The sequence below is a fragment of the Delftia lacustris genome (genome assembly GCF_040267515.1).
Classification (GTDB): Bacteria; Pseudomonadota; Gammaproteobacteria; order Burkholderiales; family Burkholderiaceae_C; genus Comamonas; species Comamonas tsuruhatensis.
Genome location: NZ_CP141274.1, coordinates 2,481,838 through 2,594,580 on the forward strand (window position 1 = coordinate 2,481,838; position 112,743 = coordinate 2,594,580).

105 protein-coding genes, 2 tRNA genes and 3 pseudogenes are annotated in these 112,743 nt (G+C 65.5%); 65 read left to right on the top strand and 45 right to left on the bottom strand.

What is annotated here, in order from left to right:
- Positions 1-84: 84 nt before the first annotated feature.
- The 7 genes from U6958_RS12680 to U6958_RS12710 all read right to left on the bottom strand — a co-directional run bounded on the left by U6958_RS12680 (position 85) and on the right by U6958_RS12710 (position 5,121).
- Positions 85-498 carry a biopolymer transporter ExbD gene (locus U6958_RS12680; RefSeq protein WP_016448324.1) on the bottom strand — a complete coding sequence of 138 codons (414 nt, stop codon included), beginning with the start codon at positions 496-498 and terminating at the stop codon, positions 85-87.
- Positions 499-501: 3 nt separating this feature from the next.
- Entirely contained in the window at positions 502-1,224 is a 723-nt protein-coding gene (locus tag U6958_RS12685) for a MotA/TolQ/ExbB proton channel family protein (RefSeq protein WP_016448323.1), read from the bottom strand.
- 15 nt (positions 1,225-1,239) lie between these two features.
- Complete coding sequence (locus U6958_RS12690) at positions 1,240-1,944, bottom strand: energy transducer TonB (RefSeq protein ID WP_016448322.1); 705 nt, start codon at positions 1,942-1,944, stop codon at positions 1,240-1,242.
- 101 nt (positions 1,945-2,045) lie between these two features.
- Positions 2,046-2,318, bottom strand: coding sequence for a bacterioferritin-associated ferredoxin (locus tag U6958_RS12695; RefSeq protein ID WP_016448321.1), 273 nt, complete (start codon positions 2,316-2,318; stop codon positions 2,046-2,048).
- Positions 2,319-2,424: 106 nt separating this feature from the next.
- On the bottom strand, positions 2,425-3,552 hold the full coding sequence (locus U6958_RS12700; protein ID WP_074924214.1) for an alpha-hydroxy acid oxidase: 1,128 nt from the start codon (positions 3,550-3,552) through the stop codon (positions 2,425-2,427).
- A 102-nt stretch (positions 3,553-3,654) separates the two neighbouring features.
- Positions 3,655-3,954 (bottom strand): SWIB/MDM2 domain-containing protein, encoded by a 300-nt coding sequence (locus U6958_RS12705; protein WP_074924171.1) that lies wholly within the window; start codon positions 3,952-3,954, stop codon positions 3,655-3,657.
- A gap of 216 nt (positions 3,955-4,170) precedes the next feature.
- Positions 4,171-5,121, bottom strand: a complete 951-nt coding sequence (locus U6958_RS12710) for a DMT family transporter (RefSeq protein ID WP_074924168.1) — start codon at positions 5,119-5,121, stop codon at positions 4,171-4,173.
- A gap of 362 nt (positions 5,122-5,483) precedes the next feature.
- Between U6958_RS12710 and aceA the strand changes: the two genes are divergently transcribed.
- Both aceA and U6958_RS12720 read left to right on the top strand, forming a co-directional pair.
- Positions 5,484-6,815: an isocitrate lyase gene (gene aceA / locus U6958_RS12715; protein ID WP_074924165.1), complete on the top strand. Its 1,332-nt coding sequence runs from the start codon at positions 5,484-5,486 to the stop codon at positions 6,813-6,815.
- Between the two features lie 387 nt (positions 6,816-7,202).
- Positions 7,203-7,775, top strand: a pseudogene (locus U6958_RS12720) (dsDNA nuclease domain-containing protein); the annotation flags it as partial.
- A gap of 114 nt (positions 7,776-7,889) precedes the next feature.
- Here the strand turns inward: U6958_RS12720 and U6958_RS12725 are convergent.
- Positions 7,890-8,698, bottom strand: a protein-coding gene (locus tag U6958_RS12725) for an IS5 family transposase (RefSeq protein WP_085930546.1) whose coding sequence is annotated in 2 segments (ribosomal slippage) — positions 7,890-8,368 and positions 8,368-8,698 — 810 coding nt in all. Because the reading frame shifts where the segments join, the coding sequence is not laid out codon by codon here.
- 235 nt (positions 8,699-8,933) lie between these two features.
- Between U6958_RS12725 and U6958_RS12730 the strand changes: the two genes are divergently transcribed.
- From U6958_RS12730 to U6958_RS12745, 4 genes are all read left to right on the top strand, one after another.
- Positions 8,934-10,081, top strand: a protein-coding gene (locus U6958_RS12730; RefSeq protein ID WP_089577556.1) for an IS3 family transposase whose coding sequence is annotated in 2 segments (ribosomal slippage) — positions 8,934-9,195 and positions 9,195-10,081 — 1,149 coding nt in all. Because the reading frame shifts where the segments join, the coding sequence is not laid out codon by codon here.
- A 4-nt stretch (positions 10,082-10,085) separates the two neighbouring features.
- Positions 10,086-10,487 carry a hypothetical protein gene (locus U6958_RS12735; protein ID WP_074924415.1) on the top strand — a complete coding sequence of 134 codons (402 nt, stop codon included), beginning with the start codon at positions 10,086-10,088 and terminating at the stop codon, positions 10,485-10,487.
- Between the two features lie 350 nt (positions 10,488-10,837).
- Positions 10,838-11,914 (top strand): AAA family ATPase, encoded by a 1,077-nt coding sequence (locus U6958_RS12740; RefSeq protein ID WP_074924413.1) that lies wholly within the window; start codon positions 10,838-10,840, stop codon positions 11,912-11,914.
- Positions 11,907-12,698 (top strand): HNH endonuclease, encoded by a 792-nt coding sequence (locus U6958_RS12745; protein ID WP_143044728.1) that lies wholly within the window; start codon positions 11,907-11,909, stop codon positions 12,696-12,698. The genes U6958_RS12740 and U6958_RS12745 overlap by 8 nt, the downstream gene beginning before the upstream one ends.
- Before the next feature lie 348 nt (positions 12,699-13,046).
- Here the strand turns inward: U6958_RS12745 and U6958_RS12750 are convergent, their stop codons facing one another.
- Entirely contained in the window at positions 13,047-13,388 is a 342-nt protein-coding gene (locus tag U6958_RS12750) for a helix-turn-helix transcriptional regulator (RefSeq protein ID WP_074924411.1), read from the bottom strand.
- Positions 13,389-13,599: 211 nt separating this feature from the next.
- Here U6958_RS12750 and U6958_RS12755 point away from each other — a divergent pair, with 211 nt between their 5' ends.
- Together U6958_RS12755 and U6958_RS12760 are read left to right on the top strand one after the other, a co-directional pair.
- The gene (locus U6958_RS12755; protein ID WP_074924409.1) at positions 13,600-13,968 is read left to right on the top strand and encodes a DUF4177 domain-containing protein; all 369 of its coding nucleotides are present in this window, start codon (positions 13,600-13,602) and stop codon (positions 13,966-13,968) included.
- Positions 13,969-13,975: 7 nt separating this feature from the next.
- Positions 13,976-14,458, top strand: coding sequence for a hypothetical protein (locus tag U6958_RS12760; protein WP_143044727.1), 483 nt, complete (start codon positions 13,976-13,978; stop codon positions 14,456-14,458).
- A 254-nt stretch (positions 14,459-14,712) separates the two neighbouring features.
- On the opposite strand, the gene U6958_RS12765 is transcribed toward U6958_RS12760, so the two are convergent.
- Together U6958_RS12765 and U6958_RS12770 are read right to left on the bottom strand one after the other, a co-directional pair.
- A protein-coding gene (locus U6958_RS12765; protein WP_085930546.1) for an IS5 family transposase occupies positions 14,713-15,521 on the bottom strand; the annotation gives its coding sequence in 2 pieces (ribosomal slippage) (positions 14,713-15,191 and positions 15,191-15,521; 810 coding nt in all).
- 195 nt (positions 15,522-15,716) lie between these two features.
- On the bottom strand, positions 15,717-16,061 hold the full coding sequence (locus U6958_RS12770) for a hypothetical protein (protein WP_143044667.1): 345 nt from the start codon (positions 16,059-16,061) through the stop codon (positions 15,717-15,719).
- Between the two features lie 10 nt (positions 16,062-16,071).
- Between U6958_RS12770 and U6958_RS12775 the strand changes: the two genes are divergently transcribed.
- From U6958_RS12775 to U6958_RS12800, 6 genes and pseudogenes are all read left to right on the top strand, one after another.
- On the top strand, positions 16,072-16,482 hold the full coding sequence (locus U6958_RS12775) for a hypothetical protein (protein ID WP_143044668.1): 411 nt from the start codon (positions 16,072-16,074) through the stop codon (positions 16,480-16,482).
- Positions 16,483-16,518: 36 nt separating this feature from the next.
- The gene (locus tag U6958_RS12780) at positions 16,519-16,944 is read left to right on the top strand and encodes a hypothetical protein (protein WP_143044669.1); all 426 of its coding nucleotides are present in this window, start codon (positions 16,519-16,521) and stop codon (positions 16,942-16,944) included.
- A 122-nt stretch (positions 16,945-17,066) separates the two neighbouring features.
- A complete protein-coding gene (locus U6958_RS12785; RefSeq protein WP_074923473.1) occupies positions 17,067-17,543 on the top strand; it encodes a hypothetical protein in 477 nt (158 codons plus the stop codon).
- Positions 17,544-18,571: 1,028 nt separating this feature from the next.
- Positions 18,572-19,780 carry a DUF3631 domain-containing protein gene (locus U6958_RS12790; protein WP_083393671.1) on the top strand — a complete coding sequence of 403 codons (1,209 nt, stop codon included), beginning with the start codon at positions 18,572-18,574 and terminating at the stop codon, positions 19,778-19,780.
- A gap of 285 nt (positions 19,781-20,065) precedes the next feature.
- On the top strand, positions 20,066-21,238 hold the full coding sequence (locus U6958_RS12795) for a site-specific integrase (RefSeq protein ID WP_074923475.1): 1,173 nt from the start codon (positions 20,066-20,068) through the stop codon (positions 21,236-21,238).
- Between the two features lie 237 nt (positions 21,239-21,475).
- Positions 21,476-21,619 (top strand): annotated as a pseudogene (locus tag U6958_RS12800) (DUF3418 domain-containing protein); the annotation flags it as partial.
- Here U6958_RS12800 and U6958_RS12805 read toward each other — a convergent pair.
- The 3 genes from U6958_RS12805 to U6958_RS12815 are packed head-to-tail and all read right to left on the bottom strand — an operon-like array spanning position 21,616 to position 24,178.
- Complete coding sequence (locus U6958_RS12805) at positions 21,616-22,935, bottom strand: hypothetical protein (RefSeq protein ID WP_074923476.1); 1,320 nt, start codon at positions 22,933-22,935, stop codon at positions 21,616-21,618. The pseudogene U6958_RS12800 and the gene U6958_RS12805 sit on opposite strands and share 4 nt — an antisense overlap.
- Positions 22,936-22,964: 29 nt before the next feature.
- Positions 22,965-23,291 carry a hypothetical protein gene (locus U6958_RS12810; protein ID WP_143044670.1) on the bottom strand — a complete coding sequence of 109 codons (327 nt, stop codon included), beginning with the start codon at positions 23,289-23,291 and terminating at the stop codon, positions 22,965-22,967.
- A gap of 38 nt (positions 23,292-23,329) precedes the next feature.
- On the bottom strand, positions 23,330-24,178 hold the full coding sequence (locus U6958_RS12815; protein WP_143044671.1) for a hypothetical protein: 849 nt from the start codon (positions 24,176-24,178) through the stop codon (positions 23,330-23,332).
- Positions 24,179-24,685: 507 nt separating this feature from the next.
- Here U6958_RS12815 and U6958_RS12820 point away from each other — a divergent pair.
- The 10 genes and pseudogenes from U6958_RS12820 to U6958_RS12865 all read left to right on the top strand — a co-directional run.
- Positions 24,686-24,916, top strand: a pseudogene (locus U6958_RS12820) (isocitrate lyase); the annotation flags it as partial.
- A gap of 301 nt (positions 24,917-25,217) precedes the next feature.
- Entirely contained in the window at positions 25,218-27,149 is a 1,932-nt protein-coding gene (gene thrS, locus U6958_RS12825; protein ID WP_016448317.1) for a threonine--tRNA ligase, read from the top strand.
- Between the two features lie 81 nt (positions 27,150-27,230).
- A complete protein-coding gene (gene infC, locus U6958_RS12830; RefSeq protein WP_074923479.1) occupies positions 27,231-27,851 on the top strand; it encodes a translation initiation factor IF-3 in 621 nt (206 codons plus the stop codon).
- A gap of 203 nt (positions 27,852-28,054) precedes the next feature.
- On the top strand, positions 28,055-28,258 hold the full coding sequence (rpmI, locus tag U6958_RS12835; RefSeq protein ID WP_046240115.1) for a 50S ribosomal protein L35: 204 nt from the start codon (positions 28,055-28,057) through the stop codon (positions 28,256-28,258).
- Between the two features lie 26 nt (positions 28,259-28,284).
- Positions 28,285-28,644 (top strand): 50S ribosomal protein L20, encoded by a 360-nt coding sequence (gene rplT / locus U6958_RS12840; RefSeq protein ID WP_012206412.1) that lies wholly within the window; start codon positions 28,285-28,287, stop codon positions 28,642-28,644.
- Positions 28,645-28,754: 110 nt separating this feature from the next.
- Positions 28,755-29,807 (top strand): phenylalanine--tRNA ligase subunit alpha, encoded by a 1,053-nt coding sequence (pheS, locus tag U6958_RS12845; protein WP_012206411.1) that lies wholly within the window; start codon positions 28,755-28,757, stop codon positions 29,805-29,807.
- 212 nt (positions 29,808-30,019) lie between these two features.
- Complete coding sequence (gene pheT / locus U6958_RS12850) at positions 30,020-32,467, top strand: phenylalanine--tRNA ligase subunit beta (RefSeq protein ID WP_074923480.1); 2,448 nt, start codon at positions 30,020-30,022, stop codon at positions 32,465-32,467.
- Between the two features lie 33 nt (positions 32,468-32,500).
- The gene (locus U6958_RS12855) at positions 32,501-32,833 is read left to right on the top strand and encodes an integration host factor subunit alpha (RefSeq protein ID WP_016448314.1); all 333 of its coding nucleotides are present in this window, start codon (positions 32,501-32,503) and stop codon (positions 32,831-32,833) included.
- Between the two features lie 181 nt (positions 32,834-33,014).
- A complete protein-coding gene (locus tag U6958_RS12860; RefSeq protein WP_013801679.1) occupies positions 33,015-33,425 on the top strand; it encodes a MerR family transcriptional regulator in 411 nt (136 codons plus the stop codon).
- A gap of 30 nt (positions 33,426-33,455) precedes the next feature.
- Positions 33,456-33,532 (top strand) — tRNA-Pro (locus U6958_RS12865).
- A gap of 90 nt (positions 33,533-33,622) precedes the next feature.
- Here the strand turns inward: U6958_RS12865 and U6958_RS12870 are convergent.
- Complete coding sequence (locus U6958_RS12870) at positions 33,623-34,621, bottom strand: LysR substrate-binding domain-containing protein (RefSeq protein WP_074923481.1); 999 nt, start codon at positions 34,619-34,621, stop codon at positions 33,623-33,625.
- Between the two features lie 53 nt (positions 34,622-34,674).
- Between U6958_RS12870 and U6958_RS12875 the strand changes: the two genes are divergently transcribed.
- From U6958_RS12875 to U6958_RS12890, 4 genes are all read left to right on the top strand, one after another.
- Entirely contained in the window at positions 34,675-37,734 is a 3,060-nt protein-coding gene (locus tag U6958_RS12875; protein ID WP_074923482.1) for an FAD-binding and (Fe-S)-binding domain-containing protein, read from the top strand.
- A 107-nt stretch (positions 37,735-37,841) separates the two neighbouring features.
- Positions 37,842-37,918, top strand: a tRNA-Pro gene (locus tag U6958_RS12880).
- A 201-nt stretch (positions 37,919-38,119) separates the two neighbouring features.
- Positions 38,120-38,470 carry a single-stranded DNA-binding protein gene (locus U6958_RS12885; protein WP_012206405.1) on the top strand — a complete coding sequence of 117 codons (351 nt, stop codon included), beginning with the start codon at positions 38,120-38,122 and terminating at the stop codon, positions 38,468-38,470.
- A 134-nt stretch (positions 38,471-38,604) separates the two neighbouring features.
- On the top strand, positions 38,605-39,423 hold the full coding sequence (locus U6958_RS12890; protein WP_012206404.1) for a MetQ/NlpA family ABC transporter substrate-binding protein: 819 nt from the start codon (positions 38,605-38,607) through the stop codon (positions 39,421-39,423).
- Positions 39,424-39,606: 183 nt separating this feature from the next.
- Here the strand turns inward: U6958_RS12890 and U6958_RS12895 are convergent, their stop codons facing one another.
- The 6 genes from U6958_RS12895 to U6958_RS12920 all read right to left on the bottom strand — a co-directional run bounded on the left by U6958_RS12895 (position 39,607) and on the right by U6958_RS12920 (position 45,060).
- Positions 39,607-40,332 (bottom strand): nitroreductase, encoded by a 726-nt coding sequence (locus U6958_RS12895; RefSeq protein WP_074923483.1) that lies wholly within the window; start codon positions 40,330-40,332, stop codon positions 39,607-39,609.
- A 4-nt stretch (positions 40,333-40,336) separates the two neighbouring features.
- Positions 40,337-41,536 carry a thiolase family protein gene (locus U6958_RS12900; RefSeq protein ID WP_074923484.1) on the bottom strand — a complete coding sequence of 400 codons (1,200 nt, stop codon included), beginning with the start codon at positions 41,534-41,536 and terminating at the stop codon, positions 40,337-40,339.
- Positions 41,533-43,035 carry an AMP-binding protein gene (locus U6958_RS12905; RefSeq protein WP_074923485.1) on the bottom strand — a complete coding sequence of 501 codons (1,503 nt, stop codon included), beginning with the start codon at positions 43,033-43,035 and terminating at the stop codon, positions 41,533-41,535. Before U6958_RS12905 ends, U6958_RS12900 begins: the two co-directional genes overlap by 4 nt.
- A complete protein-coding gene (locus U6958_RS12910) occupies positions 43,028-43,621 on the bottom strand; it encodes a biotin transporter BioY (RefSeq protein ID WP_016448270.1) in 594 nt (197 codons plus the stop codon). Before U6958_RS12910 ends, U6958_RS12905 begins: the two co-directional genes overlap by 8 nt.
- An 87-nt stretch (positions 43,622-43,708) precedes the next feature.
- Positions 43,709-44,302, bottom strand: coding sequence for an energy-coupling factor transporter transmembrane protein EcfT (locus tag U6958_RS12915; RefSeq protein ID WP_074923486.1), 594 nt, complete (start codon positions 44,300-44,302; stop codon positions 43,709-43,711).
- Positions 44,303-44,319: 17 nt separating this feature from the next.
- Positions 44,320-45,060, bottom strand: a complete 741-nt coding sequence (locus tag U6958_RS12920; protein WP_074923487.1) for an energy-coupling factor ABC transporter ATP-binding protein — start codon at positions 45,058-45,060, stop codon at positions 44,320-44,322.
- Positions 45,061-45,446: 386 nt separating this feature from the next.
- On the opposite strand from U6958_RS12920, the gene U6958_RS12925 reads away from it, so the two are divergent.
- From U6958_RS12925 to U6958_RS12940, 4 genes are all read left to right on the top strand, one after another.
- Positions 45,447-46,328, top strand: coding sequence for a methionine ABC transporter ATP-binding protein (locus U6958_RS12925; RefSeq protein ID WP_016448267.1), 882 nt, complete (start codon positions 45,447-45,449; stop codon positions 46,326-46,328).
- 50 nt (positions 46,329-46,378) lie between these two features.
- The gene (locus tag U6958_RS12930) at positions 46,379-47,044 is read left to right on the top strand and encodes a methionine ABC transporter permease (RefSeq protein WP_012206396.1); all 666 of its coding nucleotides are present in this window, start codon (positions 46,379-46,381) and stop codon (positions 47,042-47,044) included.
- Positions 47,045-47,106: 62 nt separating this feature from the next.
- Positions 47,107-47,937 carry a MetQ/NlpA family ABC transporter substrate-binding protein gene (locus U6958_RS12935; protein WP_016453286.1) on the top strand — a complete coding sequence of 277 codons (831 nt, stop codon included), beginning with the start codon at positions 47,107-47,109 and terminating at the stop codon, positions 47,935-47,937.
- Positions 47,938-48,021: 84 nt separating this feature from the next.
- Positions 48,022-48,570: an NADPH-dependent FMN reductase gene (locus tag U6958_RS12940; RefSeq protein ID WP_016448265.1), complete on the top strand. Its 549-nt coding sequence runs from the start codon at positions 48,022-48,024 to the stop codon at positions 48,568-48,570.
- A 91-nt stretch (positions 48,571-48,661) separates the two neighbouring features.
- Here U6958_RS12940 and U6958_RS12945 read toward each other — a convergent pair whose 3' ends face one another.
- Positions 48,662-49,066: a hypothetical protein gene (locus tag U6958_RS12945; RefSeq protein ID WP_227472554.1), complete on the bottom strand. Its 405-nt coding sequence runs from the start codon at positions 49,064-49,066 to the stop codon at positions 48,662-48,664.
- Positions 49,067-49,477: 411 nt separating this feature from the next.
- Positions 49,478-50,116 (bottom strand): FMN-dependent NADH-azoreductase, encoded by a 639-nt coding sequence (locus tag U6958_RS12950; RefSeq protein ID WP_012206392.1) that lies wholly within the window; start codon positions 50,114-50,116, stop codon positions 49,478-49,480.
- Between the two features lie 175 nt (positions 50,117-50,291).
- Between U6958_RS12950 and U6958_RS12955 the strand changes: the two genes are divergently transcribed.
- The 7 genes from U6958_RS12955 to U6958_RS12985 all read left to right on the top strand — a co-directional run bounded on the left by U6958_RS12955 (position 50,292) and on the right by U6958_RS12985 (position 56,875).
- Entirely contained in the window at positions 50,292-51,221 is a 930-nt protein-coding gene (locus tag U6958_RS12955) for a LysR family transcriptional regulator (protein ID WP_016448262.1), read from the top strand.
- A gap of 110 nt (positions 51,222-51,331) precedes the next feature.
- On the top strand, positions 51,332-51,967 hold the full coding sequence (locus tag U6958_RS12960) for an alpha/beta hydrolase (protein WP_016448261.1): 636 nt from the start codon (positions 51,332-51,334) through the stop codon (positions 51,965-51,967).
- Positions 51,968-52,124: 157 nt separating this feature from the next.
- The gene (locus U6958_RS12965; RefSeq protein WP_026062880.1) at positions 52,125-53,126 is read left to right on the top strand and encodes a sulfate ABC transporter substrate-binding protein; all 1,002 of its coding nucleotides are present in this window, start codon (positions 52,125-52,127) and stop codon (positions 53,124-53,126) included.
- Positions 53,127-53,200: 74 nt separating this feature from the next.
- A complete protein-coding gene (cysT, locus tag U6958_RS12970) occupies positions 53,201-54,106 on the top strand; it encodes a sulfate ABC transporter permease subunit CysT (protein ID WP_013801696.1) in 906 nt (301 codons plus the stop codon).
- A gap of 1 nt (position 54,107) precedes the next feature.
- Positions 54,108-55,106, top strand: coding sequence for a sulfate ABC transporter permease subunit CysW (gene cysW, locus U6958_RS12975; protein ID WP_016453281.1), 999 nt, complete (start codon positions 54,108-54,110; stop codon positions 55,104-55,106).
- Positions 55,107-55,142: 36 nt separating this feature from the next.
- Positions 55,143-56,270: a sulfate/molybdate ABC transporter ATP-binding protein gene (locus U6958_RS12980; RefSeq protein WP_016448258.1), complete on the top strand. Its 1,128-nt coding sequence runs from the start codon at positions 55,143-55,145 to the stop codon at positions 56,268-56,270.
- Between the two features lie 98 nt (positions 56,271-56,368).
- Positions 56,369-56,875 (top strand): disulfide bond formation protein B, encoded by a 507-nt coding sequence (locus U6958_RS12985; protein ID WP_016453280.1) that lies wholly within the window; start codon positions 56,369-56,371, stop codon positions 56,873-56,875.
- 3 nt (positions 56,876-56,878) lie between these two features.
- Here U6958_RS12985 and dhaL read toward each other — a convergent pair whose 3' ends face one another.
- Positions 56,879-58,687 (bottom strand): dihydroxyacetone kinase subunit DhaL, encoded by a 1,809-nt coding sequence (gene dhaL, locus U6958_RS12990; protein ID WP_074923488.1) that lies wholly within the window; start codon positions 58,685-58,687, stop codon positions 56,879-56,881.
- Positions 58,688-58,981: 294 nt separating this feature from the next.
- Here dhaL and rpiB point away from each other — a divergent pair, with 294 nt between their 5' ends.
- From rpiB to U6958_RS13025, 7 genes are all read left to right on the top strand, one after another.
- Positions 58,982-59,455, top strand: a complete 474-nt coding sequence (gene rpiB / locus U6958_RS12995; RefSeq protein ID WP_012206383.1) for a ribose 5-phosphate isomerase B — start codon at positions 58,982-58,984, stop codon at positions 59,453-59,455.
- A gap of 2 nt (positions 59,456-59,457) precedes the next feature.
- Positions 59,458-60,960: a sugar ABC transporter ATP-binding protein gene (locus U6958_RS13000; protein ID WP_016453277.1), complete on the top strand. Its 1,503-nt coding sequence runs from the start codon at positions 59,458-59,460 to the stop codon at positions 60,958-60,960.
- A 63-nt stretch (positions 60,961-61,023) separates the two neighbouring features.
- Entirely contained in the window at positions 61,024-62,079 is a 1,056-nt protein-coding gene (locus U6958_RS13005; protein ID WP_074923504.1) for a substrate-binding domain-containing protein, read from the top strand.
- Positions 62,076-62,840 (top strand): GolD/DthD family dehydrogenase, encoded by a 765-nt coding sequence (locus tag U6958_RS13010; RefSeq protein ID WP_074923489.1) that lies wholly within the window; start codon positions 62,076-62,078, stop codon positions 62,838-62,840. Before U6958_RS13005 ends, U6958_RS13010 begins: the two co-directional genes overlap by 4 nt.
- A 48-nt stretch (positions 62,841-62,888) precedes the next feature.
- Positions 62,889-63,869: an ABC transporter permease gene (locus tag U6958_RS13015; RefSeq protein WP_012206379.1), complete on the top strand. Its 981-nt coding sequence runs from the start codon at positions 62,889-62,891 to the stop codon at positions 63,867-63,869.
- A 48-nt stretch (positions 63,870-63,917) separates the two neighbouring features.
- On the top strand, positions 63,918-65,039 hold the full coding sequence (locus tag U6958_RS13020; RefSeq protein WP_074923490.1) for an alcohol dehydrogenase catalytic domain-containing protein: 1,122 nt from the start codon (positions 63,918-63,920) through the stop codon (positions 65,037-65,039).
- A gap of 45 nt (positions 65,040-65,084) precedes the next feature.
- Complete coding sequence (locus U6958_RS13025) at positions 65,085-66,041, top strand: sugar-binding transcriptional regulator (protein ID WP_012206377.1); 957 nt, start codon at positions 65,085-65,087, stop codon at positions 66,039-66,041.
- A gap of 35 nt (positions 66,042-66,076) precedes the next feature.
- Here U6958_RS13025 and U6958_RS13030 read toward each other — a convergent pair whose 3' ends face one another.
- The 3 genes from U6958_RS13030 to U6958_RS13040 form a co-directional block, all read right to left on the bottom strand.
- Positions 66,077-66,724, bottom strand: a complete 648-nt coding sequence (locus U6958_RS13030; protein WP_016453272.1) for a LysE family translocator — start codon at positions 66,722-66,724, stop codon at positions 66,077-66,079.
- Between the two features lie 120 nt (positions 66,725-66,844).
- Positions 66,845-67,516, bottom strand: coding sequence for a glutathione S-transferase (locus tag U6958_RS13035; protein WP_074923491.1), 672 nt, complete (start codon positions 67,514-67,516; stop codon positions 66,845-66,847).
- Between the two features lie 92 nt (positions 67,517-67,608).
- Positions 67,609-68,466 carry a LysR family transcriptional regulator gene (locus U6958_RS13040; RefSeq protein ID WP_012206374.1) on the bottom strand — a complete coding sequence of 286 codons (858 nt, stop codon included), beginning with the start codon at positions 68,464-68,466 and terminating at the stop codon, positions 67,609-67,611.
- A gap of 110 nt (positions 68,467-68,576) precedes the next feature.
- Here U6958_RS13040 and bla point away from each other — a divergent pair, with 110 nt between their 5' ends.
- Entirely contained in the window at positions 68,577-69,488 is a 912-nt protein-coding gene (bla, locus tag U6958_RS13045) for a class A beta-lactamase (protein WP_012206373.1), read from the top strand.
- Between the two features lie 172 nt (positions 69,489-69,660).
- Here the strand turns inward: bla and argA are convergent, their stop codons facing one another.
- On the bottom strand, positions 69,661-71,007 hold the full coding sequence (gene argA / locus U6958_RS13050) for an amino-acid N-acetyltransferase (RefSeq protein WP_012206372.1): 1,347 nt from the start codon (positions 71,005-71,007) through the stop codon (positions 69,661-69,663).
- A 283-nt stretch (positions 71,008-71,290) separates the two neighbouring features.
- Between argA and U6958_RS13055 the strand changes: the two genes are divergently transcribed.
- From U6958_RS13055 to U6958_RS13070, 4 genes are read left to right on the top strand one after another with little or no spacing between them, the layout of a single operon-like run.
- A complete protein-coding gene (locus U6958_RS13055; protein WP_016448247.1) occupies positions 71,291-72,742 on the top strand; it encodes a TolC family protein in 1,452 nt (483 codons plus the stop codon).
- Positions 72,739-73,788, top strand: coding sequence for an HlyD family secretion protein (locus U6958_RS13060; RefSeq protein WP_074923492.1), 1,050 nt, complete (start codon positions 72,739-72,741; stop codon positions 73,786-73,788). Before U6958_RS13055 ends, U6958_RS13060 begins: the two co-directional genes overlap by 4 nt.
- 13 nt (positions 73,789-73,801) lie before the next feature.
- The gene (locus U6958_RS13065; RefSeq protein WP_074923493.1) at positions 73,802-75,016 is read left to right on the top strand and encodes an ABC transporter permease; all 1,215 of its coding nucleotides are present in this window, start codon (positions 73,802-73,804) and stop codon (positions 75,014-75,016) included.
- A 1-nt stretch (position 75,017) separates the two neighbouring features.
- Entirely contained in the window at positions 75,018-76,151 is a 1,134-nt protein-coding gene (locus U6958_RS13070; RefSeq protein ID WP_074923494.1) for an ABC transporter permease, read from the top strand.
- Positions 76,152-76,163: 12 nt separating this feature from the next.
- On the opposite strand, the gene U6958_RS13075 is transcribed toward U6958_RS13070, so the two are convergent.
- The 4 genes from U6958_RS13075 to U6958_RS13090 form a co-directional block, all read right to left on the bottom strand.
- Positions 76,164-77,369, bottom strand: coding sequence for an MFS transporter (locus tag U6958_RS13075; protein WP_074923495.1), 1,206 nt, complete (start codon positions 77,367-77,369; stop codon positions 76,164-76,166).
- Positions 77,370-77,432: 63 nt separating this feature from the next.
- The gene (locus tag U6958_RS13080; RefSeq protein WP_034367439.1) at positions 77,433-77,879 is read right to left on the bottom strand and encodes a type II toxin-antitoxin system VapC family toxin; all 447 of its coding nucleotides are present in this window, start codon (positions 77,877-77,879) and stop codon (positions 77,433-77,435) included.
- Positions 77,876-78,142 carry an antitoxin gene (locus U6958_RS13085; protein ID WP_016453264.1) on the bottom strand — a complete coding sequence of 89 codons (267 nt, stop codon included), beginning with the start codon at positions 78,140-78,142 and terminating at the stop codon, positions 77,876-77,878. The genes U6958_RS13080 and U6958_RS13085 overlap by 4 nt, the downstream gene beginning before the upstream one ends.
- Positions 78,143-78,166: 24 nt before the next feature.
- A complete protein-coding gene (locus U6958_RS13090) occupies positions 78,167-79,138 on the bottom strand; it encodes a LysR family transcriptional regulator (protein ID WP_074923496.1) in 972 nt (323 codons plus the stop codon).
- 76 nt (positions 79,139-79,214) lie between these two features.
- Between U6958_RS13090 and U6958_RS13095 the strand changes: the two genes are divergently transcribed.
- Both U6958_RS13095 and U6958_RS13100 read left to right on the top strand, forming a co-directional pair.
- Positions 79,215-80,099 carry an amidohydrolase family protein gene (locus tag U6958_RS13095; RefSeq protein WP_074923497.1) on the top strand — a complete coding sequence of 295 codons (885 nt, stop codon included), beginning with the start codon at positions 79,215-79,217 and terminating at the stop codon, positions 80,097-80,099.
- Between the two features lie 26 nt (positions 80,100-80,125).
- Entirely contained in the window at positions 80,126-81,121 is a 996-nt protein-coding gene (locus tag U6958_RS13100) for a tripartite tricarboxylate transporter substrate binding protein (RefSeq protein ID WP_016448238.1), read from the top strand.
- Between the two features lie 25 nt (positions 81,122-81,146).
- On the opposite strand, the gene U6958_RS13105 is transcribed toward U6958_RS13100, so the two are convergent.
- Complete coding sequence (locus tag U6958_RS13105) at positions 81,147-82,778, bottom strand: gamma-glutamyltransferase family protein (protein ID WP_074923498.1); 1,632 nt, start codon at positions 82,776-82,778, stop codon at positions 81,147-81,149.
- 13 nt (positions 82,779-82,791) lie between these two features.
- Positions 82,792-83,781 carry a tripartite tricarboxylate transporter substrate binding protein gene (locus tag U6958_RS13110; RefSeq protein ID WP_013801719.1) on the bottom strand — a complete coding sequence of 330 codons (990 nt, stop codon included), beginning with the start codon at positions 83,779-83,781 and terminating at the stop codon, positions 82,792-82,794.
- Between the two features lie 132 nt (positions 83,782-83,913).
- Here U6958_RS13110 and U6958_RS13115 point away from each other — a divergent pair, with 132 nt between their 5' ends.
- Positions 83,914-84,798: a LysR family transcriptional regulator gene (locus U6958_RS13115; protein WP_043822811.1), complete on the top strand. Its 885-nt coding sequence runs from the start codon at positions 83,914-83,916 to the stop codon at positions 84,796-84,798.
- Positions 84,799-84,835: 37 nt separating this feature from the next.
- Here U6958_RS13115 and U6958_RS13120 read toward each other — a convergent pair whose 3' ends face one another.
- Entirely contained in the window at positions 84,836-85,219 is a 384-nt protein-coding gene (locus U6958_RS13120) for a tautomerase family protein (RefSeq protein ID WP_034395446.1), read from the bottom strand.
- A 110-nt stretch (positions 85,220-85,329) separates the two neighbouring features.
- On the opposite strand from U6958_RS13120, the gene U6958_RS13125 reads away from it, so the two are divergent.
- The 3 genes from U6958_RS13125 to U6958_RS13135 all read left to right on the top strand — a co-directional run bounded on the left by U6958_RS13125 (position 85,330) and on the right by U6958_RS13135 (position 88,634).
- Positions 85,330-86,187, top strand: a complete 858-nt coding sequence (locus U6958_RS13125; protein ID WP_013801722.1) for a LysR family transcriptional regulator — start codon at positions 85,330-85,332, stop codon at positions 86,185-86,187.
- A gap of 411 nt (positions 86,188-86,598) precedes the next feature.
- Positions 86,599-87,453, top strand: a complete 855-nt coding sequence (locus U6958_RS13130; protein ID WP_074923499.1) for an RNA ligase family protein — start codon at positions 86,599-86,601, stop codon at positions 87,451-87,453.
- Positions 87,454-87,488: 35 nt separating this feature from the next.
- Positions 87,489-88,634, top strand: a complete 1,146-nt coding sequence (locus U6958_RS13135; protein WP_074923500.1) for an AAA family ATPase — start codon at positions 87,489-87,491, stop codon at positions 88,632-88,634.
- Positions 88,635-88,669: 35 nt separating this feature from the next.
- Here U6958_RS13135 and U6958_RS13140 read toward each other — a convergent pair whose 3' ends face one another.
- Positions 88,670-89,416 carry a Fic family protein gene (locus tag U6958_RS13140; protein ID WP_046241030.1) on the bottom strand — a complete coding sequence of 249 codons (747 nt, stop codon included), beginning with the start codon at positions 89,414-89,416 and terminating at the stop codon, positions 88,670-88,672.
- Positions 89,364-90,071, bottom strand: a complete 708-nt coding sequence (locus U6958_RS13145; protein ID WP_074923501.1) for a hypothetical protein — start codon at positions 90,069-90,071, stop codon at positions 89,364-89,366. Before U6958_RS13145 ends, U6958_RS13140 begins: the two co-directional genes overlap by 53 nt.
- 279 nt (positions 90,072-90,350) lie before the next feature.
- Between U6958_RS13145 and U6958_RS13150 the strand changes: the two genes are divergently transcribed.
- The gene (locus tag U6958_RS13150; protein WP_016453259.1) at positions 90,351-91,082 is read left to right on the top strand and encodes an ABC transporter substrate-binding protein; all 732 of its coding nucleotides are present in this window, start codon (positions 90,351-90,353) and stop codon (positions 91,080-91,082) included.
- A gap of 3 nt (positions 91,083-91,085) precedes the next feature.
- On the opposite strand, the gene U6958_RS13155 is transcribed toward U6958_RS13150, so the two are convergent.
- The gene (locus tag U6958_RS13155; RefSeq protein WP_074923505.1) at positions 91,086-92,252 is read right to left on the bottom strand and encodes a metallophosphoesterase; all 1,167 of its coding nucleotides are present in this window, start codon (positions 92,250-92,252) and stop codon (positions 91,086-91,088) included.
- 214 nt (positions 92,253-92,466) lie between these two features.
- Between U6958_RS13155 and hrpA the strand changes: the two genes are divergently transcribed.
- Both hrpA and U6958_RS13165 read left to right on the top strand, forming a co-directional pair.
- Positions 92,467-96,555, top strand: coding sequence for an ATP-dependent RNA helicase HrpA (gene hrpA / locus U6958_RS13160; protein WP_074923502.1), 4,089 nt, complete (start codon positions 92,467-92,469; stop codon positions 96,553-96,555).
- A gap of 266 nt (positions 96,556-96,821) precedes the next feature.
- Complete coding sequence (locus U6958_RS13165) at positions 96,822-97,472, top strand: cysteine hydrolase family protein (protein ID WP_047469311.1); 651 nt, start codon at positions 96,822-96,824, stop codon at positions 97,470-97,472.
- A 29-nt stretch (positions 97,473-97,501) separates the two neighbouring features.
- Here the strand turns inward: U6958_RS13165 and U6958_RS13170 are convergent, their stop codons facing one another.
- Positions 97,502-98,023 carry a right-handed parallel beta-helix repeat-containing protein gene (locus tag U6958_RS13170; protein ID WP_244160548.1) on the bottom strand — a complete coding sequence of 174 codons (522 nt, stop codon included), beginning with the start codon at positions 98,021-98,023 and terminating at the stop codon, positions 97,502-97,504.
- Between the two features lie 506 nt (positions 98,024-98,529).
- Positions 98,530-103,545: a DUF6765 family protein gene (locus tag U6958_RS13175; protein ID WP_350337310.1), complete on the bottom strand. Its 5,016-nt coding sequence runs from the start codon at positions 103,543-103,545 to the stop codon at positions 98,530-98,532.
- Positions 103,546-103,802: 257 nt separating this feature from the next.
- Here U6958_RS13175 and U6958_RS13180 point away from each other — a divergent pair, with 257 nt between their 5' ends.
- Positions 103,803-104,705 carry a LysR family transcriptional regulator gene (locus tag U6958_RS13180; protein ID WP_016453252.1) on the top strand — a complete coding sequence of 301 codons (903 nt, stop codon included), beginning with the start codon at positions 103,803-103,805 and terminating at the stop codon, positions 104,703-104,705.
- Positions 104,706-104,707: 2 nt separating this feature from the next.
- Positions 104,708-105,211, top strand: a complete 504-nt coding sequence (locus U6958_RS13185; protein ID WP_016450580.1) for a hypothetical protein — start codon at positions 104,708-104,710, stop codon at positions 105,209-105,211.
- 1 nt (position 105,212) lies between these two features.
- Here the strand turns inward: U6958_RS13185 and U6958_RS13190 are convergent, their stop codons facing one another.
- The gene (locus U6958_RS13190) at positions 105,213-105,752 is read right to left on the bottom strand and encodes a pyridoxamine 5'-phosphate oxidase family protein (RefSeq protein WP_074924061.1); all 540 of its coding nucleotides are present in this window, start codon (positions 105,750-105,752) and stop codon (positions 105,213-105,215) included.
- Positions 105,753-105,979: 227 nt separating this feature from the next.
- Here U6958_RS13190 and U6958_RS13195 point away from each other — a divergent pair, with 227 nt between their 5' ends.
- The 3 genes from U6958_RS13195 to U6958_RS13205 all read left to right on the top strand — a co-directional run bounded on the left by U6958_RS13195 (position 105,980) and on the right by U6958_RS13205 (position 108,907).
- Complete coding sequence (locus U6958_RS13195) at positions 105,980-107,671, top strand: long-chain fatty acid--CoA ligase (protein WP_016450578.1); 1,692 nt, start codon at positions 105,980-105,982, stop codon at positions 107,669-107,671.
- Between the two features lie 143 nt (positions 107,672-107,814).
- Positions 107,815-108,627 carry a class D beta-lactamase gene (blaOXA, locus tag U6958_RS13200; protein WP_016450577.1) on the top strand — a complete coding sequence of 271 codons (813 nt, stop codon included), beginning with the start codon at positions 107,815-107,817 and terminating at the stop codon, positions 108,625-108,627.
- Positions 108,628-108,688: 61 nt separating this feature from the next.
- Positions 108,689-108,907 carry a hypothetical protein gene (locus U6958_RS13205; protein WP_016450576.1) on the top strand — a complete coding sequence of 73 codons (219 nt, stop codon included), beginning with the start codon at positions 108,689-108,691 and terminating at the stop codon, positions 108,905-108,907.
- An 87-nt stretch (positions 108,908-108,994) separates the two neighbouring features.
- Here U6958_RS13205 and U6958_RS13210 read toward each other — a convergent pair whose 3' ends face one another.
- From U6958_RS13210 to U6958_RS13225, 4 genes are all read right to left on the bottom strand, one after another.
- Positions 108,995-109,894, bottom strand: a complete 900-nt coding sequence (locus tag U6958_RS13210) for an NAD(P)/FAD-dependent oxidoreductase (RefSeq protein WP_074924058.1) — start codon at positions 109,892-109,894, stop codon at positions 108,995-108,997.
- Entirely contained in the window at positions 109,881-110,366 is a 486-nt protein-coding gene (locus U6958_RS13215; RefSeq protein WP_016453247.1) for an Rrf2 family transcriptional regulator, read from the bottom strand. Before U6958_RS13215 ends, U6958_RS13210 begins: the two co-directional genes overlap by 14 nt.
- 66 nt (positions 110,367-110,432) lie before the next feature.
- Positions 110,433-111,425: a tripartite tricarboxylate transporter substrate-binding protein gene (locus U6958_RS13220; RefSeq protein WP_074924056.1), complete on the bottom strand. Its 993-nt coding sequence runs from the start codon at positions 111,423-111,425 to the stop codon at positions 110,433-110,435.
- Positions 111,426-111,472: 47 nt separating this feature from the next.
- Positions 111,473-112,621 (bottom strand): porin, encoded by a 1,149-nt coding sequence (locus U6958_RS13225; RefSeq protein WP_016450572.1) that lies wholly within the window; start codon positions 112,619-112,621, stop codon positions 111,473-111,475.
- Between the last annotated feature and the right edge of the window lie 122 nt (positions 112,622-112,743).

Consider the following 112,743-nt stretch of genomic DNA (forward strand, 5'->3'; position numbering starts at 1 on the left):
TGTTCCAAGAGCGGGCCGCAATGGAAAACGGCCCCGAAGGGCCGTTGTCGCTGAGCGCCAGGCAACGAATGCCGCTCTCGCGGCCTACTTGACGGGGTCCGTCACAAAGCCGATCTTGCGCACGCCGGCACGCTGGGCGGCGGCCATGGCCTGGGCAACACGCTCGTAGCGCACTTCCTTGTCGCCCTGGATGTGCAGGTCGGGTTGCGGCTCCTTGGCTGCCTCGGCCTTGAGGTTTTCCTCGAACTGCGTATCGCTCACGGCCACGCCATTCCAGTGGTACTGGCCATCAGCGGACACGGCCAAGCGCACGGTGGCGGGCTTGACGTCTTCGGGCTGGTTGGTGGCGCGGGGCAGGTCCACGTTCACCGAATGCTTCATCACCGGCACGGTGATGATGAAGATGATCAGAAGCACCAGCATGACGTCGACCAGCGGCGTCATGTTGATCTCGTTCATCACCTCTTCGCCGTCATCATCCATTGTTCCGAATGCCATGGCTTACGCGCCTTTCTTCAGCGGCAGCACATTGCCGGCTTCCTTGCCGTCGATGGACACACGGGCGCCGGTCACGAAGTAGGCGTGCATGTCGTGGGCAAAGCTGTTGAGTGCGTTGAGGATGGACTTGTTGCCACGCACCACGGCGTTGTAGCCGAGCACGGCCGGAATGGCCACGGCCAGACCCAGGGCCGTCATGATCAGCGCCTCGCCGATGGGGCCTGCCACCTTGTCGATGGAGGATTGGCCCGACAGGCCGATGGCGACCAGTGCGTGGTAGATGCCCCAGACGGTGCCGAACAGGCCGATGAAGGGGGCTGTCGAGCCCACGGAGGCCAGAATGGCCAGGCCCGATTGCAGGCGGGCCGTGAACTCGCTGATGCCGTTGCGCATGCAGCGGGTCACCCAGTCGCTGATGTCAAGCGTGTCGTGCAGGTGGGCGCTGGTCTTGCGGTGGTGGGCAGTGGCTTCGCGGCCTTCGAGCACCAGATAGCGGAAGGGGTTGGATCGGTCATTGCCGAGCTTTTCCAGGCCGCTGGCCAGGTCGGGGCTGTGCCAGAAGTCCTGGGCGTTGCGGGCGTACTTCTTGAACTTCACGATGTCCAGGGCCTTGATGATCATCACCAGCCAAGAGGCCACCGACATGGCCAGCAGGATGACGGCGACGGCACGGGTGACGAAGTCTCCCTGCGTCCAGACGTGGGCAATGCCGAATTGGGAATCCATGGATACTCCTGAGAATCAATTGAGGGTGAATTTGACCGGGACCGTAACCCACATGGGGGTTGGCGTGCCGTTGCTCTTGCCGGGGACGAACTTCCAGTTCTTGACGCCGTCCACGGCCTGCTGGTCCAGACGGTCGTAGCCGCTGGATTTGCTGACCTCGATCTTCTGAGGCAGGCCTTGCGCATCCACGAAGATGCGCAGCATCACGGTTCCCTGCTCGCCCATGCGCCGGCTGATGGCAGGGTAGTTGGGCGCCGGGTTGTTCAGGTAGGCGGCATTGTTGGATGGCAGCTCGATCTTGGGCGGTGCCGGAGGGGCAGGAGGCGCGGGCGGGGCAGGTGGGGCGGGCGGTGCCGGGGGGGCCGGCGGTGCCTCCACCACGGGCTTGGGCTCGTCTTCCAGCGTGCCTCGCGGCGCCGCAGGTGCCGGCTTGGGATCGGCAATGGCCTTGGGCAGAGGCGGCGCCTTCTTCACGACCGGCTGTGGCTTGGGGGGGGGCGGTGGCGGCGGAGGTGGCTTGGGGGCCTCGGGCTCGGGCGCGGGTGGCGAAATGAATTCCGCGATCACCTGGGCTGGCACGATGACCTCTTCGGGGGCGCGCTGGAGCAGGCCATGCTGCATCGCCCAGAGGGTTGCTGCATGCAAGACCACGACCGAACCCGCGATGGCCACGTTACGGCCAAGGCCCCCGGGGGGGCCAAAACGATCAGACTGGGACATAGAGACAGAAGGAGCTGACAGCGGATAGGTGCCGGGTGCTGTCGCTCGGAAGACGGAGTATCAGCTGCGCAGGATCCACCAGGTGCATGTAACGACGAGGATCAGGCTGCCGACAAGTGCTGAGAGGAGGACCATGCTTTGCTCTCCAGGATATTGTTGGCAAGCTGGACGGTCTGGGCCGCGATCTCGTTGTGTATGGCCGCCACGGGCTGGGTTGCGCAGCATTGCGCCACCACATCCCGGGCACAACTCTCGCACCGGCCGCACTGCATGGCGATACCCAATTCGAATTGGATTTCGTCAAAGCTCATGCCAGCGTGAGCGTGGCGTGCGATCTCACGGTCGGAAACCCGGCGACATACACAGACGATCATGGCTACAGGCAGTAATGGCTGGCTATTGATGAGATGAAAAATTATAAATGAGAATTCATCGCATTTGCAATTCTTAGTTGTCTGTAGGGCTGTATGGCCTTGCGCTTTACTCGGTATCCAGCAGTTCCACAGTGGCCTGCGCGAGGGTTGCACAGCCTGTCAGGGCCATGGCGACCTCCAGTTCGTCGCGCAGCAGCCTCAGTACGTGGGCCACGCCAGCGGCACCTGCATTGGCCAGACCCCAGACTATCGGGCGGCCTATCAGCACAGCCGTTGCACCGAGAGCGATGGCCTTGAGCACATCGGTGCCTCGCCGTATGCCGCCGTCGGCGAGCACAGGGAGCGCATGCCCCGAGTTGCGCAAGGCCTTGGTGACGCGCGCCAGTGCGGTGGCCGTTGCGGGAACGGTATCCAGCGTGCGTCCCCCGTGGTTGGAAACAATGATGCCTGCCACGCCCGATCTCGCCGCCTGCAGCGCGTCAGCCGGATGCAGCACCCCCTTGAGCAGCACTGGCAGGCGTGTCTGCTGCTGCAGCCAGGCAACGTCATCCCAGGTGGGCGCATGCTGCAGCAGGCCGTCGAACAGTGCGCTCTGGTCCGGTGTGAGCCGGACGGCCGGAGATGGAGCCAGGCCCTGCAGATTGACGGCAGAAATGCCGGCGGGAAGGCTAAAGCGCGCGCGGCGTTCACGGTCCCGTACGCCGCTGGCGGGGGCGTCCACCGTCAGCACCAGCGCTTCGTAGCCTGCCGCCTCGGCCCGTTCGATCAATTGCCTGGTAAAGCCCCGGTCGTGCTGCAGGTACAGCTGGAACCATAGCGGCCCGCGGGTCGGCGTGAGCTGTGCGGCCTTCGCCACAGTCTCCAGCGGCAGGCTGGCCTGGGTGCTGAGCACCATGCCTGCGCCCAGCGCCGCAGCCGCATAGGCTGTTGCAAGCTCTGCGTCGGCATGCGCCATTTGCTGGAAGGCCATGGGGGCGACCAGCAGGGGGCAGGCCAGCTCTCGCCCCAGCAGTTGCAGCCGTGTGTTTCCCCCTGCAAGAGGCCTGAGTACGCGTGGCCACAACGTGAGCGCATCCCAGGCGCTGCGGTTGGCGGCAAGGCTGTGCTCATCGGCCGCGCCGCCCGAGAAGTAGGCCCAGGCGTTGTCGTCCAACCGCTGCCGCGCCTGGATCTCGTGGTCGGCCAGATTGATGATGCCGTCGGGAACGGCTTGCAGTGCGGGCACTTGGCTCATGGCATTGGAGGGGGGGCGATGGCGCATCGCCGGTGGCAGACATCCGGAAAAAAGAAAAGCCGGCCCATGGGCCGGCTTTCATCCGTGGGGCAGGCCCGGGGATTACTTGACGTGCTTGCCGATCAGGCCAGCCATCTCGAACATCGAGACTTGGGGCTTGCCGAACACATCCTTGAGCTTGGCATCAGCGTTGATCATGCGCTTGTTGGCAGCGTCTTGCAGCTTGTTGGCCTTGATGTAGACCCACAGCTTGCTGATGATCTCGGTGCGGGGCAGGGGGGTGGAACCCACCACGGCAGCCAGAGCGGGGCTGGGGGTGAGGGGTTTCATGAAGGCGGCGTTGGGAGTGCGCTTCTTTGCGGGAGCTGCCGGAGCAGCCGTTGCCTTCTTTGCAGTTGCCATGTTGCTTGTTCCTAGTATGGAGTGGATTCTTTACCAGCGAAAAACCGTCGCTATCCACTGGCAGGCTGATGCTAATGGGAAAAAAACGGTCTTCCAAGCTCACCCGTCAAATTTTTGCCTCGATTTGTTGCTGTGGCGCTGTTTTTTGAAGAGTTTTTGCATTCCTGCTCCCTTTCGGGGGCCGCCATGGCTGGAGGGCCGTCGGAGCCAGCGCTTTCAGAGGGGGCGGACTTCGCTTGTGGACGAAGGTTCCGAAGTGAGTTTTCGGGCGGGCCAGGTAGCCACAAAAATGCCCAGCAGGGCGATCGCGAAGGCCAGCGCCTGCATGGATGTGACCCGTTCGCCCAGCACGCACATGCCGACCAAGGCGGCGCTGATCGGCAGCAAAACCGTGAAAGTGCCCGCCTGCGAGGCTGGCACGCTGCGCAGGCCCGTCATCCACAGCCATACGGTCCACACGCAGGCAGCCAGGGCGTAGAACAGCAGCAGTCCCCAGATGCTCCATTGCACGCTGCCGAAGTCGAAGTGCCAGGCCAGATACAGCCCGAAGGGAGTTGACAGCGCAAATCCCCAGAGGTTGACGATGGATGTGATGCGTTTGGGCCCCAGGGATGTGGTCAGGCGCTTGCCGATCACGGCGTAAAACGCCTCGCAAAGCACGGCGCCGACGAGCAGCATCTGCCCCAGCCATGCCTGCGACGAGGTCGAAGAGACTGCCGCGGTGCCCGCGTCGGGGCGCGACAGTGCATACAAGCCTATGCCGGTCACAGCCAGTGCAATGGCCAGCCAGGTACGCGCGGCCACGCGCTCGCGCAGGAAAAGCCAGCTCATCAAGGCCACGGCGGCCGGAATGGCGGCCATGGTCACGCCTGCCGTGACGGCGCTGGTCAGGCTGACGCCGGTAACCATGCAGATGGTGAAGAGGAAGTTGCCGAACAGCGACTCCAGGAACAGCAGTCCTTGTGTGCGGCGCGGCAAGGGAGCCTCGTCAGCCGGCTTGCGCAGCCATCGCAGCATGGCGATGGCTCCTATGCCAAAGCGCAGCCAGGCCAGCAACAGCACCGGAAAAATGGCGGCCAAGGGCTTGGATAGGGCGACATAGCTGCCGACCAGGGACATGCTCAGCGCCAGGCAGGCATAGGCAGATCTGCGATGGGAGGTGTTCACGGCTTGTGGAGTTTGGGGCGGCGGTAGCGCTGCCTGAACGCGCGATGGTACCTGCGGGCACGGCAGGCACCCGTGACATACCTGTGTCGCGAATGCTTGCCATGCTGTGGCAATTTTTCACTGCATGGAATCTTCTTTTTGCATTGTGAAAAATTGGATTGCTGCGTTGCGCCATTTTTTCTCAATACGAGAAATGCAATTTCATATTGAAAAATATGAAAATAAGCTGTTGATTTTTATGAAGAAAAATTTAGTCTTGTATAAGACACAAGATGTTGATCGGGTCTTCTATAAGACTTAAATTTGATCCCAAGGCCGACGCAAGAAAGCCGCTTGTTTCAACAACCTCCCAGGAGAGCAACATGCCCCAATCCCTGACCCAGCAACTGAGCCGCGAACAACAGATTTCCGCCCTTGAGAAAGACTGGGCGCAGAACCCCCGTTGGAAGGGTGTCAAGCGTGGCTACAGCGCCGCTGACGTGGTGCGTCTTCGCGGCAGCCTGCAGCCTGAATACACGCTGGCCCAGCGCGGCGCGGAACTGCTCTGGGACAGGATCAACGGCGGTGCCAAGAAAGGCTACGTGAATGCCTTTGGCGCCATCTCTGCGGGCCAGGCCATGCAGCAGGCCAAGGCCGGCCTGGAAGCGGTGTACCTGTCGGGCTGGCAGGTGGCTGCCGACGGCAACACCAGCGAAACCATGTACCCCGACCAGTCGCTGTACGCCTATGACTCGGTACCCACCATGGTGCGCCGCATCAACAACACCTTCAAGCGCGCCGACGAAATCCAGTGGAGCCGTGGCATCAACCCCGGCGACAAGGAATTCATCGACTACTTCCTGCCCATCGTGGCGGATGCCGAAGCCGGCTTCGGCGGCGTGCTCAACGCGTTCGAGCTGATGAAGAACATGATTGCCGCTGGCGCGGCAGGTGTGCACTTCGAGGACCAGTTGGCCGCCGTGAAGAAGTGCGGCCACATGGGTGGCAAGGTGCTGGTGCCTACCCAGGAAGCCGTCGAGAAGCTGATCTCCGCGCGCTTTGCCGCCGACGTGATGGGTGTGCCCACCATCGTGCTGGCCCGTACCGATGCTGAAGCCGCCAACCTGATCACCTCCGACCATGACGCCAACGACAAGCCGTTCCTGACCGGCGAGCGCACGCAGGAAGGCTTCTACCGGGTCAGGAACGGCATGGAGCAATCCATCAGCCGCGGCGTGGCCTACGCACCCTATGCAGACCTGGTGTGGTGCGAAACCGGCGTGCCTGACATCGGCTTTGCCCGCGAGTTCGCCCAGGCCGTGCATGGTGCCTGCCCAGGCAAGCTGCTGAGCTACAACTGCTCGCCCTCGTTCAACTGGAAGAAGAACCTCAACGACAGCCAGATTGCCTCCTTCCAGGAAGAGCTGTCTGCGTTGGGCTACAAGTTCCAGTTCATCACGCTGGCCGGCATCCACATCAACTGGTTCAACACCTTCCAATTCGCCCACGCCTACGCCAACGGCGAAGGCATGAAGCACTACGTGAACATGGTGCAGGAGCCCGAGTTCGCCGCACGTGAGAAGGGCTACACCTTCGTGTCGCACCAGCAGGAAGTGGGTGCGGGCTACTTCGACGACGTGACCACGGTGATTCAGGGTGGCTCGTCCAGCGTGAAGGCACTGACCGGCTCCACGGAAGAGGAGCAGTTCCACTGAAGCGCAGCTGTAGTGAGTCGAACTTCAGGTAGATAGGGGTGAGAAAGCGTCCGGGGCCTTGTGCTTCGGGCGCTTTTTCTTTGCTGGGGAGTGAAATAACCATTGTCAGGCTGATGCGCACGACTGGCGGTGTTCGGCCAATAGCCGCCGGACGCTGCGGACTTGCGAGCGACGGCTTCAGGCTTGAACCGTCAGCCTCCTCGAGCCCTTCAGGCACCCGCTATTGCTGAAAAACCCCCATTGTGAGTAACCGCGATGTGCACTGAAAATTAATCGATTTCTGGCTTTATCGTTACAACTTGTACAATCTCACGAGTTACACATCGCTCGCCTACGAGCAACAACGAATTGCCTTCGATTGAGCAACGGTGTTTATGGAGGAATGCTTTGACCATTGCTACAGGATCGGCGGAAGTTCTGCTCGTTGCCAACAAGCTGGGCCTCACTGAGACGGGGGGCGGACACGGAGCTAAGGGCGTTGACTTTCAACGATGGTGGGCTGTTCTCAGGATGGTCGAACTGGAGCAGTCAAATGCCCCCGACTTCTTGCTTCTTTTCGAGGCAGTCCAGGACGTCACCGAGCTCGATTCCATTAACGCACCTACCAAGGCCGTTGTTTACCAAGTCAAGAAGAAGGACACTGGAACTTGGTCCTGGTCAGTGTTGACCGGTACCTCCGCGCCAAAGCAGCCGAAGACCACCAAGAAGAAAAAGAACGTCGCCCCCGCCGCACAAGTACCTACCGCAACCCCAAGCTTCGACAAAGTTGGCGACAGTGTCCTCGGCAAGCTCCATCTGAGTTTGACTGCGTTCGAAAAATTGCCAGTTGAGGGTTTCTTCATCTCAAACGCCGGTTGTGACGTCCCACTCGCCTCCGGGGCGAATGCAGCAACATCGCTGCCGTGCTCGCTATCAGACTTGGCAGCCGACCACGCACAGCTCCTGACCGACGCGCTCCACACTCTAGGCACTTCGGGCGCGCAGGCTCCAGATCTCAAGAAGGTGCGAATCGCTCGTGTGGCAATTCACCCCGATGACCCTTCCGCGCCAGCGGTGACAAAAGCCTTAGACTGGCTAACACCACCGATCCACGAAGCGCGCGCAGATGATCGCTGCCGCCAATTTCAGCAGCGCTTCGTGGATATCCAGCCGTCGTTCAAAGCGGATTCGCAGCTTGCCAAAGCCTGCAAACCAGCTGTGCGTCCTCTCCACCACCCACCGGTGTTTGCCCAGCCGCTCGCTGCTCTCAATGCCTCGTCTGGCAATTCGGCCAATGATGCCCCGCTGCCTCAGGTGGGCTCGGCATCGCTTGAAGTCGTAGCCTTTGTCGGCGTGCAGCTTTGCCGGTCTTCTACGGGGACGTCCTGGCAGGCCAGCAATCGCAGGAATCGCGTCCACGCACCTCTCGAACATCTTGGAGTCGTGCCGGTTCGCGCCGCTGACCAAGATCACCAGCGGGATGCCTCTGGCATCTACGACGATGTGCCGCTTGGAGCCGAGCTTGCCTCTGTCCGTGGGGTTTGGGCCCGTTTCCTGGCCCCCCGGGGGCTTGGTACCGAGGAGCCATCAATGCTGGCCCGGCTCCAATCGATTTGGTCATGTTCACGCAAGCGAGTCAGCATGGCCTGGTGCAGCTGCTCCCAGACACCAGCGGCGTTCCAGTCGCGTAGGCGCCGCCAGCAAGTCATGCCGCTGCCGTAGCCCAGGGATTGGGGAAGGTCTTCCCATGGAATGCCTGTTTGCAGCACGAACAAGATGCCGTTGAGGGCGGCCTCATCGCTGACTGCGAGCTTGCGCGCACCGCCTTTGGCAGAAGGCACGAAGGCTGGGATCAGGGGTTGTAGCTGTCGCCACAGTTCTTTGCTAACGGGTCGTCTTGCCATGAGGGCAGCGAGCATAACTGCTCTGCGGGGGCCTGTGACGAAGTGGTGTTAGCCACTCTTAGAGCTGCTTACACAACGCAGCCCAGGGCACGCTGCACAGGCTCGAGCGTTTGTAGAGTCGCTTGTCATGAAGATATCTGCGCTAGGTCGGCACACGGCGACGTGCGCGACATTTGGGCTGCTGCCGGTTTCGATGACACCTTGTTAAGGTGGCAGATGAAACCGGAGGTGGTTAATGGAGAGAAGAAGGACATTCAGTCGCGAGTTCAAACTCGAGGCGGTCAAACTGGTCGTTGAGCGTGGCGTGTCTGTGGCCCAGGCAGCCAAAGACTTGGACGTTCACGAGAACGTGCTGCGCAAGTGGGTGCGTGAGCTGAGGCAGGAGCCTCAGGAGGCGTTCCCTGGCAACGGCAAACAAAAGGCGCAGGATGCTGAGATAGCACGGCTGCACAAGGAAGTGGCCAAGCTCAAGATGGAGCGCGACATATTGAAAAAAGCCGCGGCCTACTTCGCGAAGGAGTCGATGTGAAGTTCGGCTTCGTGGCGAAACACCGAGGGGCCTGGCCGGTCAATCTGATGTGCGAGGCGCTCGGTGTCTCGCGAGGCGGCTTCTACGCCTGGCTCACACGACCCAGGAGCCGGCGTAGCCTCAGCGACGAGGTGCTGGGTGCGCAAGTGCATCAGAGCTTTGTACGCAGCGACCGCACCTACGGCGCACGCCGTGTGTGGCACGACGTGCTGGAGCAAGGCCAGACCTGTGGGCTGCATCGTATTGAGCGGCTCATGCGGGAGCAGGCGCTGCGTGCGAGACCGCGAAGGCGTGGACTACCCAAGGACCGTGGCGCGCGTGGTGCTGTGGCTGACAACGTGCTGGACCGTCAGTTCCAGGCAGATGGTCCGAACCAGAAATGGGTGGCCGACTTCACCTATATCTGGACGGCAGAAGGCTGGCTTTACGTAGCTGCGGTACTGGACCTGTACTCCCGTCGAATCGTGGGCTGGTCGATGCAGGAGAGCATGACCTCGCAGCTCGTGGTGGACGCGCTGATGATGGCTGTGTGGCGCCGGGGCAGGCCAGTGGCACTGCTGCACCACTCGGACCAGGGTAGCCAATACACAAGCGAGCACTTCCAGAGGCTGCTGGACGAACAGGGCATCACTTGCAGCATGAGTCGGGCTGGCGAGGTCTGGGACAACTCGGCCATGGAGAGCTTCTTCAGTTCTCTGAAGACCGAGCGCACGGCCCGTAAGGTGTACAGGACACGAGGCCAGGCCCGCTCAGATGTGTTCGATTACATCGAGTGCTTCTACAACCCGACGCGTCGGCATTCGACGCTCGGATATCTCAGTCCCGTACAGTTCGAGCAAGCTCAAGAAGCTTAGGTCGGTGTCAACGAGACCGGCAGCAGCCCAGCCCGACCTCTCGGGCAGTGGAGGTCCACGCTCCTTACTAGCCTACTACGCGGCGATTTGGCGCACGGCGCACGGCTCTAACGCCACGTACGATATTCCGGTAGTCATCGATTCCCCCAACCAGCAGGCGCAAGATGACATCAACCTTCCGGCAGTGCTTGAGTTCATTGCTAAGGACTTGCCGGACGATATCCAGCTTATCGTAGGTCTCGAGACGAGCACAGAATTTCCGTTCGATTACGAACTACACCTCGAGCGGAAGTACTCGGTCCTCATCGAGGAAGAATGGGATATTACATACAGCAAGGTTGAGCCCTTGCTTCACGCGATGTATACCAACTTATTTTCTCAACCAGCCAAAGATAAGCAGGAATAGCGTGCAAGCGGCATCTAATTCAACGAGAGGTTTTAGTTGTGGTGTCAGTGCAACCGGTCTATCTCAGTGCTGTAGTACTCACACAGCCGCGTGTGGCAATGGCAGCAATCGCGGAAAAGTGGGCGCCATTGGGTGACGTTTCGGATGACTGCGTGGGGAGCTATAAGAGACGGTCGCGGACTGGTCAAAAGTGAACCCTCGACACCCAAACTTTGTCGTAGCATGAGGGATAAACGTCATGTTGATGAATCAATATTAAGCACTGACTATTCTGACATAACTTGCATCACGTCAGAACTGTCGCTGAAAATCCCTGTACAACCAGTTTTATATTAATAAATAAAAAATTTATGCTGCCTATCAATCGCAATATTCGCTCAAAAAGCAACCTATTCTTCTATATTATAGGGAATAACGGTTCAGGGAAAAGTACCTTTTTAAATAGATGTACTCAGATATATTCCGAAGATTTCGGAAAAATAGTAGCTTTGCCCTGCGGGATGTTGGATCGGTTTGAGCCAAAGTCAAATGGAAAGGTGCATTACCTGGGGTATCGCTCAAAACAAAATGCGGTTTTCCTTACAACCTTAAATAAAAGTATCACGTTATTGATATTAGCGTTGTTGAAGAACAGCAAAAAAGCGTTGATCGAGACTGTCCTAGAAGACTTGCATATGGAGCTATCTTTCTCTCCTGCAGCGACGATGTGGGACAAGCGTACTCCGCAGACCCGCCGGGCAAGTGAAATCCAGCGTGCAGCTGCCGAAAGCGCGATTGAGCGTTGCAAGAAAATCGATTGGCGACAGATTTCAGTAAACGATGCAGATATTCTGGAGCAGTGTCTGCGTCTCGATTTGCGTTTTTTCTGCAAGCTTGGTCCAAAAGACAAGCCGGATCGCTATTTCCCAGAGGATTTGAGTTCAGGGTACGTACAAAAAATTCGGTTGCTGCTTACGGTGGCCCAGGAGGCGGAAGACAATTGCCTAATACTGATTGACGAGCCAGAGATCAGTTTGCACGTGACATGGCAGGCAGAATTGCCCAAGTTGTTCCGCTCAACCCTTTCATCTCTTACAAAATGCGTGGTGGTAGTTGCAACCCACTCGCCTGTAATTATTTCAAATACGACGCAAGAGCTAGACTTCATTTATACGATTCCAGATGGTGAAACCGTCACATCGCAGGAAATCCCTGCAAATATCGAAAAACTTTTATTTAAGCAATTCCACTACCTGTCCTTGTCGAGTAGCATCGTGCCGGAGACATGCGCGCGAGTTCTACACAACCTGACCCATGATACGCTGACTGCAGCCCAAGCGCGACAGGAACTAAATAATTTCTATGAAAACGATCTAACGCCGCGTGACAAGAATTTTTTGGAAAAAGCGCTAGAAATTATCGATATCACCAACAATCACGATGAATAACCTGATCGACCTTCTTCCCGATCCGACTGGAGTTGATTTAAATGAAGCGCAAACCTTAGATAAGCTTCGGTGGGAAACGATCTATGGCGATATAGCAACCGCGCACTCTTGGGCGTTTTTTTCGACCGGAGGTAAGCTGCCGACGATATCGCTACCTAAAATCCCAACGCCTGATCACATTGCTTATAAGAATAAAGCAGACACGTTTTTTTTAACGCTGCAAAACGGCAACGATAAATGTTTGAGCAAGACCAAAAAGTTACTGCGAACTCATTTGACTGAGCGACAACGAGGTTTCTGCTGCTACTGTCGCCGACAACTTTATTTGCATGGCATGGCCATTAACATTGATCACGTCGTGCCTAAGACGCCAAATACCAAATCAGCACTTGCGCAGCACCATGCGCGTAAACTCTGTTTTGATATTGAGAATCTAGTGGTTTGCTGTATTGATTGCAACGTTGCCAAAAAGACCGAAATTCATACTTTTCATCCTAATCTAGCGAATTATGCAGACTATATCTCGTACAAGATCCTCATTTCTCCCGAGAATAATATAATTACTTACAAAATGTCAGCGACGCCTGGTCAATCAAGAATTGCCAAAGAAATATACGATGTATTCAAATTATCGCGGCTAGAAATGCGACAGAAACTTGCTGCCTTGAAATATGATGATTTCATACTCTCGATTGAGGCAAGCATGATTGCTGCAGATGATGATGTTGAATTGCGGATAAAACTACAGGAATTGGCAGGCATGTATATTGATAGTTTGGTTTGATTTTTTAGAGAAGTCGGTGAGTACTCGCCATCTATTTGCACGTTGCAATTATCGGAAATCATGTGAAATCGCCCGGAAATTTAAGCGTTAGTCGCCGATAGGTTTAATACATTGCCATGTACTGTCCCTAAAATCTGCGCGAAATGCTGCTGACTTGCCAACGTTCATCGCGAATTTAGCTTTGATCTTTGTAGTTCTAAGGTAGATAACCTAACTACAAAAGAATTCGCATCAATGGTGTTTTCGGCCCAGCTGCTTTCCGTCCGCATTTGGTCAGGCAGCGCCAGTCGTACGCCGCTCGGTAGTAGCTGTTTGCAAGGGATTCCATGGCGGCGCGTGATGCGATAGTTAAGGACTCGAGGTGTCTTTCAGTTGGCTAAACCAAGAGGCAATTATTCGATGGCGAGCTGAAGGAGTAAGCATTCTCAGTGCCAAGAGAAGCTCCGCTATATCGTCATCTTCACAATATAAATAGGCGAGTGGAACACCTAGTACTTCTGCGATCAGCCGCGCGGTCTTCACAGGCGGCTCATGTGTTCCTAACTCATATCTGCTAATGCGGGCACGGCTTGATGACTCATCAATGCCGATTAGCACTCCTATTTTTTCTTGAGGCCACTGCAGGGCTTCACGCCGAGCACGCATGCGGCGTCCTACGACGTTAGATAGCTCCAAGGGTACAGACTTCATGTAGCGAGTTTCGTTACACTGTGGTAATCTGTCGTCACGAAAAACGTTACATATATAAGAGCTTGATTATTAAACTGTCGACAGAATTCTTCTTAAATCTGTGAGTAGCTGGTTAAATATATTTCATTTTCTGATTTTTGTTTAGTGTAGATAAATTCTGGTGTTTTGAGAAAATCTGCTTGTGACTTTTTATTTCAACCTGGAGGATTAGATGGATTACGAATACAAGGTCATTGACGTAGCCGATGGGGCGATCAGCTCGCTTTTACTTGGAGAGGGCCGAATCGAAACAGAAGTTCTGGAGGCCTATATCAATGCTATGGCATCGGAAGGATGGCGCTTGGTTTTTATGGAAAAGGTCATGCAAAGGCATCTCGTCGTTGCAGATAGGGAAACCTTGATGATTACTTTTGAAAGGAGGGTGCCGGAGTCCGAGCGCGTCGCAAGAGCCGCGAGGTGCATTGACGATGTGATTCGTGCTGAAGACGCAGCCAAGCGAAAGGGGCGTGGAGCTGCTGTTGGGGCAGCGGGCATGGTTGCCGCAGGGGCGGTGTTGAGCAATCTACTGAACGAGGAATAAATTGAACTTGAACCAGAAAATTGCCGAGAGAAGGGCGCAATTGCAAAAGGAAGAAGCAGCCCAGGAGGCACGCAAGCGGCAGGAGGTGCTTGAACAGAGGCAAAGGGAGCAAGCCCAAGAGAGGGCGATCAAGGAGTCTGCCGAGAAGGAGGCGGCGCAGAAGATTCAGGAGATCGAGGCCCAACTGCATGGCACCAAGGAGCAAGTGTCAACTGATGCAGCTCCCGTGCTGGATGAGAGAGTAAGCCAGGAGGCCAAGAAGAAGGTAGATGCACATATCAGTGCGCTTGCAGGAAAACGATTCACCAAAGGAGAAAACTGGGCATTTGGCCTCCTCATGTTGGGAACCGTCCTTGGTTTCTTTATGGCGTGGTGGTTTGGTCTGGGAATGCTGATTTGGACTTGCTACTACGTCACCAAGGTCAGCAATCGTCACGAAGCCGAGATCAGGGCCGAGTTGGGGCAAGTTAATGAAGGGAGCAAGGAATGAAGAGGATTTCAACCGCGATCATGCTTGTGGGCATCGTTATGCTCATCCTCGCCTTGGGCAGCGATGTGGCTGTCGATGGTATGGGAGGGCGACGGATCACGAACAATGGCTTGATGCATGACCGCTTGGTCAACATCATCCTGAGCGTGACCCTGATCCTGGGCGGTCTGCTGCTGAAGCTGTTCGGGGACAAGCTGTCAGGGCCCTATCTGCAGGTCATTGATCAGTTGCCAGCGAGTGAGTACTTAGACTGGCTAACACCACCGATCCACGAAGCGCGCGCAGATGATCGCTGCCGCCAATTTCAGCAGCGCTTCGTGGATATCCAGCCGTCGTTCAAAGCGGATTCGCAGCTTGCCAAAGCCTGCAAACCAGCTGTGCGTCCTCTCCACCACCCACCGGTGTTTGCCCAGCCGCTCGCTGCTCTCAATGCCTCGTCTGGCAATTCGGCCAATGATGCCCCGCTGCCTCAGGTGGGCTCGGCATCGCTTGAAGTCGTAGCCTTTGTCGGCGTGCAGCTTTGCCGGTCTTCTACGGGGACGTCCTGGCAGGCCAGCAATCGCAGGAATCGCGTCCACGCACCTCTCGAACATCTTGGAGTCGTGCCGGTTCGCGCCGCTGACCAAGATCACCAGCGGGATGCCTCTGGCATCTACGACGATGTGCCGCTTGGAGCCGAGCTTGCCTCTGTCCGTGGGGTTTGGGCCCGTTTCCTGGCCCCCCGGGGGCTTGGTACCGAGGAGCCATCAATGCTGGCCCGGCTCCAATCGATTTGGTCATGTTCACGCAAGCGAGTCAGCATGGCCTGGTGCAGCTGCTCCCAGACACCAGCGGCGTTCCAGTCGCGTAGGCGCCGCCAGCAAGTCATGCCGCTGCCGTAGCCCAGGGATTGGGGAAGGTCTTCCCATGGAATGCCTGTTTGCAGCACGAACAAGATGCCGTTGAGGGCGGCCTCATCGCTGACTGCGAGCTTGCGCGCACCGCCTTTGGCAGAAGGCACGAAGGCTGGGATCAGGGGTTGTAGCTGTCGCCACAGTTCTTTGCTAACGGGTCGTCTTGCCATGAGGGCAGCGAGCATAACTGCTCTGCGGGGGCCTGTGACGAAGTGGTGTTAGCCACTCTTAGCGCGCTGGGTCACGGCCATCCTGTCCTCTGCCTGTGTGTGGGTGCTGCTGCTCATGTATCTCTGGCCTAAGACGAGCGTGGCGGCTGCGCTGCTTGCTGCTATGGCTTGGTGCTCGTTCCTTCCGCAGGCGACCTACACCGTGCTCAAGCGGGTCTGGATTGGCACTTTGTTGCTGGCGGTGGGGATGGCGACCTGGCACTTGATTGCCTTGTTCAGCACAGGTGTCAACGCGTTAACGCTGGGATTGATATCGGAGGGGGTATCTCTGATAGGAACGGGACGTTTGCTGCCTTTGTTTTCTGTAATGCTCGGAGTGCCTTTGCTGGTGTCAGTTGTGGGGTTCGCTTTCACCACGCTAAAGATGAAAGCAAATTGAAGGAAATTGCTTTTCAGCTTGGCTGTTGGCGAGGGGGTGCTGTAGGTAGAGATTTTTCTTGTAACATGTGGGGTCTTTTTGAAGAGATAGTCTATTGACATAGGAGCCTGCATGACTGCACATGAAGTAACAAAATGCAATGATCCAATAATCCGTATTTATGAAAAAAGTTGCCCATCACTTTCGAAAAGGAGCATCCTTACTTATGAGGTTGGTGTGCGAGAGTCGGAAGGAACCTTGCATTTGCGGGTGATAGGTAATACGGGGCGCGGAAATTGGTCAAAAGGCTGGGTGTGTGGTCGAAGAATTGATGGAGCTGTTATAAACCAAGATTGTTTGAATGGAAAAAAATTCCACGAATTGCAAGAAGGAAAATCACGAAATACTGGAGGTTTTATACTGGCAGCTCTATTTAATATAGGCCTGGTTCGTAAGCGAGGTGCTCGTTTCTATGAGCATATACCGGGAACAAACTTTAAGAAAGTACTAGAGATACGCTTGAGAGAAGAAAAGGCGAGATAAAAGTCGCTGAATGTGGTGGCTTGATGATTTTACTGTATGCCCGCCCTGGAGAAATCCTCGGCGGGCTTTATTTTTCTAACAGAAAGGAGTTTTATGCGCGTTTATGCAGATTCCCTATCTATTCATGAAGCCTGCGGCCAAGCCCGGTGCACCGAACTGGATAACTTGATCAGCCTGCGTATTGAAGAGTTGGCCGAATATGAGGTGGATGACCTGTCCAGTCTCATCAAAATCCTGGTTCTAGAGCCTAGCGATTCATTGACTACTGTTGATGCGGAACTGGGTTTTTCACTTCTTGGTCGCCATTGCGATGTCGCCGAAAGCCATCGGGAATGGTTCGAGCTGACCCTGGTGCTCAGTGATGGCGGCTTCGGTGTCGTGATCTACGTGCCCAAGCATGCGGATCTTGATCCCCTGCTGACGGCCTATTGCGCCAGCCAGGTGAGGGCCACATCACAGTGACCCGCCTTCATCACCCACCACCTGCCGCCCATCGAGGCGGCTTTTTTTTTTGTCTGAGGGCGTTTTGCCACCTTATCTGATAGGCCACCTGCCTATCGCATCGATCTACCAAGGAGAACTTTATGAGTGAATTCGAAGCGACAGAAATCGGGCAGCAACCCGTATCGATCGACAGCATCTACAACGGCAAGTGCCTGTCAGTCTCGGGCCGAAGCACGCTCACCTACACGGTGGGCCAGGGCAAGGGCGACAACGCGCTGTACCTGCGTATCGCCGATAGCACCGGCAACGGCGTGTGGTGCAAGGACTGGGCGCCAGCCTCGGCCATCGAGGCGATCGTTTCGGGAGCGCAGGAGCTGACCGCCAAGAGCTTCCATAGCCTGCATCCAGGCAAGTCCATCAACACAGGCGGCTTCGTGCTGGCTGCGCTACGGGATCTTGGGCTCATCCGGCCGGGCGAGGTGAACACGCGGCTCCATGAGCATGTGCCCGGAGCCACGCTGGAGGGGATCACGCGCAACCCGCCCAAGGCGAAGGACGAGGGCAGTGCCGCCAGCATGGCAGGGAAGTCGCGCCGGAAGGCAAAGGAGGGGGCTTGACCCCGGGCATACAGGCCGCCTTGGTTACGGTATTGGTACTGGGAATGTGGTTCAATGCTACACGCCCCATGTCCATAGCTGCTGCCGCTGCGCTGACCTTTATGTATCCCCTGTTGCTGATCGTGATTCTGGTTGGTGCGGGCGCTGCCCTGTGGGTGGGCTACCTTCGGAAATAGCCTGAGCCAAGCTCCCGGAGGAAGTCCGCTCCAGCCTCTGCGCCCTGGGGGGCGAGGGTTGGGCCATGGCGACGTGCGACGGCCGCCCCATGAGGGGGGTGATCCCGGACCCCTGCCGGGCTCGCCTGGGAGCAACCTGGGCACCAGCCGGGGCGACGCGGTGCTGCCCAGCCCCCCCGGCCACCCGGGCCCCGGGGGGCGCTACCCCTCCCCGAACTCCGCCACATCTGCCACGGCGCCACCCGCCGGGCCATGCCCTGCAACAACGTTGCGGCGTTGCGGATGTTGCGGATTGGGACGGGGCTGCGGGAAAAGCGCAAAAATGCTGCCTCAGAGCAGTTTTGTAGCGGAAAAGAGACGTTCCTGTTTTTTTTTCGTTGCCCGTGGCTTCTCTGCTTTTGAGCAGTTTAAGGCGTTTTGCCCTCTGCGCTCCTTCACAGAAGTGCTTCTTTCCTAAGCAAAAAAAAATTCCCCAGCTAGAAGTGCTTCCAAGCCAAGGAATTTTGTTTTCCTTGTTTGGTGTGCCTCCATTCCTTAGATTTTTACAGCTCGCTTCTAGAAGGCTCTCTATTCCTAGAAGAAATTCAATCCCATGCAGAAGTACGTTAAGGCTTATATATTTTAATTTCCTTGTTTGTTGTGACTCCATTCCTATTGATTTGATTGCCGTGATCCGATAATTGACCTAGGTTTTTAAGGGGGATCATGGCGGGTTAAGTTGCATGGGTTGCGAGGTTTGTATTTAGAATTCAGTCCTGGATAGCTGCCTGCACGCAGCGAACCACGGATTGGCCAATCCATCTTCTCAACCGCGTAATTTCAAAGCAACCGAAAAATTTCAAAGGATGGATCATGAAAACTAAGCCTGTGAGTTCAACTTCGTCGATCATTTCAAAGAGCCTGGACGCGAATAATGTCGAGCCGTTTGAGGGTGCGATCGATTGCGGCATGCTGATGACTGAAATTATGCGTGCCATCAAAAATCACGTGGTCATATCGGATGATGATGCCTTGATTGTGGGGCTATGGTGTATTAATACATGGTGCTATAGAGATTTTCAGCGTTGCCCTCTGTTGCTGATTAACGCTCCAGAGAAAGAATGTGGGAAAACTCAGCTGCTAAAGGTGGTGGAGAAATTTGTGTTTCGACCAATAGAGTCAGCCAATATTACGTTGGCAGCACTTTTTAGGTTGATCACTAATTTCATGCCCACGCTACTGATCGATGAAGCAGACACATTTATGGAGGGGAAAACAGAATTTGCTGGGGTGGTGAACAAGGGCTACGAAAAAGGAGGATTTGTCTTGCGGGTAGAGGCCGTGGGGAAAGAGCTTGTCGAGCGTGCCTATGTGGTTTATGGCCCTAAAGTCATGGCCGGAATCATGCTTGAGCGGCACTTGCCGAGCGCCACAATGAGTCGAGGTATCCAGATTCCCATGAGGCGCAAGACCAAGGGCGACAATGTTCAGCGCTTGCGTTCTGCCGATCCAGAGGTTTTTAGAGGCCTGCGTTCTCGTATTCTGAAATTTGTTATAGATAACAAGGACGCCTTGGCGAAGGGCTGGGATGAGATGCCACAGGAACTCAGTGATCGCCAGCAAGACAATTGGGAGCCCTTGCTAGCCATTGCAAAGTGCCTTGGCGAAGAGTGGTATCAAAAAGCGTGTGAGGCAGCCCTGAAAAACTGTGAAGAAACAGCGCCGCCTAAGGCCTCTTCCAATCAATTGCTGGAGGATATCCGCGAGGTCTTGTCTGACTATTCGGAAAAGTACATCCCGTCGGCATATTTGTTGCAAAAGCTCCATGACGCTGAGGATATGGACTGGGGTACCTACAGTGGCGGTAAACCACTTTCGGCGCGTCAGCTGGCAAAATTCATGAGTGCCTATGGAGTAAAGACCAAGACTGTGCGCATGAAATCGGACTTTACACCCAAGGGCTATGAGGTGCGTGATTTTGCTGATGCCTTTGCACGGTATCTGCCAGAGTTGCCAAGTGAACTGCCCCCGGAGGAAGAGAAACCTCTGCGTACAGGAAATCCGCCGATTCCAGAGTTCTGAAATAGTGATCGGGGGCCCCGCCACAGTGAAAGGTGGTGTGCTCACTTGTGAAGCCAGTGGTGGCCGTTGCCTCTAGTTTTCAAGTGATTTTTCCTAAGCCGATGATTTTGATCATCGTCGATTCCTGCGGTGATGGTCTCTGCGGGACTGTTCCGCATCTTTGTTAACCCATTTTCTTGTGAATAGCCACGCCCATGTGGAGAGGCGTTCGTGCGTCTATTGCTTTGGCGCCGATCTCCATGGGCGCGGTTCTTTATCAATCAACTTCATGAAAGGAGAGGCTGTATGCCCATTGTCAAACTCAGTGCGCAGTTCGTGCGTGAAGCGGTTTGCCCGCCCGGAAAATCCAAGGTGGACTATTACGACAACGCACTCAAAGGGTTCATCCTGGAGGCTCGACCTTCAGGTGGCAAAACCTTTTACCTGCGCTATCACGATAGCCACGGCAAGCTGCGCCAATGCAAGATCGGTGACGCTGCTGCGGTCAGCTACGACAAGGCCCGGCAGAAGGCCATGCGGTTGCGCTCGGAGGTGGAGCTGGGCGGCAATCCGCTGGAGGAGCGCCAAGCCTTGCGTGCGGTGCCGACCTTGGCCGAGTTCATCCGCGATACCTATGTGCCGCACATCCACCTGCACCGGAGGAATTTTCAGTCCACGCTGAGCTTCATCAAGTGCCATGTCCTGCCGCGTTTTGGAGCCAAGCACCTGGACGAAATCACGACCAACATGCTGGCCGAGGCTCACCAGGATCTGCGCACGAAGGGCTACGCGTTGGCTCATGCCAACAAGATACCCATCCTGTTCAAGATCATGTTCAATCTGGCGAGGAAGAAAGGCATCCCGGGAAGTGAGTCCAACCCTGCCGACGGTGTGGTGCTGTTCAACCCGAACAACGCGAAGGAGCGGTATCTCAGCGCGGCTGAGACCCAGCGCCTGCACGAGGTCTTGTCCCGGTGTGGTTCCCCCCAGTTGAAGAGCATCGTTGCTCTTTTGCTGCTGCTCGGATGCCGCAAGCGTGAGCTGCTGGATGCACGTTGGGAAGACGTTGATCTGGAGCGGCGCAACTGGCGCATTCCTCTGACCAAGAGCGGGAAAGCCCGAAGCATTCCGATCTCTGACAGGGCTCTGGAGGTGTTGCGAGGGCTGCCACGTTGGAGCGGATGCCCTTATGTGATTCCCAACCCGGATACCAAGCGGCCGTTTGGCAACCTGTTCTATCTCTGGGATAAGGTCCGCAAGGAGGCAGGGATCGCAGACCTGCGGATGCATGACCTGCGCCACACGTTCGCGAGCAATCTGGTGAACTCGGGGCAATCCATCTATGTGGTGAGCAAACTTCTTGGGCACTCCCAGATCAAGACCACGGCGCGCTACAGCCACTTGGCTGACGAGACGCTGATGTCTGCTGTAGATGCAGCGGCAAAAGTGGTGGACACAAGTTGGAGGCCCAGTGCCTAAAATTTAGCAGAGGTGGCGCACCCCGCACGCGATCACCTGCCCATTGCGTGGGGTTGGGAGAGGTGTGGCGACTGGGCTGCGGGCAACGGTGCCACAGTTGATCAACCGGCAACAGGTCACTGTGTGGGCATGGCGTCTTCCTCTCGACGTTAACGCCTGAGCAGGTTTTCACTGGGTCAATACAGTCGCGGGCAGGTCCATTAAGATTGAGCGCGCCCTGCACGCTCTGGCAGTAGTGAAGGTCACATCGATGCGCGCATGCAGGAGCACAGCTGGATGCTGGAGGAGGTGCGCGTGAGCTTCTTCGCCCAGGAGCTGCGCACGCCGTACCCGGTGAGCATCAAGCGGCTGGACAAAGTCTGGCAGCAACTGCAGAACTAGCGCAGCATCACCAGCATCTCGACCACGCCGGTCTGGCCTTGGGGCTGGTCATGCCCATGCATGGCCTTGCCGATCACCGTCCCCGGCACCGGAGTGGTCGGCGCCCTGGCCGCATGGCCCGGGATGCTGGCCGACACCAGGAGGTCGCCGGCCTGTATGGGGCCGCCCTCCAGCGTCACCTTCACCGGCACGCGGCCTGCCAGCGCCAGCGCGGGCAGGTTCGTGGCGTCCTGCACATCCGCATTCATCAGCACGCCGGGCCGCGTGGTCACCACGCCGGCGACCAGCGGGCTCTGCGCGCCGCTGGACAGGCGGTAGTGCAGGGGGTGGTCGGGGTCGATCTCCACCACGTCGCCGGGCTGGGGCAGCGGGCCTTGGGTGTCGATCACCTCGGCAATGTCGGCGCCGCCGGTCTGGGTGCCGTTGTTGAAAAAGCCCCTGCCGGTCTTGTCTATGCGCGCCACTTTGGTGCCGGACGAGGTCAGCACCGCCAAGTCCTGCGTGTTGGCTCCGCCCGTCACATGCACCGCAGCGCCGCTGCCCGTGGTCGAGACCTCCAGGGTGTTGAAGGTGTTCGCCGCATTCTGGTTCTCGAAGCGGCCTGCAACCCCCTGGCCCCCATTGATTCCCACTTGGCCCAGCACGCCGATGGCTCCGTCGGCGCTGGTGACGAAGCCACGCACGCCGTAGCCGCCCGGGCCATCGTGGCGCCCCACGACGGCGCCAATGCCCTTGCACCTGTCGGGCAGGACATCTTTGCAGCCGGTGCCGCTTTGCCGTCCGACAATGGCTTCTCCAGAGGAGTTGTCGCCCACGAAGGCCGCCGAGGTGCGGACATCGGTTCTGCCATGGACGGAAAATCCTGATCCTGTATCGACCTGGATGCCGGCCCCGTTGCCTGTGTGCTGGACCCTGATGGCGGCGGCCGAATTGCCTGCTGGCAGTTGCACGCTGATGCCGCCGGCGCTGCCCGACTGGTTCAGGGCGAACAGCGGCACCACCGAACCGACCGTGGCGGAATAGGGCAGGGAAAAGCCCGTGGTGGTCGGGCAGGGGCCCACAAAGCCCAGGGTCACGTCGATGCACATGGGCCCCGTCTGCTGGGCCAGGCCCTGCCAGCCGGGAAGGGCAATGCGCCCGTCCTCCTGCACGCGCAGCCGCTGCGCGCCGCCCGCGCTGTCGGTGACGATCAGGGAGCTTCCTGCGGACGGCTGGACCACCACATCGGCTGCCTGTGCCGGAGCGAATGCCGAGGCCATTGCGCAGGCCAGGGCCAGCACCAGCGGTGGAGTGGTGCGTGAGGTGTTCAAGGGCATGTTGGTCTTCCTTTTTCTGGGTAAGGGGTTCATTGCCCCGTCGCTTCGGCGGGACTGTCTGAGGCCAGTGGCTGGGGCGCCTGCGTCCGCCGGGGCATGCTCCGGGCCTCGACCCGAGCACGGGCGCGTTCGCTGTCCAGGGTCTCCAGGCCTTGCTCGGATGCCAGCACGCTGGATTCCTGCGATGTTTCGTTCACCGTCCGTTGTGCGGCCTGCGCTGTGTATGGGTGCTCTGCGGGTGCGGGTGCCTGCTCGGAGGCAAGCAGTCCGGATGGCTGGGCAAAGGCCGCTGGGCTGGCGCAAACCCCGATGAACAGGATCAGCGCCGCGATGGCCTGGGATGGCATGCAATGCATGGAAATCTTTCTGCAGCGCTGTGGCGCCGTTGTGTGGGCTAGAACCGGCGTAGGGGGCTGCGCTGTGGCTTGCGGCGCAGGGCCGCCATGCGTGCCATGCCGGCCAGTGCCAGCAGCGCTCCCAGCGTGGCGGTCCACGCAATGGAAAGGGAAGGAACGCGCCGGATGTCGCTGCCGCCGCTGCCGCCGCCCTGGTCCTGTCCCTGCGCATCGAACTGGAACCAGCGGAACAGATTGCCGCGGGCCTGGGACTGGAACTGGTCCGGCTTGCCAAAGGCCAATACCTCGCCCGTGGCCCGGTTGTCGGCCACATCGACGAACTGCACGCTTTGCTGGGCCGTGGCCGACAGCTGCGCCGCCGTCCCTGCGGCCGAGCTGCGCAGCCTGAGCAACCGGCCCTGTGCGCCCTGCAGCGTGAGCTGGCCCAGCACCGTCGTGCTCTGGCCTGCCGCCAGCTCCAGGGTCTTGCCCGTGCCGCTGGTCACGGACAGGTGGTTGAATACCGTGCCACCGCTCACGCGCGAAATGCTATGCGCGCAGCTGTCCATGATGGACACGGTGGAACCCCCGGCATCGAAGCTGCCGCTGCGCACAAAATCCCCGGACAGCGCCACCTGCGCCGTTCCGGCCTGCAGCCCGCCTGCGGCTCCAATGTTCAGAGTGGCGATGCCGTTCAATGTCGACGCCGATGCTGCGGCCGATCCGTTCACATGCAGGTCCGCACAGCCCAGCCTCACCGTGGCATCTCCGAAGTCCACGCGTGAGCCTGCCCCCACCTGCAGCTGCGCAGCCTGCGCAAGCGGTGCCAGGCCCAGCAGGCTGCAGCACAGCAGCTGCCGCAACTGCTGCAGCGGCCCTGGTCGCGTGAAGAAATCCGTCTGTCCCATCTGATGCATCTGCCCGCGCGGCTCCATAGAGAGGTGTGATGCACTCAAAACCCGAGGCATCGGCGCGGCCCATTAGAGCGATGCCGAGCCGTTTGCACCATCACTGAGATTGGGTATTTTTCAAAGGACGGGGCATCTGTGCAGAGCCTGCACAGATGCAGGCCGCGCCATGGCGTTGTGGCGCAGCCTGTGCGTTTCTAGACTGCGGGCAGCATGGGATGCAGCGGCAAAAGTGGAGGACACAAGTTGGAGACCCTGTGTCTAAAAACTGCCTAAAATTTAGGCAGAAGTGGCGCACCCCGCACGCGATCACCTGCCCATCGTATGGGGTTGGGAGGGGCGTGGGGGCTGGGCTGCCCCACTATCGGCAGGGCAAGGGTGCAACAGTCGCTCAACCGGCAACGGGCCACCTTGGCAGCTTGGGGCATGGTTGGGTGGGTGTGAAGAGCAGACACGAAAAATGGAAAAACCCGTTGAAAATCTGCCACTTACAGTATTGCTGGAAGGTTCAACACCTTCAAGTTTGCCCACGCCTACGCCAACGGCGAAGGCATGAAGCACTACGTGAACATGGTGCAGGAGCCCGAATTCGCAGCCCGCGAACAAGGCTACACCTTCGTGTCTCACCAGCAGGAAGTGGGCGCAGGCTACTTCGACGACGTGACCACGGTGATCCAGGGCGGCTCGTCCAGCGTGAAGGCGCTGACCGGCTCCACGGAAGAGGAGCAATTCCACTGAAGCGCGGCTTCGGTGAGTGCAACTTCAGGTAGATAGGGGTGAGAAAGCGTCCGGGGCCTTGTGCTTCGGGCGCTTTTTCTTTGCTGGGGTTAAAATGCCAGGAGTTTTCAACTGACAAGGGCGAGAAAGGCATCATGGTTATGACACCGCGAACTACATCGGAGATGTACACCGGCCGCTAGCGGCTGGCGGTTCGCGCCTGCACGAGATTCACTCGACCCCAACAAAGCGCGGACCAGGCTCCGCGCTTTTTTGCTTTTGGGGGATGGCGCACCCCCTGAGAAATATTTTTAGGAATCCCATGATCCACATTACGCTTCCCGATGGTTCGCAACGCGAGTATCCCGGTCCGGTCACCGTGGCCGAAGTGGCTGCATCGATAGGCACGGGCCTTGCCAAGGCTGCACTGGCTGGCAAGGTTGGCACGGGCGACGACGCCAAGGTGGTGGACACCAGCTTTGTGATCGACAAGGACATGCCCCTGTCCATCGTGACGGCCAAGGATGCAGATGGCCTGGACGTGATCCGTCATTCGACGGCCCACTTGCTGGCCTATGCCGTCAAGGATCTGTTTCCTGACGCCCAGGTCACCATCGGCCCCGTCATCGAGAACGGCTTCTACTACGACTTCTCGTACAAGCGTCCTTTCACGCCCGAGGATCTGGTCGCCATCGAAAAACGCATGGCCGAGCTGGCTGCCAAGGACGAGCCCGTGGTGCGCCGCGTGCTGCCGCGCGACGAGGCCGTGGCCTACTTCAAGGGCATGGGCGAGAACTACAAGGCCGAGATCATCGCCAGCATCCCCTCGAACGAGGATGTGAGCCTGTACCGCGAAGGCGGTTTCGAGGATCTGTGCCGCGGCCCGCACGTGCCGAGCACCGGCAAGCTCAAGTTCTTCAAGCTGATGAAGGTGGCTGGCGCCTACTGGCGCGGTGACCATCGCAACGAGATGCTGCAGCGCGTGTACGGCACGGCCTGGGCTACCAAGGACGACCTGCAGCAGTACCTGCACATGCTGGAGGAGGCCGAAAAGCGCGACCACCGCAAGCTGGGCCGTGAACTGGATCTGTTCCACATCGACGAGCATTCGCCAGGCACCGTGTTCTGGCATCCGAAGGGTTGGGCTTTGTGGCAAGAGGTCGAGCAGTACATGCGCCGCGTGTACCGCGACAACGGCTACCAGGAGGTCAAGGGTCCGCAGATCCTGGACAAGACCCTGTGGGAGAAGACCGGCCACTGGGACAAGTACCGCGAGAACATGTTCACGACCGAGTCGGAAAAGCGCGACTACGCGCTCAAGCCGATGAACTGCCCCGGCCACATCCTGATCTTCAAGCAGGGCATCAAGAGCTACCGCGACCTGCCGCTGCGCTACGGCGAGTTCGGCCAGTGCCACCGCAACGAGCCCACGGGCGGCCTGCACGGCATCATGCGCGTGCGCGGCTTCACGCAAGATGACGGCCACGTCTTCTGCACCGAAGACCAGATCCAGCCCGAAGTGCTGGCCTTCACCACGCTGCTGCAAAAGGTCTACGCGGACTTCGGTTTCAGCGACATCATCTACAAGGTCGCCACGCGCCCCGAGGCGCGCATCGGCTCCGATGAAAGCTGGGACAAGGCGGAGGCCGCGCTGATCAACAGCCTGGAGGCTTCGGGCTGCGAGTACGTGATCTCGCCCGGCGATGGCGCGTTCTACGGTCCCAAGATCGAGTACACGCTCAAGGACGCCATCGGTCGCCAGTGGCAGTGCGGCACCATCCAGGTCGACTTCTCCATGCCCGAGCGCCTGGATGCGGAATACGTGGGTGAAGACGGCGATCGCCATCGCCCCGTGATGCTGCACCGTGCCATCGTCGGCAGCCTGGAGCGTTTCATCGGCATCCTCATCGAGCAGCATGCCGGTGCCATGCCGACATGGCTGGCTCCTGTGCAGGCGGCCGTGCTCAATATCACTGACGCGCAGGCGGACTATGTGCGGGAAGTCGCGCAAAAGCTGCAAAAAGCATTTCCGAATCAAGGCCTTAGGGTGGCGACAGATCTGCGCAACGAAAAGATTACGTATAAAATACGGGAGCATTCGTTGCAAAAGCTGCCTTACATCCTTGTTGCAGGCGACAAGGAGAAGGCCGCTGGTGCAGTGGCAGTGCGCGCACGGGGCAACAAGGACCTCGGAGTGATGTCGGTCGACGCGTTCATTGAACTCGTGGCCAAGGACATCGCGGCGAAGGCCTGACGGAGCATCTCCAAAGGCGTTAGCCGTTTGGCGTGTACTGCACACAAGCGGCTACGCTGTTGTAGCAACTTAAATCCAAGGGTGAGAACCATAGCTACTGAATTTCGTGATCGGCGCCACCGTGAAGAGCGCAAGCATCGTCTCAACCGTGAAATCATGGCGCCTGAAGTGCGTCTGTCCGGCCCGGAGAACGAGCCGCTGGGCATCGTGCCTCTGCAGGAAGCGCTGCGCATGGCGGGCGAGTTGGACGTGGACCTGGTGGAAATCGCCGCCACGGCCACTCCGCCTGTCTGCCGGTTGATGGACTATGGCAAGTTCAAGTACCTTGAACAGAAGAAGGCTGCCGAAGCCAAGGCCAAGCAGACCGTCATCGAAATCAAGGAAGTGAAATTCCGCCCTGGTACCGACGACGGCGACTACAACATCAAGCTGCGCAACATTCGCCGATTCCTGGCCGATGGTGACAAGTGCAAGATCACGCTGCGTTTCCGCGGCCGTGAAATCACGCACCAGCAGATCGGTCTGGACCTGCTGAACCGTCTGCGTGACGATCTGGCGGACTCCATCCAGGTGGAGCAGTTCCCCAAGCTCGAAGGCCGCCAGATGGTGATGATGATCGCCCCTGCGCGCAAGAAGCCCACCACCGGTGGCAAACCGCAAGCAGAGGTTTCTGCTGCACCTGCGGTGGCTGATAAGGCATAATCGCGGTTTCGCCCTTCGCTGAGGGGCGACAGAATTTGCAGGCCTTGCGCGAGTCGATTGCGCGGGGCATGCGATGCAAGGGACATGGTATCCATGTCCCTTGTTCTTGCCGGCCTCCGGGCTGGCACAGAAGTGTCTCGGGGCCAGCAAGTGCGCGCAGTGTTGCGAGCCGCCTCACGAGCACAAACAACAGGAGCATTCAAATGCCCAAAATGAAGACCAAGAGCAGCGCGAAGAAGCGTTTTCGCGTTCGTCCCGGTGGCACCGTCAAGCGCGGTCAAGCCTTCAAGCGTCACATCTTGACCAAGAAGACCACCAAGAACAAGCGTCACCTGCGTGGTGCAGTGGCTGTGCATGAGACCAACATGGGCTCGATCGCACAGATGCTGCCGATGGCTGGCCTGTAATTCACTGACGAACAAGGAGAAAACACATGCCTCGCGTCAAACGTGGTGTAACGGCCCGCGCCCGTCACAAAAAAGTTCTGGCCCTTTCCAAGGGTTTCCGCGGCCGCCGCGGCAATGTCTTCCGCATCGCCAAGCAGGCGGTGATGAAGGCTGGGCAATATGCCTACCGTGACCGCCGTGCCAAGAAGCGCGTGTTCCGCCGTCTGTGGATCGCCCGTATCAACGCCGCTGCACGTGAACTGGGCCTGACCTACAGCCAGTTCGCCAACGGCCTGAAGAAGGCAGCCATCGAGATCGACCGCAAGATGCTGGCCGATATCGCGGTGCACGACAAGGCTGCTTTCAGCAGCATCGTTGATCAAGTCAAGGCCAAGCTGGCTGCTTGAGATAACGGTCTGTGGCCATCCTCGTGATGGCTTGCAGCGCAAACAGCAAGGGCTAGGGCTTGAAAAGGCTGCTAGCCCTTGTTTCTTTTCACAGTCGATAAAGAGTCGATATGAACGAGTTGGATTCTCTGGTCGAAAGCGCGCAGCAATTGTTCGCGCAGGCACAAACCCCCGCTGATCTGGAAAACGCCAAGGCGCAGTTTCTGGGCAAGTCGGGCAAGGTGACCGAGCTCATGAAGGGCATGGCGCAGCTTTCCGTCGAAGAGAAGAAGTCGCGCGGAGCCGCCATCAACGTGGCCAAGCAAGGCATCGAGGCCGCGCTGACCGCGCGCCGCAAGGCCCTGGCCGATGCCGAACTGCAGGCCCACCTGAAGGCCGAGGTGCTGGATGTGACCTTGCCAGGCCGTCGCCGTGGCCAGGGCGGCCTGCACCCCGTGTCGCTGACGCTGGAGCGCATCGAGGGCATCTTCGGCTCCATGGGCTTCGATGTGGCCGAGGGCCCCGAGATCGAGTCCGACTGGTTCAACTTCACGGCGCTGAACACGCCCGAAGACCATCCCGCCCGTTCCATGCACGATACCTTCTACGTGGAAGGCGGCACGGAGCAGGCCCCCAATCTGCTGCGCACGCACACCAGCCCCATGCAGGTGCGCCATGCCGTGCAGCACGTCAAGAAATACCGTGAGCGGCTCGACGCCGGCCAGGGCATGCCCGAGATCCGCGTGATCGCGCCGGGCCGCACCTACCGCGTGGACAGCGATGCCACGCACTCGCCCATGTTCCACCAGTGCGAAGGCCTGTGGATCGGCGAGAACGTCAGCTTCAAGGATCTGAAGGTGGTCTTCACCGACTTCTGCAAGACCTTCTTCGAGAGCGATGACCTGGTGCTGCGCTTCCGTCCCAGCTTCTTCCCCTTCACCGAGCCCAGCGCCGAGATCGATATCCAGTTCCAGAGCGGCCCGCTGGCCGGCCGCTGGCTGGAGGTGGCCGGCTCCGGCCAGGTGCACCCCAACGTGGTGCGCAACATGGGGCTGGACCCCGAGAAGTACATCGGCTTTGCCTTTGGCATGGGCCCTGACCGCCTGACCATGCTGCGCTATGGCGTCAACGATCTGCGTCTGTTTTTTGACGGCGATATCCGCTTCCTGTCGCAATTCCGTTAGAAATGGATCGCCCCCTGAGGCGCTGCGCGCCATCCCCCTGGGAGGGGGACGACGCCCTCGCCGCGAGGCGGCTCTTGCTCGGCGTCTCCGGCCTGAACCACGCCAGTCGCATGGTCAGGCTGTTCGGGGGCTTGGAATGAGAGTCGTCAATACGTTCATGGGGTCCGCCAGCGCCGCGGCGCGCGGACCGAACCAACGCCAAAGAGTCTGATATGCAATTTCCCGAATCCTGGCTGCGCGAGTTCTGCAATCCGCCGCTGACCACCCAAGAACTGGCCGACACCCTGACCATGGCCGGCCTGGAGGTGGAGGAGCTGGAGCCCGTGGCGCCGCCGTTCACCAAGATCGTCGTCGGTGAGATCAAGGCTGCCGAGCAGCATCCCAATGCCGATCGCCTGCGCGTGTGCCAGGTCGATGTGGGCGGACCCGAGCTGCTGACCATCGTCTGCGGCGCGCCCAACGCGCGCGTGGGCATCCGCGTGCCCTGCGCCACGGTGGGCGCCGAACTGCCGCCCGGTGAAGATGGCAAGCCTTTCCTGATCAAGATCGGCAAGCTGCGCGGTGTGGAGAGCTTCGGCATGCTGTGCTCGGCACGCGAGCTCAAGCTGTCCGAGGACCATGGCGGCCTGATGGAGCTGCCGCTGGACGCGCCCCTGGGCCAGAACATCCGCGAGTATCTGAACCTGGACGACACGCTGCTCACGCTCAAGCTCACGCCCAATCTGGCGCATTGCCTGAGCGTCTATGGTGTGGCGCGCGAAGTGGCTGCGCTGACCGGCGCGCCGCTCAAGCCCCAGTCGTTCACGCCTGCCGCCGTGGGCGTGCAGGACAGGCTGGCCGTGAAGATCGAGGCGCCCGACCTGTGCGGCCGCTTCTCGGGCCGCGTGGTGCGCAATGTCAACACCCAGGCGAAGACGCCGCAGTGGATGGTCGATCGCCTGGCGCGCTGCGGCCAGCGCAGCGTGGCGCCGCTGGTGGACATCTCCAACTATGTGATGTTCGAGCTGGGCCGTCCTTCGCACATCTTCGACCTGGACAAGATCCACGGCGGCCTGCAGGTGCGCTGGGGCAAGGAAGGCGAGCAGCTCAAGCTGCTCAACGGCAACACCGTCACCGTGGATGGACAGGTGGGCGTGATCGCCGATGAGCGCGAAGTCGAATCGCTGGCCGGCATCATGGGCGGCGACGCCACGGCCGTGTCCGACGACACGCGCCACATCTACATCGAGGCGGCCTTCTGGTGGCCCAAGTCGATTGCCGGCCGTTCGCGCCGCTACAACTTCTCCACCGATGCGGGCCACCGCTTCGAGCGGGGTGTCGATCCCGAACTGACGGTCGAGCACATCGAGCGCATCACCGAGCTGGTGCTGCAGATCTGCGGCACGCCCGAGACCGTCTGCGGCCCCATCGACGACCAGCAGGCCAACATGCCCCAGCCCAAGCCCGTCACGCTGCGCGTGGCGCGTGCGGCCAAGGTCATCGGCATGCCGCTCACGCAGCAGCAGTGCCACGATGCGCTGGCCGGCCTGGGCCTGCCGGTGGAGCAGGGCGATGGCGTGCTCACCGTCACGCCGCCCAGCTTCCGCTTCGACATCAACATCGAGGAAGACCTGATCGAGGAAGTGGCGCGCATGGTGGGTTACGAGAACCTGCCCACGACCAAGCCGCTGGCGCCCATTGCGCCCAAGCTGCGCGCCGAAAACCGCCGCAGCCAGTTCGCCGTGCGCCGCGCGCTGGCCGATCTGGGTTACCAGGAAACCATCAACTTCAGCTTTGTGGAAGCCGCGTGGGAGAAGGATCTGGCCGGCAACGCCAATCCCATCCAGCTGCTCAACCCCATCGCAAGCCAGCTCAGCGTGATGCGCTCCAGCCTCATCGGCTCGCTCATGCAGGTGCTCAAGTTCAATGCCGACCGCAAGGCCGAGCGCGTGCGCGTGTTCGAGCTGGGCCGTGTCTTCCTCAAGGATGACAGCGTTGTTGACAGCGACACCACGGTCAAGGGCTTCTACCAGCCCATGCGCGTGGCGGGCCTGGCCTGGGGAGCTGCCGAGCAGCTGCAATGGGCTCGTGGCGAGACCAAGGTCGACTTCTACGACGTCAAGGGCGATGTCGAGGCGCTGCTGGCGCCGCGCAAGCCTGTGTTCGAGCCGGCCGAGCATCCGGCCATGCACCCGGGCCGCTGCGCACGCGTGCTGCTCGATGGCCAGTCCATCGGCTTCATCGGCGAGCTGCATCCCCAGTGGCGCCAGCAATGGGATCTGGCCCAGGCGCCCGTGCTGTTCGAGCTGGAGCTCGATGCCGTGCTGGCGCGCGAGGTGCCGGTGTTCAAGCCCGTGGCCAAGCACCAGGCCGTGGAGCGCGACATTGCCGTGGTCGTGAACGAAAAGACCACGCATGCCCAGCTCATGCAGGCGGTGGAAGCTGCCCAGACCGGCGGCTTGCTGCGCTCTGCCGTGCTGTTCGATGTGTTCCGTCCCAAGGCGCTCAAGGCCGGCGAGACAGCGGCACCGGGCGCGCTGGCGCAGGACGAAAAGAGCCTGGCCGTGCGCCTGACGCTGGGCCATGACGACAGCTCGCTGACGGATGTGCAGATCGAGCAGGCCGTGCAGGCCGTGCTCGAGCAGCTGCAGCAGCGTCTGGGTGCGCGCCTGCGCGCATGATGGAGGGTGCATGCCGTGAAAGGAGATCCTGTGATGGAACTGGCGGTGGAAAGTCTTGATTCGCCTGCGCTGACCAAGGCGCAGCTGGCGGATCTGCTGTTCGACGAGATCGGCCTGAACAAGCGCGAATCCAAGGAAATGGTGGATGCGTTCTTCGAGCTGGTCTCGCAAAGCCTGGTGTCGGGCGAGGATGTGAAGCTGTCGGGCTTCGGCAACTTCCAGATCCGCACCAAGGCGCCGCGTCCGGGGCGCAATCCGCGCACGGGCGAGGCCATTCCGATCGAGGCGCGCCGCGTCGTGACCTTCCATGCGAGCAGCAAACTCAAGGAGCAGATCCAGGAAGGCACATCGGGCTCCCAGGCCTGAGGAAAGCCTGCCCGGGCCTGCATGGCCAGCTGTCGCCAGCCTGTCTGCCTCGCGGTGGATGGGCTGTTTTTACGACAGGGTGCTGGCTTGCAGGCGAGCTGTGCAGTAGGCTCGGCCTTCTTCCCGGATCAGCGTCCGCGCGCCAGCGGCATTGCACATCCTGACTTCATCCACATTTGCCATGGCTTCACTTCTGCCCCAGATTCCCGCCAAGCGCTACTTCACCATCGGTGAGGTCGCGGATCTGTGCGACGTCAAGCCGCATGTGCTGCGCTACTGGGAGCAGGAGTTCACGCAGCTGCGCCCCATGAAGCGGCGCGGCAACCGCCGCTACTACCAGCACCACGAAGTGCTGATGATCCGGCGCATCCGCGAGCTGCTCTACGAGCAGGGCTTCACTATCAATGGCGCGCGCAACCGCCTGCGTGAGGCCTCGGGGTCTGCCGTGGTTCCCGCGCTGCAGGCCGGTGTCGTGGTGTCGGCGCCGGCTGCCGCGCCGCTGCTCGGTGGCGATGCCGCGGCCAGCGTTCCGCTGGAGCCGGAGGCCGTGCGCGAGGAGCTTTTGCAGATTCGTGCGTTGCTTTCTATTTGAGAGCAAAAAGCTGTATATAATTGAATTCTTCGGCGTGTAGCGCAGCCTGGTAGCGCACTTGCATGGGGTGCAAGGGGTCGCGAGTTCGAATCCCGCCACGCCGACCATAAATGAATACGGACCACAGCTTCTGGCTGTGGTCCGTTTTTCTTTGTGCCATTGCCAACCGCTGAAGGGGAGCGGCCGTTGCGCGGGAATCAACCCCGGGCGCAGGTCTCAAGCAGCCATTGCCGGAAGGCTGCCAGCGCCGGCAGTGTCGCGTTCCTCTCGGGATAGACCAGGTAGTAGCTGCGCTGGCTGGGGATGGCGTCTCCCACCACGTGCAGCTCACCGCGCGCCATCTCCTCTTCCACCAGTACCCGTGGCACCAGGCCCACGCCCATGCCTGCCAGCACGGCCTGTATCAGGTGCCAGGTCAGCTCGAAGCTCGGCCCTATCCGCATCTGCCGGTGATCGAGCCGATAGTGCGTGAACCACTCGCTCCAGGCCTGCCGGTTGCTGGCCACCGTGAGCAGCACCTGCTGGCCCGCCCAGTCCGGCGAGGCTGCTGCCTGCCCGGCCTGCTGCAGCGCCTGCGGGCTGGCCACCGCCACCAGGAACTCGTGATACAGGCGATGCGCGGTCAGCCCGGGCCAGTCTCCTGTGCCCACGGTGATGGCGGCGTCTATCTCGCCGCTGTCGAAGTCGATATCGCCGATGCGCGAGTGGATGTGCATCGTCACCCCGGGCTGCGCCTGGTAGAAGCCATGCAGGTGCGGCAGCAGCCATTTGGAGCCGAAGGTGGGCAGGGTGGCCAGGTTGAGCGTGCCACCGCCGGACTGGCGTGACATGGCCTGCAGGGTGGCGCTGCGTATGCGGCCCAGCGCGGCGCCCAGGTCGATGAAGTAGCGGCGCCCCACATCAGTCAGGCGCACCGTGCGGCCCTCGCGGCGGAACAGGCTGATGCCCAGCTGCGCCTCCAGTGTCTGCACCTGCCGGCTGATGGCGCTCTGGCTGAGCGACAGCTCCTCGGCCGCTCGCGCATAGCTTTCGTGGCGCGCGGCCGCCTCGAAGACCAGCAGCAGGGACATGGAGGGTGTCAGGCGTCGGTAATTCATGAGTTTTATGCAGTGTTCGCAGCCGCAATTTTCGTTTGTTGCACAGGAAGAGTGTAGAGATACTTGCGGCCATGGTCGGCCTGAAATCGTGTATTGCATGCATGGGTTTCCTGGGCTGATCGCCAGCAACAAATCTCCCCACCTTGCCTTCCATGTCGATTGCCCCACTGCTCCACGCCAGCGCCCCCGTGCCTGCCCAATACCTTGAGTTTCTTGAAGCGCTGAAGGCCGCCGGCTTCGAGGGCGACGTGGACACGGACCATGCCAGCCGCACCGTGCTGGCCACGGACAACTCCATCTACCAGCGCATGCCGCAGGCGGCCATCTACCCCCGTCACGCCGAGGATGTGGCCAGGGCGGCGCAGGTGCTGGCGCGGCCTGAGTTCCGCGATGTGGTGCTGACACCGCGCGGCGGCGGCACGGGCACGAACGGGCAGTCGCTCACGCATGGCGTGACCATGGACTTGTCGCGGCACATGAATGGCATCCTCGAAATCAATGCTGAGCAGCGCTGGGTGCGCGTGCAGGCCGGCGTGGTCAAGGACCAGCTCAACGCCGCGCTCAAGCCATACGGACTGTTCTTTGCGCCCGAGCTGTCCACCTCCAACCGCGCCACTATCGGCGGCATGATCAACACCGATGCCAGCGGGCAGGGCAGCTGCACCTATGGCAAGACGCGCGACCACGTGCTGGCGCTGGACTTCGTGCTGCTGGGCGGCGAGCGCCTGCACAGCGCGCCGCTGGATGCTCAGGCGCTGGAGCGCATGTGCGCCGATTCGGGGCGCATCGGCAAGGTGCACCGCACGGCGCGGCGCATCAGCGAGGACCAGGCGGAGTTGATCGAGGCCAGATTCCCCAAGCTCAACCGCTGCCTCACCGGCTATGACCTGGCCCATCTGCGCGAAGGCGACGGGCGCTTCAACCTCAACAGCGTGCTGTGCGGCGCCGAAGGCTCGCTGGGTTTCGTGGTGGAGGCGCGGCTCAACGTGCTGCCCATTCCCCGGTACTCGGTGCTGGTCAACGTGCGCTATGCGGGCTTCATGGATGCGCTGCGCGATGCGCGCGCGCTGATGGCGCACCAGCCGCTGTCCATAGAAACGGTGGATTCCAAGGTGCTGTTGCTGGCCATGAAGGACTTCGTCTGGAGCAGCGTGGCCGAGTACTTCCCGCAGGACGGGCAGCGCCCCACGCTGGGCATCAACCTGGTGGAGTTCAGTGGCGACGATCCGCAGGAGGTCGATGGCCGCGTGCAGGCCTTCCTCGCGCACCTGGGCGCCGACGCCTCGGTGGAGCGGCTGGGCCACACGCTGGCGGCCGGCAATGCAGCGGTGCACCGCGTCTATGCCATGCGCAAGCGCGCCGTGGGCCTGCTGGGCAACGTGGCGGGCGAGGCGCGGCCCCAGCCCTTTGTCGAAGACACGGCCGTGCCGCCCGAGAACCTGCCCGAGTTCATTGCCGAGTTCCGCGCGCTGCTGGACAGCCACGGCCTGCAGTACGGCATGTTCGGCCACGTCGATGCCGGCGTGCTGCATGTGCGCCCCATCCTGGACATGAAGAACCCCGTGGACGCCGCCCTGGTGCGCCCCATCTCCGACGCGGTGGCCGAACTCACGCAGCGCCATGGCGGCCTGCTGTGGGGCGAGCACGGCAAGGGCCTGCGCTCCGAATATGTGCCGGCCTTCTTCGGTGAGCTGTATCCCTCGCTGCAGCAGCTCAAGGCCGCCTTCGACCCGCACAACCAGCTCAACCCCGGCAAGATCGCCACGCCGCCGGCCAGCAAGACCTTGCTGCTCAAGGTGGATGGCGTCACCACGCGCGGCGAGCTGGACCGGCAGATCGACGAGCGCGTATGGCAAAGCTATGGCGCGGCCATGCACTGCAACGGCAATGGCGCCTGCTACAACTTCGACCCGGACGACGCCATGTGCCCGTCCTGGAAGGCCACGCGCCAGCGCGTGCATTCGCCCAAGGGCCGGGCCTCGCTGATGCGCGAATGGCTGCGCCTGCAGGGGCAGGCCGGCGTGAACGTGCTGGAGGTCGCGCAGCGGCCCCAGCCCTTTCTGTCCAGCCTGGCCGCGCGCTGGCGCAACAGCCGCGCGGCGCGCCGCGGCGAGGCCGATTTTTCGCACGAGGTCTATGACGCCATGGCCGGCTGCCTTGCCTGCAAGTCCTGCGCCGGGCAGTGTCCCGTCAAGGTCAACGTGCCCGAATTCCGCTCGCGCTTTCTGGAGCTCTACCACCGCCGCTACCTGCGGCCCGTGCGCGACTACCTGATCGGCTCGCTGGAATTCACCATGCCCTGGCTGGCGCGCATGCCCGCGTTCTACAACGGGGTGATGGGCTCGCCATGGATGCGCGATGTGCTCAGCCGGCGCATCGGCATGGTCGACGGTCCGCTGCTGAGCCGGCTGGACCTGGCAGCCACCTTGCGGCAATGGAAGGTGCGCGCGGCCGATGCGCAGGCGCTGGCCGCGCTTTCGCCCGAGCAGCGCGCGCGCAGCGTGGTCATCGTGCAGGACAGCTTCACCCGCTACTTCGAGACCGGCCAGCTGCAGGTGCTGATCGAGCTGGCCGCGCGCCTGGGGTTCCAGGTCTGGCTGGCGCCGCTGCTGCCCAATGGCAAGCCGCTGCATGTGCAGGGATTCATGGGCGCCTTTGCCAAGGCGGCCATCCGCAATGCCGCGCAGCTGGCGCAACTGGCTCAGCCCGGTGTGGCGCTGGTGGGGCTGGACCCGGCCATGACGCTGGCCTATCGGCAGGAATACCTCAAGGTGCCGGGTATGGGCGAGGTGCCCAAGGTGGCGCTGCCCCAGGAATGGCTGCAGCAGGTGCTGCCCGAGGCGCGCACGAACGAGGGCAGTACAGGCACTGCGTACCGCCTGCTGCCCCATTGCACCGAAAAGACCAACGCGCCCGACAGCGGCAAGCAGTGGGCACAGCTCTTCGAGCGACGGGGCCTGCGCCTGAGCGTGGAGGCCACGGGCTGCTGCGGCATGTCGGGCACCTACGGGCATGAGGCGCGCAACCTCGAAACCTCCAAGACGATCTATGCCCAGTCATGGGCCCGGCAGATCGAAGGCAAGCAGGAGCTGGGCGAGCCGCTGGCCACCGGTTACTCCTGCCGCAGCCAGGTCAAGCGCCTGTCTGCACGGCAGCTGCGCCATCCGCTGGAGGCCTTGCTGGACCATGTGCGCGCCACGCATCTGGGGTGAGAAGATGCGGGGGCTGATCGTCGCCATTTCAGGAATTTGCAGACATTTTTGAAAAATCTCTGCGTTTTCCCTGAAGGCCCGTTTTTAGTCCCTATAATTCAATGCTTCGGCGTGTAGCGCAGCCTGGTAGCGCACTTGCATGGGGTGCAAGGGGTCGCGAGTTCGAATCCCGCCACGCCGACCACAACGCAAAGCTCCTGACGGAAACGTCAGGAGCTTTTTGCTTTGTACGTTTGATTTTGCGCGCGATTGTGCCTTGCGGCGAAGGGCTGGTGCAGTTCCGCCAGGCGGCTCCCTCGCGGATGGCGAGGGCAGCCAGCGCAGAAAACTCCATGCACCGTGAAGATGCGCCGCCAGGTCTGGATGCGTAAGACCTGCACCTACAATGGCGTCTTTTGTAACTGACGATTTCTTCCTGGTCTCGCACATGATGGATGGACTGATTACCGGCAGACTCACCGGTACGCCCGAACACCGCAGCGACCGCAATCGGCGCCCCTTCATGGTGGCCCGCGTGCGTTCCGAGGCATCCGATGGCACTTCCATCCCGGTCAACGTGGTTGCATTCGACGCCCAGGCCTGCGAGGTGCTGCGCAATCTGATCGAAGGCGATGCCGTGGCGCTGCGTGGCAGCTTCACGCCCAAGGTCTGGATAGACCGCCAGGAGCAGCCCCATCCCGTACTGGATGTCGTGGCCCACCAGGTCATGGCAACGCCCGAGTTCCAGGACCGCTGACGCCCGCGCTGCGGCGCCGGTTGTGAGCTACTGAAAAAACTGTCTAGCCGCAGTGTGCCGGTACGGTCGCCGCGCGCTGTGTTGGCGCTACAGTGTGCGCCTGTGTTTTTGACAGGTTACAAGGAACCGCATCCATGCCCACCAAGCGCCATTTCCTCCGCCGCACGCTCACGGCCGCCGCGATTGCCAGCACCGCCGCCATGACCCTGCTGGCCATGCCCGCGCAGGCGCAGGACAAGCCCATCAAGGTCGGCGTCACGGCCGGCCCGCACGCCCAGATCATGGAGCAGGTCAAGAAGGTCGCCGAGAAGAACGGCCTGAAGATCCAGATCGTGGAATTCGGCGACTACGTGCAGCCCAATGCCGCGCTGTCGGCCGGTGACCTGGACGCCAACAGCTACCAGCACCGCCCCTACCTCGACGCCCAGGTGCGCGACCGCGGCTACAAGATCGGCTGGGTGGCCGACACGGTGAATTTCCCCATCGGCATCTATTCCAAGAAGATCAAGCAGCTGGCCGACCTGCCCCAGGGCGCCAAGTTCGGCATCCCCAACGACCCCACCAACGGTGGCCGCGTGCTGCTGCTGCTGCAGGCCCAGGGCCTGATCAAGCTCAAGGAAAGCGCGGGCCTGAAGGCCACGCCGCTGGACGTGGTCTCCAACCCCAAGAAGCTGCGCTTCGTGGAGCTGGACGCAGCCCAGCTGCCACGCTCGCTGGATGACCTGGACGCCTCGGCCATCAACACCAACTTCGCGATCTCGGCAGGCCTGAACCCCAAGACCGATGCCATTGCGCAGGAAAACGCCAAGAACCCCTATGTGAACATCCTGGTCGCGCGCGATGCCGACAAGGGCAAGCCCTGGGTGGCGCAGCTGATCAAGGCCTACCACTCCGATGAAGTGCGCCAGTTCATCGATGTGCAGTTCAAGGGATCGGTGATTCCTGCGTTTTGATAGGAAGCACCCCCTGAGCGGCTGACGCCGCTTCCCCCTCTCTCGCTTCGCGGGAGGGGGACGACACCCTCGCTGCGGGGCGGCCCTTGCTCGGTGTCCCTCGCTATGTGTTGCGCCGGTTTCGGTCGCCGTGTTCAGTGCGAGCGAGGGCTGAATTGCAAAAGCTGCCATTGGCAGCTTTTTTCATTCCCCCAGCACTTTGAAATATTCGCTCAGCGGTGCGCGGGTGGTCTGGGTGCGGTTGACGGGGGCGGCCTCGTCGGGCCAGCCCAGGGCCAGGCCGCAGACGATGTGCTCGCCGGGCGCAAGGTCGAGCACGCGGCGCACGGTGTCGGGGTAGGAGGCCAGGGCGCCGATGGCGCAGCTGCCAAGGCCCTGGGCGGCTGCGGCCATTTGCAGGCCGTACAGGGTCATGCCCAGGTCCATGTAGCCGCCTGCTCCGAAGCGGGCATCAATGCTCACGACCAGGGCCACGGGCGCATCGAAGAAGCGGTAGTTGCGGCCGAACTGCGCGTCGCGCCCGGCGCGGTCCTCGCGGGCCACGCCCAGGGCGCTGTACAGGGCCTGGGCCGATGCCACCTGGCGCTTGCGCAGCGCCATGGGCATGGGGCGGGGGAAGTAGCCGTAGTCCTCGCGCTCAGGTGCTCCGCCTTGCCAGTCGGCCAGCAGCGCCTGTGTGAGTGCGCTGCGCAGGCTGCCGCGCACCTGGATGAACTGGCCGGGCTGCAGGTTGCCGCCGCTGGGCGCCCGGCGGGCCGATTGCAGCAACTGGTGCAGCAGCGCGTCCGGCACGGGATCGGGACGGTAGGCGCGCACGGAGCGGCGCGCGTGCACCAGGGCCTCATGCGCATCGCCAAAGGGAAGGGTGTCGGACGGTGGGTTGGCGGACATGGGAAATGCGGAGTCCATGGATTCAAAGCGCCTGCACCAGGCAGGCAGCGCCTATGCCGCCAGCCCCTGCAATGGCGGCCAGGCCCAGGGCCGGTCTGTGGGCTGCTGGCGTGCGGTGCAGGTCTGAGAGCATGCGCACCAGCGCAACCGCGCCCGATGCGCCTATGGGATGGCCGCGCGCCAGGCCACCGCCGCCGGTGTTGAGTTGCTGCAGCGGCAGGCCCAGGGTTTCGGCAAAGGCCAGGGCCTGCACGGCGAAGGCATCGTGCAGCTCCACAGCCTGGAGCTCTTCCGCAGTCAGGCCAGGCAGCTGCAGCGCTGCGGCTGCACGCTCCAGCACCTGCTGGGCCGCCAGTGCGGCGGCGACCAGCGGTGTTTCGGGCGCATGGCCCAGCGAGGCACTGGCCACCCAGCGGGCGCGTGGCTGCAGGCCCAGGCGTGCACAGGCCTGCGGCGTGGCCAGCAGCACCAGGGCGGCACCATCGGCCTTGGGCGAGATGGTGGGCGTGCTCAGCGCATGGCGCTGGCGTGCATGGGCGTCAACGGCGCCACCCGCTTCGGCCACCACGGGCATGCGGGCAACGCGGGCCGGATTCAGGGCGCGCGGATAGGCGTCGTGGTCCAGCCCGGCCAGGGGCACGATCTCTTGGGCCAGCCGGTCGCGGTGCGCGAGCGCCTGCGCGTGGCTGTGGATGGCATGGGCCTCCTGAACGGCGCGGGTGATGCCGTGGGCCAGTGCATGGTCTGCGGCCGATTGCAGCAGGTCCGGGTCACGTGCGGGATCGGGGGCGAAGGCGGGGCGTTCAAAGGGCACGGGCAGCTCGCCTGCATGGCGCGGGCGCGTCTGGCGGATGGGGGCACGGCTCCAGGCCTCGGCACCACCGGCCACCACGATATCGGCCTGGCCCGACATCAGCAGGCCTGCAGCCAGGGCCACGCTGTCCAGGCCCGAGCAGCACTGGGTATCCACGCTGTGTGCTGCGCAGCGCTCGGGCAAGCCTGCCGCCAGGGCCAGCATGCGGGCCGGGTTGCCGCCTGCGCCCAGGGCGTTGCCTAAGACCACGGCATCCACGGCCCGGGCAGGCAGGCAGGCCCGGGCCAGCAGGGCCTGGAGCACGGGCGCGCCCAGTTCGTGCGCCGCCAGTTCGCGCAGCACACCGCCCACGGGGGCGACGGGGCTGCGCGCCCAGGCCAGGATGACGGGGGCGTCTTGCGGGTTCATGGCAGGGGCAGCAGCGCGGGTTCGCCGGGCAGTGCCCGGCCAGTGTCCGTGGCGGTGGCCGCCAGCGCACGCGCCAGACGGCCGTGGTCGGTCTTGCCGCTGGCGGTCTGCGGCCAGTCGGTGCAGCTCCACCATTGGCGCGGCAGCTTGTAGCTTTCCAGCCGGTCGCGCAGCCAGGCAGCCAGCGCCTGTGCGGAGCCTGCGGGCGCTGCGCCGTGCCATTGCACGACGGCGTGCACCTGCATGCCGCGCAGCGCGTCGGGCAGGCCTTGGATGGAGACCTGGGCCACGCCCGGGTGCGCGGCCAGCAGGGTTTCGACTTCTTCGGGGAACAGATTCTTGCCCTGGGTGACGAGCATGCGGCTCTGGCGCCCGGCCAGGCACAGCTGGCCGCCGGCATCGATATGGCCCATGTCGCGCACGGACAGCCATTCGCCGTCGCGCAGCGCGGCCGTGCCGTCGCGCGCCTCGCCCACATAGTCCATGAACAGCATGGGGCTGCGCATGTAGATCAGGCCGTCCTCGCCCGGCTGCAGGGTGTGGTCGCCGGGCTGCTGCGTGGCGGGGCGGATCTGCAACTGCACATTGCTGAAGGGCCGGCCCACGGCCTGGGGCGGGGCCTGTTCGTCGGCCTCCATCCAGGCGATGAAGCTGGCCTCCGAGGCACCGTAGAACTCGATGATGCGTGCGCGCGGAAACAGCGCGCGCAGGGCTGGGGTCTGGGCGCGCATCCAGCGCGCGCCGCTGATCATGATCAGCTCCACCTCGGGGATGGGCGCCAGCGCGCGGTGTGCTGCCCATTGCAGCATCAGCAGCAGCTGGCTGGGCACGGCGACCAGGCAGGGGGCTTCGCCGCGCGCCAGCGAGGCCAGGCAGCGCGCCGCCGAGAACCGCTCCTGCACCACGGCGCCTTCGCCGCACCACAGGCCCTGCATCACGCCGAACAGGAACAGCGAATGCGAGATGCGCCCGGGCGCCATGGTGCGCTGCGCGGCCACGGCGCCGAAGTCCTGCAGGCAGACGCGAAAGCTCTCTGTCCACGAACGGTGGTGGCGCATGAAGCCCTTGGGCAGCCCGGTGCTGCCCGAGGTGAAGCCGGTGTAGAAGGCGCCGGTGGCCGTGGCCTCGGCCAGAGCGCTGGGCGCCGTGGGCAGCCAGCCCTCGATGCGGTTGCGCACGGCATCGGGCCAGTCAGGGTCGGCCACGGCGGCGCAGCGGCCGCTGTGCAGGATGGCGAGGAATTCGACGATGGCATCCACGGTGCTGGCGCTGCCGCCTGTGTCCACCAGCAGCATCTCTGGCGCCTGGCCGGCCACCAGCGCGGCCGAGCGCTGCAGCACGGCGGCATGCAGCGCGGCAAAGCTCCATTGGCCGGCCTCGCTTTGCAACGCCATCGCATCGGGGCGCTGCCGGGCCCAATGCTCCAGCGGGCCATGGACCAGGGTCCACGGGTGCTGCAGCGGCGCGGCCAGCGGATGACGCGCGGATGGCTCAGCCATGCTGGCGGCCTCCGAACGGCCAGTCCGGCATGCCGCGCGCCACCGTGTGCACCACCAGGGCGCACAGCACGCACTTGACCAGATCGCCGGGCACGAACAGCAAGGTGGCCATGAAGGCCTGCGACAGGCTGAGCTTGGCCATCAGCATGAGGCCCAGCACGCCAAAGGCATGCAGGGCCACCAGCCCGCCCAGCGCCGAGGCCGCAAAGGCGCTGAGCGCCGCGCGCCGGGGAGAGCCCTGGGGCAGCGCACGCATGACCAGGCCGGCAATGCAGGCCGCCAGCGGGTAGCCCAGCAGGTAGCCGGCCGAGGGCGCCATGAAGACGGCAATGCCGCCGCGTCCGCCCGACAGCAGGGGCAGGCCCACGGCCACGGCCGCAAGGAACAGCAGCATGGACTGCATGCCGCGCCAGGGGCCGAGCATCACGCCGGCCAGCATCACGCCCAGCGACTGGATGGTGATGGGCACGCCCAACGGCAGGTCGATCTTGGGAATCAGGCCCATGACGGCCATCAGTGCCGCGAACAGCGAGACCTGGGCCATGGAGCGCGCCGAGGCGCGTGAGACGGTGGAGGGAGCGGTCATGGAGAGTTCTCGCTGTCGGTCAGGAAGGGCAGTTCAGCAGGGCAAATCGGAAGGGCAAATCGGAAGGGCAAATCGGCAGGGCAGGCCTCAGCGGCCCAGGCGCGCCCACAGCGCATCGGACACGCGGCGCGTGGCCTGCAGCATGTGGATGGTCAGCGGCGCAATCAGGCGCAGGCCGCCGGCGCGGCCCGTGCGCAGCCGGTGGGCATCGTCCATGCGCTTCCACTGCACGAAGAAATGCTCGGTGAAACGCAGCATCAATGCCAGCTGCAGGGCCACCTGTTCGGGGGAGATGCCGATGCGCTCCAGCGGCGCCAGCAGCCGCTCCAGCACATCGACCAGATCGCTGGGGCGTGTGCTCACGGTCAGCGCCATGCCCAGCGTGGAGGCGCAGACCAGGCGCAGCGCGCTGGAGGCGGCCAGGGCGTAATGCTGCATCCACACATGGAAGGCAGCCACCAGCAGGGCGGCCACGGTGACCGACAGCATGAGCCGCCGTGCGCCCTCGGTGGCGCGGCCCAGCGACAGCCACAGCAGGCCGCAGGCGGCGCCGGCCAGGGCCAGCAGCCACGGTGAATCGATGAGGAACAGGCCCGTTCCCAGCAGCGCCATGAGCAGCAGCTTGCGGCCCGCACTCCAGGCATGGAGCCAGCCGGTGTATTCGCTGTAGAGGCTTCCCATGGCGGCCGGCTCCTGCGTCAGTCCTGCGCTTGCAGCCGGCGGGCCACGTCGGCTTCATAGGCCGCGCAGACCGCGTGGCCGGGGCCGTCTGCGCGCACTTGGCCACGCTCCAGCCAGAGCACGCGGCCAAAGCTGCGCACGTGGTCCAGCACATGGGTGGAGACCAGCACCTGCTGCTCGGCGGCCGCGATGTCCCTGGCCAGCCGCGCCTGGCCCGGCAGGTCCAGGCTGGCGAAGGGCTCGTCCAGCAGCAGCACGCGCGGCGCGGCAATGAGCAGGGCCAGCCAGCACACCTGCTGGCGCTGGCCCTGGCTGAGCCCGGCCACGGCGCGCGGAGCCCAGTCGGCCAGGCCGCGGCTGGCCAGCAGGGCGCGGGCGCGCTCCGTGGCCTCGCGCCGCGAGATGCCCGAAGGGCGCAGACCCAGGGCCAGCTCTTCCTCCACGGTGGGGAAGATGATCTGGTCGTCGGGGTTCTGGAACATCAGCCCGACCTGGCCCGGCCGCCTGGCGCGGGCCTCGTGCAGTTCGGTGCCGTCCAGTAGCACGCGCCCGGCCTGCGGCGCATCCAGGCCGCACAGCAGCCGGAACAGACTGGTCTTGCCCGCGCCGTTGTCGCCGATGAGTCCCACGCGCGGCTCGTCCAGCTGCAGGTCCAGGCCATCAAAGACGGTTGTGATGCCACGCCGCAGGCGCACCGCTTCCACGCGCAGGCTGGCGGCGCAGGCGGGGCAGTCGGCAGTTCGGGAGGATTCAGGCATGGCGAATGAAAGCGGGTACTTACCTGTAATGCACGCAACCACAAGGAATCTTGCCGTTGTACAGGCCTGTCGGGGGCGGATTCTAGCAATGCCGTCCAGGCCGTACATCAAGGCTTGAAAGACGGCAATCGATATAAGCACCGTATTTTTTATTCTTTTGTTTGAACAACGTTTTGCAACACACTCGTTAGAACACTAATGACGGCAGATCCTGGGGATTCGCCTGTGCTTGGCGACGACGCAAGACAACGCATGCCCATCGGCTTGCAACTGCGTCCAACTCCTCAGCACAGGACCCGGAAATTGCGCGCCATTGCCTGGAGATGGCGGTGCAAAGGCTGCCGTTGTCGATCCCAGGACCGTTTTCACTGCCGAACCGAGACTCCATGACCGTCCAGACCGCCGATTTCGCCCCGGAAAACGCGCTGATCCGCCTGCGCGACCTGCAAAAGAAATTTGTAACAGCCGATGGCAAGCACTTCGATGCCGTGCGTTCGGTGTCACTGGACATCGGCCAGGGCACGGTCTTCGGCCTGATTGGCAAGAGCGGTGCGGGCAAGTCCACGCTGCTGCGCCTGATCAACCTGCTCGAGCGTCCCGACAGCGGCGAGGTGGTGGTGGCCGGCCAGCGCCTGACCGACCTGGGCCGCCGCGCGCTGCGCGAGGCGCGCCAGAACATCGGCATGATTTTTCAGCAGTTCAACCTGCTGCAGAACGCCAGCGTGTTCGAGAACGTGGCCTTTCCGCTGCGCATCCATGGCGGCCACTCGCGCGCCCAGATCGAGCAGCGCGTGCGCGAATGCCTGGACATCGTGGGCCTGGCCGACAAGGCCGGCAGCTATCCGGCCCAGTTGTCCGGAGGTCAGAAGCAGCGCGTGGCGATTGCGCGTGCCCTGGCGCCGCGCCCGCAGGTGCTGCTGTGCGACGAGCCCACCTCGGCGCTGGACAGCGAGACCACGCGCTCCATCCTGGCCACGCTGGCGGACATCAACAGCCGCCTGGGCGTGACCATCGTCATCGTCACGCACGAGCTGGCCGTGGTCGATGCTCTGTGCAGCGAGGTGGCCATCATCGAGCAGGGCCAGGTGGCAGAACGCTTCACGCTGCCCGCCCTGCCGCAAGGCCGTGCCTACGAGGCGCCGCAGCGCGCCACGCTGCTGGGCAGCGAACTTGAGGCCCTGCGCGTGGAGCGTGCCGACAAGGCCCTGCGCGAACGCGGCGCCACCCGCCCCGTGGTGCTGCGCGCCGTGGGCGGCTCCGAGCACTGACGGGCTTTCGCCCGGTCCCGTTTTCCTCTTCTTTTAGCTTCCGCATTCCCATGTCTGAAAACATCGTCGAAATCCTGCCCGAGCTGTGGCTGGCCATGGGCCAGACCCTTTTGATGCTGGGCATCGGCCTGTCGGCCGCCGTGCTGATCGGCGGCCCGCTGGGCGTGCTGCTGTTCCTGCTGGGCCCCGGCCAGTCGCTGGACAACCGCCCGGCCTTTGCCGTGCTGAACTGGACGGTCAATACCGTGCGGTCCTTCCCCTTCATCATCTTGCTGGTCGCGCTGGTGCCCTTCACGCGCTGGCTGGCCGGCACCTCCATCGGCCCGCTGGCTGCGGCCGTGCCGCTGTCCGTGGCGGCCATTCCCTACCTGGCACGCCTGGTGGACCAGTGCCTGCGCGATGTGCCGCGCGGCGTGATCGAGGCCGCGCACGCCATGGGCGCCTCGGAGCTGCAGATCGTCTGGCGCGTGCTCATCGTCGAGGCGCGTTCGGGCCTGGTGCTGGCGCTGACCGTGCTGGCCGTGAGCTTTCTGTCGTACTCGGCCATTGCCGGCGTGGTGGGCGGCGGCGGCATCGGCGATCTGGCCATCCGCTACGGCTACTACCGCTTCCAGACCGATGTGATGGTGCTCACCGTGACCATCCTCGTGGCCATGGTCCAGGTCATCCAGTTCGTGGGCAACACGGCGGCCCGCCGCCTGGACAAGCGCGGCTGAGCGCGCTGTCCAGACCCGCTTTCTTCTTTCTTCCCGCTCCCTCCCAAAAAAAGGATTCCGACATGACCGCATCCCTTTCCTTCGTGCGCCGCCACCTGCTGGCCTCGGCCGCCGCCCTTGCCGCTGCCAGCGTGCTGGCGCTGCCCGCCCACGCCCAGGCCGACAAGAAGCAGCTGGTGATCGGCGGCACGGCAGGCTCCAACATCGACCAGCTCAAGCAGGGCATCGTGCCGCTGCTGCAAAAGAAGGGCTACCAGGTCAAGCTGGTGGAGTTCAACGACTACGTGCAGCCCAACCTGGCGCTGGCCCAGGGCTCGCTGGATGCCAACTTCTTCCAGCACCGTGTCTACCTGCAGAAGTTCGCGGCCGACCAGAAGCTGGACCTGGTGGAACTGGTGCAAGGCCCCATCGCCCCGCTGGGCGTGTACTCCAAGACCCGCAAGACCCTGGCCGAGGCCAAGGAAGGCGACCGCGTGACCCTGCCCAACGACCCGAGCAACCTGGCGCGTGCGCTGGTGCTGCTGGAGCAGGCCGGCCTGATCAAGGCCAAGCCCGGCATCGACCCGCTGCGCGTGTCCGAAAAGGACCTGGCCGAGAACCCGCGCAAGCTCAAGTTCATCCCGCTGGAAGCCGCGCAGCTGCCGCGCTCGCTGGGCGATACCGAATACGCCATCATCAACGGCAACTTCGCCATTTCCTCGGGCCTGAAGCTGACCGAGGCCGTCTCGCTGGAAAAGACCCCCGACCACTACCTGAACGTCGTGGCCATCAAGAAGAAGGACCAGGGCGCGGCATGGGCCAAGGACCTGGCCGAGGTCTACCGCTCCGCCGAATTCAAGGCCGTGGTGGACAGCAAGTTCCAGGGCTATGCCAAGCCCACTTTCCTACAGTAAGCGCCGTGCAGGCAGCCACATAATGGCTGCCTGCGGGAGGTACGCCTCCCACCCGTTTTTCGCCACTTCCTCCAGGAGCAATGCATGAGCCAGATCAAGGTCGCTGTCATCGTGGGCAGCCTGCGCAAGGATTCCTTCAACCGCAAATTCGCCGACGCCATTGCGCGCCTGGCACCCGAAGGCCTGGTCTTCGAGCAGGTCGCCATCGATGCCCTGCCGCTGTACAACCAGGACCATGACGGCAATGAGGTGGACGTGGTCAAGCAGTTCCGCGCCCAGATCCAGTCGGCCCAGGCCGTGCTGTTCCTGACGCCCGAGTACAACCGCTCGATTCCCGGCGTGCTCAAGAACGCGCTGGACCAGGGCTCGCGCCCCTACGGCAAGAGCGTCTGGGCCGGCAAGCCCGCTGCCGTGGCCGGCGTCTCCGTGGGTGCCATCGGCACGGCGCTGGCGCAGCAGCACCTGCGCAATGTGCTGGCCTACCTGGACATGCCCACGCTGGCCCAGCCCGAAATCTTCATCCAGGCCAAGGACGGCCTGTTTGCCGAAGACGGCTCCATTGGCGCCGGCAGCCGCGACTTCGTGAACGGCTTCGTGCAGAAGTTCGCGGCCTGGGCGCGCAAGCACCAGTGAGCGGTGCGGCAAGGCCGCTCAAGACACAAAAAAGCCCGGCAATGCCGGGCTTTTGCGTTGCAGCTCCTGTGAGCGCAGAGGTCAGGACGCGTCAGGAAGCGGGAGACGGGTTGGCAATCGCCGCAGCAGGGCGCGCGGCGGACGACGCCTTCTCGCGCGCCTGGGCCTGGTCGATGGCGTCGATGATCACCACGCCGGTCGACTTGACACCGGGCGCCGAAAAGCCGGCACCGGGCGTCACGCCGGGATGGGCCAGCAGCTTGCGCGTCATTTCCTGGTTCAGCTGCTGCTGGCTGGGCTTGGCGGGGGTGGGCGCTGCGGCAGGCTGCTCGGGCTCCTCGGGCGCAGGTGCCTCGTCGGTGTTGCGCACATAGCTGCGGTACACGCGGGAATTGAGCTGCTCCTGATCCTGCTCGCGCTGGTACTGCAGGAACTGGTAGACGCCAATGCCCACCACGGTGATGGCCAGCAGGGACACGGCGATCACCGTGATCACCAGGTTTTCATCGGACGGAGGGCGGGCATGGACAGGGCCGCGGGGCCGGACATGGGGGCGGGGACTTGTGGCTGGCATGGATGGAAGGCAGTGAATGCAATGAGGCTGCCTGGATATCGGCAGGTCCGCCGACTTTCTGAAATGCAGTCGGTTCGTGTCGGACAAGGCCGCAAAAAAGCAGCGATGGCCCAGCCTATCAGCTTCACGTGTCTGTAAAAGCGCGCAGCGCATTGCATTTTTCAAAGGAGGCGCTAGGGCGGATACCTCTTTTATTCGCACCAGTCCATCTGGAGCAATCCGGGCTGCCCGGGGCCGGTCGCTCTCGGGCGCCGTCCAAAGAAAAAGCGCCGGGGCCGAAACCCAGGCGCTTGTTCTTTGGGCGTACAGCCCTCGGCTGACCGCGATCCGCAATCAGGCGGCGATGGCTGCTTCCTGATTGGCGGCAGCCGCTGCGCGCACGATGTCGCTGCGGGCCGATTCCAGAGCCTTGGCCTTGGACTCATCGCCCATGGCCACGCCTTCTGCGCGCACGATGCTCACATCGGTGATGCCCAGGAAGCCGAACACCGTCTTCAGGTAGCTTTCCTGGTGCTCCAGGGCCTGGCCCATTTCACTGGTGGAGTACACGCCGCCGCGCGTGGAGGCCACGATGACCTTCTTGCCCTTGGCCAGGCCTTCGGGGCCGGCTGCGGTGTAGCGGAAGGTGCGGCCGCCCTGGGCGATGCGGTCGATCCAGGCCTTGAGCTGGCTGGAGATGGTGAAGTTGTAGAACGGAGCGCCGACCACGACCACATCGGCCGCCAGGAACTGGCTCACCAGGGCTTCGGAGATGGCGTTCTGTGCGCGCTCGGCTTCCGTCGTGGCGGCCTGGCCGGTGCGAAAGCCCATGGACACTGCGTTCAGGTGGTCGGGGGCGTTCACGGCCAGATCCAGGTACTCGACCTTGGCGCCGGGATTGGCGGCCACCAGGGCGGCCACGGTCTGGGCGGTCAGCTGGCGGGACACCGAAGCGGCGCCGGTGATGGAAGAGTCGATGTGCAGCACTTGCATGGAAAAGCTCCTGGGATGTCGGTTGGGATCGCGGTTGGGATCGGCCATTCGGGAAAGCTTGTAGGGCCGACGATGGGATCAATTGTGAATTTGGACAGAGTCTTTGATAAGCCGCAGAAATTGCGATAGATTGTCCTGAATTTGCAGCCAATGAGCACAGGGAGGGACGAGCGACATGATGGATCTCAACGACATGCTGTACTTCGCCGAGGTCGTGGAGCGCGGCGGCTTCGCCTCTGCCGGGCGGGCGCTGGGCATACCCAAGTCCAGGCTGTCGCGGCGCGTGGCCGAACTGGAGGCCCGGCTCGGAGTGCGCCTGCTGCAGCGCACCACGCGCAAGCTCTCGCTGACCCAGGTGGGCGAGGCCTATCTGCGCCATTGCCAGGCCATGCGCGATGCGGCCCTGGCCGCCGCCGACACCGTGGCCGAGGTGCAGACCGAGCCGCGCGGCACCATCCGCGTGAGCTGCCCCGTCACCCTGGCCCAGACCGTGCTGGGCGAGCTCATGCCCCAGTTCCTGCAGCGCTGCCCGCTGGTGCATGTGGAAATGCAGGTGACCAACCGGCCCGTGAACCTGGTGGAGGAGGGCATCGACGTGGCGCTGCGCGTGCGCCCCAGTCTGGAGGACAGCGGCTCCATGGTCGTCAAGCGGCTGGATGTGGCGCGCCAGATCCTCGTGGCCAGCCCGGAGCTGCTGGAGCGCCAGGGCACGCCGCGTGCACTGGCCGACCTGCAGCACCTGGACAGCATGTCCATGTCGGCGGTGGATGGCCAGTCCAGCCTGCTGCTGGTCGGCCCCGAAGGCCGCGAGCAACGCCTGCAGCTGCAGCCGCGCTATGTGGTGGATGACCTGCTGACGCTGAAATTCGCGGCGCTGGCCGGCAGCGGCATGTGCTGGCTGCCCGACTACATGTGCCACGAGGAACTGGCCGAAGGCCGGCTGGTCCATCTGCTGCCGGGCTGGGAGCCGCCGCAGGGCATCGTGCATGCGGTCTTCCCCTCGCGGCGCGGCCTGGCGCCGGCCGTGCGGCATTTCCTGGACTTCCTGGGAGAGACCGTGCCGGGGCGCAACAGCCACGCCACGCGCGAGCCGGTGGCGCGCTGAGGCTGCACCCCGCCACGCCATAAGAAAACAACAAATCGTTCGTTGGGATCGTCGGCGGCGTTCTCCACAATCGGGGCCCATGTCCAGCAATGGACAGTCCAGGAGAACCCATGAATCCCCACCGCATCATCATCGTGCCCGGCTGGCGCAACTCCGGCCCTGACCACTGGCAAAGCCTGTGGGCACAGCAGCTGCCGCATGCCGAGCGGGTGGAGCAGGACGACTGGCTCGTGCCGCACCGCGATCCCTGGGTGGCCGCGCTGGAGCAACTGGTGCTGTCCCGGCCCGAGCCCGTGGTGCTGGCCGCCCACAGCCTGGGCTGCATCACGGCCGCGCACATGGGGCCCGAGGCCAGCGCCCGCGTGCAGGGTGCGCTGCTGGTGGCGCCGGCCGATCCCGAGCGCCGTGCCCAGCTGGCCGACTTTGCGCCCGTGCCCTATGCGCCGCTGCCCTACCGCAGCGTGCTGGTGGCCAGCAGCAACGATCCCTACTGTCCGATCCGCCGGGCCGGCGCCTATGCGCGGGCCTGGGGAAGCGAGTTCGTGCGGCTGCAGAACGCGGGGCACATCAATGTCGAATCGGGTTTCGGCGACTGGCCCCTGGGCCTGGCGCTGCTGCAGTCGTTGATGCAGGGCGACAGCTGGCAGCCCGCGCAACCCCGGCCTGCCGTGCGTGCGCCGCGCGTTGCCGGTGCACGGGCAGCGGTGCCGGCAGGAGCGGGCGCCCCCTGGGCCGCCGGGCTGTGAGGTGGCGGCTGGCGAAGACGGTGGGCCAGGCTTCTTATATGGAAGCAGGCCATTAACAAACAAAAATATATTCTTTTGAGTTTTAAGCCAGCGTTCGCACAATGTGACTGTCTGTGAATCCACCGCAGAGATGTCCACTAATAAAAGGCAGCGAACCATGCATTCTTTGAAGCTCAAGACTTTGTTGGCCACCCTGGCGCTGGCCGCCGCAGGAACCGTATCGGCGCAGAACCAGCTGCTCAACGTCTCCTACGACGTGGCGCGCGAGTTCTACAAGGACTACAACGCCGCCTTCGTCGCCCACTACAAGAAGACCAAGGGCGTGGACATCAAGGTGGACCAGTCGCACGGCGGCTCCAGCGCCCAGGCGCGCGCCGTCAACGACGGCCTGGCTGCCGATGTGGTGACCTTCAACACCACGACCGACGTGCAGTTCCTGGCCGACAGCGGCGTGGTCGCCAAGGACTGGGCCAAGAAATTCCCCAATGACGCATCGCCCACCACCTCGACCATGCTGTTCCTGGTGCGCAACGGCAACCCCAAGAACATCAAGGACTGGAGCGATCTGACCCGTCCCGACGTGAAGGTCGTGGTGGTCAATCCCAAGACGGGCGGCAATGGCCGCTACGCCTACCTGGCGGCCTGGGGTTCAGTGCGCGAGAAGGGCGGCACCGACGCGCAGGCGGCCGAGTTCGTGCAGCAGCTTTACAAGAACGTGCCCGTGCTGGGCAAGGGCGGGCGCGATGCGACCAGCATCTTCCTGCAACGCAACATCGGCGACGTGCTGATCACGTTCGAGTCCGAAGTGGTTTCCGTGGAGCGCGAATTCGGCAAGGGCAAGGTCGATGCCGTCCATCCCTCGGTGTCCATCGTGGCCGAGAACCCCGTGGCCGTGGTCGAGCGCACCGTGGCCAAGAAGGGCACGGGCCAGCTGGCGCACGACTACCTGGCCTGGCTGTACTCCGACGAGGCCCAGGAAATCGCCGCACAGCACGCGCTGCGCCCCCGCTCCGAGGCCGTGCTCAAGAAGCATGCCGATGTGTTCAAGCCCATCAAGCAGTTCACCGTGGCCAAGTATTTCGGCTCGCTGTCCGAAGCCCAGAAGGTGCACTTCAACGACGGCGGACAGTTCGACAAGATCTACGTCCCCGGCAAGTAAGCACGCAAGCAGGCATGAAGGCGGCGCAGTCCGCCTGAGGCCCCCTCCCCACACTGGCTGATTTGGAATCCAACATGGTGTCTGCCGTTCCGACCAGCCCAAGGCCTGGCGCCGACGCTCCTGTGCCCGCACCGTCCGGTGCGGCGCGCAAAGGGCGCGGCGCCAAGCGCGTTTTGCCCGGCTTCGGGCTGACCTTGGGCTATACGCTGTTTTATCTGAGCCTGATCGTGCTGATCCCGTTGTCGGCACTGCTGTTCAAGACCTTCTCGCTCACCTGGCCCCAGTTCTGGGAGGCCGTGGCCTCGCCGCGCGTGCTGGCCTCGTACCGGCTGACGTTTGGCGCCTCGTTTGCGGCGGCCTGCGTGAACCTGGTGTTCGGCCTGCTGATCGCCTGGGTGCTGGTGCGCTACAAGTTCCCGGGCAAGAAGATCGTCGATGCGCTCGTCGATCTGCCCTTTGCCCTGCCCACGGCCGTGGCCGGCATTTCGCTGACCGCTTTGCTGGCCGGCAACGGCTGGGTGGGCCAGTACCTGGAGCCCTACGGCATCCAGTTGGCCTTCAACCCGAACGGCGTGGTCATTGCGCTGATCTTCATCGGCCTGCCCTTTGTCGTGCGCACGGTGCAGCCGGTGCTGGAGGATTCGGAGAAGGAGCTGGAAGAGGCGGCCACCAGCCTGGGCGCCTCGCGCTGGCAGATCTTCTACAAGGTGATCCTGCCTGCCATCACGCCCGCGCTGCTCACGGGCTTTGCCATGGCGTTTGCACGCGCCATCGGCGAATACGGATCGGTCATCTTCATCGCGGGCAACATGCCCATGATTTCCGAGATCACACCGCTGATCATCATCGGCAAGCTGGAGCAATACGACTACGCAGGCGCCACGGCCGTGGCCGTGGTGATGCTGCTGTTCTCCTTCGTGATGCTGCTGGTCATCAACGCGCTGCAGGCATGGCAGCGCAAGCATTCGGGAGGGGCTTGAGATGGCGTTGTCTCCACAGGAAGCATTGCTTCTCAAGATCATTGGCGCGGTGCTGGTCGCCGTGTTGGTGCTGTACAGGCTCACGGCGCCCCCGAAGGGCCGGCGTGAAAAGCTCTCCACCACCGAGCCGCGCGCCGTGCGCTGGATTCTCACGGGCATTGCGCTGACCTTCATCGGCCTGTTCCTGGTGCTGCCACTGGCGGCCGTGTTCACCGAGGCGCTGCGCAAGGGCTGGGATGCCTATGTCGCCGGCCTGCAGGAGCCCGATGCCTGGTCGGCCATCAAGCTGACCCTGATCACGGCGCTGATCGCCGTGCCGGTGAACCTGGTGTTCGGCGTGGCGGCGGCCTGGTGCATTGCCAAGTTCCAGTTCCGTGGCAAGGCCTTCCTGATCACGCTGATCGACCTGCCGTTCTCGATCTCGCCCGTGGTGGCGGGCCTGATGTACGTGCTGGTGTTCGGCGCCCACGGCTGGTTCGGCCCCTGGCTGGCCGAGCATGACATCAAGATCATCTTCGCCGTGCCCGGCATCGTGCTGGCCACCATCTTCGTGACCTTCCCCTTCATCGCGCGCGAGCTGATCCCGCTGATGCAGGCGCAGGGCAGCGACGAGGAGCAGGCCGCCATCGTGCTGGGCGCCACGGGCTGGCAGACCTTCTGGAAGGTCACCGTGCCCAACATCAAGTGGGGCCTGCTGTACGGCGTGATTTTGTGCAATGCGCGCGCCATGGGCGAGTTCGGCGCGGTGTCCGTGGTCTCGGGCCACATCCGTGGCCAGACCAACACCATTCCGCTGCATGTGGAGATCCTCTACAACGAGTACCAGTCCGTTGCCGCCTTCGCTGCCGCATCGCTGCTGGCTCTGCTGGCCCTGGTGACCCTGGTCATCAAGTCGGTGGCCGAGTGGCGTGCCGAGCACCAGGCCAAGGCCGCAGCCGAGCTGCCTCCCGAGCGCCCCACGCCGGCTTCCCAGGCATCCCGTGTGCCGCAGGTGTCCTGAGGCCCGCCCCGACCAGAAAAGAGCAAGAGCAAGACCATGAGCATTGAAATACGCAACGTCAGCAAGCAGTTCGGCGATTTCCAGGCCCTGCGCGATGTGAGCCTGGACATCCAGTCCGGCGAACTCATCGCGCTGCTCGGCCCTTCGGGCTGCGGCAAGACCACGCTGCTGCGCATCATCGCGGGCCTGGAGACGCCCGACGTGGGCAGCATCCACTTCAGCGGCGAAGACACGACCGACGTCCATGTGCGCGAGCGCAACGTGGGATTCGTGTTCCAGCACTACGCGCTGTTCCGCCACATGACGGTGTTCGAGAACGTGGCCTTCGGCCTGCGCGTGAAGCCCCGCAGCCAGCGCCCCAGCGAAGCCCAGATCCGCGACAAGGTGATGAGCCTGCTCAAGCTGGTGCAGCTGGACTGGATCGCGGACCGCTTTCCGTCCCAGCTGTCGGGTGGCCAGCGCCAGCGCATCGCGCTGGCCCGCGCCCTGGCGGTGGAGCCCAAGGTGCTGCTGCTCGACGAGCCCTTCGGCGCCTTGGATGCCAAGGTGCGCAAGGAGTTGCGCCGCTGGTTGCGCCACCTGCATGACGAGCTGCATGTGACCTCCATCTTCGTGACCCACGACCAGGAAGAGGCACTGGAAGTGGCCGACCGCGTGGTCGTCATCAACCAGGGCCGCATCGAGCAGGAAGGCACGCCCCAGCAGGTCTGGGACAACCCGGCCACGCCCTTCGTCTACGGCTTCCTGGGCGACGTCAACCTCTTCAAGGGCCGCGCCAGCGATGGCCGCGTCTACCTGGACGACGGCACCCAGCTGGACAGCCACGATGCCAAGGGCGCCAGCGACAGCAAGGCCTTCGCCTATGTGCGCCCGCACGATCTGGAGGTGGAGCGCTACTCGCCAGGACAGAACCTGGACGTCCAGGGACGGCCCACGGGCATCGTCGTGCAGCTGGCCCGCGCCATCGTCGTGGGGCCCATTGCGCGCCTGGAACTTATTCCATCGGAGAGCACCGAAAGCACGGACAATGCCGAAGAGGGTGGCCTGATCGAGGCGCAGATTCCTGCGCAGCAGTTCAGGGACATGGCGCTGCGCGAGGGGGAAACCCTGGTGGTGACACCGCGCCGCGCCAAGGTGTTCCTGGACGAGGCGGCTGGCATCTGACGGCGCGGCAACGGTTTCCTGCACCCGCTGAACAGGGCTGCAGCGCCGGGCCGGCGCCGCAGCCCTGATTTCATTCAACCGGGTGACGAAAGACAAGAATGCTTCAATGGTTTGACAACGCTCCGCGCCGCATCCTGGCGCTCATCAGCCTGGCCTGCGTGGCCATGCTGGCCTTCGGCATGTATCTGCAGCATGTGGTCGGGCTGGAGCCCTGCCCGATGTGCATCGTGCAGCGCTACGCGCTGATCGGCGTGGCCATCTTCGCGGGCCTGGGCAGCGCACGCGGCGGGCGCGGCTGGCTGATGGGTTGGGGTATCGCGGCGCTGGTCGCCGCAGGCTTTGGCGCCTTCGTCGCCGCGCGCCAGAGCTGGCTGCAGTGGTATCCGCCCGAGTTCGCCACCTGCGGGCGCGACTTCTACGGAATGATCGAGAACTACTCCATCAGCCGTGCCGTGCCCATGATCTTCCGTGGTTCGGGCGATTGCGTTGCCGTGGACTGGAGCTTCCTGGGCGGCTCCATTGCCAACTGGTCCTTCATCTGCTTCGCCATCATGAGCGTGGCCGTTTTGGTGCTGCTGGTGCGCGGCGCTGCCCGCAGGCGCTGAGCCCTAGGCTGAGGCTTGCGCCAGTCGCCGCTGCAGCGACTGCGCCAGGGTGCTCAGAATCAGCCAGCAGGACGTGGCGCCCGCGTCCAGCACGCCGATGGAGCGCGGCCCCAGCCGGGCCGAGCGCCCGATGCGGGCCTGCAGGTGGCGCGTGGATTCCTTGCCCGCTTCGGCCGCGGCCTCCATGGCCTGCAGCGCTTCGCGGAAACCGGCGCCGGCCTGCAGCGATTGCCGGTAGGCCTGCAGGGCCGGGGCCAGCGTATCGATGAGGGTCTTGTCGCCTACCCGGGCCTTGCCCATCTCCTGCACATCGGCGACGGCCCGCGCCAGCGCCTGGCCGAACAGGGCGGCATCCATCTCCTGCTCCGGCCCAAGAACATCGGCGAAGCCTTGGAAGAAGCTGCCGTACAGCGGGCCCATGGAGCCGCCGATATCGTCCATCAAGGCCTGGGACAGCTGTTGCAGCGCCGCAGGCAGCTGCGCCGCCTGGCCGGCGTCCATGGCATCGAGCCGTGCGCCGCAGCCGGAAAAGCCCTTGGCCATGTTGATGCCGTGATCGCCATCGCCGATCAGGCCGTCGATCTCGCTCAGGAACTCCCGGTGGCCGACGATGGCCGTGATCAGTTCACGCACGATGCTGCCCGCGCCATCGAGCGCGATGGCCGGCCCTTGGCTGGTGCGCCTTGCGGCTGGGGGGCGGGCGGTTTGTGCCTGTTCCTGCGCCTGTTCCTGCGCCTGTGCCGGCGTCCGTGCCGGAACAGAGGGCAGCGTTGGAATGGCCTCCTGCGCCTGGGGCGGCAGCCCGCCGGCCAGGGTCAGGGCGACTGACTGGCAGGGCGCCTTGAGGCAGGCTTCCAGCGCATCGTCCAGCTGCATCAGCGTGAGCGTGATGCCCATCATCTCCAGCGAGGTGAAGAGATTGCCCACGAGCCGGAAGGCCACCTGAATGCCGCGTTCTTGCAGGCGCCGGGCGACCTCGCCATAGAGGATGTACTGCTCCATCAGCGGCGTGGCGCCCAGGCCGGACAGCAGCACGGCCACGCGGTCGCCCGGGGCGAAGGGCAGGTCGGGCAGCAGGGCGCCCAGCATGCGCTCGGCCATCCCGGCCGCCGTGGTCGTGGGGTGCACGGACATGCCGGGCTCGCCATGGTGGCCAATGCCCACCTCCATGCTGCCGCGCTCGATATGGAAATTGGCCTTGCCCACGGCGGGAATGGTGCATGCCGACAGGCCGATGCCGATGCTGCGCGTGCGGGCCATGGCGTGCCGGGCGATGGCGATGACTTCGTCGAGGCTGGCGCCCATGGCCGCCCGGGCGCCCGCCACCTTCCACATCAGGATCTCGCCGGCCACGCCGCGGCGGCTGGCCTCGTCGCCCCGCGCGGCAGAAGGCACGTCGTCGTTGGCCACCACGGTCCTGACCGCCATGCCTTCGGCCGCGGCCATCTGCACGGCCATGGCCACATTCATGTTGTCGCCCGCGTAGTTGCCATACAGGCAGGCCACGCCGGCGCCGCCATCGGCCGCGCGCATGGCGTCGTAGAAGCTTCTGGCCGTGGGGGATGAGAAGACCTCGCCCACGGCGGCGGCGTCGCACAGGCCTGCGCCCACATAGCCCAGAAAGGCCGGTTCGTGTCCCGACCCGCCGCCCGTCACGATGCCCACCTTGCCCCTGCGTGGCGCGCCATGCAGGCGCACGACGCGGGCATTGCCTTCGTCGATGCGCAGGGTGTCGCCATGGGCGGCGATCCATCCATGGAGCATGTCCTCCACCACCCGGTCGGGGTCGTTGATCACGCGGTTGGTCGTCATGCCGTTGTCTCCTCCAGGTGCAGTCCCGGCGGGTGTGCCGAAGACTGTTCATATGATCATTGAGTGGTCATTTTTGATTTGTTGAAATTGGCATGTCAATGCCTTTTGGCTATTCAATAGCCAAGGGAAAACGATAGGATTTGATGGATTTCGTAGAAAATTCAACGGGTTACGTATTTATTTTGCCGGCTCACATAGCTATCGTTGTTTGACAACTGCTCTTCGATTGAGAAGACTCTGGTAAAACATTGATCAAATGATCATGTGATGGTCTTTTGTAATGAAGGGGATGCCATGAAGCTGGCCATCGGCTGCGACGAAGCCGCCTGCGACCTCAAGAACGCCGTGAAGCAGCATCTGCTGGCCCAGGGCCACGAAGTGGCCGACTTCGGCACGCACGACGGCGAGCCGGTGCTCTACCCCGACATCGGCATCGCGGTGGCGCAGGCCATCGTCCAGGGCCGCCATGAGCGCGGCGTTCTCCTGTGCGGCACGGGCATAGGCATGGCCATTGCGGCCAACAAGGTGGCGGGCATCCGCGCCGCGCAGGCCCATGACACCTATTCGGCCGAGCGCGCCAGCCGCAGCAACGACGCGCAGATCATCACGCTGGGCTCGCGCGTGATCGGGGTGGAACTGGCCAAGGCCATCGTGGACCGCTTCCTCGCATCGCGCTTCGATGGCGGCAGCTCGGCCCTGAAGGTGGATGCCATCACCGGCTTCGAACGCTCGCAGGCCGCCGCGGCCGGGCGCGGGCAGGGCGCGTGACCATGGACACCGGCACCCGCACCGGCACCGCACTGCTGCAGGCGCGCGGCGTGGCCAAGAGCTTCGGCGGCGTGCCTGCGCTGCGCAACGGCTGCCTTGAGCTGCAGGCGGGCAGCGTGCACGCGCTGTGCGGCGGCAATGGCGCAGGCAAGTCCACCTTCCTGAACATCGTGATGGGCCTGTTGCGGCGCGATGCCGGCGAGATATTGCTCAAGGGCCGGCCGGTGGATTTCGCCACGCCGCACGAGGCGCTGGCGCACCGCCTGTCCATCATCACGCAGGAGCTGTCGCCCATCCCGGGCATGAGCGTGGCCGAGAACATCTTCCTGGGCCGCGAGCCCCGGCGCGCCGGCGTGGTGGTCCGCCATGCCGCGCTGCTGGAGCAGGCGGATGCGCTGCTCAGGCAGCTGGGCTTCGATATCGATCCGCGTGCGCAGATGGGCCGCCTGAGCCTGGCGCAGACCCAGCTGGTGGAGATTGCCAAGGCCCTGAGCCGGCAAAGCGAGCTGATCATCATGGACGAGCCCACCTCGGCCATCGGCGAAAGCGAGACCGCCATCCTCTTCGACGCGATACGCCGCGTGACAGCGCAGGGCGCCGGCATCCTCTACGTGTCGCACCGCCTGACGGAGATCTTCACCATTGCCGACAGCTACACGGTGTTCCGCGATGGCGGCTTCGTGCAGACCGGCGCGCTGGCCGATATCGACCGGCGGCAGTTGGTGAAGCTCATCGTGGGCCGGGAGGTCCGCGCTGCCGCCAGCGAGCGCAGGGCTGCGGCGCCGGGCGAGCCGCTGCTGTCGGTGCAGGGGCTCACGCGCCGGGGCGAGTTCGAGGACATCAGCCTGGACGTCGCCCCCGGCGAGGTGCTGGGCATCTACGGACTGATGGGATCGGGCCGCAGCGAATTCCTCAACTGCCTGTACGGCCTCACGCGCGCCGACCAGGGGCGGGCGAGCCTGGGCGGACGGCCCCTGCCGCGCGGCAATCCGGCGGCGTCGATCAAGGCGGGCCTGGCCCTGGTGACCGAGGACCGCAAGGCCACGGGGCTGGTGATGAGCTCCTCGGTGCGCTTCAACACCAGCTTGCCCGCACTGCCGGGCCTGCAGCGCGCCGGGGTGGTGGATGGCGCGGCAGAGCGCGTGCTGGTGGGCGGCCTGCTGCAGCGCCTGCGCGTGAAGCTGGCCAGCCCGGCAATGCCGGTCTCCGGCCTGAGCGGCGGCAACCAGCAGAAGGTGGTGCTGGCCCGCTGCATGGCCACCAACCCCGTCTGCCTGCTGTGCGACGAGCCCACGCGCGGCATCGACGAAGGCGCCAAGCGCGAGGTGTACGCCTTCCTGGCCTCGCTGGCCGAGCAGGGCCATGCCGTGGTGGTGGTGTCCTCCGAGGCGCCGGAACTGCTGGAGCTGAGCGACCGCATCGCCATCTTCCGCAAAGGCCGGCTTGACCGCGTGGTGGCCGGCCACGGCATCACGCAGGAGGCGCTGATGCACCTCGCGTCCTGAGCCCGGGCGATGCCCGTGCTGCGTTTTTCCCCTTGCCTTTCACAACACACAGGAGACATGACCATGCCGTTTTTCCGCTTCACCACCGTGCTTGCCGCCGCGCTTGCCGGTGGGCTGTTCCTGGCCGCAGCGCAGGTCCGGGCCCAGGCTCCGGCCCCGCTGTCGGCACCAGCACCAGTGCCCGCACCGGCCAAGCCCTACCGCATAGGCGCGGCCGTCTATGGGCTCAAGGGCGAGTTCATGCAGATGTGGACCAAGGAGCTGAAGGCGCATCCGGCCGTGAAGGACGGCACGGTGCAGATCACCGTGTTCGATGGCAACTACGACGCGCTGACGCAGAGCAACCAGTTCGACACCATGATCACGCAGAAGTACGACGGCATCCTCTTCGTGCCCATTGACCTGAAGGCGGGCGCGGCGCCCGTGCACAAGGCGGTGAAGGCCGGCATTCCCGTGGTGGGCTCCAACACGCGCGTGCAGGGCGATGTGCTGACCTCCTACGTGGGCAATGACGATGTGGTGGCCGGCCGCATGCAGGCCGAGGCGCTGATGAAGGCCATCGGCGGCAAGGGCAATATCGTCGTCATCGAGGGGCCCATAGGCCAGTCGGCACAGATCGAGCGGGCGCGCGGCAATGACGAGGTGCTGGCCCGCCACAAGGACGTGAAGGTGCTGGCGCGCAAGACCGCCAACTGGTCGCGCGCCGAGTCCATGGGACTGATGGAGAACTGGCTGACCGCATTCCCGGGCCAGATCCAGGGCGTGATCGCCCAGAACGACGACGAGGCCCTGGGCGCGGTGCAGGCCATCAAGACCAAGGGCATCGACATCAAGACCATCCCGGTGGTGGGCGTGGACGGCGTGGCCGCCGCCATCACGGCCGTCAAGCGCGGCGAGATGACCACCCATTTCCAGGATGCCCAGGCCCAGGCGCAGGGCGCGCTGGATGTGCTGCTGCGCCAGCTAGTCGGCCCGTCCTACCGGCCGCGCTCGGTGGTATGGAGCGAGTATGCCCAGGCCATGCCCTGGGGCGATGGCACGGCCAAATCCTACGAGGTGCCCTGGACAGCCATCGTGCCCGCCAATGCCGACGCCTTCTTGCAGAAGGTGCGCAAATGAGCGCCGACAGCCTGGAGCGGGACTTCGACGGCCGCACGGCCCTGGTCACCGGCGGCGCGGGCGGCATCGGCCTGGCGATTGCCCGGCAGCTCGCGGCGGGCGGGGCGCGCGTCGCCTTGCTGGACCTGGAGCGGCAGGCACTGGACGTGGCCGCTGCCAGCCTGGCGGAGCCCAGGCCCCACCTGGCGCTGGAGGTGGATGTGACCAGGCCTGCGGGCGTGGAGCAGGCGGTGGCCACGGTGCTGGAGGCCACGGGCCGCATCGACATCCTGGTCAACAGCGCCGGCGTGGCGCTGCTGGAGCCGGCCGGCGAAATCAGCGAGGCGGCCTGGGAGCGCACGCTGGCCGTCAACCTCACGGCGCCGCTGCTGCTGGCCCAGGCGGTGGCCCCGGCCATGCGCCGCCAGCGCCACGGCCGCATCATCAACCTGGCCTCGCAGGCCAGTGTGGTCGCGCTCAGTCGCCATGCCGCCTATTGCGCCAGCAAGGCGGGCCTGGTGGGGCTGACGCGCGTGCTGGCGCTGGAGTGGGCGTCCGACGGCATCACCGTCAACGCCATCTCGCCGACCGTGGTGGACACGCCGCTGGGCCGCCAGGCCTGGGCCGGTGAAGCGGGGGAGGCCATGCGCGCACTCATTCCCACGGGCCGCTTTGCGCAGCCCGAGGAGGTGGCGCGGCTGGCCGTGTTCCTGGCCGGTACGCACGCCGGCATGCTGACGGGCGAGAACATCGTCATCGACGGGGGCTACTCCATCCAGTGAGCGGCCTGCCGGCCCCACGCCTTTCTTCCATCAACGCGGGAGTCCTCCATGACGAATCTTCAAGCCGCATCTTCGCCGCCGCTCTTGGGGCGGCGCGCGCTGGACCTGCGCAGCCTGCGCGAGCGCTACGGCGTGGTCATCGCGCTGATTGCACTGTGCGCGGCGCTGGCGCTGGCCAACCCCCATTTCATGACCTGGGGCAACTGGGCCGACATCCTGCGCCAGACCTCCATCAACGGCATCCTGGCCATCGGCATGACGTGCGTGGTGCTGACGGCGGGCATCGACCTGTCGGTGGGCGCCATCCTGGCGCTGGCCGGCATGGTCGGCGCCTGGCTGGCGGCCGATGGCCAGGGGCTGGCGGTGAGCGTGGGCGCCGGGCTGGGCGTGGGCATGCTGCTGGGCGGCGTCAACGGACTGCTGGTGGCCTGGTTCGCGGTGCCGCCCTTCGTGGCCACGCTGGGCATGCTCAGTGCGGCGCGCGGCCTGACCTACATCTACAACGACGGCATGCCGGTGTCCGAGCTGCCCGACGGCTTTCTTGCCATCGGCGCCGGCCAGCTGGGCCCCGTGCCCATGCCCATCGTGATCTTTGCCGTTGCCGTCGCGGTGTTCGCCTTCGTGCTGCGCTACACCGTGTATGGCCGCTACATCTACGCCGTGGGCGGCAACCTGCGCAGCGCCAAGACCAGCGGCATCAACACCCGCGCCATCGTGCTGCTGGTCTATGTGGTCAGCGGCCTGCTCGCGGGGCTGGCCGGCATTTTGCTGGCGTCGCGCACCACGGCGGCGCTGCCGCAGGCCGGCGTGTCCTACGAGCTGGACGCCATCGCGGCCGTGGTGATCGGCGGCACCAGCCTGTCGGGCGGCACGGGCAGCCTGGGCGGCACGGTCGTCGGAGCCCTGCTCATCGGCGTGATCAACAACGGGCTGAACCTGCTGGGCGTGTCCTCGTACTACCAGCAGCTGATCAAGGGCGTGATCATCGTCGGCGCCGTGCTGCTCGACAGTTCGCGCCGCAGGGCATGAAGCGCTGCGCCCACGTCCTGTCCACCATCTGCAACCCGGGAGAGTTCCATGCAAAACACCCTGCCTGACGCCGCCGATACGAACATGCTGGCCGTGGTCTGCCACGGCCCCAGGGATTACCGGCTCGAACGCGTCGCACGTCCGCAGGCCGGGCCGCGCGAGCTGGTCATCCGCGTGGCTTCCTGCGGCATTTGCGCGGGCGACTGCAAATGCTGGGCTGGCGCGCCGCGCTTCTGGGGAGATCCGGAAAAAGGCCGCCCCGCCTATGTGCGCCCGCCGGTGATCGCGGGCCACGAGTTCTGGGGCCATGTGGTGCAGGTGGGCGAGGGTGCCCAGGAGCACCACGGCGTGCAGCTGGGTGACCGGGTGATCGCCGAGCAGATCGTGCCCTGCCATGGCTGCCGCTATTGCAGGATCGGCTTTCGCTGGATGTGCGAGGTGCACGATGTCTACGGCTTCCAGGGCCAGGTGGCCGATGGCGGCATGGCCGAGTACATGCGCCTGTCCGCCCGCGCCGTGGTGCACCGGATTCCCGAGAGCGTGGCCTTCGAGGATGCGGCCATCACCGAGCCGCTGTCCTGCGCCATCCATGCCGTCAACCGCGGCGACATCCAGCTCGACGATGTGGTGGTCATCGCCGGCGCGGGCACGCTGGGCCTGCTCATGGCCCAGGTGGCGCGCCTGAAGACGCCGCGCCGGCTGGTGGTCATGGACCTGTCGGACCAGCGCCTGGCGCTGGCACGCCGCTGCGGCGCCGACGTGACCATCAACCCCGCGCGCGAGGATGCCCGCGCCATCGTGCACGCACTGACCGACGGCTATGGCTGCGATGTGTACATAGAGACCACGGGCGCGCCCTCGGGCGTGACGCAGGGGCTGGACCTGGTGCGCAAGCTCGGCCGCTTCGTGGAGTTCAGCGTCTTCGGGCGCGAGACCACGGTGGACTGGTCCATCATCGGCGAGGAAAAGGAGCTGGACCTGCGTGGCGCCCACCTGAGCGCCCATTGCTACCCCATCGCCATCGACCTGCTGGCGCGCGGGCTGGTCACCTCCGAGGGCATCGTCACCCACCGCTATGCGCTGTCGGACTGGGAGAGCGCCATCCGGGTGGCCGATTCCATGGACTCGGTCAAGGTCCTGCTGCTGCCCCACGCTGGCGAGGCCCGGTGAGCGGCGCTACACTGCGCGCCTTTCCCGGCACCCTTGGAGGCACCCTTGACTGAAAGCGACCTGACGCGACTGGCGACCCTGTACTACGTCGATGGATGCACGCAGGACCAACTGTCCAAGGAGTTCGGCATCTCGCGCGCCACCGTCGGGCGGCTGCTGCGCCGCGCGCAGGAAGAGGGCATCGTCGAGATCCGCGTGCGGCCGCATTCGCTGGTGTCCGCCGACCTGGAGCGGCAGCTGACCGAGCGCTTTCACATCAAGCGCGCGCTGATCGCGGTGGACCACAAGGATGCCGACCGGCAGCGCGAACTGCTGGCAGGGCTGGTGGCCAGCGAGCTGGAGCGCATCCTGGTCGACGGCTCCATCGTGGCCGTGGGCATGGGGCGCAACGTGTCCTCGGTCTCCGAGCACGCCCTGTCCGCCACACGGCGGGAGTGCCACTTCGTCAGCGCCATCGGCGGCTCCTACCGTGGCGGGGAGGCGATGAACGCCGACCACATCGCGCGCCGCCTGGCCGCGCGCTTTGGCGGCAAGTCCGAATCGCTCTATGCGCCGGCCCTGGTGGGCGATCCGCAACTGCGCAAGGCGCTGCTGGACAACGACACCGTCAGGCACACCCTGGACAAGGCGCGCCGCGCCGACATCGCCCTCATCGGCGTGGGCGATGTCAGCGTGGACAGCAACATGGCCCGCATGGGCTGGTTTTCCGCGCAGGAGATCTCGGACGCCCGCCGCGCGGGCACGGTGGGCGACATGATGGGCTACGACTTCATCGACATCCACGGCCAGCCGGCCGCCACCCCCATGCAGGACCGCGTCATCGGCCTGAGCCGCGAGGACCTGCTGCGCATACCCAACGTCATCGCCGTGGCGGCCGAATCCAGCAAGGTCACGGCCATCCTGGGAGCCCTGCGCACCGGCGCCATCGACACGCTGGCCACCACCACGGCCAACGCGGCGGCCGTGCTGCAGCTGGACGATGTCATGGGGACGACGCGCTGACGCAGCGGGGGAGGCGCGGCTCTTGGGCGGCGCGCCTAGTTCGACGCGCGACGGTAGAAGGCCAGCGAGCCTGCCAGCGCCAGCAGCATGCCGCCGCACAGCCGGTCCAGCCACATCACGGCCCGCCCGCGCAGCAGCCGCGCGGCGCGTGATCCGGCGAAGGCATAGGCCAGCATCACCAGGAAATCGATGAGTGCGAACACCAGCGCAATGGCGATGTATTGCGGCGCCTGGGCGGCCGCCGGGTCGATGAACTGGGGCAGCAGGGCCGAGCAGAACAGGTAGCCCTTGGGATTGGTCACGGCGACCAGGAACGACTTGAGCAGCACGGTGCGGGCGCTGTAGCCGTCGGCGCCGGCCTCTGCCTTGCCGTCACCCTGGGGTGCCGACAGCGATCCGCCCTGGCTGCGCAGCATGCGCAGGCCCAGCCAGGCCAGGTACGCCGCTCCCGCCCACTTGACCACCGAGAACCAGAACTCCGAGGCCGCCAGCAGCGCGCCCAAACCCAGCGCGACAGCGCCGACCAGCACGAAGTCCGACAGCACGGCGCCCAGCATGCCGGGCAGGGCGCGGCGCACGCCGTGGCGCGAGCCATTGGCCAGGGCCAGCAGCACGGTGGGACCGGGGGTGATGATCGCGATCAGCGCGACCAGGGAGAAGACGAGCAGGGTGGCGAGGGTCATGTCGGCGAAGGCTCATGCGGTTGGCAACAGCCTGCCACTGTGCCAGCTTTGCCTGCCTTGCGCAGCCCCTGCCGACCCGGGGCAGGGCACACGGGGCAGGGCACACGGGGCGGGCAGGCGTCAGTCGCTGCCCACGCCGCCGGCGGCAAAGACCGGGCCGCGCGTGCCGGGCACCCAGCCCGGGTAGGTTTCCATCACTTCGGCGAACAGGGCCGAGTCGATCCAGCGCTGCAGCCAGGCCTGCAGGTGCGGCCAGGGCTGCTCATTCCATTGCGACTCGTCGATGCGCGCGTACTGGCGCACGAAGGGGCGCAGCGCCATGTCGGCCAGGCTGGGGTTCTGGCCGCACAGGTAGCCGGTGGCCTCCAGCTGGTCGTCCAGCTCGGCCAGCCAGGTCAGGGCATCGGCCTGGGCGTGGTTGACCTCTTCGGCCGTGTAGCGCTCGGGGTACTTGCAGCGGTCCAGGGCGTGCTTGAAAAAGCCGTCGTTGCGCTCGATCAGCGCCAGCATGTCCGGCAGCGAACCGCTGGTCGGTGCCAGCCAGCCGTCCGGGTCATTGGCGCGCAGCGCGTGCAGCATGACATCCAGGCTCTGCTCGATCACGCGGCCGTCCTCCAGCACCAGCACGGGCACCGTGCCCTTGGGCGATGCGTCGAGCAGCGCCTGCGGCTTGTTGCGCAGGTTGATTTCGCGCAGCTCGCAGGCCAGGCCGGCATGGGCCAGCGCCAGGCGGGCGCGGATGGCGTAGGGGCAGCGGCGAAACGAGTAGAGAACCGGCAGGGTCTGGGTCATGGAACGGGGACGGGGCTAGGGCCAAAAGCGGCAGATGATAGCGCCGGGGCCAAAGTCAGGCGGCCTGCGGGTCTTGCCGCGGGCGTCCGTGGCTATTGCAGCTGCGCCAGCAGCCATTGCCTGAAGGTCTTGAGCGCCGCGCTGGGTGCGCGCGAGCGCAGGTGGGTCAGCCAGTAGGCGCCCGTGTCCACCTCCTGCTCGAAGGGGCGCACCAGCCGGCCCTGCTGCAGCAGGTGCTGGAACATGCGCGCCGGCAGCAGGGCCACGCCCGCGCCCTGGGCGGCCGCCTCGGCCAGCGTCAGCGAGGAGTCGAACATGGCCCCGCGCGCCAGCGGCGCGCTCTGGTCCAGCGTGGCAAACCAGCTCTCCCACTCCTGCAGGCGGTACGAGCGCAGCAGCGTCTGCCCTGCCAGGTCGGCCGGCTGGCGCAGGCGCTGGGCCAGGGCCGGGGTGCACATGGGCGTCAGCGGCGCGCGCAGCAGCAGTTCGGCGCGCGTGCCCTGCCAGGCGCCGTCGCCAAAGCGCACGGCCGCATCCAGCCCTTCGCCGGCCAGATCCACGCGGTTGTTGTGCGTGAGCAGTCGCAGGTCGATGTAGGGGTGCTGCTGCTGGAACTGGCCCAGCCTGGGAATCAGCCAGCCGATGGCGAAGGTGCCGACCACGCCCACGGTGAGGACCTCGCGCGGGCGCGGCTCGGCCACCTGCTGCAGCGAATGCTCTATGCGCGCAAAGCTCTCGGCCACGGCAGGCCACAGCGCATGGCCTTCGTCGGTCAGCGCCAGGCCGCGCGGCAGGCGCCGGAACAGCGGCTTGCCCAGGCGCTCCTCCAGGTTGCGGATGTGCTGGCTGACGGCGGCCTGGGTCACGCACAGCTCGTCGGCCGCCCGCGTCAGGTTGAGATGGCGCGCGGCCGCATCGAACATGCGCAGGGCATTGAGGGGCAGTTGCATGGTGGAGCCAATAGTTTTTCTAAGGGATGCTGCCAATTATTCACGCTGGTCGCAGCTTGGGCGCGGCGCTATCGTTGCGTTTGTCGATCTGCAACTGAAAAGGAAAAACAATGCAAAGACGCGATTTTCTGATGACGGGCGGCGCGGCCGCCTGGATGGCGGCCGGGCTGGCAGGCTGCGCCCTGCCATCAAAAAAACAGGGGGCTGCCGACCAGGCCTTCAGGACCGAGCTGGCGCGCATCGAGAAAAGTGTGGGCGGGCGGCTCGGCGTGGCCGTGCTGGAGGCGGAGTCGGGCGCCAGCGTGGACCACCGCGGCGACGAGCGCTTTGTCATGTGCAGCACCTTCAAGCTGCTGCTGGCCGCCCAGGTGCTGGACCGCGTGCAGCAGGGCGATGAGCGCCTGTCGCGCCGCGTGCACTACGCCAGCTCCCGGCTGGTTCCCTACTCGCCGGCCAGCGGCCCGCGTGCCGGCGATGGCGGCGGCATGACCATCTCTGAGCTGTGCGAGGCCGCCGTGGTGCTCAGCGACAACACCGCCGCCAACCTGCTGCTGGACGCCAGCGGCGGCCCGCAGGCGCTGACGCAGTGGCTGCGCGCCAGCGGCGACGAGACCACGCGCCTGGACCGCATGGAGCCCGAGCTCAACGAAGGCCTGCCCGGCGACGAGCGCGACACCACCACGCCCCTGGCCATGGTGCAAAGCATGCAGCGCCTGCTGCTGGGATCGGTGCTGGACGGCCATGGCCGCGCGCTGCTGCAGCAGTGGCTGGTGGCCAGCCGCACGGGCGACAAGCGCCTGCGCGCGGGCATGCCGGCCGGCTGGCGCGTGGGTGGAAAGACGGGCACCGGCGATCGCGGCACGGCCAACGATGCCGTCATCGCCTGGCCCACGCCGCAAAGCGCACCGCTGCTGGTGACGGGCTACCTCACCGAATGCCCGGCCGACGCGCCGCAGCGCGATGCGGCGCTGGCAGCGGCCGGCAAGGCGGCCGCACGCTGGCAGGCAGCAGTGCAAGGCTGAGTTGCGCCACCATGTCGCTTGATTTGGGCGATTTCAAAAAAATTGGCGCGGCCTGAAGACGAGAGACACCGAGGAAGGGCCTGGGCCGGCCGCGCCGCCCCCGCACCGAGGGTGTCGCCGGCCGCCCGTATGCCCCCCTCGTGAGGGGGAAGGCGCACAGCGCCTCAGGGGGTTACAACTTCTTGACCAGGACCTGACTTTTGCGGTCCCAGTTGTACTTGGCCTTGCGCGCCTCGGGCAGCCAGTCGGGGTCCACGGGCTGGAAGCCGCGCTTGATGAACCAGTGCATGGTGCGCGTGGTCAGCACGAACAGGCTGTCCAGGCCCTGGGCCTTGGCGCGCTGCTCTATGCGCTTGAGCAGCTTCTCGCCATCGCCCGTGCCCTGGCTCTTGGGCGAGACGGTGACGGCCGCCATCTCGGCCGTCCTGGCGCTGGGATAGGGGTAGAGCGCGGCGCAGCCGAAGATCACGCCATCGTGTTCGATGATGGTGTAGTGGGCGATGTCGCGCTCGATCTCGGTGCGGCTGCGCTTGACCAGGGTGCCGTCCTTCTCGAAGGGCTCGATCAGCTGGATGATGCCGGCCACGTCGTCGGGCGTGGCCTCGCGCAGTTCTTCCAGCTTCTCGTCGATGATCATGGTGCCGATGCCGTCGTGCACATAGATCTCCAGCAGCAGGGCGCCGTCGATGGCGAAGGGCAGGATGTGGCTGCGCTCCACGCCGTGCTCGCAGGCATGCACGCAGTGCTGCAGGTAAAAGCCCGTGTCCGTGGGCTGCTCGGGCGTGGGCAGCTCGGCCAGCATGCGGCGGGCCGTGGCCAGCGGCAGCTCGGTGTCGATGGGGTTGGTCTCGTCGGCCGGGCCCGTGGGGTCCATGCGGATGCCCGGCACCTCGGTCATGAAGATCAGCTTGTCGGCCTTCAGCTCGATGGCCACGCGCGTGGCCACCTCTTCCATGCTCAGGTTGAAGGCCTCGCCGGTGGGCGAGAAGCCGAAGGGCGACATCAGCACCATGGCATCCATGTCCAGTGCGCTGCGGATGCCGCTGACATCGACCTTGCGCACCAGGCCCGAATGCTTGAAATCCACGCCGTCCACGATGCCCACGGGCCGCGCCGTGAGGAAGTTGCCCGAGATCACCCGCACCCGTGCCCCCGCCATGGGCGTATTGGGCAGGCCCTGGCTGAAGGCGGCCTCGATCTCATAGCGCAGCTGGCCAGCGGCTTCCTGGGCGCAGTCCAGCGCCACGGAGTCGGTGATGCGCACGCCGCGCGAGTACTGGGCCTCATGGCCCTTGGCGGCAAGCTGTTCGTTGACCTGGGGACGGAAGCCATGGACCAGCACGATCTTCACGCCCATGGCCTGGATCATGGCCAGGTCCTGGACGATGGAGCTGAGCTTGCCCGATGCGATGGCCTCGCCCGTCAGTCCCACCACAAAGGTCTGGTGTCGGAACTTGTGGATATAGGGAGCCACGGACCGGAACCAGGGGACGAAGGTGAAGTTGAAGACGGTGGACATGGTGGTCAGTCGGGGCATCGGGCCGATGCCGGGCAGAAAAAAAAGGCCTGCGGACAGGTCCGCCAGGACATGCTCGCGCAGGCAGGCGCCAGTGTAGCGGCATGGCGCGGCACCTGCGCACAGAAATGGGATGGAACGCCACGCAAATCGGCCCTGCTGCACAGTGCCGGGGGCACAAGGCACAGGACCTTGTCCGACGGGGGCCCGCCTGCAAGCCCGTGTAAGCTTCGCCACCATCGGTGAACCACGCAAGGCGCCCCCATTCATGCCATTGAGCGCTTCCATGTTTTTTCCGTTGCTTGCGCGGCCCGCGCGCCTTGTGCCGTGGCTGGCGGCGCTGGGCATGGTCGCAGGGGCAGCCCAGGCGGCAGGGGAGGCTCCGGCCTCCCAGGCTGCCGCCGCGATGAGCTTCGTGCAGGCCCGCCAGGCGCTGCTGCAAGGCTCCGACCAACTGGCCGCCTCGGCCAAGGCCGTGGAAAGCGCGCGGCTCAGACGCCAGGGTACGCAGGGGCTGGGCGGGCCTTCCGTGGCCATCACGGGCCTGGGCTACCGCTACTCGGCCAATGCCGACATCGATCTCGATCCTGCGCGGCGCACCCTGGACGGCGTCCTCGGCCAGCTGCCGCCCTCGGTGGGGCCGGCCATTCCCTCGCTGCCGCAACTGCCCACCTCCTATGCCTTGCAGCGCAAGAGCACGAATGCCTCGGCCAGCCTGTCCCTGGTCTGGCCGCTGTACCTGGGCGGCCTGTCCGATGCGGTGCGCAGTGGCCTGGACGCTGCCACCGACGAAGCCCTGGCCGATGCGGCCAGCAGCAGCCACGCCCTGCATTCGCTGCTGGTGCAGCGCTACTTCGGCGCCCAGCTGGCCGAGCGGGCCGCACGGCTGCGCGAGCGTGCGCTTGAGGGCGTGCGCGTGCATGACGCGGCCGCGCAAAGCATGCTCAAGGCGGGCGTGATCTCCCGGCTGGAGCGCCTGCAGGCCCGTGCCGCGCTGGCCGACGCCGAGCAGCAGGCGCGCAAATCGCGCGACGACGCAGACCTGGCCGCAGCGGCGCTGGCGCGCACGGTCAAGGCGCAGCGGCAGGTGCTGCCCAGTACGCCGCTGTTCGTCAGCAGCCGGCCTTTGCCGCCGCTGGACGGCTTTGTCGCCGCGGCCCAGTCGCACCATCCGGGTCTGGACAAGGTCCAGGCCAAGAAGCGCCAGGCCGAGTCCCTGCACGATGCCCAGGAGGCGCTGCGCCGGCCGCAGCTGCTGGCCTTCGGTTCGCGCGAGGTCAACACCAGCGGCAAGCCCAACTGGGTGGCAGGCGTGGCCGTGCGCTGGACGCTGTGGGACAGCATCGACCGCGATGCGCTGGCCGCCTCCTCGCAGCGCAAGATCGAGCAGGCCGAGCTGACCCAAGCCCAGGCGCTCAGCGACATCGCGCTGCTGGTCGAGAAGAACTGGCTGGGCGTGGAGCAGGCGCGCCGCCAGTACCAGGCCCAGCAGGCCCAGGAGGATCTTGCGCGCGAGCTGCTGCGGCTGCGCGAGGCCGGCCTGCGGGAAGGCACCAGCACCACGCTGGACCTGATCGATGCCAGCCTCAATCTCGCCAAGGTCCAGACCCAGCGTGCCGAACTGGCCAACCAGTATGTGCAGGCCCTGGCCGCACTGCTGGAGAGCACGGGCCAGAGCGAGGAATTCGACCGATTCATGGCCCAGGCCGACATACAGATCCCACCCGACGCACCATGAGCACAGCCACGCCCGACCATCCCCGCAGCGCCACCGAAGCACCCGGCCCCGCGCCCGTGCCCCCGGGGCGCAGGCGCCCCTGGCTGGCCCTGGCCATCGTGCTGGCCGTGCTGCTGCTCGTGGCCTGGGGCTTTTGGCGTGCGGCGCAGCCCGCCCCCCTGTATTTCCAGGGCCAGATGGAGGCACGCGAGACCGACATCGCGCCCAAGGTCACGGCGCGCATCGCCAAGGTGCGGGTCACCGAAGGCCAGAAGATCCAGCCCGGCGATCTGCTGGTGGAGATGGACAGCCCCGAGGTGCGCGCCAAGCTGGCCCAGGCCGAGGCCGCGCGCGATGCCGCCCAGGCCCAGGCCGACAAGGCGCAGGCCGGCGCACGCCCGCAGGAAGTGCAGATGGCGCGCCTGAACTGGCAGCGCGCCCAGACGGCCGCCGACCTGGCCCAGACCTCGCTGCGCCGCGTGCAAAGCCTCTTCGACCAGGGACTGGTTGCGGCCCAGAAACGCGATGAAGCCGATGCCAACTGGCGCGCCTCGCGCGACCAGGCGCTGGCTGCGCGCGCGCAATATGAAATGGCGGCTTCGGGCGCGCGCCAGGAGGATCGCAGCGCTGCCCAGGCCCAGGCACGCCAGGTGCAGGGCGTGGTCGCCGAGGTGGAGGCCGCGCGTGCCGAGACTGAGCTGCGCAGCCCCGTGGGCGGCGAGGTGGTCCAGGTGCTGGCCCGCCAGGGCGAGCTGTCCCCGCAGGGCGTGGCCGTGGTCACCGTGGTGGACCTGACCGACCAGTGGGTGGTGCTCAATGTGCGCGAGGACCAGCTTGCACGCTTTGCCCAGGGCAGCCGTTTCACCGGCCGCCTGCCGGGCCTGGACAACCGCGAGGCCGGCTTCGAGGTCTACTACCTGGGGGTGCTGCCCGACTTCGCCACCTGGCGCGCCACGCGCGCCGGCCAAGGCTTCGATGCGCGCACCTTCGAGGTCCGCGCGCGGCCGCAGCAGCCCATTGCAGGCGCGCGGCCCGGCATGAGCGTGGTCGTGGAAGGCGGCCGTTGAGCGGCCGGCGGCAGTGAGCGCGAACCCGCCCACGGCCTTTGCCGCCAGCCTGCGGCGCGAATGGCGTCTGCTGCGCGGACGGCCCTGGGACCTGGCCATGGTCAGCTGGGTGCCGCTGCTGGCGCTGCTGCTCATGGTCTGGATCTTCTCGGCAGGCCTGGTCCAGCGCCTGCCCGTCGCCGTCTGGGACCAGGACCACAGCGCCCTGTCGCGCCAACTGGTGCGCATGCTGGACGCCACGCCGGGCCTGGCCGTGCAGTCGCAGGCGCTCAATGCCTCGGAGGCGCAATGGGCGCTGCAGTCCATGAATGCCTACGCCGTGGTGCAGATCCCGCCCGGCTTTGCGCGCGACATCAAGCGGGGCCAGGGGGCCGACGTGGTGCTCATGCACAACGCCCAGCTGGCCACGCATTCCAGCCTGATCCAGCGCGACCTGCGCCAGGTGGTGGGAACGCTGTCGGCCGGCGTGGAAATGCAGGCCCGTGCCAAGCGCGGCGACCCGGCCCAGGCGCTGCGCGTGCGCATGGAGCCCATACGCACCAACCTGGTGTCGCTGTTCAACATCTCCACCAATTACGAACAGTTCCTGGCGGCGGCGCTGATTCCCGCGCTGCTGCACATCCTGGGCATGACGGCCGGCGCCTGGTCCGTGGGGCGCGAGCTGCGCGACCGCAACCTGGGCCAGTGGATGGCCGAGGCTGCGGGCCCGGCAAAGCCCGGCTGGAGCGCCATTGCGGGCGCCTTGGCAGGCAAGCTGGCGCTGTCCTGGGCCAGCCTGGGCCTGGGCGGTACGCTGGCCATGCTGTGGCTCACGGCCGGACGGGGCTGGCATCCGGGGCAGGGCGCTGCCAGCCTGGCCTGGGTGGCGCTGGCCCTGCTGCTGCTGATCGCCGTGAGCCTGGCGGCGGGGGCGCTGCTGGCGGCGCTCACGCTGTCGCTGCGCACGGCGCTTTCGGGGGCGGGCCTGCTGTCGGCGCCGGCCTTTGCGTTCAGCGGCGTGGGCTTTCCGCTGCTGGCTATGCCGGATTCGGCGCGTGCCTGGGCCCTGTCCATGCCCTATACCCACTATGCGCGGCTGCAGATAGAGCAGTTGCAGATGGGCGCGCCCATCGTGCAGAGCCTGCCCGTGGTGGCCGGGCTATTGCTGGCCGCGCTGGTGTTGCTGCTGCTGGCCACGGCAGGCCTGGCGCGCGGCCTTTCCCGCCCCGACAAATGGGGAGGGCGCTGAGATGGCCAGGGGCTTTGCGCATGACTTCATCAACGCCCTGCGTGCCGTGTTCGGCGACGTGGGCGTGCTCATGCTGCTGGTGGGCGCGCCCGTGCTCTACGGCTTCTTCTATCCCTGGTTCTATGGGCAGGAGGTCGTGCAGCGCGTGCCCGTGGCCGTGGTGCAGCACGACGGCAGCGGCCTGGCACGCCAGATGCTGCGCTTTGCCCAGGCCAGCCCGCGCATCGAGGTGACCCTGGTCACGGGCGACGAGGCCCAGGCGCAGCAGGCCCTGCTGGATGGCCGCGTCATGGGCTACGCGCTGCTGCCGCGCGACCTCAAGCGCCGCGTGGTGCGCAGCGAAGAGGCCGTGGTCCCCGTCTATGCCAACGGTGCCTACCCGCTGGCCGCCAAGCAGGTGCAGTACGGCTTTGCCGAGGCCTTTGGCACGGTCTCGGCAGGCGTGGAGCTGCGGCGCCTGACGGCCGGCGGACAGAGCGCACTGCAGGCCCAGGTCAGCCGCTCGCCCGTCAACCTGCAGATGCAGGCCCTGTTCAATCCGACGGAAGGCTACGGCAGCTTCGTCGTCGCCGCCGTGGCCATCATCATCCTGCAGCAGACACTGCTCATGGGCGGCGCGCTGCTGGTGGGAACCTGGCGCGAGCAGGGATTGGACAGGGCGCCGGCACGCACCTGGCTGGCGCGGCTGCTGGCGCTGTGCACGCTGGGCTGGCTCTCGGGCCTGTACTACTTCGGCTGGATCTTCGTCTGGCACGACTATCCGCGCGGCGGCAATCCCTGGGGCGCGCTGGCGCTGCTGGCCGTCTTCGTCCCGGCCGTGGCGGGGGCGGCGGCGCTGCTGGGCTGGTGGCTGGCCAACCGCGAGCGTGCCATGCAGGTGGTGCTGTTCACCTCCATCCCGCTGGCCTTCGTCGGCGGCTTCAGCTGGCCGGCCGAAGCCCTGCCGCAACTGCTGCAGGCGCTGCGCTGGCTGTCGCCCAGCACGGCCGCCATCCAGGCCTCGCTGCGACTGAACCAGGCCGGCGCGCCGCTGGAGGCGGCGCTATGGCATCTGTCCGTGCTGCTGGCCCTGGCGCTGCTGGGCTGGGTGGCCGTGCTCTGGCTGGGCAGCCGCCGTGCGGACCCTGGCGATTGACCGGTCGGGGCTTCAGGCCGGCGCGCCCGCGCCGCGACCCCGTCCCTGCATGGCCAGCATCAGCAGCACCACGCCCACGATGGGCAGCAGCCAGGTGTTGATGCCGTCCCAGCCGGCCGTGTGCAGCAGCTGGCCCGAGCCGAACGAGGCCACGGCCACGGTGCCGAAGACCAGGAAATCGTTGAGCGCCTGCACCTTGGCGCGCTCTGCGGGCCGGTAGCACTCGGTGACCATGGCGGTGGCGCCGATGAAGCCGAAGTTCCAGCCCACGCCCAGCAGCACCAGGGAGCCCCAGAAGTGCAGCAGCTCCAGCCCCATCAGCGCCATCAGGGCCGAGGCGGCGATCATCACCAGCCCCAGCGCCGTGATGCGGCGCTTGCCGAAGCGCGCGATCAGCCGGCCCGTGACGAAGCTGGGCGCGAACATGGCCAGCACATGCCACTGGATGCCCAGCGCCGCCTCGCCCACCGTGTGGCCGCAGCCCACCATGGCCATGGGCGCGGCCGTCATCAGAAAGGCCATGAGGCCGTAGCTGACCACGCCGGCCGAAGCCGCCACGATGAACTGCGGCGTGCGCGCAATCTCGGCCAGCGGCCGGGCCTCGCCCGCCACGGCGCGGGCCTGGGGCGGCGGCAGCTTCAGGCCCAGCAGCAGCGGCAGGGCCAGCAGGGCGAGCACGGCCTGGCTGTAGAAGCTGCCGGCGAACGGCGTCATGGGCAGGGCGTCGCGCGTCCAGATCACCACCTGCGGGCCGATGATGGCCGCGATCAGCCCGCCGATCATCACGCGCGAGATGGCGCGCGCCTGCTCGGCGGGGGCGGTCATGGCGTCGGTGGCCGCGAAGCGGTAGCTCTGCACGCAGGCCGCGTAAAAGCCCGCCAGCGCCGTGCCGATGCAGAAGGTCACGAAATCGGAGTGCGCAATGCCCTGGGCCGCGATCACGCCCGAGACCACGCCCAGGATGGCGCCCAGCACATAGGCCGTGCGCCGCCCCATGCGCTGCATCAGCCAGGCCGCAGGCAGCGTGGACAGCGCCAGGCCCAGCTGGTAGATGCTGACCGGCAGCGTGGTGGCCGTGGGATTGGTGGACAGCTGCTGGCCGACCAGGCCGCCCAGCGAAATGATGATGGGCGGCGACGCGCCCCCCAGCGATTGCGCGGCCACGAGCAGGCCGAGGTTGCGGCGCTGCAGCGCTGGAGTGTGTTGTTCTGGTGTCATGGCTTGTGCGGCGGAAAGACCGCATCTTCACCGAAAATCATGAGGGCTGGGTTAAGCGCCGATTCAGCCAGCCGGGCCGGTGGTCCAGTCCGCGATGGCCAGTCCGGGTTCGGGAATGCGGCTGAACACCCGGTCTCTTGTGACCAGTACCGAGCGCTCGCCGGCCTGCGCGGCCTGCTGCTGCAGGAGCAGGGCGTGCGCGGCAATCATCATGTCCATGGAGGCCAGCGTGATGCCGGCCGCCTCGCAAGCGGCGCGCAGGTGGCCGTAGGCATCGGCCACCTGGGCCGTCCAGGGCAGCACCTCGACGCGGGCCAGGAACCCTGTCACCCGCAGCGACAGCCCGGCAGGGTGGCCGCGCTTGGCGACCCCGTACATCAGTTCGGCCTGCGTGACCGCCGACACTGCGATCTGGTGCATGGGTACGCGAACCAGCTGTTCGCGCACGGCAGGGATATCGCCTTTGATGATGTGGCTGGCGATGTTGGTGTCCAGCAGGTAGCGTGTCATCGCGCACTGCCTTCGTCGGCAAACGGATCGCGGCCTGACTCTGGCTGCGCTCGGTCAGCGGTGTCCATGAAATCGGCCGGCACGTCGGTGGTGGCGTCGAGCGCAAAGAACTCTTGCCATGAGTCGGGACGGCGCGACAGGATCACGTCGCCCGTGACGGGGTCGCGACGTATGTAGACCTCTTTTTCCTCGAACCGGAATTCATAGGGAAGGCGCACGGCCTGGCTGCGACCGGTGGTGAAAAGCTTGGCAGTCTGCGTCACGGTGATTCCTCCTGCTGGTATGTATCAAAGTATATATCCGCACTGTGACTTGCTGTACGCCTCCTGGAAGATCTGGTGGATCAGCTCCCTGAACCATTTGTGCCCCGCGTCATGGTCGTTGCGCGGATGCCAGACGGCGTCGATGGACAGGGCCAGCTCGGGCAGGGGCATGGGGCGCGCCACGCAGTTGGAGCCGGACAGCACGCTGTGCATCCAGTGCGCGGGCATGGCGGCCACCAGGTCGGTGGATTCGATGACGGGCACCATGCCCAGCCAGGTGGGCACCTGGAACATCACGCGCCGCGCCAGCCCGCGCTCGGCCAGGAGTTCGTCCACGATGCTGCTGCCCACGCCCGTGACCTTCAGGTGGCCTTGCTCCAGGTATTTTTCCAGCGTGAGCGGGGAGGCGGCGGCCGGATGGTTCTTGCGCATCAGCACCATCCACTGGTCATCCAGCAGGCGGCGTGATGCCGACAGCACCGAGCGCCCGCGCGAGACGGAAAGGCGGATTTCCACGCCTTCGTACTCGACGCGGTCCGAGGGTTGGCGGCCGTCGAAGGACTGCACCGACAGGCTGATGCCGGGCGCCACGGCGCGCAGATGGATGCACAGCTGCGGCAGCAGCAGCACGCCCACGTAGTCGGACAGGCGCAGGTGGAAATTGCGCCGCGCCGTGGCCGGATCGAAGCCCTTGCTGACCTCGATGGCGCTTTCGATCTCGCTGAAGGCCTTGCGGAAGCTGCGCGCCAGGCGCACGGCCTCGGGCGTGGGCGACATGCCTTCGGCCGTGCGCAGCAGCAGCGGGTCGTTGAACTGGGTGCGCAGCCGGCGCAGCGCGTGGCTGACGGCCGAGGAGGTGATGCCCAGCCGCGCGGCGGCCTTGCCCACGCTGCGTTCTTCCACCAGGGCCTCGAAGATCACCAGCAGGTTGAGGTCGATGCTGCGCAGGTTGACCGGAGCGCGCGGCGCGCCGTCTGCATGTTGAATGCTGTTCATTTTGATGATGACAAAGATGAGCTTGACTGAATTTTACGTGCGTCACGACAATGCACCAGCTTTGAAATGAATGCCCATGAATTCACCCAGTTTCAACCGCTGTGCCGGTGATTGCGACGCAGTCGAAAATCCAGCGGAACAATATCTGTTTCCAGAAAATTCCTGCGATACCCATTTCCATGTATTTGGTCGTTCCGATGATTTTCCGTTGATTGCAGAGCGCGCCTATACACCGGCTGTCGCGTCCATGGACGATTATTGGAAAGCCTTTCGCCCATTGGGCGTGGACCGCTGCGTTCTGGTCCAGCCCAGCGTGTATGGCCGCGATCACGGCCTTCTCAAGCAGACGCTGCGCCATGCCGAATCGGGCCGCATGCGTGGCGTGGCCGTGATCTACGAGGACACGCCGGATACAGAGATCGAAGCGCTGCACGCCCTGGGCGTGCGCGGCGCTCGGTGCAATGCGCTGTTTTCGGGCGGGGTCTCCGTCTCCAGCCTGCGGGCCGTGGCCGACCGCATCCGGGGCCTGGGCTGGCATGTGCAATTGCTGGTGAACGTGGATGAAGACCCTGGCCTGGCGCAGCGCGTGGCCGACATGGGCGTGGCCGTGGTGGTGGATCACTTCGGCCACCCGTCGCGCCAGCTGGGCGCCGGCGGGCCGGGCAGCCGCAACCTGCAGGCGCTGATGAAGGAAGGGCGGGCCTGGGTGAAGTTCTCGGGCGCCTACCGGATATCGGCAACGGCATCGGCCGTGGACCCGGCCGTGGTTCCCATTGCACATGCCCTGGTGCAGGCCAATCCGCACCGGATCGTATGGGGGTCTGACTGGCCGCATCCCGGAATAAAGGCCCGTTCGAATTCCGCTGGCGAATTGGCGCGGGCACTGGTGGATTGGGTTCCAGAGGAATACAGGCACACGGTATTGGTCGATAACCCCGCGCGCCTGTATTGGGGTCATTGATTTTCAAATAGCAGGAGACAGAGAAAATGAATCGAATCACATCGGGCCGCAGAGGCTTTATCCGCACGGCGGTATCTTTCGCGGCGCTGGCTGCGGCATCGGCTGCATCGGCAGTGCAGGCGCGTGCATTTCCCGCCAAGCCGCTCACGCTGGTCGTGCCCTTTGCGCCGGGCGGCAACGTGGACATCGTGGCCCGCACGCTGGGCATTCCGCTGGCCCGGCATGCGGGGCAGTCCGTGATCGTGGACAACCGTGCGGGCGGCGGTGGTGCCGTGGGTTCGGGCTGGGTGGCGCGCGCCGAGCCGGACGGGCATACGCTGCTGGTGGCCACGCCGGGCCAGTTGGGCACCTTGCCCGAGATGATCAAGCTGCCCTACCGCGCCGACAGCTTTGCGCCCATTGCCGTGGTCAGCCGCACGCCCGTGGTCGTGGTGGTGCGCGCCAACGACGCGCGCTTCAAGACCGCTGCCGATTTCATCAAGGCGATGAAGGCCAGGGATGGCAGCGTGACCGTGGGCCATGCCGGCCCGGGCTCGCCCAATCACCTGGCTGTGCTGCAGCTGGAAGATGCGGTGAAGGTGCGCGTCAATCCCGTGCCCTACAAGGGATCGGGGCCGGCCCTGGTCGATCTGATCGGCGGGCAGATCGACGCCGTGGTGGACCAGATCACCAGCTCCACGCCGCATATCAAGAGCGGCGCCCTGCGCGCGCTGTTCGTGCTGGGGCCGCGCGCCGGGGGCGGGCTGGCCGATGTGCCCGACCTGGCCCAGCTGGGCCTGCCGGTGTTCGATGCCACCACCTTCGTGGGCGTGTTCGCGCCCAAGGGTGCGCCCACGGCCAGCGTGGACAGCCTGTATGGCTGGATCTCCCAGTCTGTGGCCGACCCGGAGTTCAGCCGCCTGATCCGCGAACTGGGCAGCGAGCCCTTCCCGGCCAGCGCGGCCGTGCTGCAGCGCCTGGTCAGCGAAGAAGCCGCGCTGGCGGCGCGGCTGACCCGGCAGGGGCGCCTGCGCGCGGAGTAGCCGCCGCGCGCACTTTCCCGATCCTCTAGTACCCGGCCGCCAGCCCGTCGCGGCGCGGGTCGCTGGCGATCTGGTAGCCCTCCACGGCGGGATCGCCCATGCGCCAGATGAACTGGCCGGCGCCGAAGTCCTGGTAGGGGTCGTGGATGACCTCCACCTGGTGGCCCAGCGCCTGCAGGCCGGCGATGGTGGCCGGCTCCATGCCGCCTTCCACGTTGATGGCCAGGCCTTCGTTGACGCGCCAGCGCGGCGCATCGCAGGCCGCCTGGGGCGACTGGCGGTAGTCCAGCATGCGCACCACAGTCTGCATGTGGCCCTGGGGCTGCATGTTGCCGCCCATGACGCCGAAGCTCATCACGGGCTGGCCGTCGCGGGTCAGGAAGGCCGGAATGATGGTGTGGAAGGGGCGCTTGCCCGGGCCCACCAGGTTGGCGCGGTTGGGGTGCTGGGGGTCGGTGCCGAAGCCGTGGCCGCGGTTTTGCAGGCTGATGCCGAAGCTCGGCTCCACCACGCCCGAGCCAAAGCCCGAGAAGTTGCTCTGGATGAAGCTGACCATCATGCCGTTCTCGTCGGCAGCCGTCAGGTAGATGGTGCCGCCGCGCACGGGGTTGCCGGCCTTGAAGTCCTGCGCACGGCGCGGATCGATGAGCCTGGCGCGCGAGGCCAGGTAGGCGTCGTCGAGCATCTGTGCGGGCGTCACCTCCATGTCCGCGTCGGCCACGTAGCGGTAGATGTCGGCAAAGGCCAGCTTCATGGCCTCGATCTGCAGATGCTGGGAGGCCACGCCATCCACGGGCAGGCTGGCCAGGTCGAAGTTGGACAGAATGCCCAGCGCGATCTGCGCGGCAATGCCTTGCCCGCCCGGCGGGATCTCGTGCAGCGTGTGGCCGCGGTAGTCCTTGGCCAGCGGCTGCACCCATTGCACCTCGTGCGCGGCCATGTCGGCCATGCCCAGGCAGCCGCCGTGCTGCTGCACGAACGAGGTCACGGCCCGTGCAATCTCGCCCTCATAGAAGGCCTTGCCGCGCGTGGCGCCAATGGCGCGCAGGGCGCGCGCTGCGGCGGGAAAGCGGAACAGCTCGCCCACCTCGGGCGCGCGGCCCCGGGGCAGGAAGCTTTCCCTGAACCCCGGCTGCGATTGCAGCTCGGGCGCGCCTGCGGCCCATTTCTGCTGGACCACGGGCGGCACCAGGTAGCCGCGCTCGGCGATCTCGGCGGCCGGCTCCATCAGCGCATCAAAGGGCAGCTTGCCGAAGCGCTCGTGCAGGGCCACCCAGGCGCTGACGGCGCCCGGCACGGTGATGGAGTCCACGCCCCGGCGCGGCGGCTTGTCCTGGCGGCCATAGCGCTGGTGGAAGTATTCGGGCGCCCAGCCCTGCGGTGCGCGGCCGCTGGCGTTGAGCCCGTGCAGCTCCTTGCCATCCCAGAGGATGCAGAAGGCGTCCGAGCCCAGGCCGTTGCTCACCGGCTCGACGATGGTCATGGCCGCCGCCGCCGCAATGGCCGCGTCCACCGCGTTGCCACCTGCCCACAGCATGCGCAGGCCGGCCTGCGCCGCCAGCGGATGGGAGGTGGATACGGCATTGCGCGCGAACACGGGCACCCGCCTGGAGTCGTAGGGGTTGCCGGGAGTGAAGGGAGAGGAAGATGCGTGCATGAAAGAACCTGCCTCAGTCGGCGGTGATGCCCATGGTCTTCACGTCGCGGCTCCAGCGCGTCAGCTCGCGGTCGATCTGCTGCTTGAAGGACTTGGGGTCGCTGGTCTCGGGGTCCAGGCCCTGGGCCTCGAACTGGGCCTGCACTTCGGGGCGCTCCATGATCTTGCGCACTTCCTGGGCCAGCCGCTCGACGATGGCCGGGTCCGTGCCGCCCGTGGTGAACAGGCCGTACCAGGATGTGAAGGCGTAGCCGGGCAGGCCGGCCTCGGCGACGGTGGGCACGTTGGGCAGGTTCTTGACGCGCTGCTTCGTGGTCACGGCCAGGATGCGGGTCTGGCCGGTCTTGGCCGAGGTGATGGCGGGCGGAATGCCCGAGAAAATGGCCTGCACCTGGCCGCCCGACACATCGGTGATGGCCGGGCCGTTGCCGCGGTAGGGCACGTGCACCAGGTTCACGCCGGCCTGCTGCGCGAACAGCGCGCCTGCCAGGTGCAGGGTGGAGCCGTTGCCCGACGACGCGTAGTTGATGCTGCCCGGCGCCTTGCGCGCGGCCTCTATCATTTCCTGCACCGTCTTGTAGGGCAGGGCGGCGTTCACCAGCAGCGCGTTGCCGGACTCGGCCACCAGGGTGATGGGCTCCAGGTCCTTGCGCGGGTCGAACGACAGCTTCTTGGCCAGCACGGGCGCCACGGTGTTGCTACCGATGGAGCCCAGCAGCAGCGTGTAGCCGTTCTTGGGCGCCTTGGCCACCACTTCGCTGGCGATCAGGCCGCCCGCGCCGCCGCGGTTCTCCACCACCACGCTTTGGCCCAGGCGCTGCTGCAGCTCCTTGGCCAGGATGCGGGCCACGATGTCGTTGGCGCCGCCGGCGGCAAAGCCCACCATGATCTTCAGCGGCTGCGAGGGCCAGGCATCGGCGGCGGGCGCGGCCCAACCGGGCGTGGCGCAGGTCAACAGGGCGGCGCAGCAGACAAGCAGGCGGCGGGACACGGGTGCAGGCATGGAGATCTCCAGAAATCCGGGAAGTGGGAGGGTGCGATCAGGACGATCGGCTATCGGTTGCCAGCGATTTTGATGATAGAAACTGTTTGGTGAAAGCTGGAATTTCTTACGAATCTTGAAAGTAAAACTTTTATGCCAAGCCTGCGCATTCTTCGCACTTTTCTGGCCGTGGCGGCCGAGGGCTCCTTCACCGCCGCCGGACAGCGCGTGGCGCTGACCCAGGTGGCCGTGGGGCTGCAGATGCGCACGCTGGAAAACGACCTCAAGCGCAAGCTGTTCGCGCGCCAGGGCAAGCTGGTCACGCTCAATGAGCAGGGCCGGGCGCTGGTGCCCATAGCCACCCAGCTGGTGGCGCTGTACGAGCAGGCCAAGCACGGCACGCGGGCCGACGCGCCGCTGGCCGGCACCGTGCAGTTCGGCTCCATCGTCTCGGCGCTGAGCCAGCTGGTGCGCGCCACGCTGGAGCTCAAGCGCCACCATCCGGCGGTGGACCTGCATGTGGTCTCGGGCAAGTCCAACCGGCTGATCGCCCAGGTGGAGAACCATGAGCTGGACGCGGCCGTGGTGGTCTACAACCCGGCCATCAAGCGCCCCTCGCTGGTCTGGACACCGCTGTATGCCGAGCCCATGGTGCTGCTGGCGCCGCGCGCCGCCCGGCCCGCGGCGCCCGCCGACATGGTGGAGCGCTATCCCTTCATCCGCTTCGACCGCACCGAGCACACGGGCGAGCTGGTGGAGCGCACGCTGCGCCGCCTGCGTGCCAAGCCCCAGGAGTTCCTGGAGCTCAACTCCATCGAGACCATCGTGGAGCTGGTGCGCGACGGCATGGGCGTGGCCATGCTGCCCAATCTGGCGCGGCATGGCTGGGAGGGCGACCCGCGCCTGCGCGTGCTGCCCATTGCCCAGACCGCCGAGAGCCGGCAGATCGCCCTGGTGCAGCTGCGTACGGCGGCGCGCGCCGAGATCATCACCGCCGTGGGCCAGCAATTCGTGGCGGCGCTGGCGGTGCCGGCCTGAGCGCGGCGCTGGCGGTGTTGCGCCGATTCGGAGGTCTTCAAGTTGCGTATTGCGCGAGCCCATGGCCCATGGACCAGTTCTCCTTGTCCACCTCGACCAGGTTGACGAACACGTCCTCGGGCCGCAGGCCCGGGCTTTCGACCAGCAGCTCGGCGATGCGGCTAAACAGCGCCTTCTTCTGCTCCAGGCTGCGGGTGTTGCTGACCGTGAGCTGCACCAGCACCAGATCGTCGCTGCGCGCCACGCCCAGGTAGGAGGCGCCGTAGCGGAAGTTGTCGCCGTCATGCTCGGTGATGGTCATGAACTGGTCGTCCTCCGGCACGTTGAAGGTCTCGCGCATGGCGCGGTAGAGGCTGTCGCAGATGGCCTGGCGGTAGGCGGGGGACTTGCCGGCGCGCATGTTGATCCGGGTCATGGGCATGGTGTGGCTCCTTTGCGTTGCGTTGAATTGCGTTGTGGGAGCCTCGAAGGTAGGCCGTGCCAGCTATTTTGAAAAGACATGATTGCTGATATCAGTAATAATGGATTGAAATGATTCAACGACCTCTGGACCTGGATGCCGTGCAGAGCTTCGTGCACATCGCGGAGCTGGGCAGCTTCACGCGCGCGGCCGAAGCCATGCAGACCACGCAGGCCGCCGTCAGCCTCAAGCTCAAGCGGCTGGAGCAGCGGCTGGGCTGCCGGCTGGTCGAGCGCACGCCGCGCCACGTGCAGCTGTCGGCGCTGGGTGCCGACTTCCTGCCCCATGCGCGCGAACTGCTGCAGGCCCATGAGCGCGCACTGGCGCTGGCCGTCAGCACGCGCCAGCGGCTGACCATCGGCATCAGCGACCACGTGGCCGGGCCTGAGCTGCCGGCCCTGATCGCCCGCATGAATGCGCAGGACCCGCAACTGCTGATCGACATCCGCATCGCATCGTCCGGCCCGCTGCTGCAGGGATTCGACCGGCGCGAGTACGACACGGTGATCGTTCGCACGCATGCCGGGCGTGACGACGGCGAGCTGCTGGCCGAGGAGCCCTTCGGCTGGTTTGCCGCGCCCGGCTGGCAGCACCGCGCGGGCGAGCCCCTGCCGCTGGCCACGCTGGCCGAACCCTGCGGCGTGCGCGCCATGGCCGGGCAACTGCTGGATTCGGCGCGCATGCCGTGGACCGAGGTGTTCGTTGGCGGCGGCGTGGCCGCTGTCTCGGCCGCCGTCATGGCGGGGCTGGGCGTGGCCGCGCTGGCGCCGCGCATGCTGGCCCTGGGCGCCGTGGACGTGGGCCCGCGCCTGGGCCTGCCCACGCTGCCGCGCCTGCCCGTGCTGCTGCACACCCGCGTGCGCGAAGGCCGGCCGCGCGCGGCGCTGGATGCGCTGGGCGCCGCCTTCAAGTCCGCCGTGCGTGGCTAGCAGCCAACAATCGGCCCGGCATGGCACGCAGCCGCTTGTGCCTGCGTGGCAACGGGCGATAGACTCGCACCCCTCCCATCCACCCTCACCCTTTCGAGGTGCACCATGCCCCGCCGCACAGCTTCCTGCTGAACGACTTCGTCGCACGCTGATCCTGGCCTTGCCCCGGATGTCTTTTGCGTGTGCGCTGCGGTGCGTGGCCTTTTGAGGGCTTGCGGCTGACCGTCCGGTTTGCGGACGGTGCCGACAGTCCTGCCATCTTCCCCTTCGACAGCCTGCCGGCCCGGCCACCACGGGCCAGGCCGCGCTGTCGCTGCATCCCCTGCATTGCGGCGCCTGGCGTCGTCGTCGGCTTTTCCCGCCCCATGGCATGTCGCCGTGGGGTGCTGCATCGTTTTCGGAAAGCACGACATGACCCCATCCATTGCCCAAGGCGCTCACTTTCTTTCGAGCGTCGAGATCCTCAAATACCCCCGCACGCCGCACCTGCGCGGCTCGCGCCTGCAGTCCGGTGACCAGGACGACGCCGTGCCCTATGAGCGGCTGGCCGGCCAGCACATCGTCGTCGAGGAAAAACTCGACGGCGCCAACGCCGCGCTGAGCTTTGCCGGCGACGGCCAGTTGCTGCTGCAGTCGCGCGGCCACTACCTGGACAGCGAGCGGCCCGGCGGGCGCGAGCGCCAGTTCAACCTCTTCAAGCAATGGGCCCAGGCCCATGAGGGCGCGCTGCTGTCCCTGCTGGACGACCGCTACCAGGTGTTCGGCGAGTGGATGTATGCCAAGCACTCGCTGTTCTACGACGCGCTGCCGCACTGGTTCTGCGAGTTCGACATCTGGGACCGCTCGGCGCAGTGCTTCCTGGACACGCCGCGCCGCCATGCCCTGCTGGCCGGCGTGCCCGTGGTCTCGGTGCCCGTGCTCTACAGCGGGGCGGCGCCCCGGCGCATGCAGGACCTGCTGGCGCTGCTGGCCCCTTCGCTGGGCCGCAGCGCGCGCTGGCGCCAGGCCTTCGAGCAGGTGGTGGCCCGCCAGAAGCTGGACCTGCCGCTGTGCTGGCGGCAGACCGACGGCTCCGAGCTGGCCGAAGGCCTCTACCTCAAGGTGGAGGAGGGCGGCCAGACCGTGGCGCGCTACAAGTTCGTGCGGCCGGACTTCGTGCAGGTCATCCTCGACTCGGGCTCGCACCACAGCGAGCGGCCCATCGTCCCCAACGGGCTGCGCGAAGGCGCAGACATCTTTGCGGCCGATATTTCAAAAAGCTGGTGAGGCCTGCAGCGCAGACCCATCGCAAGGAGATTGCCATGACGAACTGGAAACAGATCCAGTCCCTGGTGCCGCAGCCCGGCGCCGACCCCGACTTCGCCGCCTGCCTGGCCGCCTTCCCCCAGCTGGAGCAGGCCAAAACCACGCCGCAGGACCCGGTCTATCACGCCGAAGGCGATGTCTGGACGCACACGCAGATGGTGGTGCGCGAGCTGCTGGCCGATCCCGACCATGCGGCACTCACCGCCACCGAGTGCGAGACGGTCTTCCTGGCCGCGCTGCTGCACGACGTGGCCAAGTGCTCGACCACCGTGGTGGGCGAGGACGGCCGCATCGGCCAGCCCGGCCATTCGCGCCGCGGTGCGCTGGATGCGCGGCTCATGCTCTGGGAAGCCGGCGCGCCCGTGGACCAGCGCGAGGCCATCTGCCGGCTGATCGCCGTGCACCAGGTGCCGTTCTTCGCCTTTGCCGATTCGCGGCGCGGCCACTCGCCCGAGTTCATCGTGCGTGAGTTGTCCTGGCAGGTGGACCTGCACCTGCTCACGCTGCTGGCGCGGGCCGACATGCGCGGTCGCATCTGCCCGGACATTGCGTCCGTGCTGGTCAACATCGAGCTGGTGCGCGAGTTCGCGCTGGAGGAGGGCTGCCTGCGCACGCCACGCCGCTTTGCCTCGGCCGAGACGGCGGTGCGCTACTTCCGCGGCGCGCAGCTGCATCCCGACTATGCGCTGCACGCGCAGGCCGGCTCGCGCGCCATCGTCATGTGCGGCCTGCCGGCCAGCGGCAAGAACACCTGGGTGGCCGCCCACCATGGCGACCTGCCCGTGGTCTCCTTCGACGATGCGCGTACGGAGTTGGGCCTGCGCCACGGCCAGAACGAGGGCGCGGCCGCCCACCACGCCGTGGACAAGGCCAAGGCCCTGCTGCGCGCGGGCCAGCCCTTCGTCTGGAATGCCACCCACCTGTCGCGCCAGATGCGCGGCAAGACCGTGGACCTGTGCCTGGCCTACGGCGCCCGCGTGGAGCTCGTGCACCTGGAAGCCAGCCGCCCAACCCTGCTGGCCCGCAACCGCGCGCGCGACACCACACTGACCAACGCGGCCCTGCTCGGCCTGCTGCAGCGCTGGGATGTGCCTTTGCCTACCGAGGCGCATGCGCTGTCGTTGCTGGTCAATGAGGGGTAGGGGAGGGGGAGGGGGGGAGGGGTGCTGTACCGCTGTCAAGCGGCGTGTTCGCCGCGTGCCCGCTTCATCTCCAGATAGGACTGGGCTGCTTCCTGGTCGTCGGCCCGGTATGCCACGTTCATGTCCGGGCGATGCACGTCATCGCCCGGACCCTTCAGCCCTGGCAATGCCCGCAGATGATCAAGCAAGGTGGTCTGCGTGTTGGCAGAGGTGATCAAGGGGCGCAGATAGGCATCGAGGTGTCTGCCTTGCGGGTTCTGGATCTCCTGGGTCAGTGCCTTCAGATAAGCCTCCTTGCTGGAGGCCAGCCAGTCGATGGCAAAGCCCGCGCGGTGGCACAGCTCGGCATGGATCAGCAGCATGCTGCGTCCATTTCCGTCGAGAAAGGGATGACCCCAGGCAAACGCGCCCATGACAGCACCAGGTTTGTCGCGCAGGGTGCCTGCATCGTTGCCCATGTCCAGGCCCCATTCGACGGCGCGCTGGCACAGCTCTGACACTTCGAATTGCAGGCCTGCACCCCTGCCGACGAGCCGGCCCACGCCCAGCGCACGCCTGTCCTGGCCGGCCCAGGGGTAGAAGTCGGAAAACAGGATGGCGTGCACGCGCAAAAAATCGCGGTAGCCAATCCGGCCCCGGATGCTTGCCAGAAAGGCAAGTGCTTCTTCCAGGTTGGCCTCGAAAAAGAGGTGTTCCTGGATCTTGACCTCACGGGCGTCTTTCAGTCCTTCAATGTTGCGCAGGTAGCCCGCGCTTTCGAAGTCCCCGAACGGATCGAACATCCTGCACCTCCCTCATGTGATTGGTCATCAGCCTGGCAAGCTGCCGGCCATTGATGACATGTTTTTTCTTCAAGGCCACGAGCAGCTTGCCCGTGCTGTCGAGCTCCACTTCATCTCCTGCAGCGCGTGTGACTGCCTGTGCATAGTCGTCCAGTCCGGTACGCTGGTGCTGGATGTGGTGCGTGCGGGCCAGCCGCTCGACAAACTGGCGTACACCTTTGGTGGGCAGGGCGTTCACGTCTGCGGGCAAGGTTTCGCCGGGTTCATCAGGTGCCGAGGGATTGCGGACATAGCGCACGGCGACATCGCCCAGATTCAGCCTGCGTGAGACGCGCTGGCTGCCTGCATCGATCAGCAGCGTGGCCTGGCCCGCCTCGTTGACCAGATCCACGCTGCGAAACCTGATTCCCAGTCTGTCCAGCACCTCCCTGACCAGCTCATCGCTGGGGGCGAGCAACTGCGGATCGCCGCTGGCGTCGGGCCTTGCCTTGGCATAGATGCCGGCGCCCAGGCGGATCAGGCGGCCGTCCGAGACCAAGTCATGCAAGGCCTCGCTGAGGTGGGAAGCGCTTGCCAATCTGGTCAGATCTCGCCGGAGCACGATGTTGCCGGAGCGCTTGCTCAGCGATATCTGAAGTTTGCTGTCCAGGTTCATTCTCTGCCTCAGACGATCTCTACATGGTCTGATTTTAAGGTGTTGTTTTTTCCTTTTATAACAATGGGTTGTGCGCGGATTTCATGCCGCTTGACCAGCAGGGATTGCGATGAAGTCCAACCCCAATTCCAGTGCTGGACGCAATGGCAATCCAAGACCCAATACCGGCAAGCCATGCTCGCTGGTGAGATGACACCCGGACCTTGCACCGGCCGTGTGCGCAGACAATGAAGGTTTGAAGACCGCCGCCCCTTCTGTCTGCCACTTCGAAAGCCATCCATGAACCATTCCTCCCAGCTGCTGTCCACCCTCGCGCCGCTTGGCCGCATCCGCGCTTCCATCAACACCGGCAATCCCATTCTTGCGCGGCTGGATGCCGACGGCCGGCCTGCGGGCGTGTCCATCGACCTGGCCCGGCGCTTTGCGCAGCAGCTGGGGTTGGAGCTGGAACTGGTGGTCTTCGACACGGCCGCCAAGTCGGTGGATGCCGTCACGCGCGAGGAGGCCGACTTCGGCTTCTTTGCCGTGGACCCCGTGCGTGGCGCGGGCATCGGCTTTACCGCGCCCTATGTGCTGATCGAGGGCAGCTACCTGGTGCGCCAGGATTCGCCGCTGACCGACAACGCCCAGGTGGACCGGGCCGGGCACACCGTGGTGGTCGGCAAGGGCAGCGCCTATGACCTGTACCTGAGCCGCGAGCTCAAGCATGCGCAGATAGAGCGCGCCGTGTCTTCGCCCGCCGTGGTGCAGACCTTTGTGGAATCGACGGCCGACGTGGCCGCCGGCGTCAAGCAGCAATTGGAGGCCGATGCCGCCCGCCTGCCCGGCCTGCGCCTGCTGCCGGGCCGCTTCATGGTGATCCAGCAGGCCATGGGCCTGCCCAAGGGGCGGGGCGATGAGGCCCTGCGCGTGCTGGCGGCCTTTGTGGAAGAGGCCAAGGCCTCGGGCTTTGTGGCCGAGGCACTGCAGCGCCACGGCATCCAGGGCGCAGCGGTTGCGCCTGCGGCCTGAAGGTCAGGCGCCGCGCAGCACCAGCAGGTCGATGCTGGCCGGCACGCCCAGGCGCACGGCAAAGCCGGCCCACAGGCCTGCGCCGGCGCTGACGAAGAGCTTCATGGCGCCGACCTCGTACTCGCCGCGCACAAAGCCGTCATTGGCGGGCGCCACCAGCCATTGGTCCATGCCCAGGATCAGGCCGCCGTGCGTATGGCCCGACAGCTGCAGGCCCACGCCGTGGGCCGCATTGTCGCGGGCGGTCTTGGGCTGGTGGGCCAGCAGCAGGTGGTATTGCGCACCGGCCTCTTTGGCCTGGCGGGCCACGGTGTCGATGTCGGGCGGCACGCCTTCGGCCACGGACGGGTCGGTGTTCTGGCGCGACAGGCGGCCATAGGCCGGATCGCCGATGCCCGACAGCGCCAGGCGCGCGCCCTGCACATCGATCAGCTGCATGCGGTTTTCCAGCAGGTTCAGGCCCAGGCGGCGGAATTCGGCCATCCAGGCGTCGTAGCCGCTGTAGTACTCATGGTTGCCGGGCGCCGCCCAGACGCCGTGGCGTGCCTTGAGCTGCGCCAGCGGCGCGATGTTGGCGCGGCCGCTGTCCACGTCGCCGTCCACCATGTCGCCGGGCAGCACGATGAGGTCGGGCCGCGCCTCCAGCGTGCGGTCCACGATGGTCTGCACATAGCGCGCGTTGTTGATGGGGCTGGCGTGGATGTCGGCCAGCACGGCCACGCGCAGGCCTTCCAGGCCGGTGGGCAGGCCGGGCAGGCGCAGCGTGCGTTCGTGCACCTCGGGCGGGCGCAGCGCATTGGCCACGCCCCAGGCCGACAGCAGGCCCGCCAGGGCCAGGGCGCCGGCCGTGAGCAGCGGGGCGTGCAGGCGCTGCTTCCAGTCCTCGCGACGGCTCACTGCGGCCAGCGCCCAGAGGCCGTCGCGCAGCACGATGAAGACGGCCAGCATCAGCAGCAGGGCCAGCACCCAGCCGCCCGGCACCTGCAGATAGGCCAGCGTGCGGTACTCGACCGTGCCCTCGCGCAGCAGTACCAGCAGCAGGGCGGGCGTGCAGCCCAGGGCCGCCGTGGCCACGGCCGCCATCAGGCGTGCGCGGCGCGGCATCAGGCGGACAGGCCACCACAGCCACAGGGCCAATAGCGGAATGACGAGGGCGGCAAGAGTAACCATGGGGAGCAGATCGAGGAAGGCAGGTGAGGCGGCCAGCGCCGGGAGCGGGCGGCAAGGCGAGCGCCGATTGTGCGCAATGCCTTGCATGCCGCTGGCCTGACTTGGCGAAGGCCCTGGCATGCGGGGGTTTTCATGCGGGCGGCACAGGGCCGGCGTATGGAAATCTGCAGCCGCGTGGCGCCGCCGGCATGGCGCGGGGATAATCCAGCCCCTTATGCCTTTGAAGATCAGCTTCCCTGAATCCCTGCCCGTATCCGCCCGCCGTGAGGAAATCATGGAGGCCATGGACCGGCACCAGGTCATCATCGTGTGCGGCGAGACGGGCTCGGGCAAGACCACGCAGCTGCCCAAGATCGCGCTGGCGCTGGGCCGGGGCAAGGTCAACGCCACGCCCGACGACAAGGGCCAGGTGCGCGGCCACCTGATCGGCCACACGCAGCCGCGCCGCATTGCCGCCAGCTCGGTGGCCAAGCGCATTGCCGAGGAGCTGAACACGCCGCTGGGCGATGTGGTGGGCTACAAGGTGCGCTTCCAGGACCGGCTGTCCAAGGACGCCTCGGTCAAGCTGATGACGGACGGCATCCTGCTGGCCGAGACGCAGACCGATCCGCTGCTCAAGGCCTACGACACGCTGATCATCGACGAGGCCCACGAGCGCAGCCTCAACATCGACTTCCTGCTGGGCTACATCAAGCAGATCCTGCCCCGGCGCCCCGACCTCAAGGTGGTGGTGACATCGGCCACCATCGATGCCGAGCGATTTGCCAGGCACTTCGAAGGACCCAAGGGGCCTGCGCCGGTGATCATGGTCTCGGGCCGCACCTACCCCGTGGAGATGCGCTGGCGCCCGTTCGAGGAAAAGCGCGACCATGACCTCAACGACGCCATCGCCGAAGGCGTGGACGAGCTGTGGGCCGGCGGCGCGGGTGGCGACATCCTGGTCTTCCTGCCCGGCGAGCGCGAGATCCGCGAGGCCGCCGACCACCTGCGCAAGCACCTGGCACAGCAGCCCGTGCTGCGCCATGCCGAGGTGCTGCCGCTGTTCTCGCGCCTGTCGCAGGCCGAGCAGGACCGCATCTTCGACAGCCACACGGGCCGGCGCATCGTGCTGGCCACCAACGTGGCCGAGACCTCGCTGACCGTGCCCGGCATCCGCTATGTGATCGATGCGGGCACGGCGCGCGTCAAGCGCTATTCCTTCCGCAGCAAGGTCGAGCAGCTGCTGGTCGAGCCCATCAGCCAGGCAGCGGCCAACCAGCGCGCCGGCCGTTGCGGCCGCGTGGCCAACGGCATCTGCATCCGCCTGTACGACGAGGCCGACTTCGGCACGCGCGCGCGCTTCACCGACCCTGAAATCCTGCGCTCCTCGCTGGCCGGCGTCATCCTGCGCATGAAGTCGCTGGGCCTGGGCGACGTGGTGAACTTTCCCTTCCTCGAAGCGCCCTCGGGCCGCGCCATTGCCGACGGCTACCAGCTGCTGGGCGAGCTGGGCGCCGTGGACGAGCGCGGCGAGCTGCTGCCCATGGGCCGCGAGCTGTCGCGCCTGCCGCTGGACCCGCGCGTGGGCCGCATGATCCTGGAGGCGCGCACGCGCGGCGCCGTGGCCGAGGTGCTGGTCATCGCCTCCGCCCTGTCCGTGCAGGACGTGCGCGACCGGCCGCTGGAGGCCCAGCAGCAGGCCGACCAGCAGCACGCCAAGTTCGACGACGAGAAAAGCGAATTCAGCGGCTACCTGCGCCTGTGGAAATGGCTGCAGGATGCGCGCGGCGGCAAGGTGGTGGCCAAGAGCCGCAAGGAAATGGCCACGGCCCAGGCACCGGCCGCCAAGCCATCGGCGCGCAATGCCGCCTTCCTGCCCGTGGCCCAGCGCAGCGGCGGGCAGAGCGTGGCCGCCCCGGCGGCCGAGGCGTTGGCGGCCTTCCATCCGCAGGACACCGGTCCCGGCACGGATGACGAGCCCTCGCACAAGCTCAGCAACCGCCAGTGGGAGCAGCTGCTGCGCCAGAACTTCATCAACATCCGCCGCGTGCGCGAATGGCGCGACATCCACTCGCAGCTGCTGACCGTGGTCAACGAGCACAAGTGGAAGGTCAACACCGAGCCCGCGGGCTACGACGCCGTGCACCTGTCCATGCTGTCCGGCCTGCTGGGCAACCTGGGCTACAAGGGCGATGAAAGCGACGCCTACCTGGGCGCGCGCGGCATCCGCTTCCATCCGCACCCGGGCGCCCACCTGTCCAAGAAACCCGGGCGCTGGACCGTTGCGGCCGAGCTGGTGGAGACCTCGCGCCTGTACGGCCGGGGCATCGCCGCCATCGATCCGCAGTGGCTGGAGGAAGTCGGCGCCCACCTGCTCAAGAAGCAGCTGCTCGATCCGCACTGGTCCAAGAACCAGGCCGATGTGGTGGCGCTGGAGCGCGCCACGCTCTACGGCCTGGTGGTCTACAACGGCCGCCGCATGAGCTATGGCCGCATCGATCCGCAGTCCGCGCGCGAGATCTTCATCCGCCAGGCCCTGGTGGAGGGGCAGTGGGATACGCGCTGGCACTTCCTGCCCGCCAACCTCAAGCTGGTGCGCAAGGTCGAGGAGCTGGAGCACAAGAGCCGCCGCCAGGACGTGCTGGTCGATGACGAGCTGATCTACGCCTTCTACGACCAGCAGATCCCCAAGGACGTGTTCAGCGGCGCCACCTTCGACCATTGGTTCCGCGAGGCGGCCAAGGAAAACGCCGACCTGCTGCGCCTGTCGCGCGACGAGCTGATGCGCCACGAGGCTGCCGGCATCACCACCCAGGCCTTTCCCAAGGTGGTCAAGCTCGGCGGCGTGGACTGCACGGCCAGCTACCTGCACAGCCCGGGCGACGCGCGCGACGGCATCACCGTCACCGTGCCGCTGTTCGTGCTCAACCAGGTCAGCGACGAGCGCGTGGAATGGCTGGTGCCCGGCATGCTCAAGGACAAGCTCCAGGCCCTGCTCAAGAGCCTGCCGCAGCGCCCGCGCAGCCGCTTCGTGCCCCTGCCCGAAAGCGCCCAGCGCCTGGCCGAACTCTTCACCACGCCCGAGCGCTGGGGCCAGGGATCGCTGATCGATGCCCTGCTCAAGCAGGTGCGCGACGAGACCTCGCTGGACGTCAAGCGCGCCGACTTCAAGCTGGACATGCTCAGTCCGCACCTGTTCATGAACTTCCGCATCACGGACGAGCATGGACGCCAACTGGGCCAGGGCCGCAACCTGGGCGCGCTCAAGGCCGAACTGGGCGCCAAGGCGCGCGGCGCCTTCCAGGCGCTGGCCGCGCTGAAGGTGGCTTCGGTCACGGAGGCTGCGGCCCCACCTGCCGCCGCGTCCGAAGCCGGCAAGAAGGCGGAATCTGGCGCCAGGCCGGACAAGACAGCAAAGCCTGAAAAGGCGGACCAGGCCAAGCCCGCCAGCAACGCCAGGCCCAGCCAGCCCGCCGACAGCCGCTACAAGGAATGGAGCTTTGGCGAGCTGCCCGAGCTGATGGAGATCGGCCGGGGCGGGCAGACGCTGATCGGCTTTCCGGCGCTGATCGACCACGGCGATGCCGTCGGCATCGAGGTCTTCGACGAGCCCGAGGTCGCGGCCGCGCGCCACCGCGTGGGCCTGCGCCGCCTGTTCGCGCTGCAGATCCGCGATGCGCTCAAGTACCTGGAAAAGAACATTCCAGACCTGCAGAAGATGGCCGTCGCCTACATGCCGCTGGGCACGCAGGAGGAACTGCGCGAGCAGATCATCGACGTGGCCATAGACCGCGCCTTCCTGCAGGAGCCGCTGCCCACCAACGACGCGCAGTTCAAGCAGCGCGTGCAGGACGGACGCGGCCGGCTGACGCTGATCGCCAACGAGGTGGCGCGCATGGCCTCCACCATCCTGGTCGAGTACGCGGCGGCCCAGCGCAAGATCAAGGACACCAAGAACGCGCCCGACGCCACGGCCGACGCCGCCCAGCAACTGCAGCGCCTGGTGCCCAAGAACTTCATCGCGGCCGCGCCCTGGACCCAGCTGCAGCACTACGCGCGCTACCTCAAGGCCATCACCAGCCGGCTGGACAAGTACCGCGCCGACCCTGCGCGCGACGCCAGCCGCCTGGCCGAGCTGCGCCCGCTGGAGCAGCGCTACTGGCGCCTGGTGGCCGAGCGCAAGGGCCATATCGATGCGCGCATGCAGGAGTACCGCTGGATGCTGGAGGAGCTGCGCGTGAGCTTCTTCGCCCAGGAGCTGCGCACGCCGTACCCGGTCAGCATCAAGCGACTGGACAAGGTCTGGCAGCAGCTGCAGAACTAGCGCCGTGCCGGCCTGCGGCCCTTCCGTGATCGGGAGGGCCGCAGGCCATGGTTCAACGCGGCATCGCCACCTTCACCGGCACGCGGCCGGTTGGAGCGATGCAAGGCCCAAGGCCGTATGCGCCATCACTGAGATGTGGCATTTTTCAAAGCATGGGTGATCTGTGCAGAAACTGCACAGATGCTGGCCGCTCCATGGCATTGTGGTGGGCCCTGTGCGTTTCTAGACTGCAGGCATCAACCACTTCCCGTTTCCAGGAGCACTGCATGTCCCTCGCAGAACAGGCCAGCCAGGCCACCCAATCCACCAGCCATCCCACCCTCCGCGCCCTGTCAGGCGCGCCGGGGCGCAGCCAGTTGCCACGGGGTGCCACGGCGCTGCTGGTCATCGACTTCCAGAACGAGTACTTCAGCGGCCGCCTGCCCATCCCGCGCGGCCCGCAGGTCCTGGAGCAGGCCCGGCGCCTGCTGCAATGGGCCGATGCCGGGCAGGTTGCCGTGTTCCACATCCAGCACATTGCCCCCGAGGGTGCGCCCGTGTTCGCCGTCAATGGCAGCGCCGTCCAGTTCCACCCCGGCCTGCAGCCGCGCGCGGGCGACACCGTGGTGCAAAAGCGCAGCGTCAGCGCCTTCGTCGGCACCGACCTGGCCGACCAGCTGCGCGCGCGTGGCATCACCACCGTGGTCATCTGCGGCCTCATGACGCACGCCTGCGTGGCCGGCGCCGCACGCGATGCCGCGCCGCTGGGCTTCGAGGTCGTCGTGGCCAGCGACGCCGTGGCCACACGTGCCATCACGCGCAGCAATGGCGAATCCGTGGACGCCGACAGCCTGCACCGTGCCGCGCTGGCCGAGATCGAGGATGTGTTCGGCGATGTCATGCCCACCGCGCATGTGGTGCAGCTGCCCCTGCGCTGAGCCTGCAGGCAGAGCCCGCGCATCGTCTCCTAGCGAGAATCCACGGCGTTGCCGTACTCCGTCGTGGTACTGGCCGCATCCTTGCGCACCGGCACGGCGATCTGCTCGAACACATTGCCTTCGATCACAACGCCTTTGGACTCCAGCAGGTTGATGCCGGCCTGGGGTTCCTCTTCCTTCTTCCTGAACAGCCCGCTGCGCTTCACGATGAAGCGGTTGTTGCGGATGATGGAACCATCGGCATCGCGCAGCTTGAGGATGGCGGGCAGCGGCGCCTTGTCGCGCGGGTCCATGTGCACGATGAAGGTATTGCCCTCCACCAGCGAGCGCGGGCCGTACAGATAGACGGCGGTGCGGCCATCGACCTCGATGGTGTTGTTGCGCACCACGTTGTCGGAGCCCGCCATGATGATGGCGCGGCCGCCGGCTTTGATTTGGAGGTTTTCTGCTGTGTAGAAGGTGGGTGGGGTGTAGTTCCAGGGGATTTCGTTGAACTCCTTGATTTTGATATTCCAGTCGGTTGTTTGCGTGACTGGAAAATCCTCAGTCAATTCTTTTATTCTTTTCCACGCAGAAATATTGGGTGCCATATCCACACCCAAACCCCTTGGTCCAGGGGTTTCTATTTTTCCATGATGCACACGTAGGAATGCTAGATTTTTCCCAAGGAGACCAACTCCACGAGTATTCTCAAAAGGTGCTCCTGAAATTTCATGGCCTTGCAAATCCAAGTCGGCATTTGTGTTTTTGTAAAAAGTTAAAACACTTCCTCTGCCAATTTCATCGGTGGGAGATCCTCGAATACTCCAATCTATTAAATCTCTAACTTTTCTTTGAGTAAAATTATGCACTACGCAATGGCGACCCGAGCCTTCAAATGCCTCCTTGATTGATATATATCCACCTGTGTATCTCACTGCTTTGCAGCCTGAAGGCAAGGGTGTTTCTCTGATATTTTTTGCATTTTGGATTTTCGTTCCATTACCTGATTCGTGAGTGTCCAAAGTGTCTACTGCATATGCATGAGGTTGCAGTCCCAATAAAAAAGAGACCATGGTTAAACGGACTTGCATATAGGACTTCTTGGCAAACATACTCCAGGATAATTTTTCTCTTGACCAGCGAGTCCGCCAAGATATTTCTCCCTGTTCTTCTTGGCGGTTTCTTCGTTATATTGATCTAGGTACTTTTCAGAGAAATTTATCTTGGCATCAGTAGAAACGCTTTTGTCTTTTTCAGGTTTTATTTTTCCATCTTGGATATATTTATTAATCGTCTCTTGAAGCATGCCAATTTTAGCTGGTGAGTTCCCACCACTTTCGCGAATTGCATTGAATCTCTCCAGCACTTTTTCTATCTCTTTAAAACTGACCGACGGCTTGCTCCCATACCGCGTCAGAAACTCATAAACCGCCTTCTCTCCTTGCAGCGATCGATACTCCCGCTTGTCCCAATAAGGCATATCTGGATCAGGCATATTCCCCAGTATTGGCATGTCCTCGTCATAGGTGTAATCCGGCTCGGACCCCGCAAACCCATGCCCTATGCCCAGCTTCGCGCTGATGGCATCGAACGGCCGGTTGTCCTTGTCCCGGTGGCTGAAGGTGTCCAGGTAGGAGTGCAGGAATTCGCCCAGGAACTGGTATTCGGCACAGGGCTGGGCCGGGTTGCCCAGCCGGCTGGCGTTGAGCAGGTTGTTCAGTTGCGGGCTCAGGTTGCCCACCACGCTGTTGACGTTGTCGTTGGCGTACTGGGGCAGCGTGGTGCCCTTGTCGTCGGACAGCGTGAAGTGGTACCACAGCAGTTGCCGGTGGTTCTTGAAGATCGAGCCCACCGTGGTGAGGGTGTTGGCATCGTCCAGCGGCTTGGTGATGGGGTTGTCATCCACGTACTGCGAAGCCAGCGCCGTGATGCGCGCAGGTTCGTAGTCCAGGCCGGCGGCCAGGGCCAGGAAGAAGACCATGTAGTAGTGCATGTCCTCCTGGTACAGCCCGGTGGGATCGATGCGGTTGAGCGGGTCGCCGCCGGCATACAGGTAGGCATCGGGCCCGTCCGGGTAGCCCAGCGGGTCCGGCTGCAGGTAGCGGCCGCTGGCCGGGTCGTAGCTGCGGTGCCAGTTGTCGTGCAGTCCGCTTTCCTCGTCGAAGTACTGGCCCGGCAGGCGCAGGTTGAGCACGGCCTGCTGCCGGGGCAGGCTTGTGTGGCCGGCCTGATGCATGGCCGGCGCTCCCCAGGGCGTCTGGCGGGCACGCCAGACCACGCGCTGGCCTGCGTCCGTCATGGCCTGCGGACTGCCCCGGTGGTCGTTGTGGATGTGCAGCATGCGCGCCTTGCCGCTGGCGTTGTCCCGGTTGTGCGCGGATTCCAGCTTGGCGATGGGCAGGGTGCGAGTCCCCTCGCTCAGGTACAGGTACTGGCTGGTGATGCGGCCTTCGCCATCCATTTCCGCGACGAGCCGGTTGTCCTGCCACAGGTAGTGGCTGTGCGTTTGCCTGTCGCCCTGGTGCACGGTCTTGCCCACGCGCTGGCCCAGGCTGTTGTAGCGGTAGCTGGCGATGGGCCGGTCCTGGTGGTCGCTGATGCCCTGGAGCTGTCCTGCCTCGGTGTAGGTGTAGCGGTGCAACGCGTCCTGGACGGTGCGGCCCTGGCTGTCGCGCTGCACGGGCGCTGGTGCTGACGGTGCGTTGTCCTGCACCAGCCTGCCGAAGCCCTGGTAGCGGTAGTCGGTCTTGTGCAGGCCCGCTGGTGGCCACTCCTGCTCGATGGCGCGGATGCGCGGGCCCACGCCGTAGCGGTAGCGCTGGCTGAGGATGGGTGCGCTGCCTTGTGATGTGCCTTGCCCGGTGGTCTGCTGCGTGAGGCGCCCGGCAATGTCGTATTGGCGCGAGGTGGCCAGGCCATTGCCTGCCGTGTAGTGCTGCAGGCCGTTGAAGGCGTCTGTTTGGATGTCGCCGACCACCGTCTGCGCGGGCAGCAGGCGTTCGAGCAAGCCTGTGGCGCCGGCGCCCAGCCAGTGGTCGCTGGCCTGCAGCAGGCCGGCCACCCAGGCGCTTTGCAGTTGCAGCCCTTGCACGCTGGCGCCGTCGCTGGCGGGGCCGCGCCGGGTGACGAGCACGCGACCATCGGCCAGGGTGCGGCTGTGGACCCGGCCGTCCGGGCCATAGCGCGTGGCGGTGCGGTAGGTATGTTCGGCCTGGCCGTCGGGCGTGGCCAGCGCAATGGTGCGTGCCAAGGGGCGGCCCAGGGCGTCGTATTCGATGGACTCGCGCTGCCAGTTGCTGTCGATGGTCTGCAGCAGCCGGCCCTGGTAGTGCAGCCGGGTTTGCGAGGAAGAGCGACGATCTGCACCGGGCGCCGGCTCGTAGGTCTTGGACAGCAGACGCCCGCTGGGAGCGTACTGGTAGTGGGTGCTGCTGCCGTCGGCGCGGGTGTGCACCCGCAATTGATCGGCTTCGTTGTAGCGTGCGCTTTGGCGGCCATGATCGGCAAGCTGGAGCCAGACGGTGCGGCCGAAGTCGTCGTGCAGGGCCTGGCGGCGTTCGGCGGGTTGGGTGCTCCGGGATTTGCTGGTGATCTGCTCCATCGCCGCGCTGGCCGGGCCTTGCAATGCCAGCCGTACCGCCCCATCGGGCGTTTGCGACAGGCTGGCATGGAGACTGCCGTTGTCCAGCCAGCGCGTGCGGGTGTCGTCGCCATCGGTGTGCTGGAGCAGCTCGCCCGCGTCGCCGTAGGTGTAGCTGTCCAGGCGCCCATCGGGCAGCAGGCGGTGGCTCAGGCGCCCTTGCGCATTCCAGCCGTAGTAGGCCGCACGTTCGGGGAGGTCCTGGCCTTCGCGGTACAGGCCCAGCCGCTTGATGCGGCCTTCGCTGTCGCGTTCAATCTGGCCCCGGTTGCCCAGGCCATCGAGCCTGGCCTGGGTGCTGCCCTGGTAGGCCCAGGTGGTGCTGCGGCCTGCCGTGTCGATGGCCTGGCTGGGGCGGCCCAGGGCGTCGTGGCGGATGCGGTATGGATTCAGGCTCAGCTGGCTGCTGGCGCGGGGCTGGCCGTCGGCGTCCAGCAGCCAGCCGCTGGTGGTGATTTCTTCGGCCTGCAGGGCGTTGGCGGACAAGGCGCTGTAGCGCATCTGGCGCTGAAGGCGCCGCACGCCGTCGTCTTCGGTGCGGGTCGTGATGCGCCCGGCCTGGTCATGCTCCAGCGCCACGGTGGTGCCATCGGGCTGCAGCACGCGCGTGACGTGGCTGCTGCTGCGATCCCAGCGCAGCCGCGTGAGGTCGTTCTGCGCCGGGCTTCCATCGTCATAGCCTGCCAGCGAGGTGGGCAGCGGCCCGTCGATGTCCACCAGCACGCTGCGGCCGTTGATCTCGGTGTAGCGGTAGCGCGTGCTGCGCTCGATGGGCGTGGCGCCGTCCGCATTGCCTGCGGGCTGGCCCTGGGCATCCAATGGGCTGAAGCCCGTCTCGGTGATCTGCAGCGGCTGGCGGCTGCTGTTGTAGCGGATGCGGATCTGGTGTTCGTGCCCGGGCACGACGCTGGGCCGGGCGATGAGTTCGGGCGCGTATTGCTTCCAGGGGTCCTTGCCGTAGCCGTAGCGCACCTGCAGCTGCGGGGCCTGGGCTTGGCCTTGTGTGTAGGCGATGCGGTACACGGCCAGCGGGCGGCCGAAGGGGTCCAGCTCGGTGCGCGTGCCTTCCAGCGGGCGGCCTGCGGGATCGAGCCGCGTGGCGTCGGTCAGGCGCCCTTGCGCGTCGTACCGGTAGCGCATGTCGCCGGGGCCGCAGCTGGCGCAGCCCGGGCCGCGCACTTCAAGCAATCGCCATTGCCCGCCGATGGTGTCGTAGTGGTAGGTGGTTGTTTGCCCAAGGCTGTTGGTGAGGGTGTTCTTCCAGGGCTGGCTGAGGTCCAGGGTGACTTTTTCCTGCTGGCTGTCCGGCGGGCCGCGCACGCTCAAGATAGCGCGGCCGGTGTCGCCGTAGGCGTAGCTGGCGATGCGCTCGTCCATGGGCTTGCCGTCGCTGCCCTGGCCCTGGACGCTGATGCCCGTGAGCAAGGTGGGGTGGCGCGGGTCCTCATAGTGGTAGTGGCGCTGGACCGGGGCTTGGCCATCGGCCGACGGGAGGCTGACCTGCACGAGGCTGGCGTTCAGCTTGGCCTGGGGCTGGGTGCTGCCGGGCAACGGTGCGCTACCGTGGCGGTAGCCGATGCGGCCCAGCGGGGTGTCAATGGCCTGCACGCCGGTGAAGCTGTCCTCGCCCGAAGATTGGGCGTAGTGCAGGCGCAGGCTGCGCCCCTGCGGGTCGGTGACCTTGAGCAGGCGGTTGCCCTTGGCGTTGTAGTCCAGGCGGACCTGTTCGCCCGAGGGCAGGCTGATGCGGGTCAGGCGCCCCCGGTGGTTGAAGCGCAGTTCGCGCCCGTCCATCCACTGCCAGGTGTAGTGCCGTTCCTGGCCGGGCGTGGTTTCCTTGGTGCCCTTTGTATCCGTGCCTTCGATGCGCACGATGCCGTTGCCCGGCTGCTCGCTGGCGCACAGGCTGGGGTGCTCGCGCAGCTTGCTGAAGATGATGCGGGTGCCGTCGGCCTGCACGATCTGCAGGTTGGTGGGGTGGTCGTACAGGCGGGCCTCGTAGCTGAGCAGCCAGCCGCGGCCGAGCAGGCCTGGCGGCACGTAGGCCCGGCTGTAGCTGCTGTTGTAGTGGCGCACGACTTCCAGGCCGAGCAGGCCGGGCAAGGCGGGCATGTCCACTTCGCGCTGGTATTTGTTGCCGTTGATGAGGTGGATGGGGTTGCCTGCGCCCTGGTGGGTGCTGCTGGAGTTGCCCTGGGTGGCGGGGCCGGCGCCGCCGCAGGGGCTGCCGCCGGGCGTGGGGGTGCAGGTGCCGCCGCCCGAGCCGCCACCGCCGCCGCCGAGGTCGATGCCGCCGCCCGCGCCGGGCGCGCAGCTTTGCACGGTGGGGTCGCATTTGCTGGTGCCGCTGCCCAGGTTGGGGGCGGCAGCCGCCAGGGTGGGCGTGGCCTGGGCCAGCAGTGCGGCGAGGCATAGCAAAGCGCTGCGCAGCAGGGTGTGCCATGGGTGCATGTGAGTTTCTCCCTCGGGATTTTTAGGAATCTCGGGCAGGAGGCGGCCATGCGTCTGGCGGGGAGCTGGTGGAGGCAAGCCTGTGTCCGGGTTGCCGGTCAATCTAGGCAGCTGCGGCGTGCTTGTCTCTAGGAATAGTCTGTTTCTGCGGCCCAAAGGGAGGAATGGGGCGGAAAAGGGGCCGGCGTGGGGCTGTGGCGCAACGGAATGCGGCCGCCCGCATGCCCCACAATCCCCGCCAAAGGAGTGCACGGGCAATGGACAGATGGCAGGCCATGCGGGTGTTTTGCGGCGTGGTGGATGCGCAGGGCTTCACGGCGGCGCAGGACAGGCTGGGCATGACGCATTCGACCGCCTCGCGCCATGTCAAATGGCTGGAGTCGGAACTGGGCACGCAGCTGCTGCAGCGCAATTCGCGCGGGCTGAGCCTGACCGAGGCGGGGCGCAGCTACTACCTCAGCTGCGTGCAGTTGCTGGAGCAGCTCGATGCGGCCGAGGCCGCGCTGGCCGTGCGCCGCGCACGCGTGGCGGGCGTGCTGCGCATCACGCTGCCGCTGGCCGTGGGCGCCATCGAGCTGGGCGACTGGCTGCCCGAGTTCGAGCAGCAATTCCCGGATCTGGAGCTGCAACTGCTGTGCACCGACCGGCTGGTGGACCTGGTGGCCGAGGGCGTGGATGCAGCCGTGCGCATCAGCCGGCAATTGCCGGACAGTGGACTGCAGGCGCGGCTGCTCACGCATTCGCCTCTGGTGCTGGTGGCTTCGCCCGCCTATCTGATGCGCCACGGGGTGGTGCAGGCGCCAGAGCAACTGGCCGCGCACCGCGCCCTGGCCTTTGCTGCGGGTCCGGCCCAGCTGCGCTGGAGCGTGGTGTCCGGGCAGGGCGCTGTCACCGAGGTCCAGCCGCTAGCGGCATTGCGCACCGATTCGGTGGCCACCATCTTCGAGGCCGCACGCGCGGGGCGGGGCATTGCGGCGCTGACCTGGCATACCGTGCGCTCGGCCATCGAGCGCGGCCAGCTGGTGCGGGTGCTGCCCTGTTTTCATCTGGGGCAGTACAGCTACCACGCGCTGTATCCGCGCACGCGGCATCTGCGCCCGGCCGTGCGTGCCTTCGTGGATTTCATGGCACGGCGCTATCGGCAGGGGCCGGGGGACTGAGCATGGTGTTCTGGAGCCGGCCGCTCGATGCGCAGGAACAGGCCTTTGTGCGCACGCACTTCGGTGCCTCGCTGGATGCGCTGCTGCCGCGCATGCGCCTTTATCTGCGCCGCCTGGGCGACACGCGCAGGGCGCTGTCCATGAATGGCGGGCGCATCTTCATGCCGCGCGCCTTTTTCATGCAGTCCGATCCGCGCCAGCCGCTGCGCCTGTCGCATCCGCAGATCGCAGGCATCTTTGCCCATGAGCTGCTGCACCAGTGGCAGCGCCTGCAGGGCATGCCCGTCACGCGGCAGGCGGCCTGGCTGCAGTTCAAGGCGCTGTGCACGCGCGGCGATCCCTATGCCTACGAGCGCTGCGACGATCCCCGGCGCATGCTGCAGCGCTTTGTCCATGCCCAGGTGGAGCAGCAGGGCCAGATGTGGGAGGACCATGTGCGCGCCTGCGTGGCGGGGCAGGGCGATGCGGCGGGCGCCCTGATCGCGGCCCACGTGCGGGGCACGTGAGTCAGCTGGGCTGGATGCTCAGTGCTTCGATCAGGTCATGGGCCGACACATCGCGCGCCGCGCCAAAGCCCGCCACGTGCCGGGCGATGGATGGCGTGATGCAGACAATGCGGAAGTCGCCCAGATCGGTCATGAACGCGGCTTCGGGGAAGCGCAGCACATAGCTGTCGCGCGCACCATCGGCCAGCACGCTGCCGGGCGGAGGTGTGCTGGCCACGCCTTCAATGGCCACGCGCTCCAGTGCATGCACGCCCTCGCCGTCCACTTCGGCCGCGCACACCAGCAGGCTGACGGCCGGGTGCAGCTCCATGGCCCGCGTGTGCGCTGCCAGCGCGCTGACGTGCAGCACAAAGCAGCCAAACTGCGCATTCCAGGCCCAGGGCACCATGGACAGACGGGGAGCGGGCAGTGCATCGCCAGCCCCGGGGGCAGGGGAGTCGGCGGGCTGGGTGGCCAGGGCCGCGCTGCGGCGGCGGGCCAGCAGATCGCGCAGCGACAGCTGCAGGCGGGACAGGTGGGGCATGGCGGGCGTGGAGGGCATGGCGCCATCGTACCCGTGGCGTACTTGTGGCGTGCCCGTGGCCGGCTTGCGAAAGCACAAGGCGAGTTGCGGTGGCATCGGTATGCCATGGGCGCTCAAGCGTCACTTTGGCGACGATTCCCTGGGGCCTTCCCCAATGCCGGGAACCGGGTGTGCGCCTAGCCTCGCTGGCAAGGCGGATTGCCGCCGTCCGATCCACTCACCGACCATTCAACGCCCATCCGTCCATGTCGACCCTGCCCGCGCACCACGCCTTCTGGCCCAGCCGTCTGCCCCATTCCATCACCGTGCCCGCCACCAGCGTATGGGAGAACCTGGCCGTCAACGCGCGCCGCTATCCCGACAAGCCGGCCATCCGCTACTTCGGCAGCTCCATCAGCTACCGCGAGCTGTGCGAGGGCACGGAGCGCATGGCGGCCTACCTGCACAGCCTGGGCGTGCAGCGCGGCGACCGCGTGATCCTGCTGATGCAGAACACGCCTCAGCTCATCCTGGCGCACTACGCCATCTTCCGCGCCAATGCCGTGGTGGTGCCGGTCAATCCCATGAACATGGCCGAGGAGCTCAAGCACTACATCACCGACGCCGACGCCAAGGTCGCCATCACCACCGCCGACCTGGCCCCCGAGCTGGCCAAGGCCAGCAACGCGCTGGCGCCGGGCCAGCGGCTCGATCACCTGATCGTCACCCAGTTCACCGATGCCTTCGATGCCGGTGTGCAGGGCGACGATGCGCCGCCTGCGCAGTGGCACGACTGGCTGCTCACCCGGCGCGAGCCGGCTGTGCTGGAGGGCGGCAGCGTCCACACCTGGCAGCAGGCCCTGGCCTGCACCGACGCTGCGCCGCCCCATGTGGTGGGCCGCGACGACATGGCCGTGCTGCCCTACACCAGCGGCACCACGGGCCACCCCAAGGGCTGCATGCACCCGCACCGCTCCATCAACCACAACGCCGTGGCCGGCAGCTACTGGGGCAGCGGCACCAGCGAGGCGGTCGTGCTGGCGGTGGTGCCCATGTTCCACATCACGGGCATGGTGTCGGTGCTGCACACGGCCATCTTCATGGGTGCCACCGTGGTGGTCATGCCGCGCTGGGACCGCGAGCTGGCCGGGCGGCTGATCTCGCGCTACCAGGTCACCAGCTGGACCAACATCCCCACCATGGTCATCGACCTGCTGGGCAGCCCCAACTTCGCACAGTTCGACCTCACCAGCCTCAAGTACATCGGCGGCGGCGGCGCGGCCATGCCCCAGGCTGTGGCCCAGCGCCTGCTGGAGCAATACGGCCTGCGCTTTTGCGAGGGCTACGGCCTGACCGAGACCGCTGCGCCCACGCACAGCAACCCGTCCGAGCACCCCAAGCAGCAGTGCCTGGGCATTCCCTTCATGAGCACGGAGGCGCGCGTCATCGATCCTGACACCGGTGCCGAAGTGCCCCAGGGCGAGCAGGGCGAGATCGTGGTCCACGGGCCCGAGGTCTTCGACGGCTACTGGAAGCGCCCCGACGCCACGGCCCAGGTCTTCATGGAGATCGACGGCAAGCGGTTCTTTCGCACCGGCGACCTGGGCCACGTGGATGAGGACGGCTACTACTTCATCACCGACCGCCTCAAGCGCATGATCAACGCCAGCGGCTTCAAGGTCTGGCCGGCCGAGGTCGAGTCGCTGATGTTCCGCCACCCCGCCATCCAGGAAGCCTGCGTGATCTCCACGCGCGACGCCTACCGGGGCGAGTCGGTCAAGGCCGTCGTCGTGCTGCGTGCCGGCAAGGAAGACACCACGGCCGAGGACATCATCCAGTGGTGCCGCGAGAACATGGCCGTCTACAAGGCGCCAAAGGTGGTGGAGTTCGTCAAGGCCCTGCCCAAGAGCGGCAGCGGCAAGGTGATGTGGCGGCAGTTGCAGGAGGCGCAGGCGTAGCCCCGCGGGCAGTTCCCATCCATGGGCAAGTCCCACACGCGCTTGCCCAGGGCGCCGTGGGGCTGTTTGCTGCAGGGGCTCTGCAAAGGCTGCGCGCGCATCTATGATCGCGCGCCAGATACGAACACCGCAGCGCACAGCACATGCATAGATTTCCTGGAACCGCTGCCACGGCCGTGGCAGCTTTTTTTTGGGTTTCCGTTCCCGTCCCCGTTGTCGCGCACGAACTGTGCACCCTCGTCGCCGACGCCGACACGGGCCAGTCCCTGGTGCACAGCGGCCCGGCCTGCGCCGAGCGGGTCACGCCGGCCTCCACCTTCAAGATCGCCATCAGCCTGATGGGCTATGACGCCGGCATCCTGCAGGACGAGTCCCGGCCCGCGTGGCCGTACCAACCGGAGTATCCGGACTGGGGCGGCGATGCCTGGCGGCGCGATATCACGCCCCAGGCGTGGATGAAGGACTCGGTGTTCTGGTACTCGCAGCAGGTGGTGATGCGTCTGGGCCAGCAGCGCTTTGACGCCTACGTGAAGGCCTTCCGCTATGGCAACGAGGATGTCTCTGCCGTGCCAGTGGCCGACCCGGGCCACAACGGCGTGTGGGTGGTGTCTTCGCTGCGCATCTCGGCGGCCGAGCAGGTGGCCTTCATGCGCAGGATCGTGCGCCGGGAACTGCCCGTGAACAGTCAGGCCATCGACATGACCGCGCGCATCACCCGGCATCCAGTGGCCGTGGGCGGCTGGACCGTGCATGGCAAGACGGGCACGGGCTCGCCGGGCAGCGACAACCGCTACGACGCCAGCCGGGCCTATGGCTGGTACGTGGGCTGGGCCACCAAGGACCAGCGCAGGCTGGTGTTCGCCACGCTGATCCAGGACGAGCAGGCGCAAAAGCCCAATGCCGGCCTGCGCGCCCGCGATGCCCTGCTGCAGCGACTGCCTGCCGTGGACCGCTGACAATGCACGGGCCGTTCCTTTTCCGTACACCTTCCGCACACGAGCGACAGACCGACACCCGATGAAGACCATTGACGAAATGCTGAACCTGGACCTGCTCACCCCCGAGCAGCACGTTGAGATCAGCGACTGGATCGCCCGCGCGAACTCCCCCGAGGAAATACTGCAGATGCCGGCCCCCCTGTGGCAGGCCGTGGAGCGGGCCAGCGAGGCCATGGGCGTCAATGCCGATCTTCTGCGGCCGCCCGCGCTGGATGCGGGCGGCGCGGTCTTCGGATAGGGCGTGCTACGCCTCCTTCCGGACCCCTTTCCCGGCTTTCACGGGCACATCAAAGTGCATAGCACGCTCTAGGGCAGGCGCCGCAGTTCACCATCCCATCATCGACCGGTGCGCGCCAATGCCGGCCATGGCGCCATCGCTCACGGCCATGGCCACGTTGCCGGCCGCGCGGGTCGCGTCGCCACAGGCGAACACGTTGGGGACGCTGGTGGCCTGGCCTTCCGCGACCTTGATGAAGGGACCCATGGGGCCTTCTTCCAGGGCGCAGCCCAGCTGTTCGGCCACGGGGCTGGCGATGCGGGTGCGCGGCTGGGTGAACAGGCCATCCATGACCAGGCGGCGGCCGTCCTGCAGCAGCACGTCGGCCCGGCCTTCCAGGCGGGCGATGGGGGTGGCCTCCACCTGCGTGCCGCGGCGTGCGAAGGTGGCCAGCTCATCGGCACTTGGCGCGTAGGCGCCGTTGAGCAGCAGGGTGGTCTGGCCCCAGTCGGGCAGCATGACGGCGTGGTGATGGGCCAGTGCCGAGCTGGCAATGATGCCGATGCGGCCCGCATTCATCTCGTAGCCGTGGCAGTACGGGCAATGGAAGACGCTGCTGCCCCAGCGCTCGGCCAGTCCCGGCACGGGCGGCAGGCTGTCACGCACGCCCAGCGCCAGGACGAGGCGGGCAGCGCTGATGGCGGTGCCCGCTGCATGGAACTCCAGCCGGCCATCGGGCGCCACGCGGGCGTCTTCGGCCGTGCCGTCCAGCCACTGCACGGTGGGGTAGGCCATCAGCTGCTGCCGGGCCTGGGCGGCGATCTGGGCGGGGGCGACGCCATCCTGGGTGAGAAAGCCGTGCGATGTCTCGCCGGCCTGGTCCACGAAGCGGTTGCGCCGCAGCCCGGCATCGACCACCAGCACCTGGCGGCGCGCACGCGCCAGTTGCAGGGCGGCGGACAGGCCGGCATAGCTGCCGCCGATGATGGCGAAATCAATGTGTTTCATGCTGGTGCTCCTGCAGTTGGTACCAGCCCTGGCCGCCCGCTGCGCGGTGGCGCGCCAGGCGGGCATGGAAGTCCTGGGACAGGGCAGCCAGCGTCACCGAGCCCAGGCGCGCGAGCAGGGCGGCCTCGGCTTGCTGCACCGCGTTGCTCAGCGCTTCGTTCACGGCCTGGGCGACCAGGCATTCGGGCCGGTCTTCCCTGAAGCCCAGCGACACCAGATCAGGGGCGCCCAAGGCTTCATGCACGTCGCGCAGCGTGGTGCGGTCCAGCTCGCAAGACAGCACCCAGCCCCCGCCATGGCCTTTGGCGGAGGTGACAAGGCCTGCATCGCGCAGGCCCGACATCAGCCGGCGCAGCACGACCGGGTTGGTCTGCAGCGCGGCGGCGAGCATGTCGGAGGTGGCAGGTCCATCGCCCTCGGCCATGTGCAGCAGCACATGCAGGACGTCCGAGAATTGGCTGTTCTGTTTCATGCAACATTATTTGTTGCATGAGTGTGGCCTTGTCCCGTGAAGGGGAATGGGCCTGCCGACGACTGATCAGGACTCGCCCGTGAACCCGATCTGCTTGACCAGCGAACTCCAGCGCTCGAACTCGGCCTGCTGGTCGGCGGCCATCTCCTGCTGCGTGCTGCCGCGCGCCAGCAGGCCCAGGGCCGCCAGCCCGTCGATCACGGCCTTGTCCTTGAGCGCGGCGGTGATGGCCGCGTTGGCGTTGGCAATGGTGGCGGCCGGGGTCTTGGCGGGCGCGTAGAACCCGAACCATTCCTCCACCGTGACATCGGGAAAGCCCAGCTCGGTGAAGGTGGGCACCTCGGGCAGGAAGGGCGAGCGCTGCCTGCCCGAGGTGGCCAGCACGCGCAGGCGGCCGGCCTTCAGGTACTGCAGGTAGTCGCCGCTGGGGTTCATGGTGGCCGCGATCTGGCCGCCCACCAGGTCGGTGATGCTGGGCACGGTGCCGCGATAGGGCGCGTGCTTGAGCTCCACGCCCGAGCGCAGGCCCAGCAGCGCGCCCAGCAGGTGCGGCATGGAGCCCGCGCCCGGCGAGCCGAAGCTGGCGCGGTCGGGGTTGGCCTTGGCCCAGGCCAGGAAGTCCTTGAGCGTCTTGACCTCGGCCGGCACGGCGGGGCCCACGGCCAGGCCGTGGTAGATCACGGCGCCAATCGATACGGGCGTTGCGTCTTCGGGCCTGTAGGTCAGCTTGGGGTAGATGTGGGGATAGACCGAGAAGGCCGATACGGGGGCCAGTGCCAGCACGGAACCGTTGGGCGGGGAGTTCTTCAAGGCCTCCACCGCGATGCGGCCTCCGGCGCCGGGCTTGTTCTCCACAAAGCCCGGGCCCTTGCTGTAGGGCGTGCTGCCCAGCCGCTCGGCCACGCGGCGGGCCACGCTGTCGCCCGAGCTGCCGGCCGGAAAGCCGTACATGATCTTGACCTGGTCCAGTGCCTGGGCCAGGGCTTGCAGCGGTGACAGCGAGCCCAGGGCGGCGGCGCTGCCCAGGGCCTGGACGAAATGACGGCGATGCATCTGCATGGGATGTCTCCTGGTGAATATGGGAAAGGCAGGCGGATGGAAGCGGCTCAGAACATGTGGCGGATGCCCACGTTGATGCCGGTCTGCGAGCGTCCCGGCGCGGTGTTGCTGCCCGGCGCGCCGCCGCTGACCGAGACGGTCGCCAGGCGGTCGTTGCGGATGTGGCCGAGCTGCGTGTAGACGGCCGTGCGCTTGGACAGGTTGTAGATGGCGCGTGCCACCAGCAGGTCGGAGTCGTAGCCCGACACGCCGCGGTAGCGCAGCGTGAGCCACTGGGTTTCGAGCACCAGGGCCTCGGTGACCGGGTAGGAGGCGCCCACGTACCACAGGTTGCTGCGTGGCTTGACGGCGTCGCCGTCGTTGTCGCGGCGCAGCAGGCCGCCGCCGATCTTCACGCCGGCCAGCTTGAAGTAGCCGCCCAGGTGCAGGCGCTCGTCATGCTTGGCGCTGGAGTTCATGCCGCCGAACACCGGGTCGGTGGACGAGGCCGGCGTGCGGCCGTTTTGCTGCTCGTAGCCCAGCGCCACGCCCCAGGCCGGTGTGTCGTACTTGGCGTACAGCGACCACTGGCGGCAGGCCTGCGTGTCCGATCCGCTCTCGCCCGGGCAGTTGGTGCCTGCCGGGCTGGGGCCGGCATTGACGGTGTCACGCCCGAAGCTGTAGCCCGCGCCCAGTGCCAGTCCGCCGAAGTTGCCGCGCCAGGCCAGCATGTTGTCGGCGCGCGAGTTGGGAATGTAGGCGTCCAGCGAGCCCATGGCGAAGACGGCCGGGCCGATGATGTCCGAGTCCAGCAGCGACCAGAACAGCATGGAGTTCTGGCGGCCCATGGTCAGGCTGCCCCAGTTGCCGCCCAGGCCCACCCAGCTTTGGCGGCCAAAGCCGCGCCCGCCCTGGTTGAAGGTGCCCTGGTCGGGCGCAAAGCCCGACTCCAGCGTGTAGATGGCCTTGAGGCCGCCGCCCAGGTCCTCGCTGCCGCGCAGGCCCCAGCGCGAGGGCACCATGCTGGTGGTCGATGGCATGCGGCTGAGACCGCCGCCCGCCGCCACATTGTTCAGGTGCTCCACGCCCACATCGACGATGCCGTAGAGCGTGACGCTGGAGGTGCCTTGCGCGAAGGCGCCGAAGCTGGCGCCGGAGCCGGCCAGGGCCAGCACGGCGGTGGCCGCCAGGGTCCGCGGGGATGGGGTGGTTTTCATGGTGATGTCTCCTCTGGTTTGAAAAATCGTTGCCGTCTTGGCGTGGGTGTCCGCGCGCCTTTTCTCGGGCGCAGCGGGGCCCGGCCCCGCCGGGGGCGGGACTGCGGACAAGGGGTGGATGG

Coding starts and splice junctions, on each gene's coding strand:
- U6958_RS12915 (WP_074923486.1), bottom strand. CDS start 44,302: ATGGGAAGCCTCTACAGCGAATACACCGGCTGGCTCCATGCCTGGAGT.
- U6958_RS12750 (WP_074924411.1), bottom strand. CDS start 13,388: ATGAAGTCTGTACCCTTGGAGCTATCTAACGTCGTAGGACGCCGCATG.
- U6958_RS12775 (WP_143044668.1), top strand. CDS start 16,072: ATGACTGCACATGAAGTAACAAAATGCAATGATCCAATAATCCGTATT.
- U6958_RS13030 (WP_016453272.1), bottom strand. CDS start 66,724: ATGACCCTCGCCACCCTGCTCGTCTTCTCCCTGGTCGCGCTGATCGCG.
- U6958_RS13145 (WP_074923501.1), bottom strand. CDS start 90,071: ATGAACCTGGACAGCAAACTTCAGATATCGCTGAGCAAGCGCTCCGGC.
- U6958_RS13095 (WP_074923497.1), top strand. CDS start 79,215: ATGAATTCACCCAGTTTCAACCGCTGTGCCGGTGATTGCGACGCAGTC.
- U6958_RS12680 (WP_016448324.1), bottom strand. CDS start 498: ATGGCATTCGGAACAATGGATGATGACGGCGAAGAGGTGATGAACGAG.
- U6958_RS12885 (WP_012206405.1), top strand. CDS start 38,120: ATGGCGTCTTTTGTAACTGACGATTTCTTCCTGGTCTCGCACATGATG.
- U6958_RS12870 (WP_074923481.1), bottom strand. CDS start 34,621: ATGCAATACACGATTTCAGGCCGACCATGGCCGCAAGTATCTCTACAC.
- cysT (WP_013801696.1), top strand. CDS start 53,201: ATGGTGTCTGCCGTTCCGACCAGCCCAAGGCCTGGCGCCGACGCTCCT.
- U6958_RS12985 (WP_016453280.1), top strand. CDS start 56,369: ATGCTTCAATGGTTTGACAACGCTCCGCGCCGCATCCTGGCGCTCATC.
- U6958_RS12860 (WP_013801679.1), top strand. CDS start 33,015: ATGGCTTCACTTCTGCCCCAGATTCCCGCCAAGCGCTACTTCACCATC.
- U6958_RS13225 (WP_016450572.1), bottom strand. CDS start 112,621: ATGAAAACCACCCCATCCCCGCGGACCCTGGCGGCCACCGCCGTGCTG.
- U6958_RS12980 (WP_016448258.1), top strand. CDS start 55,143: ATGAGCATTGAAATACGCAACGTCAGCAAGCAGTTCGGCGATTTCCAG.
- U6958_RS12955 (WP_016448262.1), top strand. CDS start 50,292: ATGATGGATCTCAACGACATGCTGTACTTCGCCGAGGTCGTGGAGCGC.
- U6958_RS12705 (WP_074924171.1), bottom strand. CDS start 3,954: ATGGCAACTGCAAAGAAGGCAACGGCTGCTCCGGCAGCTCCCGCAAAG.
- U6958_RS12875 (WP_074923482.1), top strand. CDS start 34,675: ATGTCGATTGCCCCACTGCTCCACGCCAGCGCCCCCGTGCCTGCCCAA.
- U6958_RS13215 (WP_016453247.1), bottom strand. CDS start 110,366: ATGAAACAGAACAGCCAATTCTCGGACGTCCTGCATGTGCTGCTGCAC.
- U6958_RS12940 (WP_016448265.1), top strand. CDS start 48,022: ATGAGCCAGATCAAGGTCGCTGTCATCGTGGGCAGCCTGCGCAAGGAT.
- U6958_RS13185 (WP_016450580.1), top strand. CDS start 104,708: ATGGTGTTCTGGAGCCGGCCGCTCGATGCGCAGGAACAGGCCTTTGTG.
- U6958_RS13220 (WP_074924056.1), bottom strand. CDS start 111,425: ATGCAGATGCATCGCCGTCATTTCGTCCAGGCCCTGGGCAGCGCCGCC.
- U6958_RS13020 (WP_074923490.1), top strand. CDS start 63,918: ATGCAAAACACCCTGCCTGACGCCGCCGATACGAACATGCTGGCCGTG.
- pheS (WP_012206411.1), top strand. CDS start 28,755: ATGAACGAGTTGGATTCTCTGGTCGAAAGCGCGCAGCAATTGTTCGCG.
- cysW (WP_016453281.1), top strand. CDS start 54,108: ATGGCGTTGTCTCCACAGGAAGCATTGCTTCTCAAGATCATTGGCGCG.
- U6958_RS13150 (WP_016453259.1), top strand. CDS start 90,351: ATGAACCATTCCTCCCAGCTGCTGTCCACCCTCGCGCCGCTTGGCCGC.
- U6958_RS13055 (WP_016448247.1), top strand. CDS start 71,291: ATGTTTTTTCCGTTGCTTGCGCGGCCCGCGCGCCTTGTGCCGTGGCTG.
- U6958_RS12895 (WP_074923483.1), bottom strand. CDS start 40,332: ATGGACTCCGCATTTCCCATGTCCGCCAACCCACCGTCCGACACCCTT.
- U6958_RS13080 (WP_034367439.1), bottom strand. CDS start 77,879: ATGACACGCTACCTGCTGGACACCAACATCGCCAGCCACATCATCAAA.
- U6958_RS12905 (WP_074923485.1), bottom strand. CDS start 43,035: ATGGCTGAGCCATCCGCGCGTCATCCGCTGGCCGCGCCGCTGCAGCAC.
- U6958_RS12890 (WP_012206404.1), top strand. CDS start 38,605: ATGCCCACCAAGCGCCATTTCCTCCGCCGCACGCTCACGGCCGCCGCG.
- U6958_RS12685 (WP_016448323.1), bottom strand. CDS start 1,224: ATGGATTCCCAATTCGGCATTGCCCACGTCTGGACGCAGGGAGACTTC.
- U6958_RS13205 (WP_016450576.1), top strand. CDS start 108,689: ATGAAGACCATTGACGAAATGCTGAACCTGGACCTGCTCACCCCCGAG.
- blaOXA (WP_016450577.1), top strand. CDS start 107,815: ATGCATAGATTTCCTGGAACCGCTGCCACGGCCGTGGCAGCTTTTTTT.
- rplT (WP_012206412.1), top strand. CDS start 28,285: ATGCCTCGCGTCAAACGTGGTGTAACGGCCCGCGCCCGTCACAAAAAA.
- U6958_RS13125 (WP_013801722.1), top strand. CDS start 85,330: ATGATTCAACGACCTCTGGACCTGGATGCCGTGCAGAGCTTCGTGCAC.
- U6958_RS12925 (WP_016448267.1), top strand. CDS start 45,447: ATGACCGTCCAGACCGCCGATTTCGCCCCGGAAAACGCGCTGATCCGC.
- U6958_RS13075 (WP_074923495.1), bottom strand. CDS start 77,369: ATGACACCAGAACAACACACTCCAGCGCTGCAGCGCCGCAACCTCGGC.
- U6958_RS13100 (WP_016448238.1), top strand. CDS start 80,126: ATGAATCGAATCACATCGGGCCGCAGAGGCTTTATCCGCACGGCGGTA.
- U6958_RS12900 (WP_074923484.1), bottom strand. CDS start 41,536: ATGAACCCGCAAGACGCCCCCGTCATCCTGGCCTGGGCGCGCAGCCCC.
- U6958_RS13000 (WP_016453277.1), top strand. CDS start 59,458: ATGGACACCGGCACCCGCACCGGCACCGCACTGCTGCAGGCGCGCGGC.
- U6958_RS13060 (WP_074923492.1), top strand. CDS start 72,739: ATGAGCACAGCCACGCCCGACCATCCCCGCAGCGCCACCGAAGCACCC.
- U6958_RS12745 (WP_143044728.1), top strand. CDS start 11,907: ATGAATAACCTGATCGACCTTCTTCCCGATCCGACTGGAGTTGATTTA.
- U6958_RS13040 (WP_012206374.1), bottom strand. CDS start 68,466: ATGCAACTGCCCCTCAATGCCCTGCGCATGTTCGATGCGGCCGCGCGC.
- U6958_RS13120 (WP_034395446.1), bottom strand. CDS start 85,219: ATGCCCATGACCCGGATCAACATGCGCGCCGGCAAGTCCCCCGCCTAC.
- U6958_RS12700 (WP_074924214.1), bottom strand. CDS start 3,552: ATGAGCCAAGTGCCCGCACTGCAAGCCGTTCCCGACGGCATCATCAAT.
- bla (WP_012206373.1), top strand. CDS start 68,577: ATGCAAAGACGCGATTTTCTGATGACGGGCGGCGCGGCCGCCTGGATG.
- U6958_RS12795 (WP_074923475.1), top strand. CDS start 20,066: ATGCCCATTGTCAAACTCAGTGCGCAGTTCGTGCGTGAAGCGGTTTGC.
- U6958_RS13130 (WP_074923499.1), top strand. CDS start 86,599: ATGACCCCATCCATTGCCCAAGGCGCTCACTTTCTTTCGAGCGTCGAG.
- argA (WP_012206372.1), bottom strand. CDS start 71,007: ATGTCCACCGTCTTCAACTTCACCTTCGTCCCCTGGTTCCGGTCCGTG.
- U6958_RS12770 (WP_143044667.1), bottom strand. CDS start 16,061: ATGTCAATAGACTATCTCTTCAAAAAGACCCCACATGTTACAAGAAAA.
- U6958_RS13140 (WP_046241030.1), bottom strand. CDS start 89,416: ATGTTCGATCCGTTCGGGGACTTCGAAAGCGCGGGCTACCTGCGCAAC.
- U6958_RS12815 (WP_143044671.1), bottom strand. CDS start 24,178: ATGGGACAGACGGATTTCTTCACGCGACCAGGGCCGCTGCAGCAGTTG.
- U6958_RS12950 (WP_012206392.1), bottom strand. CDS start 50,116: ATGCAAGTGCTGCACATCGACTCTTCCATCACCGGCGCCGCTTCGGTG.
- U6958_RS13035 (WP_074923491.1), bottom strand. CDS start 67,516: ATGACCCAGACCCTGCCGGTTCTCTACTCGTTTCGCCGCTGCCCCTAC.
- U6958_RS13165 (WP_047469311.1), top strand. CDS start 96,822: ATGTCCCTCGCAGAACAGGCCAGCCAGGCCACCCAATCCACCAGCCAT.
- U6958_RS13115 (WP_043822811.1), top strand. CDS start 83,914: ATGCCAAGCCTGCGCATTCTTCGCACTTTTCTGGCCGTGGCGGCCGAG.
- U6958_RS12740 (WP_074924413.1), top strand. CDS start 10,838: ATGCTGCCTATCAATCGCAATATTCGCTCAAAAAGCAACCTATTCTTC.
- U6958_RS12930 (WP_012206396.1), top strand. CDS start 46,379: ATGTCTGAAAACATCGTCGAAATCCTGCCCGAGCTGTGGCTGGCCATG.
- U6958_RS12965 (WP_026062880.1), top strand. CDS start 52,125: ATGCATTCTTTGAAGCTCAAGACTTTGTTGGCCACCCTGGCGCTGGCC.
- U6958_RS12785 (WP_074923473.1), top strand. CDS start 17,067: ATGAGTGAATTCGAAGCGACAGAAATCGGGCAGCAACCCGTATCGATC.
- U6958_RS13190 (WP_074924061.1), bottom strand. CDS start 105,752: ATGCCCTCCACGCCCGCCATGCCCCACCTGTCCCGCCTGCAGCTGTCG.
- U6958_RS13110 (WP_013801719.1), bottom strand. CDS start 83,781: ATGCCTGCACCCGTGTCCCGCCGCCTGCTTGTCTGCTGCGCCGCCCTG.
- dhaL (WP_074923488.1), bottom strand. CDS start 58,687: ATGACGACCAACCGCGTGATCAACGACCCCGACCGGGTGGTGGAGGAC.
- aceA (WP_074924165.1), top strand. CDS start 5,484: ATGCCCCAATCCCTGACCCAGCAACTGAGCCGCGAACAACAGATTTCC.
- U6958_RS13180 (WP_016453252.1), top strand. CDS start 103,803: ATGGACAGATGGCAGGCCATGCGGGTGTTTTGCGGCGTGGTGGATGCG.
- U6958_RS12805 (WP_074923476.1), bottom strand. CDS start 22,935: ATGCCCTTGAACACCTCACGCACCACTCCACCGCTGGTGCTGGCCCTG.
- U6958_RS12790 (WP_083393671.1), top strand. CDS start 18,572: ATGAAAACTAAGCCTGTGAGTTCAACTTCGTCGATCATTTCAAAGAGC.
- U6958_RS12910 (WP_016448270.1), bottom strand. CDS start 43,621: ATGACCGCTCCCTCCACCGTCTCACGCGCCTCGGCGCGCTCCATGGCC.
- U6958_RS13005 (WP_074923504.1), top strand. CDS start 61,024: ATGCCGTTTTTCCGCTTCACCACCGTGCTTGCCGCCGCGCTTGCCGGT.
- U6958_RS13010 (WP_074923489.1), top strand. CDS start 62,076: ATGAGCGCCGACAGCCTGGAGCGGGACTTCGACGGCCGCACGGCCCTG.
- U6958_RS13210 (WP_074924058.1), bottom strand. CDS start 109,894: ATGAAACACATTGATTTCGCCATCATCGGCGGCAGCTATGCCGGCCTG.
- pheT (WP_074923480.1), top strand. CDS start 30,020: ATGCAATTTCCCGAATCCTGGCTGCGCGAGTTCTGCAATCCGCCGCTG.
- U6958_RS13015 (WP_012206379.1), top strand. CDS start 62,889: ATGACGAATCTTCAAGCCGCATCTTCGCCGCCGCTCTTGGGGCGGCGC.
- hrpA (WP_074923502.1), top strand. CDS start 92,467: ATGCCTTTGAAGATCAGCTTCCCTGAATCCCTGCCCGTATCCGCCCGC.
- U6958_RS13195 (WP_016450578.1), top strand. CDS start 105,980: ATGTCGACCCTGCCCGCGCACCACGCCTTCTGGCCCAGCCGTCTGCCC.
- U6958_RS13070 (WP_074923494.1), top strand. CDS start 75,018: ATGGCCAGGGGCTTTGCGCATGACTTCATCAACGCCCTGCGTGCCGTG.
- U6958_RS12695 (WP_016448321.1), bottom strand. CDS start 2,318: ATGATCGTCTGTGTATGTCGCCGGGTTTCCGACCGTGAGATCGCACGC.
- U6958_RS12690 (WP_016448322.1), bottom strand. CDS start 1,944: ATGTCCCAGTCTGATCGTTTTGGCCCCCCCGGGGGCCTTGGCCGTAAC.
- U6958_RS12960 (WP_016448261.1), top strand. CDS start 51,332: ATGAATCCCCACCGCATCATCATCGTGCCCGGCTGGCGCAACTCCGGC.
- U6958_RS12780 (WP_143044669.1), top strand. CDS start 16,519: ATGCCCGCCCTGGAGAAATCCTCGGCGGGCTTTATTTTTCTAACAGAA.
- U6958_RS13090 (WP_074923496.1), bottom strand. CDS start 79,138: ATGAACAGCATTCAACATGCAGACGGCGCGCCGCGCGCTCCGGTCAAC.
- U6958_RS13175 (WP_350337310.1), bottom strand. CDS start 103,545: ATGCACCCATGGCACACCCTGCTGCGCAGCGCTTTGCTATGCCTCGCC.
- U6958_RS13135 (WP_074923500.1), top strand. CDS start 87,489: ATGACGAACTGGAAACAGATCCAGTCCCTGGTGCCGCAGCCCGGCGCC.
- U6958_RS13155 (WP_074923505.1), bottom strand. CDS start 92,252: ATGGTTACTCTTGCCGCCCTCGTCATTCCGCTATTGGCCCTGTGGCTG.
- thrS (WP_016448317.1), top strand. CDS start 25,218: ATGATCCACATTACGCTTCCCGATGGTTCGCAACGCGAGTATCCCGGT.
- U6958_RS13105 (WP_074923498.1), bottom strand. CDS start 82,778: ATGCACGCATCTTCCTCTCCCTTCACTCCCGGCAACCCCTACGACTCC.
- U6958_RS12810 (WP_143044670.1), bottom strand. CDS start 23,291: ATGCATTGCATGCCATCCCAGGCCATCGCGGCGCTGATCCTGTTCATC.
- U6958_RS12755 (WP_074924409.1), top strand. CDS start 13,600: ATGGATTACGAATACAAGGTCATTGACGTAGCCGATGGGGCGATCAGC.
- U6958_RS12855 (WP_016448314.1), top strand. CDS start 32,501: ATGGAACTGGCGGTGGAAAGTCTTGATTCGCCTGCGCTGACCAAGGCG.
- rpiB (WP_012206383.1), top strand. CDS start 58,982: ATGAAGCTGGCCATCGGCTGCGACGAAGCCGCCTGCGACCTCAAGAAC.
- U6958_RS12935 (WP_016453286.1), top strand. CDS start 47,107: ATGACCGCATCCCTTTCCTTCGTGCGCCGCCACCTGCTGGCCTCGGCC.
- rpmI (WP_046240115.1), top strand. CDS start 28,055: ATGCCCAAAATGAAGACCAAGAGCAGCGCGAAGAAGCGTTTTCGCGTT.
- U6958_RS12920 (WP_074923487.1), bottom strand. CDS start 45,060: ATGCCTGAATCCTCCCGAACTGCCGACTGCCCCGCCTGCGCCGCCAGC.